This window comes from Lysobacterales bacterium, from assembly GCA_014946745.1.
Taxonomy (GTDB): domain Bacteria; phylum Pseudomonadota; class Gammaproteobacteria; order Xanthomonadales; family Xanthomonadaceae; genus Aquimonas.
Window position 1 is genome coordinate 574,384 of record JADCRD010000001.1, and the last position, 114,082, is coordinate 688,465.

General features: G+C 68.8%; 97 protein-coding genes (1 of these 97 cut by a window edge). 49 read left to right on the forward strand and 48 right to left on the reverse strand.

Translation table 11 applies throughout. The features are described from left to right. The first annotated feature begins 415 nt into the window (after window positions 1-415). The 12 genes from H4O13_02375 to H4O13_02430 all read left to right on the forward strand — a co-directional run bounded on the left by H4O13_02375 (window position 416) and on the right by H4O13_02430 (window position 12,959). Entirely contained in the window at window positions 416-1,435 is a 1,020-nt protein-coding gene (locus H4O13_02375; GenBank protein MBE5314227.1) for a DUF2157 domain-containing protein, read from the forward strand. After that, the gene (locus H4O13_02380; protein ID MBE5314228.1) at window positions 1,425-2,402 is read left to right on the forward strand and encodes a DUF4401 domain-containing protein; all 978 of its coding nucleotides are present in this window, start codon (window positions 1,425-1,427) and stop codon (window positions 2,400-2,402) included. The genes H4O13_02375 and H4O13_02380 overlap by 11 nt, the downstream gene beginning before the upstream one ends. Continuing rightward, complete coding sequence (locus H4O13_02385; protein MBE5314229.1) at window positions 2,399-2,965, forward strand: GDYXXLXY domain-containing protein; 567 nt, start codon at window positions 2,399-2,401, stop codon at window positions 2,963-2,965. Before H4O13_02380 ends, H4O13_02385 begins: the two co-directional genes overlap by 4 nt. A gap of 151 nt (window positions 2,966-3,116) precedes the next feature. Beyond that, on the forward strand, window positions 3,117-3,656 hold the full coding sequence (locus H4O13_02390) for an addiction module toxin RelE (protein MBE5314230.1): 540 nt from the start codon (window positions 3,117-3,119) through the stop codon (window positions 3,654-3,656). A 116-nt stretch (window positions 3,657-3,772) separates the two neighbouring features. Next, window positions 3,773-4,300, forward strand: a complete 528-nt coding sequence (locus tag H4O13_02395) for a GNAT family N-acetyltransferase (GenBank protein MBE5314231.1) — start codon at window positions 3,773-3,775, stop codon at window positions 4,298-4,300. 313 nt (window positions 4,301-4,613) lie between these two features. Next, window positions 4,614-4,952 (forward strand): hypothetical protein, encoded by a 339-nt coding sequence (locus H4O13_02400; GenBank protein MBE5314232.1) that lies wholly within the window; start codon window positions 4,614-4,616, stop codon window positions 4,950-4,952. Window positions 4,953-5,018: 66 nt separating this feature from the next. Continuing rightward, window positions 5,019-5,849 carry a hypothetical protein gene (locus H4O13_02405; protein MBE5314233.1) on the forward strand — a complete coding sequence of 277 codons (831 nt, stop codon included), beginning with the start codon at window positions 5,019-5,021 and terminating at the stop codon, window positions 5,847-5,849. A 354-nt stretch (window positions 5,850-6,203) separates the two neighbouring features. After that, window positions 6,204-8,300 (forward strand): peptidase domain-containing ABC transporter, encoded by a 2,097-nt coding sequence (locus H4O13_02410; protein ID MBE5314234.1) that lies wholly within the window; start codon window positions 6,204-6,206, stop codon window positions 8,298-8,300. After that, window positions 8,297-9,595: an HlyD family efflux transporter periplasmic adaptor subunit gene (locus H4O13_02415; GenBank protein MBE5314235.1), complete on the forward strand. Its 1,299-nt coding sequence runs from the start codon at window positions 8,297-8,299 to the stop codon at window positions 9,593-9,595. Before H4O13_02410 ends, H4O13_02415 begins: the two co-directional genes overlap by 4 nt. Window positions 9,596-10,484: 889 nt before the next feature. Continuing rightward, window positions 10,485-11,018: a peptide-methionine (R)-S-oxide reductase MsrB gene (gene msrB / locus H4O13_02420; GenBank protein MBE5314236.1), complete on the forward strand. Its 534-nt coding sequence runs from the start codon at window positions 10,485-10,487 to the stop codon at window positions 11,016-11,018. A 44-nt stretch (window positions 11,019-11,062) separates the two neighbouring features. Continuing rightward, window positions 11,063-11,689 carry a peptide-methionine (S)-S-oxide reductase MsrA gene (gene msrA, locus H4O13_02425; protein MBE5314237.1) on the forward strand — a complete coding sequence of 209 codons (627 nt, stop codon included), beginning with the start codon at window positions 11,063-11,065 and terminating at the stop codon, window positions 11,687-11,689. Between the two features lie 214 nt (window positions 11,690-11,903). Next, window positions 11,904-12,959, forward strand: a complete 1,056-nt coding sequence (locus H4O13_02430) for a hypothetical protein (protein ID MBE5314238.1) — start codon at window positions 11,904-11,906, stop codon at window positions 12,957-12,959. A 62-nt stretch (window positions 12,960-13,021) separates the two neighbouring features. On the opposite strand, the gene H4O13_02435 is transcribed toward H4O13_02430, so the two are convergent. Together H4O13_02435 and H4O13_02440 are read right to left on the reverse strand one after the other, a co-directional pair. After that, entirely contained in the window at window positions 13,022-13,591 is a 570-nt protein-coding gene (locus H4O13_02435) for a dual specificity protein phosphatase family protein (protein MBE5314239.1), read from the reverse strand. A gap of 84 nt (window positions 13,592-13,675) precedes the next feature. Continuing rightward, window positions 13,676-14,467 (reverse strand): DUF2189 domain-containing protein, encoded by a 792-nt coding sequence (locus H4O13_02440; GenBank protein ID MBE5314240.1) that lies wholly within the window; start codon window positions 14,465-14,467, stop codon window positions 13,676-13,678. A 136-nt stretch (window positions 14,468-14,603) separates the two neighbouring features. Between H4O13_02440 and H4O13_02445 the strand changes: the two genes are divergently transcribed. Both H4O13_02445 and H4O13_02450 read left to right on the forward strand, forming a co-directional pair. Continuing rightward, on the forward strand, window positions 14,604-15,155 hold the full coding sequence (locus H4O13_02445) for a YaeQ family protein (protein MBE5314241.1): 552 nt from the start codon (window positions 14,604-14,606) through the stop codon (window positions 15,153-15,155). Beyond that, on the forward strand, window positions 15,148-16,335 hold the full coding sequence (locus H4O13_02450; protein ID MBE5314242.1) for an NAD(P)/FAD-dependent oxidoreductase: 1,188 nt from the start codon (window positions 15,148-15,150) through the stop codon (window positions 16,333-16,335). The genes H4O13_02445 and H4O13_02450 overlap by 8 nt, the downstream gene beginning before the upstream one ends. Before the next feature lie 33 nt (window positions 16,336-16,368). Here H4O13_02450 and H4O13_02455 read toward each other — a convergent pair whose 3' ends face one another. The 4 genes from H4O13_02455 to H4O13_02470 all read right to left on the reverse strand — a co-directional run bounded on the left by H4O13_02455 (window position 16,369) and on the right by H4O13_02470 (window position 20,021). Further along, window positions 16,369-18,405 carry a hypothetical protein gene (locus H4O13_02455; protein ID MBE5314243.1) on the reverse strand — a complete coding sequence of 679 codons (2,037 nt, stop codon included), beginning with the start codon at window positions 18,403-18,405 and terminating at the stop codon, window positions 16,369-16,371. A 73-nt stretch (window positions 18,406-18,478) separates the two neighbouring features. Continuing rightward, the gene (locus H4O13_02460; GenBank protein ID MBE5314244.1) at window positions 18,479-18,763 is read right to left on the reverse strand and encodes a SemiSWEET transporter; all 285 of its coding nucleotides are present in this window, start codon (window positions 18,761-18,763) and stop codon (window positions 18,479-18,481) included. 8 nt (window positions 18,764-18,771) lie between these two features. Further along, window positions 18,772-19,278 carry a 5'-3'-deoxyribonucleotidase gene (locus H4O13_02465; GenBank protein ID MBE5314245.1) on the reverse strand — a complete coding sequence of 169 codons (507 nt, stop codon included), beginning with the start codon at window positions 19,276-19,278 and terminating at the stop codon, window positions 18,772-18,774. 32 nt (window positions 19,279-19,310) lie between these two features. Next, on the reverse strand, window positions 19,311-20,021 hold the full coding sequence (locus tag H4O13_02470) for a pseudouridine synthase (GenBank protein ID MBE5314246.1): 711 nt from the start codon (window positions 20,019-20,021) through the stop codon (window positions 19,311-19,313). Window positions 20,022-20,139: 118 nt separating this feature from the next. Here H4O13_02470 and H4O13_02475 point away from each other — a divergent pair, with 118 nt between their 5' ends. Further along, window positions 20,140-20,511, forward strand: a complete 372-nt coding sequence (locus H4O13_02475; protein MBE5314247.1) for a VOC family protein — start codon at window positions 20,140-20,142, stop codon at window positions 20,509-20,511. 231 nt (window positions 20,512-20,742) lie between these two features. On the opposite strand, the gene dbpA is transcribed toward H4O13_02475, so the two are convergent. After that, entirely contained in the window at window positions 20,743-22,113 is a 1,371-nt protein-coding gene (gene dbpA, locus H4O13_02480) for an ATP-dependent RNA helicase DbpA (protein MBE5314248.1), read from the reverse strand. 301 nt (window positions 22,114-22,414) lie between these two features. Here dbpA and H4O13_02485 point away from each other — a divergent pair, with 301 nt between their 5' ends. Beyond that, window positions 22,415-22,924, forward strand: coding sequence for a DUF1993 domain-containing protein (locus H4O13_02485; protein ID MBE5314249.1), 510 nt, complete (start codon window positions 22,415-22,417; stop codon window positions 22,922-22,924). A gap of 44 nt (window positions 22,925-22,968) precedes the next feature. On the opposite strand, the gene H4O13_02490 is transcribed toward H4O13_02485, so the two are convergent. Genes H4O13_02490 through H4O13_02500 form a run of 3 tightly spaced genes read right to left on the reverse strand, consistent with a single transcriptional unit; the run spans window position 22,969 to window position 25,273 of the window. Continuing rightward, window positions 22,969-24,297, reverse strand: coding sequence for a sensor histidine kinase (locus H4O13_02490; GenBank protein ID MBE5314250.1), 1,329 nt, complete (start codon window positions 24,295-24,297; stop codon window positions 22,969-22,971). Then, window positions 24,294-24,968, reverse strand: coding sequence for a response regulator transcription factor (locus H4O13_02495; GenBank protein ID MBE5314251.1), 675 nt, complete (start codon window positions 24,966-24,968; stop codon window positions 24,294-24,296). Before H4O13_02495 ends, H4O13_02490 begins: the two co-directional genes overlap by 4 nt. After that, window positions 24,968-25,273: a peptidase gene (locus tag H4O13_02500; GenBank protein ID MBE5314252.1), complete on the reverse strand. Its 306-nt coding sequence runs from the start codon at window positions 25,271-25,273 to the stop codon at window positions 24,968-24,970. Before H4O13_02500 ends, H4O13_02495 begins: the two co-directional genes overlap by 1 nt. A gap of 133 nt (window positions 25,274-25,406) precedes the next feature. Here H4O13_02500 and H4O13_02505 point away from each other — a divergent pair, with 133 nt between their 5' ends. Together H4O13_02505 and H4O13_02510 are read left to right on the forward strand one after the other, a co-directional pair. Further along, entirely contained in the window at window positions 25,407-25,865 is a 459-nt protein-coding gene (locus H4O13_02505; GenBank protein ID MBE5314253.1) for a PepSY domain-containing protein, read from the forward strand. A gap of 337 nt (window positions 25,866-26,202) precedes the next feature. Beyond that, window positions 26,203-26,499, forward strand: a complete 297-nt coding sequence (locus H4O13_02510; protein MBE5314254.1) for a hypothetical protein — start codon at window positions 26,203-26,205, stop codon at window positions 26,497-26,499. Between the two features lie 40 nt (window positions 26,500-26,539). Here the strand turns inward: H4O13_02510 and H4O13_02515 are convergent, their stop codons facing one another. Together H4O13_02515 and H4O13_02520 are read right to left on the reverse strand one after the other, a co-directional pair. Further along, complete coding sequence (locus tag H4O13_02515; GenBank protein ID MBE5314255.1) at window positions 26,540-27,373, reverse strand: ATP-dependent Clp protease proteolytic subunit; 834 nt, start codon at window positions 27,371-27,373, stop codon at window positions 26,540-26,542. Window positions 27,374-27,502: 129 nt separating this feature from the next. Then, window positions 27,503-36,328, reverse strand: coding sequence for a cyclic beta 1-2 glucan synthetase (locus H4O13_02520; GenBank protein MBE5314256.1), 8,826 nt, complete (start codon window positions 36,326-36,328; stop codon window positions 27,503-27,505). 477 nt (window positions 36,329-36,805) lie between these two features. On the opposite strand from H4O13_02520, the gene tal reads away from it, so the two are divergent. The 5 genes from tal to H4O13_02545 all read left to right on the forward strand — a co-directional run bounded on the left by tal (window position 36,806) and on the right by H4O13_02545 (window position 43,647). Then, the gene (gene tal / locus H4O13_02525) at window positions 36,806-37,900 is read left to right on the forward strand and encodes a transaldolase (protein MBE5314257.1); all 1,095 of its coding nucleotides are present in this window, start codon (window positions 36,806-36,808) and stop codon (window positions 37,898-37,900) included. Continuing rightward, window positions 37,897-39,522 carry an alpha-D-glucose phosphate-specific phosphoglucomutase gene (locus tag H4O13_02530; GenBank protein MBE5314258.1) on the forward strand — a complete coding sequence of 542 codons (1,626 nt, stop codon included), beginning with the start codon at window positions 37,897-37,899 and terminating at the stop codon, window positions 39,520-39,522. The genes tal and H4O13_02530 overlap by 4 nt, the downstream gene beginning before the upstream one ends. Window positions 39,523-39,568: 46 nt before the next feature. Beyond that, the gene (locus tag H4O13_02535) at window positions 39,569-40,801 is read left to right on the forward strand and encodes an acetate/propionate family kinase (protein ID MBE5314259.1); all 1,233 of its coding nucleotides are present in this window, start codon (window positions 39,569-39,571) and stop codon (window positions 40,799-40,801) included. Window positions 40,802-40,937: 136 nt separating this feature from the next. Next, window positions 40,938-41,189, forward strand: a complete 252-nt coding sequence (locus H4O13_02540; GenBank protein MBE5314260.1) for a heavy-metal-associated domain-containing protein — start codon at window positions 40,938-40,940, stop codon at window positions 41,187-41,189. Continuing rightward, entirely contained in the window at window positions 41,182-43,647 is a 2,466-nt protein-coding gene (locus H4O13_02545) for a phosphoketolase family protein (GenBank protein MBE5314261.1), read from the forward strand. Before H4O13_02540 ends, H4O13_02545 begins: the two co-directional genes overlap by 8 nt. A gap of 13 nt (window positions 43,648-43,660) precedes the next feature. Here the strand turns inward: H4O13_02545 and H4O13_02550 are convergent, their stop codons facing one another. From H4O13_02550 to H4O13_02565, 4 genes are all read right to left on the reverse strand, one after another. Then, window positions 43,661-44,893 carry an FAD-dependent monooxygenase gene (locus H4O13_02550; GenBank protein MBE5314262.1) on the reverse strand — a complete coding sequence of 411 codons (1,233 nt, stop codon included), beginning with the start codon at window positions 44,891-44,893 and terminating at the stop codon, window positions 43,661-43,663. A gap of 52 nt (window positions 44,894-44,945) precedes the next feature. Further along, a complete protein-coding gene (locus tag H4O13_02555; protein ID MBE5314263.1) occupies window positions 44,946-45,938 on the reverse strand; it encodes a cytochrome d ubiquinol oxidase subunit II in 993 nt (330 codons plus the stop codon). Further along, a complete protein-coding gene (locus H4O13_02560; protein ID MBE5314264.1) occupies window positions 45,935-47,299 on the reverse strand; it encodes a cytochrome ubiquinol oxidase subunit I in 1,365 nt (454 codons plus the stop codon). The genes H4O13_02555 and H4O13_02560 overlap by 4 nt, the downstream gene beginning before the upstream one ends. 306 nt (window positions 47,300-47,605) lie before the next feature. Continuing rightward, window positions 47,606-48,217, reverse strand: a complete 612-nt coding sequence (locus tag H4O13_02565; protein ID MBE5314265.1) for a GbsR/MarR family transcriptional regulator — start codon at window positions 48,215-48,217, stop codon at window positions 47,606-47,608. A 352-nt stretch (window positions 48,218-48,569) separates the two neighbouring features. Here H4O13_02565 and H4O13_02570 point away from each other — a divergent pair, with 352 nt between their 5' ends. From H4O13_02570 to H4O13_02580, 3 genes are read left to right on the forward strand one after another with little or no spacing between them, the layout of a single operon-like run. Further along, on the forward strand, window positions 48,570-49,031 hold the full coding sequence (locus H4O13_02570) for a hypothetical protein (GenBank protein ID MBE5314266.1): 462 nt from the start codon (window positions 48,570-48,572) through the stop codon (window positions 49,029-49,031). Next, a complete protein-coding gene (locus tag H4O13_02575; GenBank protein MBE5314267.1) occupies window positions 49,028-49,903 on the forward strand; it encodes a hypothetical protein in 876 nt (291 codons plus the stop codon). Before H4O13_02570 ends, H4O13_02575 begins: the two co-directional genes overlap by 4 nt. Beyond that, on the forward strand, window positions 49,903-51,144 hold the full coding sequence (locus H4O13_02580) for an ATP-binding protein (GenBank protein MBE5314268.1): 1,242 nt from the start codon (window positions 49,903-49,905) through the stop codon (window positions 51,142-51,144). Before H4O13_02575 ends, H4O13_02580 begins: the two co-directional genes overlap by 1 nt. Before the next feature lie 106 nt (window positions 51,145-51,250). Here H4O13_02580 and H4O13_02585 read toward each other — a convergent pair whose 3' ends face one another. After that, window positions 51,251-53,293 (reverse strand): enoyl-CoA hydratase/isomerase family protein, encoded by a 2,043-nt coding sequence (locus tag H4O13_02585; protein MBE5314269.1) that lies wholly within the window; start codon window positions 53,291-53,293, stop codon window positions 51,251-51,253. Window positions 53,294-53,581: 288 nt separating this feature from the next. Here H4O13_02585 and rpoE point away from each other — a divergent pair, with 288 nt between their 5' ends. The 4 genes from rpoE (at window position 53,582) to H4O13_02605 (ending at window position 56,739) form a co-directional block, all read left to right on the forward strand. Further along, window positions 53,582-54,175 (forward strand): RNA polymerase sigma factor RpoE, encoded by a 594-nt coding sequence (gene rpoE / locus H4O13_02590; protein ID MBE5314270.1) that lies wholly within the window; start codon window positions 53,582-53,584, stop codon window positions 54,173-54,175. Then, the gene (locus H4O13_02595; GenBank protein MBE5314271.1) at window positions 54,172-54,795 is read left to right on the forward strand and encodes a sigma-E factor negative regulatory protein; all 624 of its coding nucleotides are present in this window, start codon (window positions 54,172-54,174) and stop codon (window positions 54,793-54,795) included. The genes rpoE and H4O13_02595 overlap by 4 nt, the downstream gene beginning before the upstream one ends. Before the next feature lie 8 nt (window positions 54,796-54,803). Beyond that, complete coding sequence (locus H4O13_02600; GenBank protein MBE5314272.1) at window positions 54,804-55,223, forward strand: SoxR reducing system RseC family protein; 420 nt, start codon at window positions 54,804-54,806, stop codon at window positions 55,221-55,223. A gap of 85 nt (window positions 55,224-55,308) precedes the next feature. After that, complete coding sequence (locus tag H4O13_02605; protein ID MBE5314273.1) at window positions 55,309-56,739, forward strand: DegQ family serine endoprotease; 1,431 nt, start codon at window positions 55,309-55,311, stop codon at window positions 56,737-56,739. Between the two features lie 307 nt (window positions 56,740-57,046). Here the strand turns inward: H4O13_02605 and H4O13_02610 are convergent, their stop codons facing one another. The 7 genes from H4O13_02610 to lptD form a co-directional block, all read right to left on the reverse strand. Then, window positions 57,047-57,568 (reverse strand): hypothetical protein, encoded by a 522-nt coding sequence (locus tag H4O13_02610; protein ID MBE5314274.1) that lies wholly within the window; start codon window positions 57,566-57,568, stop codon window positions 57,047-57,049. A 70-nt stretch (window positions 57,569-57,638) separates the two neighbouring features. Beyond that, window positions 57,639-58,481 (reverse strand): symmetrical bis(5'-nucleosyl)-tetraphosphatase, encoded by an 843-nt coding sequence (locus tag H4O13_02615; protein MBE5314275.1) that lies wholly within the window; start codon window positions 58,479-58,481, stop codon window positions 57,639-57,641. Then, window positions 58,481-58,876 (reverse strand): Co2+/Mg2+ efflux protein ApaG, encoded by a 396-nt coding sequence (apaG, locus tag H4O13_02620; GenBank protein MBE5314276.1) that lies wholly within the window; start codon window positions 58,874-58,876, stop codon window positions 58,481-58,483. The genes H4O13_02615 and apaG overlap by 1 nt, the downstream gene beginning before the upstream one ends. Before the next feature lie 48 nt (window positions 58,877-58,924). Then, window positions 58,925-59,704: a 16S rRNA (adenine(1518)-N(6)/adenine(1519)-N(6))-dimethyltransferase RsmA gene (gene rsmA / locus H4O13_02625; protein ID MBE5314277.1), complete on the reverse strand. Its 780-nt coding sequence runs from the start codon at window positions 59,702-59,704 to the stop codon at window positions 58,925-58,927. Further along, a complete protein-coding gene (gene pdxA / locus H4O13_02630) occupies window positions 59,701-60,717 on the reverse strand; it encodes a 4-hydroxythreonine-4-phosphate dehydrogenase PdxA (protein MBE5314278.1) in 1,017 nt (338 codons plus the stop codon). The genes rsmA and pdxA overlap by 4 nt, the downstream gene beginning before the upstream one ends. A gap of 7 nt (window positions 60,718-60,724) precedes the next feature. Then, window positions 60,725-62,029 (reverse strand): peptidylprolyl isomerase, encoded by a 1,305-nt coding sequence (locus H4O13_02635; protein ID MBE5314279.1) that lies wholly within the window; start codon window positions 62,027-62,029, stop codon window positions 60,725-60,727. A 193-nt stretch (window positions 62,030-62,222) separates the two neighbouring features. Then, a complete protein-coding gene (lptD, locus tag H4O13_02640) occupies window positions 62,223-64,472 on the reverse strand; it encodes an LPS assembly protein LptD (GenBank protein ID MBE5314280.1) in 2,250 nt (749 codons plus the stop codon). Window positions 64,473-64,624: 152 nt separating this feature from the next. Between lptD and H4O13_02645 the strand changes: the two genes are divergently transcribed. Beyond that, window positions 64,625-67,420 (forward strand): EAL domain-containing protein, encoded by a 2,796-nt coding sequence (locus H4O13_02645; protein MBE5314281.1) that lies wholly within the window; start codon window positions 64,625-64,627, stop codon window positions 67,418-67,420. Between the two features lie 63 nt (window positions 67,421-67,483). Then, the gene (locus H4O13_02650; GenBank protein ID MBE5314282.1) at window positions 67,484-68,134 is read left to right on the forward strand and encodes a TetR family transcriptional regulator; all 651 of its coding nucleotides are present in this window, start codon (window positions 67,484-67,486) and stop codon (window positions 68,132-68,134) included. A 25-nt stretch (window positions 68,135-68,159) separates the two neighbouring features. Here the strand turns inward: H4O13_02650 and H4O13_02655 are convergent, their stop codons facing one another. Beyond that, on the reverse strand, window positions 68,160-68,576 hold the full coding sequence (locus H4O13_02655) for an FKBP-type peptidyl-prolyl cis-trans isomerase (protein MBE5314283.1): 417 nt from the start codon (window positions 68,574-68,576) through the stop codon (window positions 68,160-68,162). A gap of 69 nt (window positions 68,577-68,645) precedes the next feature. Here H4O13_02655 and H4O13_02660 point away from each other — a divergent pair, with 69 nt between their 5' ends. Further along, entirely contained in the window at window positions 68,646-68,921 is a 276-nt protein-coding gene (locus tag H4O13_02660; protein ID MBE5314284.1) for a DUF2007 domain-containing protein, read from the forward strand. Window positions 68,922-69,014: 93 nt separating this feature from the next. On the opposite strand, the gene H4O13_02665 is transcribed toward H4O13_02660, so the two are convergent. Together H4O13_02665 and H4O13_02670 are read right to left on the reverse strand one after the other, a co-directional pair. Continuing rightward, a complete protein-coding gene (locus H4O13_02665; protein MBE5314285.1) occupies window positions 69,015-69,869 on the reverse strand; it encodes a hypothetical protein in 855 nt (284 codons plus the stop codon). An 86-nt stretch (window positions 69,870-69,955) separates the two neighbouring features. After that, a complete protein-coding gene (locus H4O13_02670; protein MBE5314286.1) occupies window positions 69,956-70,768 on the reverse strand; it encodes a ferredoxin--NADP reductase in 813 nt (270 codons plus the stop codon). Between the two features lie 538 nt (window positions 70,769-71,306). Between H4O13_02670 and H4O13_02675 the strand changes: the two genes are divergently transcribed. The 4 genes from H4O13_02675 to H4O13_02690 all read left to right on the forward strand — a co-directional run bounded on the left by H4O13_02675 (window position 71,307) and on the right by H4O13_02690 (window position 74,181). Continuing rightward, window positions 71,307-72,059, forward strand: coding sequence for a hypothetical protein (locus H4O13_02675; GenBank protein ID MBE5314287.1), 753 nt, complete (start codon window positions 71,307-71,309; stop codon window positions 72,057-72,059). Further along, window positions 72,059-72,799, forward strand: coding sequence for a hypothetical protein (locus H4O13_02680; GenBank protein ID MBE5314288.1), 741 nt, complete (start codon window positions 72,059-72,061; stop codon window positions 72,797-72,799). Before H4O13_02675 ends, H4O13_02680 begins: the two co-directional genes overlap by 1 nt. A 76-nt stretch (window positions 72,800-72,875) precedes the next feature. Further along, a complete protein-coding gene (locus H4O13_02685) occupies window positions 72,876-73,775 on the forward strand; it encodes a dienelactone hydrolase family protein (protein ID MBE5314289.1) in 900 nt (299 codons plus the stop codon). A gap of 64 nt (window positions 73,776-73,839) precedes the next feature. Further along, window positions 73,840-74,181, forward strand: coding sequence for an alkylphosphonate utilization protein (locus tag H4O13_02690; protein ID MBE5314290.1), 342 nt, complete (start codon window positions 73,840-73,842; stop codon window positions 74,179-74,181). Here the strand turns inward: H4O13_02690 and H4O13_02695 are convergent. Next, window positions 74,163-74,582: a hypothetical protein gene (locus tag H4O13_02695; protein MBE5314291.1), complete on the reverse strand. Its 420-nt coding sequence runs from the start codon at window positions 74,580-74,582 to the stop codon at window positions 74,163-74,165. The genes H4O13_02690 and H4O13_02695 overlap by 19 nt on opposite strands. A 27-nt stretch (window positions 74,583-74,609) precedes the next feature. Next, window positions 74,610-75,035 (reverse strand): hypothetical protein, encoded by a 426-nt coding sequence (locus H4O13_02700; protein ID MBE5314292.1) that lies wholly within the window; start codon window positions 75,033-75,035, stop codon window positions 74,610-74,612. Between the two features lie 111 nt (window positions 75,036-75,146). Between H4O13_02700 and H4O13_02705 the strand changes: the two genes are divergently transcribed. Further along, window positions 75,147-75,974 (forward strand): helix-turn-helix transcriptional regulator, encoded by an 828-nt coding sequence (locus H4O13_02705; protein ID MBE5314293.1) that lies wholly within the window; start codon window positions 75,147-75,149, stop codon window positions 75,972-75,974. 337 nt (window positions 75,975-76,311) lie between these two features. On the opposite strand, the gene H4O13_02710 is transcribed toward H4O13_02705, so the two are convergent. Further along, window positions 76,312-77,820, reverse strand: coding sequence for a DUF4832 domain-containing protein (locus H4O13_02710; GenBank protein ID MBE5314294.1), 1,509 nt, complete (start codon window positions 77,818-77,820; stop codon window positions 76,312-76,314). 409 nt (window positions 77,821-78,229) lie between these two features. Between H4O13_02710 and H4O13_02715 the strand changes: the two genes are divergently transcribed. Beyond that, the gene (locus H4O13_02715; protein MBE5314295.1) at window positions 78,230-80,017 is read left to right on the forward strand and encodes a hypothetical protein; all 1,788 of its coding nucleotides are present in this window, start codon (window positions 78,230-78,232) and stop codon (window positions 80,015-80,017) included. Between the two features lie 151 nt (window positions 80,018-80,168). On the opposite strand, the gene H4O13_02720 is transcribed toward H4O13_02715, so the two are convergent. Next, window positions 80,169-80,699, reverse strand: coding sequence for a hypothetical protein (locus H4O13_02720; protein MBE5314296.1), 531 nt, complete (start codon window positions 80,697-80,699; stop codon window positions 80,169-80,171). 254 nt (window positions 80,700-80,953) lie between these two features. On the opposite strand from H4O13_02720, the gene H4O13_02725 reads away from it, so the two are divergent. After that, window positions 80,954-82,240, forward strand: a complete 1,287-nt coding sequence (locus tag H4O13_02725) for an alkaline phosphatase (GenBank protein ID MBE5314297.1) — start codon at window positions 80,954-80,956, stop codon at window positions 82,238-82,240. 51 nt (window positions 82,241-82,291) lie between these two features. Here the strand turns inward: H4O13_02725 and H4O13_02730 are convergent, their stop codons facing one another. Next, window positions 82,292-83,146 (reverse strand): hypothetical protein, encoded by an 855-nt coding sequence (locus tag H4O13_02730; protein MBE5314298.1) that lies wholly within the window; start codon window positions 83,144-83,146, stop codon window positions 82,292-82,294. A gap of 453 nt (window positions 83,147-83,599) precedes the next feature. Here H4O13_02730 and H4O13_02735 point away from each other — a divergent pair, with 453 nt between their 5' ends. The 4 genes from H4O13_02735 (at window position 83,600) to H4O13_02750 (ending at window position 89,292) form a co-directional block, all read left to right on the forward strand. Further along, complete coding sequence (locus tag H4O13_02735; protein ID MBE5314299.1) at window positions 83,600-84,406, forward strand: transporter; 807 nt, start codon at window positions 83,600-83,602, stop codon at window positions 84,404-84,406. A gap of 78 nt (window positions 84,407-84,484) precedes the next feature. Continuing rightward, complete coding sequence (locus tag H4O13_02740) at window positions 84,485-86,677, forward strand: PAS domain-containing protein (protein MBE5314300.1); 2,193 nt, start codon at window positions 84,485-84,487, stop codon at window positions 86,675-86,677. Between the two features lie 357 nt (window positions 86,678-87,034). Beyond that, entirely contained in the window at window positions 87,035-87,988 is a 954-nt protein-coding gene (locus tag H4O13_02745; protein MBE5314301.1) for a hypothetical protein, read from the forward strand. Between the two features lie 116 nt (window positions 87,989-88,104). Continuing rightward, a complete protein-coding gene (locus tag H4O13_02750; GenBank protein ID MBE5314302.1) occupies window positions 88,105-89,292 on the forward strand; it encodes a helix-turn-helix transcriptional regulator in 1,188 nt (395 codons plus the stop codon). Here H4O13_02750 and H4O13_02755 read toward each other — a convergent pair. From H4O13_02755 to H4O13_02765, 3 genes are all read right to left on the reverse strand, one after another. Next, complete coding sequence (locus H4O13_02755) at window positions 89,195-89,854, reverse strand: DUF2306 domain-containing protein (GenBank protein ID MBE5314303.1); 660 nt, start codon at window positions 89,852-89,854, stop codon at window positions 89,195-89,197. The genes H4O13_02750 and H4O13_02755 overlap by 98 nt on opposite strands. Window positions 89,855-90,210: 356 nt before the next feature. Then, entirely contained in the window at window positions 90,211-91,566 is a 1,356-nt protein-coding gene (locus tag H4O13_02760; protein ID MBE5314304.1) for a hypothetical protein, read from the reverse strand. Between the two features lie 214 nt (window positions 91,567-91,780). Further along, window positions 91,781-92,197, reverse strand: a complete 417-nt coding sequence (locus H4O13_02765; protein ID MBE5314305.1) for a hypothetical protein — start codon at window positions 92,195-92,197, stop codon at window positions 91,781-91,783. 303 nt (window positions 92,198-92,500) lie between these two features. Between H4O13_02765 and H4O13_02770 the strand changes: the two genes are divergently transcribed. Continuing rightward, window positions 92,501-93,901 carry a hypothetical protein gene (locus H4O13_02770; protein ID MBE5314306.1) on the forward strand — a complete coding sequence of 467 codons (1,401 nt, stop codon included), beginning with the start codon at window positions 92,501-92,503 and terminating at the stop codon, window positions 93,899-93,901. 21 nt (window positions 93,902-93,922) lie between these two features. Here H4O13_02770 and H4O13_02775 read toward each other — a convergent pair whose 3' ends face one another. From H4O13_02775 to H4O13_02825, 11 genes are all read right to left on the reverse strand, one after another. After that, complete coding sequence (locus H4O13_02775) at window positions 93,923-94,573, reverse strand: NAD(P)H-dependent oxidoreductase (GenBank protein ID MBE5314307.1); 651 nt, start codon at window positions 94,571-94,573, stop codon at window positions 93,923-93,925. A gap of 416 nt (window positions 94,574-94,989) precedes the next feature. Further along, window positions 94,990-96,104 (reverse strand): IS3 family transposase gene (locus H4O13_02780; protein ID MBE5314308.1). Its coding sequence is split into 2 segments (ribosomal slippage): window positions 94,990-95,852 and window positions 95,852-96,104, totalling 1,116 coding nucleotides; the frame shifts between segments, so codons are not numbered across the junction. Between the two features lie 195 nt (window positions 96,105-96,299). Then, window positions 96,300-97,325: an alpha/beta hydrolase gene (locus tag H4O13_02785; GenBank protein ID MBE5314309.1), complete on the reverse strand. Its 1,026-nt coding sequence runs from the start codon at window positions 97,323-97,325 to the stop codon at window positions 96,300-96,302. A 250-nt stretch (window positions 97,326-97,575) separates the two neighbouring features. After that, the gene (locus H4O13_02790; GenBank protein ID MBE5314310.1) at window positions 97,576-98,373 is read right to left on the reverse strand and encodes a carbon-nitrogen hydrolase family protein; all 798 of its coding nucleotides are present in this window, start codon (window positions 98,371-98,373) and stop codon (window positions 97,576-97,578) included. A gap of 91 nt (window positions 98,374-98,464) precedes the next feature. Next, the gene (locus H4O13_02795; GenBank protein ID MBE5314311.1) at window positions 98,465-98,884 is read right to left on the reverse strand and encodes a type II toxin-antitoxin system VapC family toxin; all 420 of its coding nucleotides are present in this window, start codon (window positions 98,882-98,884) and stop codon (window positions 98,465-98,467) included. Beyond that, window positions 98,881-99,144, reverse strand: a complete 264-nt coding sequence (locus H4O13_02800; protein MBE5314312.1) for an AbrB/MazE/SpoVT family DNA-binding domain-containing protein — start codon at window positions 99,142-99,144, stop codon at window positions 98,881-98,883. The genes H4O13_02795 and H4O13_02800 overlap by 4 nt, the downstream gene beginning before the upstream one ends. 468 nt (window positions 99,145-99,612) lie before the next feature. Then, window positions 99,613-100,446 carry a carbon-nitrogen hydrolase family protein gene (locus tag H4O13_02805; protein MBE5314313.1) on the reverse strand — a complete coding sequence of 278 codons (834 nt, stop codon included), beginning with the start codon at window positions 100,444-100,446 and terminating at the stop codon, window positions 99,613-99,615. 2 nt (window positions 100,447-100,448) lie between these two features. Further along, window positions 100,449-101,492, reverse strand: a complete 1,044-nt coding sequence (locus H4O13_02810; protein ID MBE5314314.1) for a hypothetical protein — start codon at window positions 101,490-101,492, stop codon at window positions 100,449-100,451. Then, window positions 101,489-103,081, reverse strand: coding sequence for an AAA family ATPase (locus tag H4O13_02815; protein ID MBE5314315.1), 1,593 nt, complete (start codon window positions 103,079-103,081; stop codon window positions 101,489-101,491). The genes H4O13_02810 and H4O13_02815 overlap by 4 nt, the downstream gene beginning before the upstream one ends. Before the next feature lie 93 nt (window positions 103,082-103,174). Next, the gene (locus H4O13_02820) at window positions 103,175-104,383 is read right to left on the reverse strand and encodes an imidazolonepropionase (GenBank protein MBE5314316.1); all 1,209 of its coding nucleotides are present in this window, start codon (window positions 104,381-104,383) and stop codon (window positions 103,175-103,177) included. Between the two features lies 1 nt (window position 104,384). After that, window positions 104,385-104,927: a GNAT family N-acetyltransferase gene (locus tag H4O13_02825; GenBank protein MBE5314317.1), complete on the reverse strand. Its 543-nt coding sequence runs from the start codon at window positions 104,925-104,927 to the stop codon at window positions 104,385-104,387. 1,390 nt (window positions 104,928-106,317) lie between these two features. Between H4O13_02825 and H4O13_02830 the strand changes: the two genes are divergently transcribed. Continuing rightward, window positions 106,318-107,997: a hypothetical protein gene (locus H4O13_02830; protein ID MBE5314318.1), complete on the forward strand. Its 1,680-nt coding sequence runs from the start codon at window positions 106,318-106,320 to the stop codon at window positions 107,995-107,997. Between the two features lie 103 nt (window positions 107,998-108,100). On the opposite strand, the gene H4O13_02835 is transcribed toward H4O13_02830, so the two are convergent. Further along, a complete protein-coding gene (locus H4O13_02835; GenBank protein ID MBE5314319.1) occupies window positions 108,101-108,457 on the reverse strand; it encodes a hypothetical protein in 357 nt (118 codons plus the stop codon). 241 nt (window positions 108,458-108,698) lie between these two features. Beyond that, window positions 108,699-110,804: a hypothetical protein gene (locus tag H4O13_02840; protein MBE5314320.1), complete on the reverse strand. Its 2,106-nt coding sequence runs from the start codon at window positions 110,802-110,804 to the stop codon at window positions 108,699-108,701. 97 nt (window positions 110,805-110,901) lie between these two features. On the opposite strand from H4O13_02840, the gene H4O13_02845 reads away from it, so the two are divergent. The 3 genes from H4O13_02845 to H4O13_02855 all read left to right on the forward strand — a co-directional run. Continuing rightward, window positions 110,902-112,104: a hypothetical protein gene (locus H4O13_02845; GenBank protein ID MBE5314321.1), complete on the forward strand. Its 1,203-nt coding sequence runs from the start codon at window positions 110,902-110,904 to the stop codon at window positions 112,102-112,104. A gap of 583 nt (window positions 112,105-112,687) precedes the next feature. Beyond that, a complete protein-coding gene (locus H4O13_02850) occupies window positions 112,688-113,134 on the forward strand; it encodes a CopD family protein (protein MBE5314322.1) in 447 nt (148 codons plus the stop codon). Window positions 113,135-113,311: 177 nt separating this feature from the next. Beyond that, window positions 113,312-114,082 carry the 5' portion of a dicarboxylate/amino acid:cation symporter gene (locus tag H4O13_02855; GenBank protein ID MBE5314323.1) on the forward strand. Its footprint extends 513 nt past the window's final position, so the window shows 771 of its 1,284 coding nt (coding positions 1-771); the start codon lies at window positions 113,312-113,314; its stop codon lies beyond the right edge, outside the window.

The window sequence follows — 114,082 nt, forward strand, 5'->3', positions numbered from 1 at the left end:
CCTGCCGGCGCAATGCCTCAAGCTGCCGCCGCGCATCGTGCACGGGGCCACGCCCGCGCTTTCTGCGGACGACGCGAATTCCGCGGTGATCGATTCCACCAAACTTCGCGTGATTTCATCTAGCGCGCTTCGCCACGAACCCCAGATACACTTTCGCTGCGGCATCTGGATTTTTCGCACGCTCCGAGCCTTGCGATCGAGCCAGCGCACGGCGCCCGCGACAACGGTCTTGATCCGCGTCGCCCTGCGCCCCGCGACTCTCGTCGTGTCGAGGCCCGCGCCGCGTCCGCTTCGCCGCAGCCGGCTGTCGGCTGCGACTTGCTTCACCGATGCCCGCGCCAACACACTCGAACCCGAGTTTCGCCCGCTGCATTCGCGCCGACCCAGTGCGGCGTCACTTTCCTCCGGGGTGAGCATGAGCCGACACGCGGTGTCACGAGGCGCGCTCGATGCGCTGGCGCGCGCAGCGAAGCTGGATGCTCCAGCCAGCGCACAGCTCCTGGCCGAGGCCGGCGCATTGCCGACGATGGAAGAATGGCGCGCGGCGCTGCGCCGGTTCGCGCTGACTGCAGGCGTCCTGGCGCTGGGCTGCGGCGTGGTGTTCTTCATCGCTGCGAACTGGTCTGCGCTGTCGCCTGGCCAGCGGCTGGCCTTGCTGCAGGGGCTGTTCGCCCTGTGTATCGCTATCGCGCTGTGGCGAGCACCGCCTCACCCCGCAGGACGTGCGGCTCTGCTGTTGGGCTTCATTGGCGCTGGCGCGCTGTTCGCCCTGTTCGGGCAGACCTTCCAGACCGGCGCCGACGTGTACGAGCTGTTCCTGCTTTGGACGGCGCTGGGCCTGCCCTTCGTGATCGCCGCGCGCTGGCCGCCGGTCACCGCCGCCTGGCTGCTGGTCGGCAACCTCACGCTGTCGCTGATCTGCGGCGTGCTGCCGGGCCAGCATCCCCTGTGGCTGCTGCTCGGCTTCGGCAGAGAAAGCTGGGCGGTCAGCGTGCAGGTCCTGATGTTGCCGAACCTCCTGCTGTGGGCGTTCGCCGAATGGCGCGCGATGCACGTCCCGCGCATCGATCTCTGGCTGCCGCGCTGGTTGCGCCGTCTGCTGCTGGTGGCCGGGCTGGGCTACGGCACGTTTGTCGCGAGTCTGTCGATCATCGACAGCTCGGATGTTGCCGGGGTGGTTTCCGGCTATCTGATCGTCGCCGTGCTGGTCGGGGTTTTCTGCTTTCGCACGCGGCGCGAACCGCTGGGCCCGGTCGCGCTGGCGGCCAGCTTGGTGCTGATCGGTCTCGCAGTGCTGATCCACTGGATGCCGGATGGCGGCAGCGAAGTCGCCCTGTTCTTGCTGCCGCTGTGGGTGGTGGCTTCGTCAACCGTCGCCGGCGTGCTGCTGCTGCCGCTGGTGCGTCGCTGGGAGGCAGAGCGCCATGCAGACTGAGCCCCCAGCGCAGAACGCGCGGCTGTGGCGGTGGCTGGTCGAACGCGGCCTCGCGGCCGGCGAAGCGCCTGCGCCTGCGCCAGAACCTGTCTGGTATCTCGGCCTCATGCTCGGCGCCGCCGCCTGGTTCGCGGGCCTGCTGCTGATGCTGGTGACCGTGCTGGTCTGGAACGTCACTGGCACGGAGTCGCTGCTGCCCTTGGCCCTGCTCTGGGGTGTGCCCGGGCTGCTGCTGCTCAGAGTGGACGGGCTCGGCATGTTTCCCTGGCAGCTGGGGTTGGCTCTGCTGGTCGCTGCCGAATGCGCCGCGGTGGCGGCAATCGGAAGTGCGCTCGATCGCGCCGAGCCCACACTGTTCGCCAGCGCGGCCTTGTTCGCATGCCTCGCTGCCGTGGCGGCGCGCCCCGCAGCGCGGGTGTTGAACGTGCTGGCGGCCTGCATCGCCTGGGTGATGGCCCTGCGCTGGAGCCTGTTGGGCGAGCCCTGGCTGTACTGGCGCGCCGAAGCCCCGCCCTCGCTGGCGGCCGCGCTGTGGGTCTGGCTGCTGTGCTGGGGCCCGATGCTGCTGGCCGCAGTGTGGATCGCACGCAGCGAAGCGCGCTGGATGGCCTCGCGCAGCTCCGAGCTGCTGCGCGCGGTGCTGATCGGCGTGATCCTCGCACTCGCCTTCGCCACGCCCCTGTCCGATCCGCTGGGCGGCTTCGTGTTTCGCGAAAGCGACGGCAGCCGGGACTGGCTGGCGCTGTGGCCGCTGCTCTCGCTGCTCGCCGCGTGTGCGGCTGCGGCGGTGGCCTTTCAGCAGCGTGCGCGTCTGCTGCTGGCGGCCTGTCTGCTCGGCTTGCTGGTGCACGTGGCGAGCTTCTACTACGCGCTGGGCGTGAGCCTGCTGGCGAAGTCGCTGGTGATGCTGCTGATGGGAGCGGCGCTGCTGGGCGCCGCCTACTGGCTGATCGAGGAGCGAGCATGAGCGATGCATCGGCGAACCTGGCGAGCACGCATGCAGCCGCAGCCGCAGTTCTGCGCGAGCGCCGGTGGGCGCGCGGCTGGACCGTGCTGGCCGCGGTGCTGGTGCTGGGGGCACTCAACTCGGCCTGGGCCGGCAAGGCCTGGGTGATCGAGAACGGCCGCGAGGTGCTGCTGCCGCTGGCGCCCATCGACCCCCGTTCACTGATGCAGGGCGACTACATGGCCCTGCGTTTCGCGCTGAGCGAGCAGATCGAGAGCGCGCGACTGCAGCAGACGGCGTCTGGCAGCGCAGCCGACGTTCGGGAGGGCGGTGTCGGCCGCGCTCCGGTCAAGCTCGATGCGCGCGGCGTGGTCGAACTCGACTGGGGCAACCCCACGCCGGAACTCAGCCTGCGCTTCCGCCTGCGCCAGGACCGCGTCTGGCTCGGCACCAACGCCTTCTTCTTCGAAGAGGGCGAGGTCGAGCGCTATCGCGATGCCCGCTTCGGCGTGTTCCGCGTCAACGCGCAGAGCGGCGAAGCTGTGCTGGTAGCGCTGGCTGACGAGGCGGGAACGCGTCTGTAGCCCACCGCGCTTGGCACGTTCCGCCATAGGGTGGGTCTCGACCCACCGCCCCTCAGACACACGACGCGCCGCGGCCCGCAACTCCACCCAAGCCCAGCACTGTGCGAGAGTCAGCGGTAGGTGTCGTTGCCGGTCGCTTGCGGTACGGCATGTGCTGCAGGGCCGCTACAAAGCCATCCTGGTCGACAAGGACGCCTACCTCACCGAGCTGCAGCGCTGCATCGTGCTGAACCCGGTGCGCGCAGGGTTGTGTGGCGGTACTGGCGATTGGCGCTGGAGCAGCGATCCGGCCGTGATGGGGCAGGCCAAACCTTTGCCCGGTCTCGCGGCGGATCGCACGCTGTCGCTGTTCGGCACAGAGCGCGCCGCCGCCCGTTCGGCCTTCGCGCGATTCGTGGCGGAAGGCGTCGGGCAAGCGTTCGAACCCGACGTGCAGGCGCAGAGCTTCCTCGGCGATGAGGCCTTCGTCGCCAAGGTGGCGAACGCGGTCGAGCCCGTCTCGCCTGAAGTCCCCCGCCGCCAGCGCCTCGCGCCCACGCTGCGCCATATCGAATCGGAAGCCCCCAATCGCAACGAAGCCATCCGCCGCGCTTACGCCACGGGTGCCTACACGCTGGGCGAGATCGGTGCACACTTCGACCTGCACTACGCGACGATCAGCCGGATAGCGCGGCGAGGCTCAGGCGACTGATGCGTCGAGTGGGGCCTCTCTCGGTTTTTCGGCGTTCGTGTGCAGCCTCGCTGGCTGGATCAAGCCCGGATCTGCGACCGTGGCGTGCTTGATGAAATCTCCAGTGGGCTTTTCGCATGACAACTCCGACCTCACTCAGTGCCCATCCCTTTGTGCTGCGCCCCTATGCGTGCGGCGACGAGGCTCTATACACGGAGCTGTTCTGCAGCGACGAGGTGATGCGGCAGGTGGGCCCGCCTTTTGCGCGGGAGCGTGCCGAGCGCGCGGCTGCGGCGTCGCTGCGGCATCAGGACGACGAGGCAGGGCGTTTTCGCCACTGGATCATCGAGCATGCCGAGGGCAGGGCTGGCCTGCTTGGGCTTGCGCTCCGCAGCGAGCGCTGGGCGGGGGGCGAGGTCGAGCTCGGCGTGCTGCTGCGGCCGGCCTGGCAGGCGCGGGGCGCGGCCACGGCCGCGATCACCGCGGTCATGCCGTGGGCGTTTCGCACGGCGCAGATCGCTACGCTCACCTGTCACCACGCACCCACGAACCCGGCCGCTGCTGCGCTGATGCGTCGCCTCGGCTTTGCGCAGTGCCCCGCTCGCGCCGACGCACCCTGGCCCTGCGGATGGGAGCATCGCGCCGAGGATCCACTCGCCCGGTGAGCGCGGCTGCGATCTCTTCAGGGCGATGTGCGTGGCGTGCTCGAAGCCCTCGGCGCCGCGCTCGATGGAGGGGCGCCCACAAGCGCTGTCGAGTGCTTGGTCTGATTCGTACGACTGGCCCCGCGCCATTCACCGGCTGCGTGTCTGCGCCTTCTCCGCGCGGTGACAGGACGCAACGGCAACGCTCTCACCGCGCTACCGCGGATCGCTTGATGCGGTGGCATCGGGGCCCCGCATCTTCTGTGTTGACTCGGATGGTAGCCTTGCGGCGGGCTACGCCCACCCCACACCACTCAATTCTTGGATACGCCTCATGTCCGACTTGCTGACACTGCTGGAAACCCTGGGCCGCAGCCCCACGCTGCGCCTGGAAGACCTCGCCGATCAACTGGACGCCGCCACGCGCCGGCAGGTGGCTGCCCTCGCGGCGGATGCCAGCACCCTTTCCTGTCTTGTGTTCACGCCGGAAGAAGCGGCCAACGAGGCGAACACGTACTTCTGCTGGGTGGCGACCCCAGAAGAGGAGATTGCCACCGACGCGGCATCGATCGAGGCGAAGACCTACTTCTGCGCGGTCAACACGCCTGAGCTGGAGGTCCGCACTGCCGAACCGTACTTCTGCGGCGTCTTGACGCCGGAAGAGCTGGCCTGAGCAGGCTGAACCAGGCGCCTCGGGCACCTCGGTGTTCGAGGCGCCGCCCAATGAGTGGAGTTCTGCATGACGGTTGAAGAAGCACCGCGTGGCCAGTTGGCCTGCGTTGGCCTTGGCATGATGCTTGGCGCACATCTGACGCCGCGCTCGCGGGGGTGGCTGGAAGCCGCCGACGTGGTGTTCGTGGCGGCCAGCGAAGCTCTGGTCGAGCAGTGGGTGGCCACCCTTAACCCGCGCATCGTGAGCCTGCAGGGGCTGTATGCGGTGGGCAAGCCGCGTCAGCGCACCTACCGCGAGATGGCCGAGGCCATGCTGGCCGAGGTGCGCGCCGGCAAGCGTGTCGTGGGGGCGTTCTACGGCCACCCGGGGGTGTTCGCACAGGTGCCGCATGCCGCTATTGCCCAGGCCCGCGCCGAGGGCTTCGAGGCGGTGATGGACCCGGGCATCTCGGCCGAGGACTGTCTCTACGCCGACCTTGGGCTGGACCCGGGCAAGGTCGGCTGCGCGCACTACGAGGCGAGCCAGCTCCTGTTCTACCGACGCACGCTCGATACCAGCGCGTGGCTGGTGCTTTGGCAGATCGGCCTGGCGGGCGATCGCACCTACGCGGTGCGGGCCAGCACGGTCGAGCAGCGGCAGCAGATGGTTGACCGGTTGCTGCGCGACTACCCCAGCGATCATCCGGTGACGATCTACGAAGCCGCCGTTCTTCCGATCAACCGGCCGCGCATCGAGACGGTGCCGCTGGGCCAGCTTGCGCAGGCCACGCTGCACATGCACAGCACCCTGGTGGTGCCACCGGCCCGGCCCTTGGAACCGGAGCCCAACTACCCGCGGCCGGACCGGGCTGCCGAAGGCCAGCCAGCGGCGAGCGCGAACGCGAAGGTTTCGGCCTGACTCCCGGGCCCACCCGGTGGCTCCGGCCCACTCAGGGGCGCTCGACCTCGCAACCGCGTTCGAGCTGCCTCTGTCGCCGCTGCTGCTGCCGCGTACCCGACACCGCACCTTGACGCCCTGCGGGCTCCGTCTTGCTGGAGCCTGCGGAGCGGAAGGCCTGGACAGGTCTCCGCTCGCGGCTTGAAGGCGCCCGCCCGCAGGCCGTGCCCGGCTCGAAGGCCGGCGCAGTGCTTTGCGGCGCGGTGTGTCTCCGAGCCCGTTCAGGGCATCATGCGCGCGGCCCCACACTCCGCCTGAGCACCGTTGAAGCCTGTCTCCGTTCGAACGGCGCCCGTGCCGTTTCCGCCCACGCCCATCCGCGCCACCGAAGCCGCCGAATGCGGCTTGGCGGCCTTGGCCATGGTGGCGAATTCTCTGGGCTACCGCTGCTCGCTGGCGGAACTGCGACAGCGCTTTTCGCTGTCGCTGAAGGGCGCGACCCTCGGCCAGCTCGTCGCGATGGCCGGCAAGCTGGGGCTGCAGAGCCGGCCGCTGCGCTTGGAGCTGAGCGAGCTCGGCCAGCTTGCCACGCCCTGCATCCTGCACTGGGACCTCAACCACTTCGTTGTGTTGGCCAAGGTTGACCGCGCCGGCGTGGTGATTTTCGACCCGGCGCGCGGTGAGCGCCGCATGGCTTTCGAGGAGGTCTCGCGGCACTTCACGGGCGTTGCGCTGGAGCTGTCGCCGGGGCCTGATTTCCAGCCCAGGCCGCAGGCGCCCAGCGTGTCCTGGCGCCAATTGGCCGGGCGTACGCAGGGGCTGTGGCGCGCGCTCGCCCTGGTCTTCGGCCTGTCGATGGCGCTGCAGGTGTTCGTGCTGCTGGCGCCGTTCTTCCTGCAGTGGACGGTGGATCAGGTGCTGGTGTCCGCCGATCGGGACCTGCTCACGGTGCTCGGCTTGGCCTTCGGGCTGTCGCTGCTGCTGCAGGTCGCGATTGCCGGCCTGCGCGGCTGGACGGTCGTCGCACTGTCGGCGCAGATCGGCCTGCAGTGGAGCGGCAACGTGTTCGCGCATCTGCTGCGCCTGCCGATGGCCTACTTCGAGAAGCGCCACCTCGGCGACATCGTGTCCCGCATGGGCTCGGTGGGCACCCTGCAGCGCACGCTGACCCACAGCTTCGTCGAGGCGATTGTGGATGGGCTGATGGCGACTGCCACGCTCGTGCTGATGCTCGTGTACAGCGGCACGCTCGCCCTCATCACGCTGGCCGCCGTGGCGCTGTATCTGGCGCTCCGGTTCGCGACCTTCCGGGCGTTTCGCGAGCGCTCCGAGGCCCAGCTTGAGGCGGCGGCCACGCAGCAGACGCATCTGCTGGAGTCGATTCGCGGCATGCAGAGCCTCAAGCTTGCGGGCATTGAAGCCCAGCGACAGGCCGCCTACAGCGGGCTGATGGTCGACACCAGCAATCAGGAGGTCGGCCTCGCCCGGCTCGGACTCGGCTTCCATACCGCGCAGTCGCTGATCTTCGGCGTAGAGCGCATCGCCGTGATCTGGTTCGGCGCGCTGCTGGCGCTTCAGAACGTGTTCTCGGTGGGCATGCTGATCGCCTACCTCGCCTACAAGGACCAGTTCGCGACCCGGGTCGCCGCGCTGATCGACAAGCTGATCGATCTGCGCATGCTGCGCCTGCACGCGGAGCGGCTGTCGGACATCGTTCTCACCGCGCCCGAAGCCGACGGACGCGAGCTTGATCGCGCGGCACCTGTGGCGGCACGCCTCAGCGTGCGTGGCCTGGGCTTCCGCTATGGCGAGGGCGAGCGCTGGGTGCTGAAGGACCTCGATTTCGACGTGCAGGAGGGTGAGTCCGTGGCCCTGGTCGGCGCATCGGGCTGTGGAAAATCGACCTTGGCGAAGCTGCTGCTGGGCTTGATGACGCCGCAGGAGGGGCGGATCGAAGTCGGTGGCATCGAGCTGGGCCATCTGGGCCTGTATCGGTACCGGCAGATGAGCGCGGCGGTGATGCAGGACGATCAGCTGTTCGCAGGATCACTGATCGAGAACATCGCGCTGGGCGACGAGAGCTTCGACCTTGCGCGCATCGAAGAGGCCGCGCGCATGGCGGGGATCCACGACGAGATCGCGGCGATGCCCATGGGCTATCACACCCTGGTGGGCGACATGGGCGCCTCGCTCTCCGGCGGCCAGCGTCAGCGCGTGATCCTGGCGCGCGCGCTGTATCGGCAGCCGCGTCTGCTGGTGCTGGACGAGGCGACCAGCCAGCTGGATGTCGAAGGCGAGCGCTGGGTCAACGCGGCGGTCGGGCGGCTCAAGCTGACGCGGGTGATCATCGCGCACCGACCGGAGACGATTGCCTCTGCCGATCGCGTGCTGGTCCTGCAGGGCGGTCGGATCGTCGAGAACCGGACGCTGCGTGCAGACCGCATGGGCTCGCCCGCCGAGGGCGCCGAGTGAGCAGCCCGCTGTTCCGGGAGGAGGTTCTGGCCGCCCGCCGCATGCCCTGGCTCGGCCCGATCTCGATCGCCCAGGGGCCGAGTACCTGGCTGCTGGCGGTGCTGGCCTGCCTTGCCGCGACCCTGGTGCTGGGCCTGCTGGCGTTTGGCGAGTACACCCGCCGCACGCGGGTTGTCGGCCAGCTGGTGCCGAGCAGTGGGCTGGTGACTCTGCAAGCCCCGCATCAAGGAATGCTCAGCCGCGTCGCGGTCGCCGAGGCGGATCGCGTCGACGCGGGCGCGCCGCTGGTGCGCATCGAGGTGCCCAGCGGCACCGACCGGCGCCCGAGCGCGTTCGCGGCGGTGGATGGCGCTCTGGATGCCCGCGCCGAGGCGCTCGACGACCGCTACGAGGCGGAGCGCGCGCAGCTGCGCAGTCGTCAGGCCAGTCTGGTCGAGCAGCGTCAGGCGATCGAGGACGAGCTCGCGAGCCTCGCCGCTGAGACGGCACTGCGCCGGGATCAGCTGGCGCTTGCGGAAGCGGCGGAGGCGCGCGTTCGCGAGCTGCACGCGCGGCAGATGGTGACGCTGGCGCAGTGGCAACAGCAGCAGTTGGAGCTGCTGGAGCAGCGCGCGACGCTGCAGCAGGCGCTGAGGGAAGCCGGTCAACTGCGCCGTCAGCTCGCAGCGGTGTCGCTGGAGTTGGCGAGCGTGCCGCTGCAGATCGACGCCTTGAGCGCGGCCGCCGAGCGGGACCGCGTCAGTCTCCGCCAGGAACGTATCGAGAGCGAGACGCGCGGCGAAGTCGTGCTGGCGGCGCCCGTCGCGGGAGTGGTGTCCGCCCTGCTCGGTCACGCAGGACAGTCGGTGCAGGAGGGCCAGCCCATCCTCACGCTGCTGCCCGATGGCGCCAGGCTGGAGGCCCACCTGCTCGTGCCGAGCCGGGCGATCGGCTTCATCGCGCCCGGAGCCCCGGTGCTGCTTCGCTATCAGGCGTTTCCGTACCAGAAGTTCGGCCAGGCGCGCGGTGAAGTCATCCGGGTGTCGCGCAGTGCGCTTTCACGCACTGAGTTGGCCGCTTTGGCGGTGGGCACCAGCGTGACGGAGCCTGTCTATCGGGTGGTGGTGGGCCTCCAACACGAGCACGTGCTCGCCTTCGGCCGCGCCGAGCCGCTCAAGCCCGGGATGCTGCTGGAGGCCGACGTGCTTGGCGAAACCCGTCGCCTCTGGGAGTGGCTGCTGGAGCCGCTGATCTCGATCCAAAAGCCGCTGCCGAGCGCGGCCGGGCGTCGCGCCGATGCGTCGGAGGAACCTTGAGGATCGAGCCTCGCGGCGGCGGTGCTGCCGCAAAGGCGAGGCGCGACGCGGGTTGAAGTGGGGCAGGGCTGGCGCCGATGCTTCCGGCGCGTTGCGGGGCTCGCAGGGTCAGCAGGGGCACACTGCTGCAGGAGCGCCCGGGTGTGCTGCGGGCTCCGCAAGAAGCGAGGGCGGAGTCCAACTCCGCCCTCGCGAAACCCTGAAGTCTCACGGCGGCCGATGCATTTGCGGCGCAGGCGTGAGCTTGGGCCGCTGAAGCCGCAGCAACTCAGGGTCTGTCGACCCCTCAGGCTTCGTGCGACGGCACCGGCGGCGGCGGGGGCGGGGTCACTCCATTGACGAAGTCGGACTTGTTCATTCCGCCGCAGACCAGCTCAAGTTCGGTCGTTTCGAGTTCGCGCATTGTTGAATCTCCGAAGTGGGGTTATGCCGCTGACGGTGCCGTCGGACAGCGCACCGCGCCGGAGTATAGGAAGAATCCGCGACCCAACGCTGCGGACTCTCCGAGCGATCGATGCGGCGGGAACGCACGGCGGCAGGTCCACACCACGCGAGGCCCGGCAGGGCGCGGTGACCGCGCCGAATCCGAGTACGCCGTGGCGGTGGCTGGCAGGTCGGACTTCGCGGGCCCGCTGTTGACTTCGTTCCGGTGCCCGTCGACCTGACGGCAATGCGGGCCGTATCGGCAGCGCGGCAGCGCCCACGGTGCGCTGGCCAGGCTGTGGCCGCCCGAGCGGGGCAGTCAGGCCCGTGTGCCCGCTGCCCGCAATGCGTCCACACCTGCAATCATTCACCACCCCAAGACCTCCTCTGTCCGACCTTTGATGTCTTGTAGCCGCGGCCAGCGCGTCGCGCGGCGGGCGTCAAGTGGATGCATGGAGCACGTCTCATGAAACGCAGACCCTTTTTGTTTGGCCTGAGCGCTGTCGCGCTGGCACCTGTGGCCTGGCTGGCCACGCGCGGTGAGCGTGCAAGCGCTGGAGATGACGCGGAGGCTGGCCCCGCCATCGAGCGCCTGCAGAAGACCCCGGCCGAGTGGAAGGCTCTGCTCAGCCCCGCCGCGTATTCGGTGCTGTTCGAGGAGGCCACCGAGCGCGCCGGCAGCTCGCCGCTCAACAACGAACATCGACCCGGCACCTACTGCTGTGCGGCCTGCTTCCTGCCGCTGTTCGATGCCGCCCACAAGTACGAGAGCGGCAGCGGCTGGCCGAGTTTCTTCACCCATCTGCCCGGCGTGATGGGCACCAAGCGCGACTGGAAGCTGATCTACCCGCGCACCGAGTACCACTGCATCCGCTGCGGCGGGCATCAGGGCCATGTGTTCGACGATGGCCCCGAGCCCACCGGCCAGCGCTGGTGCAACAACGGTCTGGCGCTGCGCTTCGTGCCGCAGGGCGAGCCGCTGCCGGAGCTGCGCACGTGAGCCGCCGCGAGCCGCGCTTCTCGGCCATCCACTGGGCGCCGTGGCTGGCGATCCTGCTCAAGCTCGGGCTGATCGGCACCCTGCTGGCTTCCGAGGTGGTCGACGTGCAGATCAGCGAGCAGAGCCACACCCCGCCGCCGGTGCCGGAAGGTGCGAGCGTCGGCGTGGCGCTGTTTGCCGGCGGCTGCTTCTGGTGCATGGAGAAGCCCTTCGACCGGATGGAAGGCGTGCTCTCGACCACCTCGGGCTATGCCGGCGGCAGCGTCGACAACCCCAGCTACGAGCAGGTGTCGGCGGGCGACACCGGCCACATCGAAGTGGTCGAGGTGCGCTACGACCCCGCCAAAGTGAGCTATGCGCAGCTGCTCAACACCTACTGGCGCAACGTCGATCCGCTGGCGGTGAACCGGCAGTTCTGCGACGCCGGGCCGCAGTACCGCAGCGCCATCTTCGCCCTCGACGAAGAGCAGCGCGCGCTGGCCGAGGCCAGCCGCGCCGAGCTGTCGAAGCGCTTCGGGCGCGAGGTCGCCACCGAGGTGCTGCCGGCCGCGCGCTTCTGGCCGGCCGAGGACTACCACCAGGACTACTACCTGAAGAACCCGATCCGCTACAGCTACTACCGCAGCCGCTGCGGGCGCGATGCGCGGCTGGAGGCGCTGTGGGGCAAATGACTCGCCCGCGCTGCAGACCACCGCGCGCCTGCGTCGGCTGAAGCGGGAGGCGGCTTCGCCAGCGCGGTCGCCAGCGACGCCGGCGATCGCAGGTCGACGGGCTCGCAGCCTCACTCGATCGCTCAGCCCGCGTTGAGCTACGCGCTTGGCGGGGATGGCCCCGGGGCTCTATCGTTGCGCCGCAGTCCCCATCGAGAGGTGCAGCATGCGTGCGTTGAGCCGTTTTATCTGTGCGGGACTGCCGCGCGTTGTGCTGGCTCTGGCTGGCGTGTTCTGCACCTTGGTGCCGCTGAGCTCGGTACAGGCCCAGCCTGAGGACGGCTACATCGGCCCCGAGCTGGGCAGCGAGCCGCCGGGGCCTGGCATGCAGAAGGGTTCCCGCTACGGCGGCTATGCGAGCGACTGGGGTTTCTGCGCCAGCGAGGGCGAGCGCTGCAGCGTGCGCGGCTGGGGCGTCGTGCGCTACGGCACCGACGGCCGCTACGTCTACCGGGAAGTGCGCAATGCCACCCTGCGCTGCGACAACAGCATGTTCGGCGACCCTTACCGCGGCCGCTCCAAGCAGTGCGAGGTGCGTTACTACGGCGACTCCGGCTGGGACGGAGGCTCGGTCGGTGATGACTACGGCTGGACCCAGTGCGCGCGCGAGGGGCGGATGTGCCGCTTTGGCGGTGGCTATGCGCTGGTGCGCTACGGCGCCGATGGTCGCTTCTACGAGCGCGAAGTGCGCGGCAACCAGGTGATGTGCAGCAACGACAGTTTTGGTGATCCTGCGCCCGGGCGTTCGAAGTACTGCGAGGTTCGCAGCGGCGACGGGGGCTGGCAGGGCGGCGGCTGGCAAGGCGGCAGCCAGGGCTGGCAGTACTGCGCTTCGGAAGACGGCTACTGCAATCTGCCGGGCCGTGCCACCGTGCGCTTCGGTGCCGACGGCCGCTACTACGAGCAGTCCTACCGCGGTGGTTCGGTCGCGTGCTCGGTGCGCGAGTTCGGCGACCCCGCGCGGGGCAAGCGGAAGTCCTGCGAGTTCCGATTGGATAGCGGTGGCGGCTGGGGTGGCGGCATGGGCGGCGGTGTCGGCGGCGGCCGCTTCGAGTTCTGCGCGGAGGAAGACGACTACTGCGACTTCCGCGGCGTGCGGCTGGTGCGGTTCGGCATTGACGGCCGCTACGTGGCCGGCGAGTTCCGCGGCGGCGTCGAATGCAGCCTGCGTGCGTTTGGTGAGGATCCTGCGCCGCGCCGCAAGAAGCGCTGCGAAATCGAGGTGCGCTGAGCGTCTGTGAGACCTCTCCGTCGACTGCGTCCGCAGTCGGCGGAGGGCTGTGTCACGGGCGCTCAGCCTTCGTCTGCGGACTTCAACTCCAGCCGCAGCGGCAGGCCGGTCATCTGCTCCAGCGGCAGCGGCCAGTGGCCGAGCGGCGCCAGCGAGCGCAGCGCGTCCTCGGGGCTCATGCCCTGGTGTTTGACGGCGTAGGCGGCATACAGCCAGCCCGCCCGCACGCCTGTCCCGCAGTGCACCAGCACCTTGCCATCGGCCTGGGCCAGCGCTTCGGCGAAGGCGTCGACCGCAGCGGGGCTGAAGGGATGGGCCTTGCCGTCAATCGGATGTGCGCGGTAGTCGAGGCCCAGTTCGGCGGCCACGGCGGCCTCGTCGAAGGGCACGCGGCTGCGGTCGGCCATTTCCTCGGCCGTGCGCAGGTTGAACACGGTGCTTACGCCGCTGGCGCGCCATTGCCGGAGGTCGTCGGCCGTGGGCTGGGCGCTCACCACGATGCGCTCGAAGTCGAGCGCGCCGGCCTGGGCCGAGGCCATCGGCGCAGCCGCGGGTTTGGGCGCGGGCGCGCTGGCGCAGGCGGACAGCAGGGCGCACAGGAGCAGCGGCAGCATCGATCGAGCGGGGCGCATGGTGGGTGTCTCTGCGTGGACGAAGGGCGCTCATCCTGCCGCGGCCGCCGTGAATCTTCGATCCCCAAGGCGGGGCGCGTGGCTTCAGTCAAGCGCCGGCCAGCCGCTCGCGTCCAGGGTTTCGCGGTAGCCGTGCCAGGCCGCATAGGCCAGCCACGGCATGACGATGCCGAGCCCGAGAAAGGCAGTGGCGAAGCCGAGCGCGGTGAGCGCCACGATCAGGCCCACCCACACGAGCATGGTGAACTTGTTGCGCATCACCGCGTGGATGCTCGACACGCAGGCGGTGACCATGTCGACGTCGCGATCGGCGATCATCGGCAGCGAGAACGCCGCAGTGGCGAAGGTGATCGCGGCGAACACCGAGCCCACCGCCGAACCGATCAGAAGGAATTCGATCAGCCCCGGTAGGTTGCCGGCGTCCATCGGAAAGAACGCGTTCACCATCATCCCTGCCCGCGACCACACCAGCAGAATCACCAGCTGGGCCAGCGCGAACACGCCGGCTTGGCCGACCACGCGGCGGGCGAGGGTGAAGGAATCCGCCAGCGTGGGCCGGCGCCCCGCCGCCAGCCCGCGGCTGACGCAGTACAGCCCGACTGCGATCAGCGGCGCGATGAAGACGAAGCCGGACAGCAGGGTGGCGAGCAGGGCGAAGCGGCCCAAAGACCAGGCCAATGCCGACACCGCGACGCTCACCGCCACGATCACCGCACCGAACAGCAGGCTCAGGCCCGGCGCGGCGCGCAGGTCGCGCCAGCCCAGCCGCAGCCAGCGCAGCGGCGCGCTGGGATGCAGGTCCGCGCAGGGCACGACAAAGGGGCGCTCGTCGGCGGGGCTGGGTCCGGGTGCGGCAGCCTGCCGGTTGGGACTCATCCTGTTCGGGCTCATCGTGGCGTCACCGGCGTCGGTCCGGCCGAGGCTAGCAAGTCCGAGCGGGCGCATCGCGCTGCGCCGCAGCAGCCCGGCGCAGCGCCTACACTGCGCGACCCTGAAGCGAGGCCACGCACCCATGGCGCTCAAAGCCACCGTCCACCGCGCCGAGCTCGAGATCAGCGATCTCGACCGGCACTACTACGCCAGCCACAGCCTGACGCTTGCCCAGCATCCGTCCGAGACCGATGCGCGGCTGATGGTGCGGCTGTTCGCCTTCGCCCTGTGCGCACAGGAGCGGCTGGAGTTCGGCCGCGGCCTCAGTGCCGACGGCGAGCCGGATCTGTGGCTGAAGTCGCTGACCGGCGAGATCGAACACTGGATCGAGTTGGGCCAGCCCGAGGAGGCGGCGCTTCGCCGCGCCTGCGGCCGCGCGCGCAAAGTCACCCTGATCGGCTACAGCGGCCGCGCCTTCCAGATCTGGTGGGAAAAGAACGCCAGCGCGCTCGCGCGCTGCGCCAATCTCGAAGTGATCGAGCTGCCCGCCGGCACGGCCGAAGCCCTGGCCGCCCTGCTGGCCCGCGGCATGCGCCTGCAGTGCATCGTGCAGGAAGGCGAAGTGCAGCTGATGACTGAGGCCGCGACTGTGAGCGCGACACCGGTGGTGCTGCAGGCGGCCACGCGTGGCTGAGGGCGATGCGCTCGATGTGCTGGTGATTGGCGGCGGCGCCGCCGGCCTGTTCTGCGCGCTTACCGCCGGCCAGCGTGGGCGGCGCGTGCGGGTGATCGAGCACGCCAACCGCTGCGGCAAGAAGATCCTGATGTCGGGCGGCGGCCGCTGCAATTTCACCAACACCGGCACGCGGCCCGAGAACTTCCTCTCGGCCAATCCGCACTTCTGCAAGTCAGCGCTGGCGCGCTACCGGCCCGAGCACTTCATCGCCATGGTCGAGCGCCACGGCATCGCCTACCACGAGAAGGAACTCGGCCAGCTGTTCTGCGATGACTCTTCCAAGCAGATTGTGCGCATGCTGCTGGACGAGTGCGCCGCCGCGGGCGTCGACGTGCGCACGCAGTGCTCGATCGAAGCCGTCGAGAAGACTGAGGCCGGCTTTCGTCTGCGCACCCCCCAGGGCGTGTTCGATGCGCCGACGCTGGTGGTGGCCAGCGGCGGTCTGTCGATTCCCAGCATGGGCGCCACGGGCTTCGGCTATGCGCTGGCCCGGCAGTTCGGCCATACGGTGCTGCCGACCCGCGCCGGCCTGGTGCCGCTGACCTTGAGCGGTACCCACGCCGAGCGCATGCAGGATCTCGCCGGCGTCGCCCTGCCTGTCACCGCCACTGCCGGCAAGCAGAGCTTCAGCAACGCCATGTTGATCACCCATCGCGGCATCAGCGGGCCGGCGATCCTGCAGATCTCGTCCTACTGGCAGCCCGGCGAGCCGCTCACCCTGGACCTGCTGCCGGGTGAGGACGCGTTCGCGCGCCTGCAGGCGCTGCGCGAGGAGCGCCCCGCGGCCGAGCTGCGCACCGTGCTGGCCGAGCTGCTGCCCAAGCGCCTTGCCCAGCGCCTGTGCGAGGACGGCATCGAGAGCCGGCCGATGCGCCAGTTCAACGCGAAAGAGCTGCAGCAGATCGCGAGCGCCCTGCAGCGCTATCCGCTGGTCGCCAGCGGCACCGAGGGCTATCGCACCGCCGAGGTCACCTTGGGCGGCGTTGACACCCGCGAGCTGTCGTCGAGCAGCATGGAATCGAAACTCTGCCCGGGCCTGTACTTCGTCGGCGAGGTGATGGACGTCACTGGCTGGCTGGGCGGCTACAACTTCCAGTGGGCCTGGGCCTCGGGACACGCGGCGGGCATCGCCGTGTAGCGCGACCGGCCACGGGAGCGCGCAGCGCGTTCGTCAGACGGTGAGGGCGTCCCACCTGAACGTATCAGGCAGCTGCGCGGGCGAGAGGTCCCACAGCGCCGCCAGCCCACGCAGCAGCAGCCACTCCTGCGCGCACAGCTGGCCGTCGGCCGCGGCCATGGTAACCAGCGCATCCAGCAGCAGCCGCTGATCCTGCGGCTGCAGCAGGGCGAGCCGGTCGACGGCGCTGTCGAACAGAGCGGGGTGTTCGCCGGGCAGCACCGTCGAGACCTTGAGCCCGAGGGCCTGCTCCTGCGCCTGCAGGTGGCGGAGGGCGGGCGCATCCGACCCGGCGTTGCGGCGCGCCATCCACAGCAGCAGCTGGCGCGCCTCGGCGGCGCGCAGGGACAGCGCCTGGCGCACGATCTGTCGCGGCCGTGGGTTCAACTGACGCCCCAGCGACTCCAACACCGCCCATTGCGTCCACTCGGCCAACTCGACCCGGCCGTCGGCAAGCATCTGCCGCTGCAGCGCCAAGCGCAGCCGTCCTGCCTGCGGCCGCGAGAGGCCGGCTACCTGCGGCCACAGACGTTCGATCAAGGCGATCCGTACTGGGCCCGGCAGCGGCTGAAGGCGAGCTCGCCATTCCATGGCATCGGGCAGCGCGCCCTCGAACAGCGCGTGGTTGGCGGCGAACAGTTGGCTGAGGGGCGACAGCTGCAGCGGCAGTACGAACAGCCCCAACAGGGCGGCGATGGCGTCGTCACGGTGATCCAGCGGCACGGCTGCTGCCAGGGGCGGCGCGTCGCTCGCGGCGTCCGCGCCTTCACTGGGCGAGGGCGTCGATAGCGCCGCCGGCGCTGCGGCCTCGGCCTGCGATGCGCGCGCGTTCGCGTCGATCCCGATTCGGGCGATGTGTGCGGAGGCCAGCGCGGACGCCGCGACGTCGCTGGCCGCGGGCAGCACGGCTGAAGATCCCTGCGCGAACTGTGTCCACACTGGCAGCAGGCCGGTCTCGCGCTGTGGGGGCGACTGCGGCGGGCGCGACTCCGTGGGCGCGCGCCGCCGCGACCGCAGGTCGAGCGTGCTGCGATCGATGCCGGCCGACTGCCGCTGCACGCGACGCTCGACGCTGGGGTGGCTCTCGATGAACAGGCGCGCCAGCCAGCCCGAGGGCGCGAAGCAGAAGTGGCTCAGCTCATCGGCGAGCGTGATGTTCATGCGCGACAGCGCGTAGTCCTGGCCCAGCTTCAGCAGCAGGCCAAGCAGAGGTTCGCGGGTGCGGGTGAGTTCCACCACCGCGGCGTCGGCCTTGAACATGCCGCGCCGCACGGCGGCTGCCTGCAGCAGGCTGGCGAACACGTAGCCGAGGCCGCTGATCAGGGCGCCGAGCAGCAGCGGCAGGCCAAGCACGGCGGCGAAACTGCGGGCATCCGCCGGAGTGCCCAGGCGGGTGTAGCCCAGGACGATCCGCGAGGCCTGACGCATTAGGCCGCGGAACAGATCGATGCAGATCTCGAAGGGTGCGATCAGGCCGTAGTGCAGGCTGAGCAGCCCGCTGTCGAGCGCGCAGTCGCCGTCGCGCACGCGGCCGATGCACCAGGCCATCAGTGCCTGCAGCTCGTCGCGGGTGAGATGCACGAAGCTGCCGGCGCTGACCACCAGCACGGCATCCTCGCGAGAACGCCCGAGCGCAAAGGCGTTGGCCGAGGTCGAGTGCGGCAGCAGGCGGATCTTCGGCGGCGGGATGGCGGCGCTGATCGCCATCTCGACGCAGACGTTGCGCAGCTGGCGATGCTCGGGATGGCCTTCGGTGTCGAGCGCGATGGCACCGAGCCGTTGGGCCTGCAGTTCAGCGCTGGCGCCGCGCAGCGGCGAGCGCAGGACGGCTGCAGCCACGCCGATAACGACCCCTGCGAGCAGGGCGGCGAAAACGCGCGCGGGCGCGTCCTGTACCCAGCCGATGGCCATCAGCAGCGCAAGGCAGAGGCCGGCGATGCTCAGCACCGTGGCGGCAATCGCGCCGAGATAGGCGAACTGCCACAGGCTGCGATTGCGCGCTTCGCGGCGCTGGGTGTCGAAGAACTTCATGGCGCACCGCCCGTGAGCAGGCCCTGGGGGATGCGCGCCCGTGTCCGCTGTGACCGTGGGGCCTGCACGCGCGTCAGCGGTCGGGCCGCGCGGCGCCGGGATGTCGCCGGTACCACACCACCTGGCCCAGGTTGATCAGGTTCACGCTCAGGGTGAACACGTTGGACAGGATGATGGGCAGGTCATTCAGGACGATGCCGTAGCCGAGCCAGAGCAGCACGCCCAGGCTGAAGACGCTGAAGCTGACCACCGACAGATCGCCCGCGCTGCGCCGGCGGAAGTTGCGCACCACCTGCGGCAGGAAGGCCACGCTGGTGCAGAAGGCGGCGCAGAGGCCGAGAACGGTGACCGGTTCCATGAGGCCCCTCAGAGAGCGAAGCGGCGGCGGACGTCCGCCCAGTCGTGAACGCGGACCGGGGCGTCTTCGAACAGGTTGTGCGGCGCGCTGAACAGCAGGCCCTGGCCGCGGAAACCCTTGAAGTTGCGGCTGTGGTCGTCGATCAGGAAATCGGCGCAGACCGCCGACTTGTCGCCGCAGTAGATGAAGTTGCGCCAGGGCACGAAGGGGAAGTGCTGGTGCAGCCAGTCGTACTTGGGCAGGAAGGAGTTCGGGTACTCCATCGCCGCGGTGGCGAAGAAGATCTCGTAGCGTTCGTTCAAGGCACGCACCGCCTCGACGCTGCCCTCGATGACATCGAGGTCATGGAAGAACTCCTCGCGACGCGGATACGCGCGCACCGCCTCGCGACGCTCGGCGGGCACCGCATCAAACAGATGCCGACCGGCCAGGCTGGCGCGCTCGACGCGCTCGCCGTACTCGCGCTCGTAGATCGAAAGGAAGCGGCCGAGCGAGTCGGCGACGACCTCGTCCATGTCGATGGCGATGCGCTGTCTTTCGCCCACGGCTACCACTCCGTGCGGCCGGGGATCAGCCCGCGCAGCTCGACGTCGGTGAGGTTGCGCCACTGCCCGGGCTTCAGTGCACCCAGCTTGATGTTGTCGATGCGCACCCGGCGCAGCTCCTTGACGCGATAGCCGAAGGCCGCGGCCATCAGGCGGATCTGCCGGTTCAGGCCCTGGGTGAGCGTGATGCGGAAGCCATATTTGGCGAGTCGTGAGGTGCGGCAGGGCAGGGTCAGCTGACCGTGCACGCGCACGCCGCGGGCCATGCCGGTGAGGAACTCCGGGGTCACCGGGTTGTTCACCCCGACCAGGTATTCCTTCTCGTGGCGGTTCTCGGCGCGCAGGATCTCGTTGACGATGTCGCCGTTGCTGGTCAGCAGGATCAGGCCCTCGCTGTCCTTGTCGAGTCGGCCGATCGGAAAGATGCGCTGCTCGTGGCCGACGAAGTCGACGATGTTGCCCTTGACCTCGGTGTCGGTGGTGCAGGTGATGCCCACCGGCTTGTACAGGGCGATGTAGACATGCTTGCGGCCGCGCTTCTCCTCGCGCCTGGGCAGCGGGCGGCCGTCCAGCAGCACTTCGTCGCCTTCGCCGACCTCGGTGCCGATGCCGCCGCGCTGGCCGTTGACCGTGATGCGCCCGGCGGCGATCAGCCGGTCGGCCTCGCGGCGCGAGCAGAAGCCGGAGTCGGCAATGTGTTTGTTGAGACGCATGGGGCGAGGACATCCGGCGACGCGAAGGGCGCACATGATCGCAGCTGGCTGCCCCGGGTGCATCCGCGACGCCGCGGGTGCATGCTCAACGTTCACCCGGCCACCTTCGGAGCCCACCATGCAGCTAGGAGCTTTTTCCGTCAGCCTGCCCGTTCGCGACATCGCCGCATCAAGAGCGTTCTACGAAAAGCTCGGCTTCAGCGTCCTGGCCGGCGAGCAGGAGAACAACTGGTTGATCATGAAGAGCGGCACCACCCTGATCGGCCTGTTCCAGGGCATGTTCGAGCGCACCATGCTGACCTTCAATCCGGGCTGGGACAGCGCGGCCCAGCCCTTGGCCGAGTTCGACGACGTGCGCGCGATCGAGGCGCGGCTCAAGGCCCAGGGCCTGACGCTCGCGACCGAGGTCAAGCCCGACACCGCGGGGCCTGGGCATCTGGTGGTGATCGACCCGGACGGCAATCCGGTACTGATCGATCAGCATCGCTGAGGTGATCGCGGCGAAGAGGGAAGCGGTGAGGTGCCGCGGGGGGGGGCGTCTGCCGCGATGGGGAGCGTGAGGCGCTTGGAAGTCTGCCGCGATGGGCAGCCTGAGGCGGTAGGAAGCCTATGGTGGGCCAAGGCCCACCCTATGGACAGAGCATCCGTGCGGCGGGCAGGCGCGCTTCGCAATGGGTGGGCCCTGGCCCACCCTGAGCTCGAACGCTAGCGCGCGCCCGTCTCACATCGCCCGCACCCGGAAACCGCGGCCCTTGATCTTGCCGGCCTGCAGTCCGGCGACAGCGGCCTTCAGCATGCTCGCGCGCACGGCCACATAGCTGCGCGTGGGGAACACGTCGATCTTGCCGATCGCCTCAGCCTTCAAGCCTGCCGCGCCGGTGAGCGCACCCAGGATGTCGCCGGGCCGCAGCTTGTCGGTGCGGCCGGCATCGATGCGCAGGGTGCGCATCGCCGATTTGGGCACGTCGGTCGGACGCGCGTTGAGCGGCGCGCGGTTCCAGCGGATCGGCTCGCCGCGGCCGGTTTCGATGGCCTGCGCGCGCGCCATCTCGCGCGAAGTGACGAGGTTCAGCACCAGGCCGCTGCCGCCGGCGCGGGCGGTGCGACCGCTGCGGTGCACGTAGACATCCGCCTCGTGCGGCAGCTCGTAGTTGACCACGCAGGCGAGGTCCTTGACGTCGAGCCCGCGCGCGGCGACGTCGCTGGCCACCAGCACGCTCAGGGATCGGTTGGCGAACATCACCAGCACCTCGTCGCGGTCGCGCTGCTCCATATCGCCGTGCAGGGCGGCGGCCGAGAAGCCGGCATTGGCCAGCGCGGTGGCGACGTCATCGACATCGCGCCGGGTATTGCAGAACACCACCGCCGATTCCGGCTTGAGCTGAAGCAGCAGGCCCATCAGCGCGGCGGGCTTGGCGTCGAGTGCGACCTCGTAGAAGCGCGCGTCGATATCCGGCGCATGCGCTTCGCCCTCGATCGCGACTTCCACCGGCTCGCGCAGGCTGTCCTTGGCGAGTGCACGGATCTCGTCGGGCCAGGTGGCCGAAAACAGCAGGCTTTGCCGCGCTTTGGGCAGACGCCTGACGATGTCCTTGATCGACTGTTCGAAGCCCATGTCGAGCATGCGGTCGGCTTCGTCCAGCACCAGCACGTCAATCTCCGAAAGGTCCAGCGCGCGCTTGTGCAGCAGCTCCTGCACGCGCCCCGGCGTGCCCACCACGATGTGCGGTGCATGCGTTAGCGAGGCCAGCTGCGGGCCCAGCGCCACGCCACCGGTGAACAGGCTGATCTTGACGTTGGGGATCGCGGCGGCCAGCCGGCGCAGCTCCTTGCCGACCTGGTCGGCCAGCTCGCGGGTGGGGCAGAGCACCAGGGCCTGGGTGCGGATGGCCGCCGCGTCCAGCCGCTGCAGCAGACCGAGGCCGAAGGCCGCGGTCTTGCCGCTGCCCGTGGGCGCCTGCGCCAGCACGTCGGCGCCGGCGAGGATCGGCGGCAGGGCCAGAGCCTGGATCGGCGTGGGCGTGTGGAAACCGGCGGCTTCAATGGCCTGCCGCAGGGCGGGGATGAGATCAAGATCTTGGAAGGTCGACATGCGCCATGATCGCAGGCTGCGGCGGATTCCGCGACGCGAGCACCGCAAAGCCTCGCCCTGCTCCGTCCATCCAACCCTTGTTCTCCGATCCCCTCAGCCCGACGGCTGGGTCTTGACCCACCACAACCCGTAGGGTGGGTCTTGACCCACCGAGCCCATCGGCTCGCCCACGCAGCCTCACTCCTCACTCCTCACTCCTCATTTCTCGTTTCTCGTTTCTCGTTTCTCCCCCCCTCCTTGCGGCCTACGAAAGTCACCCGCGCGGGCTACCATCGCGTCCCCTTTCGACAGGAATCTCCGCATGCACCCGCACCTCTACGACGCTTCGGTCCCGGTCTTCAAGCAGCTGCTCGGCGGCTTGAGCGGCGTTCTGACCAAGGCGGCAGAACACGCCGCGGCCCGCAAGATCGACCCGCCGGCCCTGCTGCAGGCGCGGCTGTTTCCGGACATGTTTCCCCTGCTGCGCCAGGTGCAGATCGCCACCGACTTCGCGCGCAGCGTGGCCGCCCGTCTGGCCGGCGTCGAGGTGCCGAGTGCGCCCGACACCGAGCACAGTTTCGAGGAGCTGCAGCAGCGCATCGCCAGCACGCTGGCCTTTCTCGAAAGCCTTGATCCGGCTGCTTTCGAAGGCAGCGAGGGTCGCGAGATCGTGCTGCGCCCGGGCACGCCGAAGGAACGCACGCTGAGCGGTCAGGCCTACCTGCTGTCCTACGGCCTGCCGCAGTTCTTCTTCCACGTCACCACGGCCTACGCCCTGCTGCGCCACAGCGGCGTGGAAATCGGCAAGCGCGACTTCATGGGCAGCTACTGAGGGCACTACGCAGAGCGCGGCCGCTGTATCCGGCAGCGTCGCGCTCAGCGCTCGCGGTCCACCTCGATCCTCGCCTGCAGGCCGCCCAAGGGCGAGCGCTGCAGCTGCAGGCGGCCGCCGGTGGTGTCGAGCAGGTCTTCGACGATGGCAAGCCCCAGGCCCGAGCCGGGCACCCGTTCGTCAAGGCGCACGCCGCGCTGGCGCGCGGCCGCTGCGGCGCCCTCGTCCATGCCAGGCCCGTCGTCGTCGAGCTGCAGCCAGAGCGTCGTGGGCGTGCTGCCCGCGCTCAGCTGGACCTGCGTGCGCGCCCATTTGCAGGCGTTGTCGAGCAGGTTGCCGAGCAGTTCCTGCAGGTCGTCCTCCGCGTACGGAAGCTGAAGCTGCGGCTCGATATCGGCTTCGATCCGAACGCCGCGCTCCGCGTGGATGCGGCGCATCAGCTCGACCAGCGTGTGGGCGACGGGCGCGAGCTCGCAGCGCGCGCGGAAATCGCGGGCCACGCCCGCCTGCAGCTGGCGGGTCACCGTCGCCTGCATGCGCGCGCTTTGTTCGCGCACGGTCTTCGCGAGCTCGGGGCCGGGCCGCTGGGCCGCGGCGTCGAGCGCGGCAAGGGGCGTCTTCAGCGCATGCGCGAGGTCGGCGGCAGAGTGACGCGCCCGCTGCACGGAGCGTTCATGGTGCTCCAGCAATTCGTCGAGATGAGCCACCAGCGGACCGAGTTCGGCGGGCAGGCCCTCGCCGCCGATCCGAGCGCGCTCGCCGCGGCGCACCTGTTCGACCTCAGCGGCGAGGCGCTTCAGGGGGCGCAGGCCCAGTCGCACCTGCACGGCCAGCAGTGCGGCGAGCAGCAGGAACAGCAGGGCCGTGGCGACCAGGGTCAGACCGCGGAAGCGCTGCACATCCTCGCGCAGCGGGCCTTCATCGAGGCCGACCCAGACCTCGACCGGCAAGCGCACGCGCGGCACCTGAACGCGCTGGCGCAGGGTGACCAACTGTTGGCCGGCCGGGCCGTCGATGCGTTCGACTGCGGCGCGCGCGCCTGCGCTTGCGCCGAAGGAGGCGCGGAAATCCCACAGCGAGCGCGAGGTGTAGCCGCTACCGTCCTCGCCGGCCTGCCAGTAGCGCCCCGAAAACACCCGCTCGTAGTCGGGGTCGCCGGGGCGGTCGCGCATGCCGAGGCTGCCGTCGGGTCGCGCTTCCAGGCGACCGATGAGGCCGGCCAGCTCCTGTTCGAGCAGGCGCAGCTGGCCGCGCTCGGCGATCACCCGGAAGGCTTCACCCAGCAGCCAGGCGGCGAGCAGGCTGAGGAGCACGCCGCCGATCAGGCCCACCCGCAGCAGGCGGGCGCGCAGCGAGTGCCCCACGAGGTTCATTCGCTGGCGTCCGCATCCGCTTCCAGTCGGAAGCCCTGGCCGCGGTGGGTATGCAGCAGGCCGGGCCCGATCTTCTTGCGGATGCGTCCGACCAGCACATCGAGCACGTTCGAATCGGGGTCGTGGCCGCCCTCGTAGACGTGTTCTCCCAGTTCGCCGCGGCTGACGATGCGGCCGACGTTGTGCAGCAGGTAGCCGAGAATGCGTGACTCCTGCGCGGTCAGGCTGAGGCTGGCGCCGTCGAGCGCGAAGCGCCCGGCATTGACGTCGTGGCTGAGCGGCCCGCATTCGAGGATCGGGCTCGCGTGGCCGCTGGCGCGGCGGATCAGCGCGCGCACGCGCAGCACGACTTCGTCGAGCAGAAAAGGTTTGGTGAGGTAATCATCGGCGCCGGCATTGAAGCCGGCCAGCTTGTCGTGCCAGCGGCCGCGCGCGGTCAGCACCAGCACCGGCAGCTTGACGCCCTGCTCGCGCCAGCGGTGCAGCACCGACAGGCCGTCCAGCGAGGGCAGGCCGAGGTCGAGCACGGCGGCTGCGAAGGCTTCGGTGGCGCCGCGGAACTCGGCTTCGCGGCCGTCGGCGCAGTGTTCGGCGCTGAAGCCGGCCTCCTTCAGCGCGGCGCAGACGCGCAGCGCCAGCTCGGCATCATCCTCGGCGACCAGCACGCGCATCAGTCCTGCTCCATGTCCTTGAATTCGCCAGTGCTGGCGCGGTACTCCAACTCCCACACGCGGCCGTTGGCATCGAGGATCTCGATTTCGTACTCGTCGTCCTCCAGCTCGAACTCGACGTCGACCACGCGCCCGGGCTTGCGCCGCAGAGCGTCTTCAAGGATCGAGTCGAGCGAGGCCAGTTCGCCGCGCTGCACGGCTTCGCGCAGCTGGCGGGTGTCAGCGCGGTCGGTGCCCTGCGCCAGCGCAGCGCTGGAGAGGGCGAGCGCGAACAGCAGGACGAACAGGAGGGCAGGCGAGCGCATGCGCACAGCCTGCCTGCGGCCTCTAAATCGTTCGTGAACCGCGGCCTCAGAGTCGGCATAGGCCGGGTCCGGAGACTGTGCTCCACGCCGCGGCGATGGGCCCGGCGGGTCCACCTTCCCAAGGAGATACCCCATGTTCAAGGCTTCGTTTCCCCTGCGCCGTTCCGTGCTGATGCTGTCTGCTGCCGGCGCCATTGGCCTCGCTTTCGCGGCGCATGCCGTGACCCCGCGTTCGTCCGCCGATGTCGCCGCCGAACTCAATCGTGCGGGCTTCGCCGAAGTGCGCGAGATCGAATACGACGACGGCCTGTGGGAGGCCGAGGTGCGCCGCGCCAACGGCCGCTGGGGCGAAGTGCATGTCGACCCGATCAGCGGCGAGGTGTTCGATGCCCAGTCGGCGCGCGCCCAGCTGGATGCCGCCGCCCTGATCGCTGCGCTCGAGGCGCAGGGCTACACCGCGATCAACGACCTCGACCGCGAAGGTGCGACCTGGGGTGCGGAGGCGGTGGGCGCGGATGGCCAGCGCGTCGAGCTGCGCGCCAGCGGCTACGACGGCCGCGTGCTGCACAGTGAGACCGAGTGGGACGACTGAGAGCATGTGAAAAACCATCCGCCTACTGCGGCCGCCTCTGGCCGTCCGTGGCGGCAGCGCGCTCCGCGAATTCCGCGGTCACTAGCTCGCCAAACTCCCTTGAATTCACGTCGCGCGCTTTGCCACGAACGCCCAGAGACGCCCTCGCTACGGCGTCTGGGTTTTTTCACACGCTCTGAGCCCTTGCGGCGCAGCGCCACGAGCGAGGCCGGCCCGACGGGGTCGGCCTCGCTCGCGGGTGGGCGCTTGATCGCCGTCGAAGCGGGTCATGCAGCGAGGTGCCGAGAGCCGGGCCCCTGGTTTACCCTCACCCGCTGCTTGCAATGGACTGCCGCACATGTCGCTGAGCCTCCACGCCGATTTCTTCCGCCTGCGCTGGCGTGGGCAGGTGCCGATGCGCCAGCTGTTCTGGTGGGATCTGCTGCTGGTCGGCAGCCTGATCAACGTGGCCGCCAGCGTCGTGGGCCTGGCCCTGATGGCGGGCGGCGCGCCGGGCTGGCTCGCGCTGGTCGTGCACTTCGCGCCCGTGCCCTACAACCTGTTTCTGCTGCTGGCCGTGGAGCGCTCGCCCCAGCGCAGCACGCTGATCGAACTGATGGCTGGGCTGTGGTTCGTGGCGATGCTGCTGGTGTGAGAGATCGACCGGCGGGCCACGGCGAGGCCGGGCCGCGGTCTCACTTCGGCGGCGCGGCCTCACGCGCCTGCCGTTCGCGCGGTGCGTACTCGACGCCGGCCAAGCCGCGCATCGGCTGTGGATACAGCGCCATCAGGTCCAGCACGGACTCGGGCATCCCGGTGCTGACCTTGAGCCCGAGCCCGCTGACCTGCTCGGGCGTGATCGGGTAGTCGTGGGTCCAACGGCCTTCGGTGAGCGCGGTCGCGACCTCTTGGGTACGCTCCTTGCCCAGCTTTGCCAGCAGCAGATCGGCGAGGCTCTCGCGCAGCTGGCGGATCGCCATCTGCGCCTGGTCGGCGAGGATCAGGGTGTCGTCGTCGACGTCCTTCGGGTCCTTCTGCGCGACCGCGCGCAGAATCGACGCGGCCGGCACCTCGTCGATGGCCGGGTCCAGCGGCCCCAGCACCGCATGCGGGCTCATCAGGATCTCGTCGGCGGCGATCGCCAGCAGGGTGCCGCCGGACATCGCGTAGTAGGGAACCAGCGCGCGCACCGGGCCGGGATGCCGCGCCAGCGCGCGGGCGATCTGCAGCGAGGCCAGCACCAGCCCGCCCGGCGTATGCAGGATCAGGTCGATCGGCTGCTCGGGGGCCGTCTGGTGGATCGCGCGGATCACGCTCTCGGCGTCCTCCATGTCGATGTAGCGCAGCAGCGGCGCGCCGAACAGGCTCATCCGCTCTTCGCGATGCACGAGCAGGATCACCCGGCTGCCGCGCTCCTGTTCGATCCGGTGGCGCTGGCGGTCGCGCTTTCCGGTCAGCCAGCGACGATGCAGCAGGGGCTGCAGCACCAGTCCGATCAGCACCAGCAGAAGCAGCAGGACAAGTGTCAACAAGGCGAGCGGCCGGTCAGGGGGAGCGCAGATGAAGCCGCATGCGCGGGAAGCGGTCAACCCGCGCGCTGCCGCCTGCTGCGCATCGAGATACGTCGCAGCGCGTACCCACGCGTCGCTCCTGCTGCGTCAAAGGTCGGCCGTCGCGATGGGTTGTCCCCGCACCAGCCACAGCGCGATGTGCGGGTCGGCGCCGTCGTCGCGCAGCGGAATCCGGAAGCCGCCGGCGTCCAGCGCTTCGATCGGCAGCCCGCGGTCGCTGCGCCAGCTCGAACCCAGCGCGCGGAACGCCGCTGGATCGAGTTGGAGAATGCGGATCCGGTACACGCTCGCGCCGAAGCGGTAGTCGATGCGGTAGTCGTTCCATTCGGCCGGAACACAGGGCCGCAGGATCAGCGCATCGCCTTCGCGCTGCAGGCCGAGCAGGGATTCGCTCAGCAGCCGATACATCCAGCTGGCCGAGCCGGTGTACCAGGTCCAGCCGCCGCGGCCAATGTGCGGTGCGACCGCGTATACGTCAGCGGCCAACACGTAAGGTTCGACGCGGTAGGTATGGGCCGCTTCACTGCTCAGGCTGTGCTGGATCGGGTTGATCATGCGCGCGAGCTGCCAGGCGCGCGCGCGGTCGCCGAGCGCGGCAAAGGCCATCGCCGCCCACACCGCGGCGTGCGTGTACTGGCCGCCGTTCTCGCGGACGCCGGGCACATAGCCACGGATGTAGCCGGGGTCGTGCGTGGTGTGATCGAAAGGCGGGTCCAGCAGCTGGATCAGGCCGGCCTCGGCGCGCACCAGATGCGTGTGCAGCGAGTCCATGGCCTGGCGCGCACGGGCCTTGTCGGCCGCGCCTGACAGCACCGCCCAGCTCTGCGAGATCGAGTCGATCCGGCATTCATCGCTGTCGGCCGAGCCCAGCGGCGTGCCGTCGTCGTACCAGGCGCGGCGGAACCACTGGCCGTCCCAGGCGTGCAGATCGAGGTTCCGACGCAGCTGCTCCGCGGCGCCTGCGCATTCGCCGGCGAAGCCGCTGTCGCCACGTGCCCGCGCAACCTCGACAAACCTGTTCAGGGCCTCGAAAAGGAAGAAGCCCAGCCACACGCTTTCGCCTCGGCCTGCGGCGCCGACCCGGTTCATGCCGTCGTTCCAGTCGCCGCTGCCGATCAGCGGCAGACCGCGCGCGCCGAGCAGGCGGAGGCCGCGCTTCAGGGCGCGCACGCAGTGCTGGTACAGCGGCTCCTGCACGCCAGAGTCCACCGGCAGGTCGTAGTAAGACTCCTCGTCCGCGTTCAGCGCGCGCCCTTCGACATAGCCGACCGGCTCGTCGAGCACGCCGGTATCGGCGGTGACGCTGAGATAGCGACAGGTCGCCAGCGGCAGCCACAGGTAGTCGTCGGAACACTGCGTGCGCACGCCGCGGCCCTGCGGCGGATGCCACCAGTGCATCACATCGCCTTCGACGAACTGCTTGGCGGCGCAGCGCAGCAGGTGCGCGCGGGTGAGCCCGGGCTGCGCGTGCACCGTGGCCATGGTGTCTTGCAGCTGATCGCGGAAACCGTAGGCGCCGCCGGACTGGTAGTAGCCGCTGCGGCCCAGGCAGCGGCTGGCCAGGGTCTGGTACAGCAGCCAGCCGTTGGCGAGCAGATCCAGGCTGGGCTCGGGCGTGCTGACCTGCAGCTGGCCGAGCGTGTGCTGCCAGTACGCGCGGACCTCGCGCAGCGCGGCGCGCGCGTGGGCAGCGCCCTGGCTGCGCAGGGCGAGCGCGCTGGCCTCCTGTGCATCGACGCCCACGCCCAGCCGGAAACAGGTCTCGAACTGCGCGTCGGCGGCCAGCTCGAAGGGGATCTGGATCGCGGCGCAGGCGTCGAGACCCGCGCCGAAGCGACCGGCGAGGTGTTCGCGGCGCAGCGCCGCGGGCGCCTCAAGGCTGCCGTTGCGGCCGATGAATTCGCGGCGGTCGGCGGTGACGCTGCGCACGTCGGCGTCGGCATCGAAGAAGGCGACCCGGCCGTTGGGGAGGTCGGAGTAATGGTTGTAGGCGCGCAGGGCGCCGCTGCTCGCATCGACATCGCTGCACAGGTGCATCTGGGTGCGCACCCGCAGGTCGCCCAGTACCCATTCGACGTAGCCGGTGGCTGACAGCCGACGCGGCCGACCCGAGCGGTTGTGCACCTTCAGCAGCGAGAACTTGAGCGCGTCCTCGCGCGCCACGAACACCCACAGCTCGCTGGCGATGCCGTCCTGTTCGTGCGAGTACACGCTGTAGCCGAAGCCGTGTCGGGTCTGGTAGCGGCCGCGGCCGCGCCGCGGCAGCGCCATCGGCGACCACAGCTCGCCGCTGTCCTCGTCGCGCAGGTAGAAGGCTTCGCCGCTGCAGTCGGCGACCGGGTCGTTATGCCACGGCGTCAGCCGGAACGCATGCGCGTTCTCGAACCAGCTGTAGCCCGGCGCGCTCTCGCTGACCACGCTGCCGAAGCGCGCATTGGCCAGCACATTGCACCACGGCGCCGGAGTCGGCTGGCCCTCGTGCAGCTCGATCACGTACTCGCTGCCGTCGGCGCTGAAGCCGCCGAGCGCATTGTCGAACTGCAGGGGTGCGGCCACCGCCGTGTCGCCCGCATCGGGTTCGTGCTCGGCCTCGCGCTCACGTGCGTGGGTGGGCGCCGCGTCGACGCCCTCGGCGTCGATGTCTTCGCCCGGATCGTGCAGCGGGCGCGGGCGCAGCGGTGGCGCCGTGCGCTCGGGCGCGCGCCTGCGGTCGATCTGCGCGGCCAGGGTGCCGTGCTGGTCGCTGACCACCACCCGCGCCACCGACTGCAGCAGGATCCGCTCCTCCTGCGAGATCTGCTGGATCGGGCGGACAAAGATGCCGCCGGGCCGGTCCAGCACATTGCCTTCCGGCCCGGCCGAAACCAGGGCCAGGATCTGATCCTGCAGCTGCTGGCGGTAGCCGGCCTGGTCCTCGTTCCAGATCACCAGATCGACCTGCAGGCCCTTGAGGCGCCAATAGGCGTGAGCCTGCACCATCTGCCGCACCAGCTCGATGTGGGCGATGTCGGCGATCTGCACCAGCACGATCGGCAGATCACCGGAGATCGAATGCCGCCACAGCCCGGACTGGCCGCGCCGGTTCTGCCGCAGCACCGAAGCTTCGGCGCGCAGCAGTGGGTCGGCGAACACCATCAGCCCGGCCAGCCGCTCGTAGAGCTGGGCGTCGGCCTGCGAGGCATTGATCTGCAGCCGCACCACCTGGCTGTGCGTCCAGGCCAGATCGAACACGCGGTCGGCCAAGGTGCGGTCGCGGTACTTGTCGATCAGGTCGACGCAGGCCTGGCGATCGCTGCCGACGCCGGTGACCATGTCGATCACGGCGGTCTGCTCGGGCTGCAGCAGCAGCTGGCAGCGGATCGCCACGATCGGATCGAGCACCGAGCCGGCGCTGCCGGACAGCAGCGCGCCCGGCATCAGCGCCTGCGGCCTGCGCGGGCTGCCGCCGCGGCCGAGAAAGCGGCTGCGGTCGGTTTCGTAGGAGACCGCAGTCAGATCGACATCGTGCGCCGCCAGCAGGTGCAGCATCCACGGCGCGACCTCCTCGTGCGAGCGCGGGCGGCGCGTGCACAGCAGAGCCTGCTTGGCGGCGACGATCTCGGTCTGCACGAACAGGTTGCTGAAGGCCGGATGCAGCTCATCGGCCAGCGGCGGGGCCAGCGCCACTTCAGCATAGGTCGTGATCTCGATGCGCCGCGGCTGCCGCGAACGGTTGCGCAGATGCAGCCGTCGCAGCTCGATGTTGTCCTCGGGCGAGACCGCGATTTCCAGATGCGTGTCGATGCCGTGCAGACGCGTGCGGTATTCGGCCTTGGCGTCGGAGAAGATCGCCTCGTAGTGATCGAACCCGGGGCAGGTCGGCTGGTAGGTGGCTGACCAGTACGCGTCGCTGGCCAGGTCGCGCAGGTAGCAGAAGCTGCCCCAGTGGTCGCGCGTCGCGTCCTCGCGCCAGCGCGTCACCGCCATGTCGCGCATGCGGCTGTAGCCGCCGCCGGCGCTGGTCAGCAGGCTGTGGTAGCGGCCGTTCGAGAGCAGCTGCACCGCCGGCCGCGCGCGGTCGGGTTCGCGGATGATGCGCAGCTCGGTTTCGGTGGCGGCGGGGGCGGCGCGGGCATCGGTGGCTTCGCTCGGGTGCGGATGGAAGAACCCGACATTGGGAATGCGCTCCTGCAGCAGCAGCAGGGTGGCCTGGATCTCGGGATCGGCGCAGAAACGCTTCTGCATCGGCTGCTGCAGCAGCAGGTGGGCGAGCGCCAGCAGGCCCATGCCCTGATGGTGGGCCATGAACGAGCGCACCACCGCCTGGGTCTGGCCGCGCGGCAGTCGGGTCGGCGTGTAGTCGATCGCCTCGTACAGTCCGAAGCGGCCGGCCAGACCGTCGGTGCTCAGCCGCTGCAGGTTGCGGCAGGCCTCGGCCGGCGCGACCATCAGGGCCATCATGCTGGCGTAGGGCGCGACCACGTGATCCTCGCCGAGGCCGCGCTTCAGGCCGAGCCCCGGCACCCCGAACGCACGGTACTGGTAGTTCAGCTGCGCATCGCGCACGTTGTAACCCGACTCCGAGATGCCCCAGGGCAGGCCGTGGCGTTGGCCGTGGGCGATCTGCGCCCGCACCGCGTGGCGGGCGGTCTGGTCGAGCAGGGTGTCGGGGTAGCTCGGCATCACCAGCTGCGGCATCAGGTACTCGAACATCGAGCCGCTCCACGACAGCAGGGTGGCCCGGCCCTGGCTTTCCGTCAGCAGGCGGCCGAGCGCGAACCAGGTCTCCTGCGGCAGCCTGCCCTGGGCGATGGCGACGAAGCTGCACAGACGCGCCTCCGAGGCGAGCAGGTCGTAGTGGCCGCTGTCGAGCTGGCGCGCCTCGACGCTGTAGCCGATCGCCAGCAGGCGGCGCCCGCGGTCGTACAGAAAGTCGTAGTCGATCAGTGCGAACTGGCCGGCGCGATGGGCGAGGCGGCCCAGCGCCAGCACGCATTCACCGGCGCGCTGGCGCACCAGTGCGCTCTTCGAGCCGGTGGTCAGCGCGCGCAGACTGGGAATGCCCGCGGCCTGCGGCTCGCTGCAGGCGATCCGTTCGGCGACCGCGGTGTGCAGCCAGGGCGCCAGATGCAGCAGTTCGGCGTGTGCGCTCGCGCAGGCCTGCTGCAGCGCCTGCGGCCAGTGCAGTTCGCCACCGCTGCCCGAGCCGTCCGCGGGGGGCGGCCAGGCGCGCGCGACATCGGCGGCCAGCGCATCGAGCGCGCTCAGCGCCTCCGCGGCCGCACGCAGGTTGGCCGGTGGCTGCACGCGCTCCCGCTGCAGGCGCTGGCGGAAGGCCATCACGGCGTCTTCGAGGCCTTGCGGCCGCAGGCCGGACGGCAGGCGTGCAGCGGTTTCCTCGAGCACGCCCAGGGTGTCGGCCAGACCCTGCAGGCAGGTGGCGGCGAGGATCGGCGCGTCGATCAGCGCCAGCAGGCCCTGGCGCAGGGTCAGCAGGTGCCCGACGAGATTGCCGCTGTCGACGGTCGAGACGTACAGCGGCTGCAGGGGCAGCAGGGTTTCCGTGTCGTACCAGTTGTAGAAGTGGCCGCGGTGGCGCGGCAGCCGGTCGAGGCTGTCGAACACATCGTGGGTGCGCTCGATCAGCTCGCGGGTCTGCAGATAGCCGAAGTCGCGCGCGGCGAGGTTGGCCAGCAGCGACAGCCCGATGTTGGTGGGCGAGGTGCGCCGCGCCACCGCCCAGGCCGGGTGTTCCTGCACGTTGTCGGGCGGCAGCCAGTGGTCCCTCGCCTGCACCTGGGTTTCGAAGAAGCTCCAGGTGCGGCGCGCCAGCCGGCCCAGAAAGGCGAGGTCGGCGGCCGTCAGCGGCGCCCGTCGATCGGCCGGTGCGCGCCCGAGCCAGGCCATCAGGCCGGGTGCGAGCAGCCACAGCCCGAGGATCGGCCCGGCCACCCACAGCGCCGAGGGATTCAAGCGCCACAGCAGAGCCGCGGCGAGCAGGGCGAACAGTGGCGCGAAGCCCATGCTGCGCAGCTCGGCGCCGGTACCGCTGCCGAGCTTGCGCTCGACTTCGCTGGAGGGGTTCCACTGCAGCAGCCGGCGCCGACTGAGGCCGATCCGCCACAGGCTGCGCGCTGCCGCGCCAAGGCTGTACCAGGCCTCGTAGCACAGGCAGGCGATGCCGACCATTGCGGCCGCCAGACGCCGCCCAGTGGCGCCTGCGACCTGCCGCAGGTGCGGCGTCAGGGCCATGCCCGGCGGCCGCTCGACCAGCGCCGGAATCGCCGGCAGCAGCACCGGCAGCAGCGGCACGCCGAGCAGCCAGAGGGTCCACAGCAGCGGCGCGTCGAGCAGGCTCCAGCCGAGCAGCAGCAGGGCGGTCAGCGCCGCCGGCACCAGGCTGCGGCGCAGGTTGTCGAGCAGCTTGCCGCGCGACAGTGCGCTGAGCGGCGTGCGTTCGAAGCCGCCGCCGGCGCGCGGCACCCAGGGCAGCAGCCAGGGCAGCAGCTGCCAGTCGCCGCGGATCCAGCGGTAGCGGCGTTTGACGTCGGCGGCGTAGCGCGACGGCGGCGCTTCGTAGAGCCAGACATCGCTGACCAAGCCAGCGCGGGCATAGCAGCCTTCGAGCAGATCGTGGCTGAGGATGCGGTTGTCGGGCAGGCGATCCTGCAGCGCGTATTCGAAGGCGTCGACGTCGTAGATGCCCTTGCCGACGAACGATCCCTCGCCGAACAGATCCTGGTACACGTCCGAGGTGGTGCGGGTGTAGGGATCGATGCCGGCACTGCCGCCGAAGAGGCGGGTGTAGCGCGAGACCGGGCCGCCGCCGTTGCCGCTGCTGCCGACACTCGGCTGCAGGATGCCGTAGCCGCGGGTGACGGTGCGACGGCGCGGGTCGAAGCAGGCGCGGTTCAGCGGATGCGCCAGGGTGCCGACGAGCTCGCGGGCGCTGTCGCGCGGCAGCGCGGTATCGGTGTCGAGGGTGATCACGTAGCGCACGTTCAACAGCGGACGGGTGTCGCCGACCACGCGATCGAACTCCGCCAGCGCTGCCTCATGGGTGGCCTCGCGCAGCAGGCGGTTGAGCGCCGACAGCTTGCCGCGCTTGCGCTCGACGCCCATCCAGATCGCTTCGCGCGGGTTCCACTGGCGGGCCCGGTGGAACAGGAAAAACAGATCGCCGTCAGCGCCGCTGTAGCGCGCGTTCAGGCCGGCGATGCCGGCTTCGGCCTGGGCCAGCAGGGCCGCGTCGGTGGGCAGGTGCTGTTCGTTCGAGTCCAGCAGGTCGGTGAGCAGGCCGAAATGCAGATGACTGCAGCGGTTGCCCAGGAAACGCACTTCCAGGCCTTCGATCAGGGCGGCCACCGCGCGCGGCGTGCTCAGCATGCTCGGCACCACCACCAGGGTGCGCGCCGAGCCGGGAATGCCCTTCGAGAAATCCAGTCGCGGCAGCGGCTGCGGCAGCACCAGTCGCGTCGCCGCCCAGTTCACCAGCGCGATGCCGAGTTCGCTGAATGCGATGAGACCGAGTGCCGCGACCAGCCAGGGCAGGGCGCCGCTGGCCTGCGCCGGGGGCAGCTGCGACAGCAGCGCCGCGGTGAAGGCCGCGGCGATCACCATAATCGGCAGCAGGTAGAGCGGCAGCGGCAGGCGCTGCAGCTTCAGCCGCAGCGGCCGCCGCAGGCCGCCGGCGAGATGGCCGGCCTGGGCGATCGCGCGCTTGCTCTGGGCCTGGCCGGCATCGATCAGGTAGTGGCCGACGTGGGCTTCGATGCGGTCGATCGCAGCCGGATCGGACGCCTGCGATTGCGCCAGCCCAAGAACGATCTGGGCCACGTCGATCTCGCGCGCGCCGGATTGCCGGGCCATCCGCTCGACGGCGTGCCGGTAGCGGTCGCGGGTCGCGAAGTCCATCCGCGGGTAGGTGCCGGCGGGGTCCTGGCGCAGGGTCCGCTCGACCTGGCTCAGGGTTTCGACAAACTCGCGCCAGTCCATGTTGGACAGGAAGCGCAGGCTGCCGATGCTGTTGCTGATCGCGACCTGGTCCACCGCCTGCTGCTGGCTGTCGGCGTGGACGAGCGTCTCGATGCTGTGGCCGGCGTCCGCCAGCCACTGTTCGATCCAGCTGATCGGCATCGCCAGCGCCGCGCTGCGGCCATGCAGCCCACGGCTCAGCTCGGCCACGAAGGCGCCGCTCAGGGGCGGTGCCGAACGCGCAAGATCGGCGATCACCAGCACGATGTCCTTCGGGCAGTGCGCGCTGGCCGTGTTCAGCCGCGTTGCCCACACGCCGGCCAGACGGCGCTCGCTCGCCGCCCTCATCACCCGGTCGCTGACGCGACGCAGGTTCTCGATCAGGGCGAGTCGCAGCATGATCGGAATCGCCCACAGCTCGCCCAGCTTCAGCGGCGTCACCGTCTGGTAGGCGGCGAAGAAGCGGCTGATGGCCTCCGCATCGATGCGGCCGTCGGCGTGGCGGATGCTGTCGTTGGCGAGGTCGTAGACCCGCGGCAGCTGCGCCGAGGGGCCGTGGCTCAGGGTCGGCAGCTCGCGGCTGTAGCCTGGCGGAAGATGACGGCGGGCGGTCTGGACCTGCTCCTGGATCAGGTAGTGGTTGTCCAGCAGCCATTCGCCGGCGGGCGTGATGCGCAGCTCGTCCTCGACCATGCGCAGCAGCAGGCCGCAGCTGGCGTCGATGCGGTGCTCGTTGTCGCGCAGGCGCGCCAGCAGCCGATCCGGCCGTCGCCCGGCATGCAGCCGGTGTAGCCGCCCCAGCGCCTGCGCGCGCAGCTCGATCTGCTCCGCCGCGAGCAGGCGCAGCCGCGGTGCGCTGTCGAGCTGTCGCAGGCCGCCGGCGAGCGCCTCGCGGCGCTGCTGCCGGAATCGGTCCAGACGTTCGCGCCAGAGCGTCAGCAGTGCGCGCAGGGTCGGCATCGGGGCTCATGTTGGGGGCCGCTGCGGGCGCCGGCGGACGGACGGAGCGCGGCAGCGGCCGGGGGTTCGCCGTGCACAGGGCGCGGCCGGCGCCGCTGAGAGCATGTGAAAAAACCATCCGCCTACTGCGGCCGCCTCTGGCCGTCCGTGGCGGCAGCGCGCTCCGCGAATTCCGCGGTCATTTGGCTCGCCAAACTCCCTTGAATTCACGTCGCGCGCTTTGCCACGAACGCCCAGAGACGCCCTCGCTACGGCGTCTGGGTTTTTTCACACGCTCTGAGCGCTGCGTGCAGTGCCTGAGCGGTTTCCGCGTCGGTGCGGCGGCAGGCTCGCTTCGCCCTGCACCGTACCGAGCCGCGCCGGGTCTGTATGTGCGGCCGCGGACAGACCGCGCTGCGGGCAGCGTGCACCGTGCGAGCGGGTCGGCCAGTCCGCGTCCATGCCGGAGCGCCGGCCCAATCTGTCTTCGAGTGAACCATGCAAACGACGCCGGAATCGCAGGCCATCGCCCAGTCGCTGTGGCTGGACAGCCTCAGTCGCACCCTGCTCGACAGCGGGCGCCTCGCGGACTACATCGAACACCTCTCGATCCGCGGCCTGACCTCGAACCCCACGGTGTTTGAAGCCGCCCTGCAGGACAGCGGGGCCTATGCCGCCGACATCCGTGCCCAGGCCGCTGAGGGCCTCAGCGATTCGGCCCTGCTGATCGAGCTGACGCTGTCGGACCTGCGCCGCGCCGCCGATCTGCTGCAGCCGATCTTCGAGGCCAGCGGCGGCGTCGACGGTTGGGTCTCGATCGCGCTGTCGCCGATGCTGGCCTTCGACACCGAGGCCAGCCTGGTCGCGGCTCGCTGGCTGCACGCCCGCGCGCAGCGGCCCAATCTGATGGTCAAGCTGCCCGGCACCGAGGCTGGACTGCGCGCGGTCGAGCGGCTGACCTTCGAGGGGGTCCCGGTCAACACCACCCTGCTGTTCTCGCGCGAGCACTACCTGGCGGCGGCCGAGGCCTACATGAGTGGCCTCGAGCGCCGGCAGTCGGCGGGGCTGGATCTTGCCGTAGGCGCGGTCGCCTCGATCTTCGTCAGCCGCTGGGACCTTGCCGCCCGCTCACGTCTGCCGGCCCGCCTGCACAACCACCTCGGCATCGCCATGGCCGGGCGGATCTATGCGAGCTATCGACGCCTGCTGAGCTCGGCGCGCTGGCGCGCGCTGGCCGCGGCCGGCGCGCAGCCGCAGCGACTGCTGTGGGCGAGCACCGGCAGCATCGATCCGGCCGCGGCGCCGACCCTGTACGTGCGTGCCCTGCGCGCCGATCACACCGTCAACAGCCTGCCCGAACCGACCCTGTTGGCCTGGTCGCGGGAGTGCATCGACAGCGACAGCCGCCTTCCCGGCGCGCCGGCGGCAGGCCTGAGTGTTGACGCCGATGCCGCCGAGGCCTGCCTGCGCGAGATCGTCACGGCCGGCGTCGAAATCGGACTGCTCGCCGCCCAGCTGCAGCTCGACGGCGTCGCTGCGTTCGCGCAGTCCTGGCGTGCCCTGCTGCGCCGGGTCGCGGCGCAGCGCGCATGAGCCGGCGACTGCCCCTGCTGGACGTGCCGGCGCTGCTGGCCGCCTACGCCGACCTGCGTCCGGATGCGGCGGTGCCGGCGCAGCGGGTGGCCTTCGGCACCTCGGGGCATCGCGGCAGCGCGTTCACCCGCAGCTTCAACGCCTGGCATGTGCGGGTGATCGTGCAGGCGATCTGCGACTACCGGCGTCTGCACGGCATCGACGGCCCGCTGTACTTGGGCATCGACACCCACGCCCTGTCGCGGCCGGCCTTCGAGGATGCGCTGGAAGTGCTCGCCGGCAACGGCGTGCCGGCCTGCATCGCCGCCGATGTCGGCTACACGCCGACGCCGGTGATCTCGCACGCGATCCTGGCGCACAACCGCGGGCGTCGCTCCGGGCGTGCCGATGGCATCGTGCTGACGCCCTCGCACAATCCGCCCGAGGCCGGCGGCTTGAAGTACAACCCGCCGCACGGCGGGCCCGCCGAGACTGCGGTGACCGCGTGGATCGAAACGCGCGCCAACGCGCTGCTCGCGGCGGCCACGGTCGGGGTGCGCTGGCGGCCCTATGCCGAGGCCTTGCGCGGCGCCCGCAGCCACGATTTCCTCAACCCTTACGTCGAGGATCTCGGCGAAGTCATCGACTTCGAGCGGATCCGCAGCGCCGGTATCCGCATGGCCGTCGATCCGCTCGGCGGTGCCGGCGTGCACTACTGGCAGCCGATCGCGGAGCGCTACCGGCTCGATCTGCGCGTGCTGAGTCTGCAGGTCGATCCGCAGTTCGCATTCATGCCGCCGGACTTCGACGGCCGGATCCGGATGGACCCCTCCTCGCCGCAGGCGATGCGGGGGCTGATCGCGATCAAGGACAACTTCGACGTCGCCTTCGCCTGCGATACCGACCACGATCGCCACGGCATCGTTACTCCCAGCGCCGGCCTGCTGCCGCCCAATCACTATCTGGCCGTGGTGATCGACTACCTGCTGCGGTCCCGCCCGCACTGGGCGCTCACTGCTGCGGTCGGCAAGGCCGTGGTCAGCAGCGCCTTGATCGACCGCGTCGCGCACCGGCTGCGGCGGCGGGTGTTCGAAGTACCGGTCGGCTTCAAGTGGTTCGTCGACGGCCTGCTCGACGGCCGTCTTCTGGTGGCCGGCGAAGAGAGCGCGGGCATCAGCTTCCAGCGTCGCGGCGGCGGCGTCTGGACCACCGACAAGGACGGCTTCGCGCCGGCCCTGCTGGCGGCCGAAATCACCGCCCGCAGCGGGCAGGACCCCGGCGTCTTCTACGAGGCGCTGACGGCGACGCTGGGCCGCCCGGTCGCCGATCGCCTGAGTGCGCCCGCGACACCGGCGCAGAAGGCGCGACTAGCGGCGCTCGGCGCGCAGCAGATCGACGCCCGCGAGCTCGCCGGCGAGCCGATCACCCAGATTCTCGAACGCGCCCCCGGCAATGCGGCGCCGATCGGCGGCATCAAGGTCTGCGCCGCCAGCGGCTGGTTCGCGGCGCGGCCCTCCGGCACCGAGGATCTCTACAAGATCTACGCCGAGAGCTTTCGCGATGAGGCTCACCTGCAGGCCCTGCTTGCGCAGGCCCAGGCGCTCGTCGACCGCGCCCTCACCGAGACGGCGACGAGCTCGTGAGCACGGCGGCGCGGCGGTGATCGCGTCGGCGCCGTCTGCAACGCCCATGGCCGCAGCCGCAGTGACCTCGCAGGCGGTCGAGGTGCTGACGATCAACAGCGGTTCGTCCAGCGTCCGCTTCGCTCTCTACGCCGGATCGCCGCCTCTGCAGCGCCGGCTGCGTGGCCGACTGGACTGGAGCGGCGGCGACGACGCCAGGCTTGATGTCGAAGCCGACGATCCACAGCTGCAGTCGGACCTCGACGCCGTCGGCGCTGGCATCGCACTGCCCGCGCGCGCCGACGCTGCTGCCGCGGCGCGCGCACTGATCGACTGGCTGGGCGCGGCCATCGACCTGAGCCGGTTGGCCGCCGTCGGTCATCGGCTCGTGCACGGCTTTCGCCATGCCCAGCCGGTGCGGATCGATGCCGCGCTGCGCGCCGAGCTCGGCGCCCTGAGCCCGCTCGCGCCCGAGCATCTGCCGCGCGCGTTGGCCCTCATCGACGCCTTCGCCGAACGCTGCCCCTCGCTGCCGCAGGTGGCCTGTTTCGACACGGCCTTCCATCACGCCATGCCGGCCTTGGCCCAGCGTCTGCCGATTCCCCGGCGCTACGCCGACGCCGGTCTGCGGCGCTTCGGTTTTCATGGGCTTTCCTACGCTTACCTCATCGAGGCGCTGGCGAGGCTGGCCGGCGCTGAGGTCGCGAACGCTCGGGTGCTGATGGCCCATCTCGGCAACGGCGCCAGCCTGGTGGCGCTCAAGGATGGCCGCAGCGTCGACACCAGCATGGGTTTCAGCCCCAACTCCGGGCTGATGATGGGCACCCGCAGCGGCGATCTCGACCCCGGCCTGCTGGCCTATCTGGCCGAACGCGAAGGCTTGAGCTGCGCCCAGCTGCAGCGGCTGTGCAGCCATGAATCGGGCCTGCTAGGCGTGTCGGGCCGCAGCGCCGACGTGCGCGAGCTGCTGGCGCTGGAGGCCACCGACCCGCACGCGGCTGAAGCGCTGGCGCTGTTCTGCTATCAGGTCCGCAAGGGCATTGGCGCGTTCGCCGCCGTGCTCGACGGCATCGACACCCTGGTCCTCGCCGGCGGCATCGGCGAGCACGCCGCACCGATCCGCGCGCGGGTATGTAGCGGCCTGGGCTTTCTCGGCATCGAGCTGTGCGCCGAGCGCAATGCGCGCAGAGCGGCGGTGATCTCGACGGATCGCAGTCGCGTTCACGTGCGGGTGATGCGTACCGATGAGGAACAGATGATCGCCCGCGAATGCGTGCGGACCGTGCAACTGCCGCCGTGATCGCCGGTGATCGCGCCGCGGGTTCGCCGGCGCACCGACAGCACAGACGTCGACGCCGACACTGCGGGCTCGGCGCCGATGCGCTCGACCGCGCCCATCCAGCGACAGCAGACGCGGCACCGCCGCAGGAGACGCCATGCAGATCGAGGTGATCAACGTCATCGCCATGCACAGCCCCGGCTGCGGCAGCCGGGTCAGCCGCGTGCTGCGGGCCATCCACGGCGTCGACGCGGCCCGCGTGTCGCTGGAACGCGCCGAGGCGGTGGTCGAGTTCGACGAAGCGCTGTGTTCGCCCGAGCAGCTGCGCTGGGCCGTGCAGGCGGCTGGCTTCGGCATCGAGGGCGGGCGTCGACCGTCCCAGCGCGGACGCGCCGCCGCCGATGCGTAACCATCCGGCGGCCATCGCGCAGTCCGCGCAGATCGATCAGGTGCCTCCGCGCGACCTGCCGCCGTACGACGGGAATGGCCAGGGGGCGAACCCCACGCCGCTCGACGCCGATCTGCTGCGGCGCATCGACGCCTTCTGGCGGGCGGCGAACTATCTGTCGGTGGGGCAGATCTACCTGCTCGCCAATCCGCTGCTGCGCGAGCCGCTGCGGATCGAGCACGTCAAGCCGCGCCTGCTTGGCCACTGGGGCACCACGCCGGGCCTGAACTTCCTCTACGTGCATCTCAACCGGGTGATCAAGGCCCGGGATCTGGACATGATCTACGTCGCCGGCCCCGGCCACGGCGGCCCCGCACTGCTCGCCTGCACCTATCTGGAGGGCAGCTACAGCGAGGCCTACCCGGCGGTCTCGCAGGATCTCGACGGCCTGCAGCGATTGTTCAAGCAGTTCTCGTTTCCGGGTGGTGTTCCCAGCCACGTCGCGCCGCAGACGCCGGGCTCGATTCACGAAGGCGGCGAGCTGGGTTACGCGCTTTCGCACGCGTTCGGTGCGGCCTTCGACAATCCTGATCTGATCGTCGCCTGCGTGATCGGCGACGGCGAGGCCGAAACCGGCCCGCTGGCGACCAGCTGGCATTCGAACAAATTCCTGAACCCGGTCCACGACGGCGCGGTGCTGCCGATCCTGCATCTGAACGGCTACAAGATCGCCGGCCCAACCGTGCTGGCGCGGATCCCGCACGCCGAGCTGGAGTCGCTGCTGATCGGCTACGGCTATGCGCCGTGCTTCGTCGAGGGCGAGGTGCATGAGGACTTGCACCAGCGCATGGCGTCCGCGCTCGATGCTGCGATCGCCGAGATCCGCCGCATCCAGGCCGAGGCGCGCGCGCACGGCTTCAGGACTCGCCCGCGCTGGCCGCTCATCGTGCTGCGCTCGCCCAAGGGCTGGACCGGGCCGGCGCAGGTCGATGGGCTGCAGACCGAAGGCAGCTTCCGTTCGCACCAGGTGCCGATGGGCGACATGCATCGCCCCGGCCATCTCAAGATCCTCGAAGACTGGCTGCTAAGCTACCGGCCCGAGGAGCTTTTCGACGCGCGTGGCCAGCTGCTGCCGGAGCTGGCCGAGCTCGCGCCGCTCGGCACCCGTCGGATGGGCGCCAACCCGCACGCCAATGGCGGCCTGCTGCTGTCCGATCTGCTGGTGCCGGATTTCCGCACCTATGCGCTGAGCGTGGACGCGCCGGGTGCCGTGATCGGCGAGGCCACCCGCCAGCAGGGTCAGCTGATTCGCGATGTGATCGCCGGCAACCGCCAGAACTTCCGCGTGTTCAGCCCGGACGAGGCCAGCTCCAACCGCTGGGACGCGATGTTCGAGGTCACCGCACGCTGCTCGACCGCCGAGATCCACGCCGACGACGTGCACCTTGCGCCGGATGGCCGGGTTCTGGAGATGCTCAGCGAGCACCAGTGCGAGGGCTGGCTGGAGGGCTATCTGCTGACCGGACGGCACGGCTTCTTCTCGTGCTACGAGGCCTTCATCCACATCGTCGATTCGATGTTCAACCAGCACGCGAAGTGGCTGGACGTGGCCAGCGAGATTCCGTGGCGCGCGCCGGTGGCTTCGCTCAACTACCTGTTGTCCTCGCACGTCTGGCGGCAGGATCACAACGGCTTCAGCCATCAGGACCCGGGCTTCATCGATCTGGTCGCGAACAAGAAGGCCGCGATCGTGCGCATCTACCTGCCGCCGGACGCCAACACCCTGCTGGTGGTGACCGACGAATGCCTGCGCAGTCGCGATCGGGTCAACGTGATCATCGCCGGCAAACAGCCCTCACCGCAGTGGCTGGACATCGATGCCGCGATCGCGCACTGCGCCGCCGGCATGGGCATCTGGCACTGGGCCGGCAGCGACGGCGACGAAACGCCCGATGTGGTCATGGCCTGCTGTGGCGACGTGCCGACGCTGGAAACCCTGGCCGCGGTGGCGATCCTGCGGGCTGAGCTGCCCGGGCTGCGGGTGCGCGTGGTCAACGTGGTCGACCTGCTGCGCCTGCAGCCTCCCAGCGAACATCCGCAGGGCTTGAGCGACGCGGCCTTCGACGCCCTGTTCAGCACTACGGTGCCGATCATCTTCGCTTACCACGGCTACCCGCTCTTGATTCATCGCCTGACCTATCGGCGTCGCGGTCATGCGCTTCTGCACGTGCGCGGCTTCAAGGAAGAGGGCAGCACCACCACACCCTTCGACATGGCGGTGCTGAACGACCTCGACCGCTTCCATCTGGTGATTGACACACTGGATCGCCTGCCGCGCTCCAGCGCTCGTGGCGATGCTCTCAAGCAGCGTCTGCAGCAGAAGCTGATCGAACACCGCAACCACATCGAAGCGCACGGCGAAGACCTGCCCGAGATCCGCGGCTGGCGCTGGCCGCAGTCGTCCTTGTCGAATGCATGAGTGAGATCCCGCGTCACTGATCGAGGAGCGCCAGCTTCTGCAGCAGTCGCGGGTCGAGGCGCCTGCGCCCAAACAGCCCCTGCTGCGTACCCGACAGCACCGCGAGGCTCTGGCCGCGGCTGCCTGGCAGGCGCGACAGCGGCAGGAACAGGGCGTCGCGCAGGCGTGCGAGCAGGCGGTGGTCGGACTGGAACAGCGGCGTCAGCCAGCGCGACCACAGGTGATAGCTGCCGACATGCGCGCGACGCTCGGCGGCATAGCGGCGCAGCGCCGCGTCGACCCGCGACTCCGCGCGCAGGGCATCGCGCAGGGCCAGTGCATCCAGCAGAGCCATGTTGACGCCCTGACCCAGCTGCGGGCTCATCGCATGCGCGGCGTCTCCGATCGCGCAGAGGCGCCCCGCATGCCAGCGCCGCAGCACGGTGTCGCGGTAGCTGGCGCGGGCCAGTCCGGAAGCCTCGGCCGGCAGACGCATGAGGACCTCGGTGGCTTCCGGCCAGAGCGCGTACAGCTCGCTGCGCCAGGCCTCCAGGTCGCCTGAGCGCCAGCGTTCGAAGTCGGCGCAGGGCAGGCTCCAGAAGAAACTCAGATGCGGGCGCGGATCGGCGCCGCAGCCGCCCACCGGCAGCAGGCCGATCATCCGCTGCGCGCCCTGGTAGCGCTGGCGCAGCTCATCGGTGTGCGGCCAGCCCTCGGCTGCAACAAGGCACCACAGGGCGCCCCAGGGATACGGTCGATCCAGCCGGTGCGGCCCGAGGGCTGCGCGCAGCTGCGAGCCCGAGCCGTCGGCGGCGATCACCAGGTCGTAGGGTCCGTGCTGGCGGCCGTCGGCGCTGCGCAGCAGGCCCTGTTCGGCGTCCACCGACTGCATGTCGACACCGAAATGCAGCTGGGTGGCCTCGGAGCGCGCGGCATGCATCATCTGGAACAGCGCGCCGCGCTGCATGCCCAGACCGAACAGCTGCGGCTGCAGCTCGGCGTAGCGCATGTCCATGATGCGACGGCCGTTCGGCAGGTCGCCGAACAGTCGCCGCACCGGCGCGCCGAGCTGCAGGGCGGCATCGAGCAGCTCCAGTTCCAGCAGCACGCCCATCCCGGTCGGCTGCAGCAGGAAGCCTGCCCCGACCGGCCCCGGGTGCGCCACGCGCTCGAACACGTCGACGCGATGCCCTTCGCGCGTCAGCAGCAGGCTGGCCGCCTGGCCCGCGCTGCCGTAGCCGGCGATGGCGATGTGCAGGGGTTTCACTCGGCCAGTCTCTGGATTCACTCGATGCGCCGAGTCTGCCTGCGCGAAGGCTTCAGTAGTAGCGCAGCTGGGTCGCCTTGCCCCAGAACACGCGGTAGGTGTAGGCCGAGTAGGCGAGGATCGCCGGCAGGGTGATGGCCACACCGAACAGGATGATCATCAGCGAGCCCGGTGCCGCCGCCGCGTCGTGGATGGTGATGCGGTCGACCACCAGATACGGGAACAGGCTGTAGGCCAGCCCAAGGAAGGCGAACACGAACAGGCCGACCGAGCAGACGAAGGGCTGCCAGGGGCTGCGCAGATCGCCGCTGCGCATGCGCTTCAGCGAGCGCAGGGCGATGAAGAACAGTGCCGCGGTGATCAGCGGGATCTGCAGCAGCAGGATGAAGTTGGGCAGGCTGAACCACTTCTCGAAGATGCGCGCGCTGACCATCGGCGTGGCGACCGAGACCGCGCCGATGCCGATGCCGGTCAGCCACAGCGCGCGCTGCGCCCAGCGCACCGCCTTCCGCTGCAGCTCGCCTTCGGCCTTCATCAGCAGCCAGGTCGCACCCAGCAGGGCATAGCCCGCCAGCAGACAGACGCCGATGAAGCTGGCGAAGGCGAAGTTCGCCACGCTCCACTTGAAGCCCAGGATGTAGGCGCCGAGCATGAAGCCCTGCGACAGCGCGGCCAGCGCCGAGCCGACGAAGAAGCTGCGATCCCACAGGTGCTTGTGCTTCGCGCGGGCTTTGACCCGGAAGTCGAAGGCCACGCCGCGCAGAATCAGCGCGATCAGCATGATCGTCACCGGCAGGTAGAGCGAACTCAGGATCACCCCGTGCGCCATTGGGAACGCGATCAGCAGGATGCCCACGCCCAGCACCAGCCAGGTTTCGTTGGCGTCCCAGAAGGGCCCGATCGAGGCGATCATCGTGTCTTTCTGCGCGTCGTCACCGCCGGGCAGCAGGATGCCGACGCCGAGGTCGAAGCCGTCCAGCACGACATAGGCCAGCATGGCGAGCCCCATCAGGGCGAGGAAGATTTCCGGCAGCCAGGCGCTCATGCGCGCACTCCTTCGTGGGCTTGGCCCTCGGGCAGGACACCGATGCCGCTGTCCAGCTCGCCCTTCGAGGCCTTGTGCATCAGGTGGAACAGCACGCTGATGTAGGCCACCAGCAGAACGGCATAGATCGACAGGTACAGGCCGAGGCTGATGCCGATCAAGGGCGCCGGCACGGTCGAGGCCGCATCCGCCGTGCTCAGCACGCCGTAGACCACCCAGGGCTGGCGGCCGATCTCGGTGACGTACCAGCCGGCCAGCGTCGCCACCCAGCCCGCGAAGGTCATGCCGACCAGCGCGCGCAGCAGCCAGCGCGCGGGTTCGCCGCGGCGCTTCAGCTGCCAGACGCCCAGCCAGCTCACCGCCAGCATGAGCATGCCGATGCCCACCATCACCCGGAACGACCAGAACACCGGCGCCACTGGCGGGTGATGCTCGAATTCGTTCAGGCCCTTCACTTCACCGTCGAGCTCATGGGTGAGGATCAGGCTGGCGAGCTTGGGTATCTGGATCTCGTAGTGGTTGGTGCGATTCTCCTCATCGGGCAGGGCGAACAGCCGCAGACCCGCGCCGCGCTCGGTTTCCCAGATGCCTTCCATCGCCGCGACCTTGGCCGGCTGGTGCTCCAGCGTGTTCAGACCGTGCAGGTCGCCGGCCAGGATCTGCAGCGGGATCAGCACCGCGCCCAGCACCAGACCCGTGCGCAGCGTGGCCTGCACTTCGGCGCTGGCATCACCGCGCAGCCGACGCCAGGCCGACAGTCCAGCGACGAGGAAGGCCACGGTCAGGCCCGAGGCCAGCAGCATGTGGCTCAGGCGATACGGAAACGAGGGGTTGAAGACGATTGCCGCCCAGTCGGTCGGGTGCGCTTGGCCGTCGATCATCTCGAAGCCGACCGGGGTCTGCATCCACGAGTTCAGCACCAGAATCCAGAACGCCGACAGCGTGGTGCCGAAGGCGACCAGGAAGGTGGCCAGCGTATGCACGCGATCCGACACGCGGCCCTGGCCAAACAGCATGATCCCGAGGAAGGCGGCCTCCAGGAAAAATGCGGTCAGCACCTCATAGCCCAGAAGCGGGCCGGCGATGTTGCCCACGCGCTCCATGAAGCCCGGCCAGTTGGTGCCGAACTGGAAGCTCATGGTGATACCGCTGACCACACCCAGCGCAAACGACAGCGCGAAAACCTTCACCCAGGTGCGGTAGGCCGCGTTCCATTTGGCATCACCCGTAGCGCGCCAGCGCAGCTTGAAGAACAGCAGCAGCCAGCCCAGCGCGATGGTGATGGTGGGGAACAGGATGTGGAAGCTGATGTTGGCCGCAAACTGGATGCGGGCGAGGAGGATCGGGTCGAGGGTGTCCATTTTTGGAGCCGGGATTCGGGATTGGTAATTCGGGATTCGTTAGAGCGCGCTTGCCGCAAGCCCTAAACTTCTCGATCTGAGCCCCTCTCCCATCGGGAGAGGGGTTGGGGAGAGGGCCGGGTGTTCGCAGGCGGTTGTGGTGGCGGGCCTGGCACTCATCTAAGCGTTCGCGCTTTCCATCCGTATTGGGAAAGCGCGCTTGGCCTAGCTGCGACATTCAGAAGTCGGCCAACAGCCGCGTGCGACCGAGCGAAGGTGGGGGTGGGGGGGCAGGTGTTCGCAGTCCGCAGTGACCCAGCGCTCTGTTCAGTCCACCGCCTTCAACGCACGCTCACCCGGTTCAGGCGGCGCTTTCGCTTCGGGCTCGCTGCGGCGGCCGCCGCCCAGCACGCGCTCCTTCAGCTCCAGCAGCTTGACCACCTTGCTGCCCAGGCCCATCAGGCTCTGCAGCGTGTCGGGCGAGAGCTTGCGCACTTCGGCGAACCAGTCGGTGATCTGCTCGATGAGCTCATGCATCTTGCGCATGCGCTCCTGCGCGTAGGCGTCCTCGACGCCGCCCGCGGGTTCGAGCAGGGCATCGCGCAGCATCGACAGGGTCGGGTCGACTTCGCGGCGCTGGCGCTCTTCCGCGAGCGTCTTGAAGATCTGCCAGACGTCCTCGGGCGCCGAGTAGAAGTCGCGGCGGTCGCCGGGGTGGTGTTCGAGTTTCACCAGCCGCCAGCTCTGCAGCTCCTTCAGACCCATGCTGACGTTGCTGCGCGACACGCCGAGCTTTTCGACGATGTCGTCGGCGGTCTGCGCCTCGCGGCTGACGTAGAGCAGGGCGTAGATCTGCCCGACCGTGCGGTTGATGCCCCAACGGCTGCCCATCTCGCCGAAGTGCAGTACGAAGGACTGGGAAAGCGGGGGGAGGTTCATCGCCATCTCCGAAGTTTCAGTAATTTCTGAAATTACGGGCGCGATGATTCCTCCGTGCGCGTGAGCCCCCGGTGAATGAGGGGGCGGCCCCAGAAGGCCTGTATGCCCGAGCGCGGAATCCAGGCTCCATCCGGGCAGCGCGCTCGCAGTTGGCGCCCCGGCGACAGTTGCTCGTCGTCTGCCTTGAGGGCTGTTGAGCGCGGCCGAAGCCCGATTCGCACGTGGCGGCAGCGCGCCAGTCCTGTCTGCAGCAGGCAAGTCGCGGGATCTGCGGCGGTGCTCGCCGCGCTACGGAATCCTGAAGTCCGCGGTGCGGCAGTCGGCGCGAACTGGCTCGCTATACTCCGCCGCCATGAATGAATCCCTGTTTGAACCTTCACTGCAGCAGGTGCGCACCGAGCGCCCCTTGTACTCGACTACGACCCTCTTCATGTCCGCGTTCTTCGGCGGCGCCCTGGGGGGCGTCATCGTCTTCGCGGTCAATGCCTGGCGCGGCTCGCGTCTCGCGCGAGACAGCGTTTGGATCGTTCTCGCTGCGGCTTTCGCCCTGGGCCTGCCCTTCCTGATGCTGGCGGCGCTTCCGGAGGTCAACAGCGGCACCGGCCGGATCCTGATGCGGGGACTGGCGCTGTTGCTGGCCGGCGCCCTGTACCTGCGGCATCGGCACCTGTTCCGCGCGCAGGACCTGTTCGCCGCACGCCGCCCCAACGGCTGGCCGCTCGGGCTTGCCGCGATCGCGATCGCCTTCGTGGTCGGCCTGCTGACCAGCGAGGCGGCGCAGAACCTGCTGGGATCGACCGCGGAGGGCGCATGAACGCCCCCGGCGAACTCGCCTTCGAGGCGCATCGGTGGATGGAGCGCGGGCAGTGGCAGCGCGCTCGCGACGCATTGAGGCGCGGGCTGGCAGAGGCGCCTGACGACCTCGACCTGCTCTACGCGCGGGCGCGGCTGGATTTCCTGAGCGAGAGCGGCACCGCCCTGGACAGTGCCGAGGAGGTGCTGGCGCTCGCGCCCGAGCACGCCGGTGCCCGTCTGCTGCGGGCGCGCATCCTTGCCGAGCACGGGCGCCATGCCGAGGCGGAAAGAGGCTTGCTCGAACTTCTACGCACCTCTCCGCAGGACAGCGAGTTGCTCTGCCACTACGCGTTCCTGCTGCTGCGCGCCGGACAGCTGGCCAAGGCTCGCGCGCTGGCGAGTGAAGCGGCCCGGATCGCGCCCGAGGATCTGCTGGTGCTGTCGACGCTGGCGCTGTTGGACCTGGCGGAAGGACGAACGCCGCGCGACATGGGTGCGCTCGGCAAGATGCTCGACCTGTATCCCGAGGCCGAATCCACCCTCCGCACCCTCGCGTTCACTCTCGCCGAACGCATGCAGCTGGGCGCCGCCCGCGAGGCTGCTGCCCTGCTGGTGCGGCGCAACCCGAACGACGCCGATGTCGTCCGCTTGGCGGCGCACATCGCCTATCTCAGCCACTGGAGCATGCGCCCGCTGTATCCGATCCTGCGCTGGGGCTGGGCGGGCAGCTTCGGGCTGTATGGCGGCTTCATCGCCCTCAACACGCTGGGCCGCGGCGTGCTGCCTGCGCCGCTGCTGTTCGCGGTCTCTCTGGCGTGGATCAGCTACGCCCTCTACAGCTGGGTCTACCCGCCGATCTTGAAGCGGCGTCGCTTCCCGGAGCTTCTCTGATGGATACGCCGCCGAACGAGCGCGCCACGCTCGAAGCCGCACTGCTCAGTGCCCCCTTCGATGCGCGCCTGCGGATGCGCTATGCGCAGGCCCTGCTGGATGAGGCCGCCTTCGAATCAGCGCGCCACCAGTTCGAGCTGTGCGCGCAGGCTGATGCCTCGGCCGCACCGCTGCTGGGACAGGCGCGTGCGCTTCTGGCGCTTGGCGACGTCAACAGCGCCCGCGATGCCTACGCGAAGGCCCGCGGTCGCGAGGGCTTCGAAACGCTGGCAGCGCTCGAAGCGCCGACGCCGGAACGGCCGGCGCGACCGCGTCTCGGTCTGGTCGAGGCCAGCGGTGAGATCCGCGAGGTGTCGGTTGAACCCGCCGAGGTCGAGCATGAGACCCCGGCGCGTTTCGCCGATGTCGCCGGCCTCGACGACCTCAAGAAGTCACTGCGCCTGCAGATCATCGAGCCCTTCCGCAATCCGGGCTTGTTCGCCCGGTTTCGCAAGTCGGCCGGCGGCGGCGTGATGCTGTACGGGCCGCCCGGCTGCGGCAAGACCTTGATCGCGCGCGCCCTGGCCGGCGAAGTCGGCGGCAGCTTCATCAGCGTCGGCGTCTCCGAGGTGGTGAGCATGTGGTTCGGCGAAAGTGAGGAGCAGCTCGCCGACGTGTTTGCGCGGGCGCGCGCGCAGCGGCCCTGCGTGCTGTTCTTCGACGAATTGGACGCGCTGGCCTACGCGCGCGCCAAAGCGAGTTCCGAGCACAGCCGTCGCATCGTCAACGAGTTCCTGACCCAGCTCGACGGCGTCCTCAGCCAGAACCGCGATGTGCTCGTGCTGGCGGCCAGCAACATGCCCTGGGACGTCGACTCGGCGATGAAGCGCAGCGGTCGCTTCGCCCGACAGGTGTTCGTGCCGCCGCCGGACCTGGTCGCGCGCGTGCACATGTTCAATCTGAAGCTCGACGGTGTGCCGACGGAAGCGCTGGATGTCGGCGCGCTTGCGAAGGCAACGCCGTTCTACTCGGGCGCGGATATCGAGGGGCTGATCGATCTGGCCAAGGAGCGCGTGATCGCGCACGCCATCGACAACGGCGTCGAACGTCCGCTGCGACAGCAGGACCTGCTACAGGCCGTGCAGGAGTACGCCGCCAGCACCCTGGAATGGCTGCGCACCGCGCGCAATCTGGTGCGCTACGGCGGCGATGGCGGCTACCGCGAGCTGGAGCAGTACCTGAAGCTGCACAAGCTGATCTGAGTCATTTCCGCCACATCTCGGATGTGTTCGGAGGGCAGGTCGAGTGGATCGTGGATTCGTAGGTTGGGCCGCGCTGCGCTTGGCCCAACCTACGCTACGAAGGGCATCAACCCGCGATCAGCGCATCCCAGCCCGGCCGCGGGCTAAAGCGTGGGCCGTGGCGGCCGGCGAGCTGTTCCAGGCGGGTCTTCAGTTTGGCTGCGCCCTCGGCGCGCGCGTACTGGATCGGGCCGCCGCGGAAGGGCGCGAAGCCGGTGCCGAAGATCACGCCGGCATCCAGCAGGTCGGCATCGGCGACCACGCCCTCATGCAGGCAGGCCACCGCCTCGTTGACGAAGGCCAGCACCAAGCGATCGGTGAGGTCTTCCGGTGCCTTGTAGTCTTTCGGCACCTCAGGCTTTTTGGCGCGGCCATTTTCCCAGGTATAGAAGCCCTGGCCGTCCTTGCGGCCGCGCTTGCCCGAGGCCAGCAGGCCGTCGAGCCCGCTGGGAATTGGCAGGTTCAGGAACTCGGCCATGATCTTGCCGACGCTTGCAGCGACATCCAGACCCACGGTGTCGGCCAGTTCGATCGGTCCCATCGGCATGCCGAAGGCCAGCGCCGCCTTGTCGATGACCGGGCCAGGCACGCCTTCGCTGTACAGCGTCATCGCTTCGAGCAGGTAGGGCATCAGGATGCGGTTGACCAGGAAGCCCGGGGTGCCCGCGACCGGCACCGGCAGCTTGTCGATGGCGCGGCAGAAGGCGGCGAGGCGGCGCTCGGTTTCGGCGTCCATGCCGTCGTGCCGGACGATCTCCACCAGCGGCATCATCGCCACCGGGTTGAAGAAGTGCAAGCCGGCGAACTGTGCCGGACGCTTGAGTTCTGAACGCAGGTCCGTGAGGGGGATCGACGAGGTGTTGGATGTCAGCAGGCTGCCCTCGGGCAGGCTCTCCTCGACCTTGGCGTACAGCGCGCGCTTCGCGTCGAGGTTCTCGAAGATGGCTTCGATCACCAGATCCGCTTTGGCCACGCCAGCGCCTTCGACATCGGCGCGCAGACGCGCGATGGCACCCGCGCGCTTGTCTTCGCGCTTGATCTTCTTCTCGTAGAACGTGTGGGCGCGTGCGATGGCCGGCTGGATCTGCTCCAGCGAGCGGTCCTGCAGGGTGGTCTCGAAGCCGCGCAGCGCGCTCCAGGCGGCGATGTCGCCGCCCATCACGCCGGCGCCGATGACGTGCACGTGCTTGATGTCGTGCGCCCTGCCGCCCAGGCCCTTCAAGCGTTCCTGCAGAAAGTAGACACGCACGAGGTTCTGCGCAGTCGGCGTGCCGGCGAGCTTGGCCACCGACTTGGCTTCGGCGACCAGGCGCGATTCCACGGGGCCACCGCTGCGGCGCCAGGTTTCGATCAGCGCGAACGGCGCCGGGTAGTGCGCCTTGCGCGCCTTGCGAGCGACCTGCTTGACCAGCATCGGCGCCAGCGCCTGGCGCACCGGCCACCAGTTGGTGGCCCAGGCCGTGAGTCGCTGTTTGAGTGGGCGCTTGATGTCGCGCCTCAACAGACCGAGCGCGGTGTCGAGCAGCACGGCCGGTTCGCAGGTCTTGTCGACGAGACCGATGGCGCGCGCGTTCGAGGCCGACAGCGCGCGGCCGGTGAGCATCATGTCGAAGGCCGCCGGCGCGCCGACCAAGGGCGGCAGGCGCACGCTGCCACCCCAGCCCGGATAGATGCCGAGCTTCACTTCGGGCAGGCCGATGCGGGTGCTGTCGTCGGTGCTGGCCACGCGGTAGCGGCAGGCCAGCGAGAGTTCAGTGCCGCCGCCCATACAGAAACCGTGGATCGCAGCGACCGTGGGGCAGGGCAGCTCGGCCAGCTTCTGGAACACATTCTGGCCGTAGCGGATTGATTCGAAGACCGTGCCGCGCTCGTGGTAGGTCTTGAACTCGGCGATGTCGGCGCCGGCAACGAAGCCCGAGGGCTTGCCCGAGATCACCACCACGCCCTTGGGCTTCTCGATGGCGATGCGCTCCACGAGCTGCTCCAGTTCCTCCAGCACCTCGCGGGCCAGCGTGTTGACGCTTGCCTCGGCGCGGTCGAAGGTCAGTACCACTACGCGGTCGTCGCGCAGCTCGGGACGCCAGTGCTTGAAGCGCAAGCCGTCGAACATGGGAATCTCCTGCAGGGGGCGGGCGCCGGCATGCTAAGCCGCGCCGGCCGCGAAGGGGTCACGTATGATCCGGACTGTGCGCGGGCGCGGTCAATCCGGGCGCGTATGGTGGCCGCGATCGAGTGAACTTTCACACTAAACCGGCGGTCGCAGGTTGCCATGAACGCCGTCCTCAGCTTCGAAAGCTTGCACTCGCCCGTCTTCCGCCTGCAGGAGACGCCCGCGCCCGCCGCCCCGCGCGCCGACACCCCCGCGCGAACAGAACAACAACAGGGAGAGCGGCCCCGGATGGCCGAAAACGAAATTGACTACGACCTCGTGCGTCGGGTGCAGGCCGGCGACAAGCGCGCTTTTGATCTGCTGGTTCGCAAGTACCAGCACAAGCTGGTCAGCGTGATCTCGCGCTACATCAATGACTGGAGCGAGTGCCAGGACGTCGCCCAGGAGAGCTTCATCCGCGCCTATCGCGCACTGGGCAACTTTCGCGGTGACGCCCAGTTCTACACCTGGCTGTACAAGATCGCGGTCAACACCGCCAAGAACCACCTGGTGTCGAAGGGCCGGCGGCCGCCGACTGACGACGTCGACGCCTCGGATGCCGTGCAGTACGACGGCGGCACTTGGCTGCGCGATGTCGACACGCCGGAGCAGGAACTGGCCCGGCAAGAGATCGAGCGCACCGTCGCCGAGACGGTTGAGGCCCTGCCCGAAGAACTGCGGATCGCCATCACCCTGCGCGAGGTCGATGGCCTGAGCTACGAAGAGATCGCCCAGACCATGGGCTGCCCCATCGGCACCGTGCGTTCGCGGATCTTCCGCGCCCGTGATGCCATCGACCAGAAACTGCGCCCGCTGATGGGCGCCGAGCGAGTCCGCCCATGAGCATCGACAAGTCTCTCGATCCGAACGCCGAGCTGCGCGAGCAGGTCTCGGCTCTCTGCGACAGCGAGCTCGCCGCGGACAGCCGGCGCTTCCTGCTGAAGCGATTGGCCGACGATGCCGAGCTGAAGTCGGCCTGGTCCAACTACCACTTGATCGGTGACAGCCTGCGCCGCCAGGCGGGGCCACCGCTGTCGCTCGATTTCGCCGATCGCGTGCAGGCGGCGCTGGAGCGCGAAGCCCAGGCGGGCGCGAAGCACGGTTGGTTGCGTTGGGCGGGAGGCACGGCGGTGGCTGCGGCGGTCGCACTGCTTGCAATCGTCGCTGTGCCGGTGCAGCAGCCGGTGGTTCCGGCCGGCGGCCCCGCGTTTGTCGGCAACGGGGAAGTGGTTCCCAGCCAAGTCGCCGAGCGCGATCTGCGCCCGGATATCTCGCGGGCGGCGCAGACCGTGGCCCAGGGCGGCAATGCTTACGGCGGCGCCCAGATGGGGCTGCCGGTGCGCTACGTACCGGTGCTGCAGGCGGATGGTCGTCTTGTGCTGGTGCCCTACACGCCGCTGCTGCAAGCCCCGACGGCCCCGGGCCCGTCCTCTCCGCCGCTGCTGCCGGCGCGCGCGCAGTAAACCTGTCCGTGGAGCGACGTCCCGCGGTGGTGCTGCACGTCGAGGCCAACCTTCTGCGCTTGCGCTACACGGAACGCTGCTCCAGCTGCTCAGGCTGTGCGGGTCGCTGCAGTCTCTTTCTTGCCGACGCAGCGGAGGTTCTTGAGCTTCGCCCGCCTGCGCGCGGGCAGTCCTGGAGCGTCGGCGATGCGGTTGAGGTGGAGCTGCCCTCGCGCTTGCTGCTGCGACAGGCATGGCTGGGCTACGGGCTGCCACTGCTCGGCATGCTCGGCGGCGCGGCGCTCGCCAGCCCGTGGGGCAATCCAGCAGCGGCCCTTGGCGCGCTCGCTGGAACTTTGCTGGCGGTGCGCGTCTCGAACCGTGCCGCGAAGCGATTGCCCGAGCCCCGCCTGCGTCGCGCCGCGACTGCACCGAGGGCGACGTCTTGAATGCCGCATTCGCAGGCCGCACTCCTGCCTCTCTCCGCCGACGCTTTCCCGACTCCCCCACGCCATCATGAGGAACCGGATGCCCATGAGCATGACCCACCCGCTGCACGCTTTCTGGCTGGCCGCCGTGCTGGCTCTCACCGGTCGCGCGGCCGACGCGCAGTCGCTGCCCGACTTCACCGAGCTGGTCGAACAGGCGGGCCCTTCGGTGGTGAACATCGAAGCCACGCGCACCGCCGAGGCCGCCGCGCGCATGGGGCCGAACAACATTCCTGAAGAGGAAATGCCCGAAATCTTCCGGCGCTTTTTCGAGCAGCCCGGGCAGCCGCAAATGCCGCGGGATCGCACCTCGATGGGCACGGGCTTCATCATTTCCAGCGACGGCTACGTGCTGACCAACCACCACGTGATCGACGGCGCCGACCAGGTCATCGTGCGTCTGCGCGATCGCCGCGAGCTGGAGGCCGAAGTGGTCGGTTCGGACGCGCAGAGCGACGTTGCTCTGCTGAAGTTGGACCAGTCGGGCCTGCCGGCCGCCAAGATCGGCGAGTCACGGACGCTCAAGCCGGGACAGTGGATGGTGGCGATCGGCTCGCCCTTCGGATTCGAGCATTCGGTCACCGCTGGCATCGTCAGCGCGCTGGGTCGCGCCTCGCAGATGACCGGCCAGCAGTACGTGCCCTTCATTCAAACGGACGTGCCGATCAACCGCGGCAACTCCGGCGGCCCCCTGCTCAACATCCGCGGCGAAGTCGTCGGCATCAACTCGCAGATCTTCTCCAACACCGGCGGCTACATGGGCGTCTCCTTCGCGATTCCGATCGAAGTCGCCATGGATGTCGTGGATCAGCTGAAGGACAAGGGCTTCGTTTCGCGCGGCCTGCTCGGCGTGCAGATCCAGGAGGTCAGCCGCGAGGCTGCGCAGGCGCTTGGCCTGCCGCGTCCCGGCGGCGCACTGGTCGGTGGCTTCAGCGCCGACAGCGTCGCTGAGAAGGCCGGCATCCAGCGCGGCGACGTGATCCTCAAGTTCGGCGACACCCCGATCAACCGCAGCAGCGACCTGCCGCCGGCGGTGGGTGCGACCCGCCCGGGTACGCGCGTCGATGTCACCGTCTTCCGCGATGGCCGCGAGCGCGTGCTGACCGTGACCGTGGGTGAGCTGCCGCGCGATGCAACTGCACAGAGCGGCAGTGCTGGCGAGGGTGGCAGAACGCCCGCCAATCCGCTCGGCTTGGACGTCGAGGACCTCACCGCCGAGCAGCGCGAGCAGTTGGGTCTCAAGAGTGACGAAGGCGTGGTGATTGGCGGCATTCGCGGTATCGCCGGTCGCCGCGCGGGTCTGACCGAGGGCGACATCGTGCTGATGGTGGGCCGCACGGCCGTGGGCAGCGCGGAGGCCTTCAATGACGCGGTCAAGGATGCCAAGCCGGGTGAGCCGGTGATGCTGCTGATCCGTCGCGGCGAGGCCACGCAGTTCGTGACGGTGACGCCGCCGCGCGCCGACGCCGAGGATTGATCCAGAGAGTCGGTCGGAACGGGTCGCAGCGCAGGGATGCGTGTCCCGTTCCGCTTGAAGCCCGCGTCGTGCGATCCGGCGCGGGCTTCCGTTTATGCGGCTGCCGGTTTCTTCGGCACTCAAGGATGGGATGCGCTGTACACGCTCTGCAGCCCGCTCGGCAGAAGGCAGCCGGGCTGCAACGGCGCCCGCACGCCCCGGGTGTCCGCCGATGGCTGGGCTGAAGCACCACCACGGGGCGGCGAACCGTGGAACCTCCGTGCTCGCGCGGGCATGCGTTCGCCTCGATCGGGTCTAGCGCAGACGCTCAGCGCTGATCCAGATCGCCTTCCAGTTCGCGCTCCAGCGCGTCTGCGACTTCCGCAACGAAGTCGATCGCTTCCACCACGCGCAAGGGGCTGGATCGCGCCGGTAGTCGAGTGACCAGGGCGACTCTGCCGCGTGCCACCGACCAGGCGCCCAAGACCAGGGTGTCGTTGTCGACCAGCAGGCGCTCCAGCAGCGCCGGCGGCGGCGTGCTGTCGGTCGGCAGCTCATGCGCGATGCTGTAGACCTCGCGCCACTCTTCGCGCCGATAGGCGTGCGTGGAAGAACGCAGGATGACGCGCTGACGGCGGCCGTCCGGCAAGGCGGCCAGCACCTCTAGATCACCGGACTCCAGGGCCGTGTAGCGGACGTCGGTAGCGTCGAGCACGCTGCTCAAGCGCGCGTCGACCTGCGGCTGCTTGGCGGACTTGAGGTCAGTTTCAGTGCTTTGGGCGCCCGCTGCCGGGCTGAAGATCAGCGCAAGAGAGAAGCTGAGCGGAAGCATCAGTGCGCAGGAATGCATGGAAGATCACAGGTGCTGAAGGCGAAGCTGCAGTATGCCCGGCCGCAGTGCCGCGGGTCCGCCCGCGTGCTCAGTCCGTCCCGGGCTTGCCGCCAATCTTTCCGGCCACCTGCACGACCTGTGGCAGCTCCGCATCAAGGCGCAGCGCGGTGAGCTTGCCGCCCCACACGCAGCCGGTGTCGATCGCGTGCACGCCGAGGCCCTGGAACAGGCCGAGCGTGGACCAGTGGCCGCAGACGACGCGCAGGTCGCGCTCCACCTGGCCCGGCACCGAGAACCAGGGATACAGACCGGCCTTCTGTGAGCCAGGGCGCCCCTTGTGCTCGAAATTCATCGTGCCCTTCGGCGAGCAGAAGCGCATGCGCGTGCAGACGTTGATGATGGCCCGCAGCCGGTCCATGCCGTCGAGCTTGGGGCTCCAGGTCGCCGGATTGTTGCCGAACATGCTGCGCAGCAGCTTGATGTGGCCGGGGCCCGCCATTCGCTCCTCGACTTCGAGCGCGCGGGCACGGGCGATCTTGGGCGTCCATTTGGGCGCAAGCCCCGCGTGCACCATCATCCAGCCGAGGCTGGGCTCCAGATGCACCAGCGGGCGGCAGCGCAGCCAGTCCAACAGCAGCGGGCCGTCGTCCGCAAAGATCACCCGCTGCAGCTCGGCATTGGTGCGGCGACGCTCGTTCTCCGGGCGCGCGGCGATCGCCAGCAGCGACAGATCGTGATTGCCCAGGACCACCGTGCTGTGGATGTCGAGGCTATGGATCAGACGCAGCACTTCCAGCGACTCGCCGCCGCGGTTGACCAGATCGCCGCAGAACCACAGGCGGTCGCAGGCCGGATCAAAGCGAATGGCGTCCAGCAGCCTCTGCAGCGGTTCCAGGCAGCCCTGGATGTCGCCGATCGCCCAGACCGCCATCAGTGCAGCACGCGCGGCATGGCGAGCACGAAGGCCGGGATCGGTGAGCGGAACTTGCGGGCATCGTCGGTCTGCCAGCCGTAGCTTCCGTGCATCCGCCCAACCGGCGTGCGCAACACGGCGCCCGAGGTGTACTCGAAGCTCTGGCCGGGCTCCAGCCGGGGCGTCTGGCCGACCACGCCGGGGCCGCGCACTTCCTCCACGCAGTCGTCGGCGTCGGTGATGACCCAGTGCCGGTCCATCAGCTGCGCGGGCGCGCCGCCCAGGTGGGTCATGCGTACCGTGTAGGCGAAGGCGAAGCGATCGTCCTCGGGCTCGGACTGGTCGGGCAGGTAGCGGGTCTCCACCTCGATGCGGATCTGCGCACAGGGCGGTTCGGTCTTGAGCGCGCTCATGGCCGGCATTCTAGTGCCCGCTGCTCCGCGCGGTGCACGCGGGGATGCTCACGCGCCCAGAGCATTGGCGAGAGCCACGTACTCCGACACCGCGACGACCTCGGCGCGGGCGCCGGGATCCATGCCCACCGCTTCGATCTGCTCCAGCGTGCACACCGTCGAAAGCGCGTTGCGCAAGGTCTTGCGGCGCTGCGAGAAGGCCGCGCGCACCACCTGTTCGAAACGCCGCGGCTGGACGAGACCGACTTCGGCAGGATCGCGCGGCTCCAGCCGCACCACGGCCGAATCGACCTTGGGCGGCGGTCGGAAGCAGCCGGGCGGCACCTTGAACAGCGGAGTCACCCGGCAACGCGCCTGGAGCATCACGCTGAGCCGGCCGTAGACCTTGCTGCCGGGCACAGCGGCCATGCGGTCCACCACCTCTTTCTGCAGCATGAAGTGCATGTCGCGGATCACCGCCAGGTGTTCCAGGGCGTGGAACAGAATCGGCGAGGAGATGTTGTAGGGCAGGTTGCCGACCAGTCGGATCGGCGACGTTCCGGCCAGCGCTGTGAAGTCGACCGTCAGCACGTCGGCATGGACGATCGACAGCTCGGTGCCAAGCTCGGCCCCGAGTGCAGTCAAGGGCTCGATCAGGTCGCGATCGAACTCGATGACGGTCAGCGCGCGATGGCGCTGCAGCAGGGGGCGGGTGATCGCGCCGGCGCCGGGGCCGATTTCCACGAGGCGGTCGCCGGGCATGGGGGCGATCGCGCGCACGATCTTCTCGATCATGGCGGGGTCGCTCAGGAAGTGCTGGCCCAGCGATTTCTTGGTCTGGTGGCTCATGGCGGGGCGTTCCGGCGATGCAGGGCGAGGCTGCAGGCGAGGCGATGGGCGGCGATCAGGCTGCTCGCGTCAGCGCGCCCCGTGCCCGCCAGCGGAAGCGCAGTGCCGTGGTCGACGGCGACTCGCACGAAGGGCAGGCCGAGGCTGATGTTCACCGCCTGCTCGAAGCCGCTGTACTTCAGCACCGGCAGGCCCTGGTCGTGGTACATCGCGAGCACGGCGTCGATGCCGACCAGCACCTGCGGGAGGAAGGCGGTGTCTGCCGGGAGCGGGCCCACCAGGTCCATGCCCTCGGCGCGCAATGCGTCGAGGCAGGGGCGGATGACCTCGATCTCCTCGCGCCCAAGATGCCCGTCTTCCCCGGCGTGCGGGTTCAGCCCAAGCACGGCGACCCGCGGTGCGGCGATGCCAAAGTCGCGGCGCAGCGCGGAGTGCAGGCAGCGGACGACACGGGCGATGCGTTCGGCGGTGACGGCGTCGGGCACCGCGCGCAGCGGCAGGTGGGTGGTCACCAGGGCCACGCGCAGGGTGGGCGAGGCCAGCATCATCACCACGTCGGCGACGCTCGCGCGCTCGGCCAGGCGTTCGGTCATGCCGCTGAAGGCGACTCCGGCGGCATTGATGACCGCCTTGTGCACGGGCCCGGTCACAAGGCCTTCGAATGCGCCGCCGCGGCACAGGTCTACGCCGCGGTCGATGCAGGCCAACACCTGGGCGACGTTGGCGGTGTCGACCTCGCCCGCGACCGCGGGGCGGGCCAGGGGCTGAGGCAGCACCGACAGATGCCCGGCGCGACGCTCGATGCGCTCGCCTTCGCTTTCGTGGATCGCTACATCCAAGCCAAGCTTGCGAGCGAGCCCAGCGAGCTGTGCCGCATCCGCCAGCGCCAGCAGTTCAGAGTCGCGCGGCTGCAAAGCCAGCTGCAGCGCGAGCTCGGGGCCGACGCCCGCGGGTTCCCCGGGAATCAGCAGCAGCCGCGGCGCGCCGCAGAGCGTGCGCGCGGGCGTCTCCATGAGGCGCTCAGCCCGCCAGTCGGGTTTCGACGTAGGCTTCGTCGCGCAGCTGGCGCAGGAAGCGCTCGTACTCGTCCTCGGCCTTGCGACGGCCGATGGTCTCGCGCGCTTCGTCACGGCGGACGCGGTCGGTGATGTCCTGCTCGCGTGAGCCCAGCCGCTGCAGGATGTGCCAGCCGCTGCTGGTGACAAAGGGTTCGGAGATCTCGTCGTCCTTCAGCGCCGTAACCGCCTGGCCAATGGCCTCGCCCCAGGCGTTGATCGGGAACCAGCCCAGGTCGCCGCCCTGGTTGCGGGTGGTGGCATCCTGCGACTCGGCGCGTGCGATCTCGGCGAAGTCTTCGCCGGCGCGCACGCGCGCCAGCAGGGCGTCGATACGGGCGCGGGCGTCATCGCTGCTGACCACTTCGTTGATGCGCACCATGATGTGGCGGGCGTTGTACTCGGTCTGGCGCTGCGGGCCCTCGTTCACCCGCTCCACCAGCTGCAGCAGGTGGTAGCCGCCGGGGCCGCGCACCGCCTCGGAGACATCGCCGGGCTGCATCACCTCGAGCATGCTGGCGAACAGTGGCGGCATCTCGTCGAGTCGACGCACGCCGAGGTCACCGCCTTCGAGCGCATTGGGAGCGTCCGAATAGCGGATGGCGGCCGCCTGGAAGCCCATCTCGCCGCGCGCGATCAGGCCGCGCACGCCGTCGATCTTGGTTTTGGCCAGCTCGATCTGCTCCGGCGTTGCGCCGTCGGGCAGGGCCACCAGGATGTTCGCTGCGCGCACGCGGCCGCCCTGCTGCGAATCCGACGCCAGCAGGATGTCGATCTCGCTTTCGCTGACCTGCACGCGGCTCTGCACTATCTGCTGACGCAGGCGCTGGACGACGATCTCGTCGCGCAGCGACTGCGCGAACTCCGGCATGTCGATGCCGTCGGCGGCCAGCTGGGTGCGCATCTGATCGAGGCTGATGTTGTTCTGCCCGGCGATGCGACGGATCGCGTCCTCGACCTCGGCATCCGGAACGCGCACGCCCATCTCGCGGGCGCGCTGCACCTGCAGGCGCAGCAGGATCAGACGTTCCAGCACCTGTCGCTCCAGCGCAGCCTGCGGCGGCAGCTGGTCGCGGCGGTCGGCGTACTGGTTGACGATGTTGGCGATGGCGCGGTCGAGCTCGCTGCGGAGGATGACATCCTCTTCGACCACGGCCACCACGCTCTCCACAGGCGCGACCGGCTCCGCGAGCTGGGCATGGACAGGGGCGCCGAGCGTGGCGACAAGCAGAAGCAGCAGGGCGGTGCAGCGGGAGGCGATCCGGTTCATGCGTGAACGGTCTCGTGTGTGTTCTGGGTGGGATTCGGCGACCCGGGGCTGCGGGCAGCGCCCGGAGGCTCGCACGGTGCGCATGGACGCGGCCTAAACGCTCGCCCGCGCACGGAACGAAGGGCTCGGGCCGCAGGCCGGTCGCGCGGCGCGCAGGGCGATGCAGGCAGGCCGTGCGCGCCGATGCAGGCGGCTAGCGCGAGTAGCCGAGAATAGCACGCTGCAAAAGCTCCTCTGAGTCGCGGCCGAAGCGGCCCAGGCCCTTCAGCTCGATCTCGACGTACAGCGCGTTGTTCTTCTCGCCCTCGCGGTTGCGCACGTAATGGCGCCCGAGCAGGCGCACCGCCACGCAGCAGCTTTCCCACTGCAGCCCGGCGAAGGCCTCGATGGTGCGGCGATCGGCGATCGAGTAGTTCCAGCGTCCGAGGATGCGCCAGGCCGGGCTGACCGGCACCAGCCAGCTGCTGTCGACCTGTTCGACCGGAGCGCCGGTGGTGCGCCGGAATCGATAGCTCAGGTTGGCCACCGTGCCGTTGTCCCGACGGTACTGCGCGCGCAGCGCCGACAGGTCGGTACGGTCGAGGTCGGGATCCCACTGGCTGCCGATGCCGGCGGAGAAGTTGCGGGTGAAGTTGGCCGAGAGTTCACCGACAAAGGGCGATGCGTTCGGCTGCGTGGTCAGCCCGCCGGGAGAGAGGCCCACCCGCGGAGGATCGAAATAGCGGATCTGGCCGACGCTGGCAGCAAAGCGCTCGCGGCCATCGCCGGCATCGAAGAAGCGGCTGCCCACGGCCAGCGTGAGCTGGTTGGCGTCCATCTGCCGGTCGGCACCGGTGAAACGGTTCGAGCGGAACAGCTGGGCGAAGCTGAAGGACAGCTCCTGGGTATCGAACAGCGGCAGGTCGTCCTGGTCGCGGAACGGCGCGCGCAGATAGAACAGGCGCGGCTCCAGGGTTTGCTGCAGATCGGTGCCGAACAGCCGGGTCGAGCGCTCGAACAGCAGGCCGCTGTCGAGGCTGACGATCGGCAGGCTGCGCTGCGGGCTGCGGTCGGGGAAATCGGCCTGGAAGCCGCGGTCGAGTCGGTAGCCGGTCTGGCGGAAGGCCAGCTCCGGCCGCAGGAAGCCCCAGGCGCGTTCAATGGGCGCGCGCAGCCAGGGGCGCAAGTCGTAGCGGCTGCCGGCCGCGCGGTCCTCGTGGCCGAAGGCGACCAGTTCGGCATCGAGGCCGAAGCGCAAGGGGCCCGCCGGCAGCCAGCCGCTGAAACGCAGCTGCGGCAGCTGCTGGAAGGGCGCAGCGCTGTCGGCGATCAGCGGGTCCACCAGCTGGAAATCGCGCGCGATCGCGCTGGCCTGCCACTGCAGTCCGCGACCGCGCAGGCCGGCCTGGCTTTCCAGCAGGGTGGTTGAGATGCTGGTCAGCGAGTCGCCGAAGTCCTCGAAGTAGCGGTCATCCGACACGTGGTTGAGGTCGGCCTGCACCGTCCAGGTCGGCGACAGGCGTCCGTAGTGGCGGTAGCGCAGCGCGCCGCGGTCACGGCCGCGGACATCGTCGTTCGGCAGCCAATCGCCCTCGACCTGGCCCTCGAAGCTGCGGCCCAGGTAGCGGAATTCGCCGCCCAGCATCAGGCCGCGACGGCCCAGGCTGCGCAGCACCACGGTGGCGTCGTAGTTGGGCGCCAGGTTCAGGTAGTAGGGCAGGCGGATGTCGAGGCCGTTGCTGTTGCCCGAACCCACGCCGGGGTACAGGAAGCCGCTGCGGCGGCGTTCATCGAGCGGGAAGGTGACGTAGGGCAGGTAGAACACAGGCAGGCCCACGAACTCGAGACGTGCATTGCGCGCTTTGCCGATGCCGGTCGCCGTGTCGAGGTCAATCTGCTGGGCGCGGAACTGCCAGGTCTCCTGGCCGGGCTCGCAGGTGGTGTAGGTGACCCTGTCCAGGGAACTCCGGGTGCCCTCCATCCGCGCGGCGGCCGCCACACCATTGCCGCGCAGCTCCAGCATCTGGTAGCGCAGGTCGCTGAGTTCGGTCTGGTCGCGGCGCAGATCGCCCCTGGCCTGCGCCGCTTCGACCAGCAGCGCGCGATCCTGGTACTGCAGGCCCTCCGGCGCGCTGAAAGCGCCGGTGTCCGCCGCGTAGTCGAGACGCGGCGCCAACAGGCGCTGGTCGGCGCGCACCAGCTCGGCCTCGCCCTCCAGCACGTACTGGCCCGGCCCTTCGATACGGAAGGCGCGCGCCACCACGTCGACGGGCGCGCGCTCGCGGTCGACGTTGCGCGGCAGATCCTGACGATAGAAGGCCGGAAGCTCGCGCACGCGGCACAGGCTCCAGTCGGGCTGGACGGTCTGGGCCTGGGCCTGGCCGGCAAGGGCGAGGCCGAGCGCAAAGCTCAGCCTGTGGATTCGGGGGCGTGTCGGGCTCAAGGGCGAAAGCTCGGTGGTCATGGGCGAGAGACATGCCGCGCGCAGGCGCTGGCGGGCACTCCCGGTGGCCTCAAGCTTGCAGGAAACTCCAAGGGCCCGGCAAACCGGCGCGCCGCGCGCGCGACGGCGACGGCGTCCGTATAGTCACGGGCTCGCGCAGCGGAGGGCGTTGGGTGGGTTTTCTGGATCGCTTCAGGCACTCGGATACGGTGGTCGCGCTGCTCTGCGCGGACCGCGGCACCGTGCTGGAGGTCAACCCCGCGCTGGAGCGCATGCTGGGCTACCGCAGCGACGAGACCCTGGGGCGTCGCCCGCTGGAGATGGGCCTGTGGCCGGAGATGACCGTGCGCACCGCGATCTGGTCGCAGCTGCGCGAGTACGGGCGCGTCTGCGGCCTGCAGGTCACGGTCCGACATGCCGAGGGCCACCTCTTGCTGTGTCGCCTCAACGCGGAGTGCATCGCCGCCGATGAGGGCACCCACATCTTCGTGCTGCTCGACGTCGCCCCTGATCGTCTTGCGGAATACACCCCGGACCCGCAGCGCGAGAGCTACCGCTCGCTCTACTGGCATGCGGCCGAGGGCCTCTACCGCAGCCTGCCCGACGGTGGCCTGATCGACGCCAACCCGGCGATGGCGCGGCTGTTCGGCTACGACTCGCCGGCGCAGATGCTGCTGGCGCTGGCCGAGGACGTTGAGCGCCTCTATGCCGACGCAGCAGATGCCGCGCGGGTGCGCGAGGAACTGGACATCAGCGGTCGAGTGCGCGGCCGCCGCCAGCGTATGCGCCGTCGCGACGGCAGCCTGGTGTGGGTCAGCGTCAATGCCCGCGCTGTCCTCGATGCCAAGGGCCGCACGCTGTTTCATGAGGGTTCGCTGGTCGACGTCAGCGCCGAGCTGGAAGCCCAACAGGCCCTGCATGAGTCCGAATCGCTGTACCGCGCGCTGGTGCAGAACTGCCGCGATGGCGTGTTCCTCATCCAGCGCGGTCGCATGCTCTTCCTCAATCCGGCCTTGGCCGAGATGCTGGGCTATGCCCCCGCTGAACTGATTGGCCACAGCTACATGCAGCTGGTGCATCCCGACGACGCTGAGGCCCAGCAGGCCCGCCGGCAGGCGCGCGAAGACGGTTCGCTCGACGTGCAGCGGTACGTGATCCGCCTGCTGCACCGCCAGGGCCATGTCATTAGCGTTGAGGTGCATGCCGACGCGATTCTCTATCAGGGCGATATCGCATCGACCGGCGTGATGCGTGACATCACCTCCGAGCAGCGCCAGCGCAAGGCCCTGGCGGATGCCGAAGCGCGCTACCGCGAGCTGTTTGATCGCTCGCCCGTGGGGCTGTTCCGCAGCACCGAGCAGGGCCGCTTTCTGGACGTCAATCCGGCGCTGGCGCGCATGCTCGGCTATGCGGATCCCGCCAGTCTGGTGCACGCGCTGGAGCACGTGGATCGACTCTATGCCGCCCCCGAGGACCGCGATCGGCTGCTGGCACGCCTGCGCGCCGACGGCCGCGTCGCTGACTTCACCACTCGCCTTGTCGGGCAGGACGGCAGTCTGCTCTGGGTCAACCTCTCGGTGCAGCGCGCCGGTGAGAATTCCGGAGGGATGGAGCTGGCCGGCTCGGTCGTCGACATCACGCGACAGCGCGAGGCGGAGCATCTGCTGCGTTTCCACGCCAACTTTGATCCGCTCACCGGCCTGCCCAATCGCTGGCAGTTCGAACAGCAGCTGCTGATCACCCTGGGTGAGGCGCAAGGACGCGACTGCCACGACTACGCGGTGCTGTTCCTCGACCTCGACGGGTTCAAGTGGGTCAATGACAGCCTGGGCCACGGCGCCGGCGATCGCCTGCTGGTGGCCATCGGCGAGCGGCTGTCGCTGACCCTGGGGCGCGAGGCCCTGCTGGCGCGCTACGGCGGCGATGAGTTCAGCCTGCTGCCCAAGGGGCCCTGCTCACGCGAGCGCGCCGAGGCCACCGCGCGCCTGATCGGTGAGCTGTTTGAAAGGCCGTTCCGGGTCGATGGGCAGGAGGTCTACTCGGGTGCCAGCGTGGGCATCGTTCTCGGCCATGCCGACTATCGCTGGCCCGAGCAGATCCTGCGCGACGCCGACACCGCGATGTACCGCGCCAAGGCCCAGGGCAAGGGCGGCTATGCGGTCTTCGACGAGGCCATGCACGCCGAGGCGCGGCGCCGCTTCGAGCTGCAGACCGACCTGCGGCTGGCGATAGGCCGCGGCGAATTCGAAGTCCACTACCAGCCGATCGTCGACCTCGACAGCGGGCGCGCCCTGGGCTGTGAGGCGCTCGTGCGCTGGCGGCACCCGCGGCGCGGCTTGCTGCTGCCCGGCGAGTTCCTGCCGCTGGCCGAGGAGGCCGGCCTGATCGGGGACATCGACCTGTGGGTGCTGCGTGCCGCCTGCCGACAGGCGGCGGAATGGCGGCGTGGGCTCAAGCGCGACGGATTCACGTTGAGCGTCAACATGGACGATCGCCTGGTGGCTTCGCAGGCGGCAGCGCACGAGGTGCGCGCAGCCCTGCTGACCTCGGGCCTGCCGGCCGCCAACCTGCAGATCGAAGTCACCGAGCGCGTGTTCGGTGGCGACATGAGCCAAGCGGGCGAGCGTCTGGCGGCGCTCAAGTCGACCGGCGCCAGCCTCGCTGTCGACGACTTCGGCACCGGCTACAGCTCGCTCGAGCGTTTCGCCGACTCTCCCTTTGATGCACTCAAGATCGACCGCGGCTTCATCCGCGACATGGGCAGCAACCCGCGCCACCGGGCGATCGTGCGCACCATCATCGGTTTCGCTGGCGATCTCGGGCTGTCGCTGACCGCCGAAGGCATCGAGCTGGAGGAGCACCGCGTCGCCCTGCAGGCCCTGGGCTGCACGCGCGGACAAGGCTATCTGTTCGCACCGGCGCTGGCGCCGACGGCCTTCGAGGCCTGGGCCCGCGCCCGTGAAGCCTGAGCGTGGGACTGCCGCGGCCCTGCGCCCGGGTACACTGCCGGCTTCACACGCACTGCCGCCGCGATGAGCCTACGAACAGCCGGTGAGGCCGACCCCGCCCTGACCCGCGATGAGAGACGTCTGCTGACCCGCACCCAGCTGCTCTCGGCCGCGCTTCAGCTGATGGGCACCGGGCGCAGCTTCGCCTCGCTCAGCCTGCGCGAAATCACCCGCGGCGCCGGCGTGGTGCCGGCGGCGTTCTACCGCCACTTTCCGAATCTCGACGAGCTGGGCCTGGCCTTGGTCGAAGAGTCGGGCGCCACGCTGCGCAGGCTGTTGCGCGAGGCGCGTCGCACCGGCCTGCCGCCGACCCAGATCCTGCGCAGTTCGGTGCTGATCTTCCGCACCTACGTCCAGCAGCACCGGGCGCATTTCCTGTTCATCGCCTCCGAGCGCGGCGGCGGCGCGCCGGTGATCCGCCAGGCCATCCGCACCGAGGAAGGCCACTTCGCCCAGGAAATGGCGCAGGACATGCGGCGCCTGAACCTGATGCCAGGCTTGGATGCCAGCACGCTGGCCCTGCTGTGCCGGCTGGTGGTGGCGACGGTCATCAACGCCATCAACGACATCCTGGATCTGCCGCCGGGCGATACGCAGGCCGAACGCGAGCAGCAGCAGGAGCTGACCCGTCAGCTGCGGATGATCTTTCTCGGCGCGCAGCGCTGGCGCGAGTAGCCGCGCTGCGGCCCGAGCCACGTACTCAGTCGGCGTTGGCGACGCGCTCGACCTCGAACAGCAGTGACGCGCCGGGCGGAATCGCGCGGCCGGCGCCGCGTTCGCCGTAACCGTACTCGGGGCCCAGCCGCAGCAGACGTGTGCCGCCGGGCTTCAGCCCCACCAGGCCCTCGTCCCAGCCGCGAATCACCTGTCCCGCTCCCAGCACGAACTCGAAGGGCTGGCCACGCGCATGCGAGTCGTCGAACTTCGGTCCGCGGCCGCCTTCGGCGCGCTGGTCGTACAGATAGCCGCGATAGTGCATGCGCAGACGATCGCCCGCCTTGGCGGGGGCACCTTCGCCCTGGCGCAGGTCGACCACCTCGATGCCCTCGATGCGGCCGAACTCGGGTGGCAGCGGCTGCGGTGCGCAGCCGGTGACTGCGATCAGAAGCACAGCCATCCACACGGCCCATCCGCGCAGGGGCGGGTACGCTCTCGTCTTCATCGATCAGAATCCGCCGGGTCAGGAATGCGCAAAGTCTACGAGGCCGACAGCTACATCGACGCGCAGATCACTCGGGGCTGGCTGGAAGCGGCCGGCGTGCCCGCCCTGCTCGCGGGCGAACATCTGGGCGGAGCGATGGGCGAGCTGCCGGTGTCGGGTTTGCACAGCCTTTGGGTCGGTAACGACTTCGAACATGAAGCTCGCGTCGCCTTGGCCGAACTCGCGGCGCAGCGCGACGCGCGGAGCCTCGGCGAGGGCGAAGACCTCGATCCGGCAGAGGAGGGCGTGCTGCCCGCCTGAGCCGGGCGCTTTGCAGCGAGCGGAGCGGCCGTGCGGGCGACGGCCCACCACGGCCGCCGCTTGCCGACAGCGATGGACAACCCGGCCGATGGCTCAGCCCTTGGGCGCGAACGCCTGCGTGAGCAGGGCACCCTCGAAGCCCGCGCTCTCGCCTTCGCCGCTGGCGTAGCGGTACAGCGCGGCCGAGTAGATGCCTGAGAGTGCCGACTGGATCAGCGCGCCGATGACCAGTGCGATCACCAGCACGGCCACTGCGAGGCCGATGAGCACCGCACTCTGGCTCATCGCCGCAGCGACGATCAGGGCCACGCCCGCGATCACCACCACGAAGTTGAGGAGCCCGAACACCAGGCCGATGCCGCCCTGGCCGATCACGTTCTCGCCCCAGGTGCGCTTGAGCAGGACGGCGCTTTCCTTCACTGCTTCGATCGGGCCGATATCGCGGCTCACCAGCACCGGCACCACCAGGAAGCTCGCCACCGTCCACGCCGCACCCAGCAGACCGGCGATCCAGCGACCCAGCCAGCCGGCACGCTCCTGGATCGCGCGCAGGATCATGCCGACGGTCGCCGCAATCAGCGCATAGCCGAAAATGACGCCGATCTTGCCGCTGGCGATGCGCAGGCCATCGCTGACCGTCGGGTCGCCGCCCTGCAGGCGGATCATGGCGGCGCCGACCAGGGCCGAGTTGAAGAAGAAGATGACAAAGTACTGCGATAGATAGAACAGAAACGCCAGCACGTAGACCAGCGGCGGCACGCCCTGCTCGTCCACGCGCTGCAGTCCATCCAGTGCGCCCAGGCCCAGCGCCGGCAGGAGGAAGGCGGCCATCACCAGCAGGGTGGCAATCGACGAGAGCAGCGGAAACAGCAGCAGCTCCTTGTCCTGCCGCAGGACCGAAGCGCTGGCCTTGATCAGCGACCAGCTGCGCGCGAAACGTTCAAACATGGCGAGACCCCTGAGTCGCGAACGCCCCCCGTGGGCGCTGCGTGAAGACTCAGTATGCAGGCGCCGCAGACGTCTGCGAACCGCCTCTACTTCTCGACGAAGGCCCGTTCGAAGACATAGTGGCCCGGCGTGCCGATGCGCGGGCTGACCGCGAAGCCACGGCGATCGAGCAGGGCACGGAAATCGGCCAGCATGCCGGGGCTGCCGCAGATCATGGCGCGGTCGTGGGACGGGTCGAGCGGATCGAGGCCGAGGTCGCGCATCATCTGGCCCGAGTCCATCAGCTCGGTGATGCGGCCCGCGTGCACGAAGGGCTCCCGGCTCACCGCCGGGTAGTACAGCAGTTTGGCGCGGACCAGCTCGCCCAGATACTCGTGCTGCTGCAGCGCGCGGGTGAGGAAATCGCGGTAGGCGAGGTCGCGGGCCTGGCGCACGCCGTGGACCACGACAATCCTGTCGTAGCGCTCGTAGGTCTCGGGGTCGCGGACGATGGCCAGAAAGGGCGCCAGCCCGGTGCCGGTGGCCAGCAAATAGAGGTTGCGACCGGGCGTCACATCGGAGATCAGCAGGGTGCCGGTGGGCTTCTTGCTGACCAGCAGTTCGTCGCCCGGCTGGATGTGCTGCAGCCGCGAAGTCAGCGCGCCGTCGGCCACCTTGATGCTCAGAAACTCCAGCTGCTCCTCCCAGTTGGGGCTGACGATCGAATACGCACGCAGCAGCGGCTTGCCGTTGACCATCAGGCCGATCATCACGAACTGGCCGTTCTCGAATCGCAGGCCCTCGTCGCGGGTGGTGTGCAGGGTGAAGTACTGGTCGGTCCAGTGGTGGACAGCGGTGACCCGCTCGATGCGGTAGGGCTTGTCGGCTTCGGCGCGTGCAGGCTGGACAGCGGCATTCATGGGCAGGGTTTCCACGCAGCTGGCTGGGCGATCCCTCGGGATCGAAGGCGGCTGCGCACGGGGGAGAGGGGAGGGCCTCGACGCGGAGGCGATTGTCCGCGTCATTATCGCCTGCCGCATTGAGGGGACTCAAAGCCGAGGCTGATCACGTCCATCCTGGCCTTGATCCGTGGTCGCGAGTCCGGCGCATGTCCGGACTCGTTCGGCCGCTGCGCGGCGAGGCCTTCGATGCGCTCGATTGCGCTGGATCACGCGCTGACGTGCTCGCTCCGCGGGCGCGCCCTCCATGGCGCGCGGCAACGCTGAAGTCTTCTGTCTTGCCGAAAGGCGGTGGCGCTGGCCTGCAGCTCGGGCCGGGAGGGCTGGGGTCTGGCGGCACGTCGAACGTCTCCTGCGGCCCGTCGCGCGCCGCTGTTTTCCTGAACCCGAGCTGGCTGCTCGTGCTCTGCCAGTCGATTGCATGGGCTTGCCGGTTCACCGGTGGCTAGGCAAAGTCGACCGTGGCCCGTTCGGCCCTGATCAATGTCTGGAGGCCTGCATGTTTCGCTGCCTGAAGCTCTCGATGCCCGTTGCGCTCGCCCTCGCGGCCTGCACCGTCCACGCGGCTGCGCCGCGTCCCGCCGCGCCTTCGCCTGACTGCCTTGATGCACGGCAGGTGGATCGGGTGTTTCCGGTTTCCGCCTGGCAGCTGGCCATCGTCCAGGCGGATGGTCGACGGTTTCGGGTTGAGCTCGATGCCGCGTGTCCGGCGGTCCTGAGCGACGACGCCCGGCTCAGCCTGCTCTCGAACGAGGGGTGGGCCTGCGGCGGCGCACGCGAGTTTGTCGTGGACGCCAGCAGCGGTACGCGCTGCGGAATCGCCGCGCTGGCGCCTGCGGATGAGCGCGAGTTCGCAGCCCTGCTCCGCGATGCGGGACGCCGCGACAGCGACAGGCTGGCCGCAGTCGAGGTGAGAGCGAGTGCGCCGCGGGCGTTCCGCGGCACCCACGATCACTGCTTCGCCGCGCGCCATGTGCGCGCCTGGAGCGAGTCGGGAGACGCGCTCGAAGTCGAGGTGTCGGCGCCTCGCTCCGGCGGCAATTCGCGCTACCGCATCGAGCTGGGTGAGGTCTGCCCTGACCTGGGCCGCGCGGTCAGCGTGGGTTTCCGTTCCGGTACCGACAACGGCGTCATCTGCGGCAATGTAGGCGATCGCGTCGAACTGATCGACGTGGGGCTGATGCCCGTCACCGCGCTCGGCTCGCGCTGCTCCATCCGCGAGGTCTTCCCGATCGCCCAGGTGGCGCGCTGATGCGCTGCGGATTCACCCTGTTCGCTGCCGCGCTTGCTCTCTCAACTGCAGTCGAGGCGCGCTCCCCTGCGCCCTCTCCCGACTGCCTCGATGCGCGCCTGATTGAAGCCTTCCACGCCCCTTCCGCCTGGCAGCTGGCGGTGGCGCTGTCGAACGGCCAGCGCTTCCGGGTCGAGCTGGCCGACGCCTGCGAGGCCGTGCTGCAGGCGGACGCACAGCCGAACCTGCTGGCCCGCGAAGGCTGGGCCTGCGGCGAGGGCGCGTTTGTGCAGATCCAGCCTGGCGGCGCGACCTGCGCGATCGCCGCGCTGGCGCCGGTCGAGCCCCGCGAGTTCGCGAGGCTGGCGCGTGAGGCCTCGGCGCGCACGCTGTCCACCGTTGAAGTGAAGGGCAAGGCGCGCGGTGGATTCGGCGGCAGCGGCGATTTCTGCTTCGCCGCACGCCATCTGCGCGCCTGGAGCGAGTCCGAGGGCGGGCTGATCGTCGAGACCTCGGCACGTCGCGGCGGAGGGCCCAGCGTGTACCGGGTCGAGCTTGACGGCAGCTGCCCGGATCTGGGCCGGTTCGAGAACATCGATTTCGCCTCGGGCGCCAACAACGGGCTGATCTGCGGCAACACCGGCGACACCGTTGTGATCCTTCCTGACGATCGGGCGGATATCGCGGCCATGGGCGCCAGCCGGCTGGCCAGCCGCTGCGCGATCCGCGAGGTCTACCCGCTGCCTGGCAAGGCCGGTTGAGCGGAAGGGCGACAGTTCACGCGCTCGCGATGTTGCCGGCGCCAGCCTTGCCGCTCTTTTGCCACGGGGTCACCGCATGAACACGCCGCGCCGTCTTGACCAGCACGATTTCCATCCCGAAGTGCTGCGCCTGTTCGACCAGTTTGTGCACGGGCTGATCGATCGTCGCGCGTTCCTGGCGGGAGCCGGACACTACGCCGCGGGCGCGGCTGGCGCGGCCGGGCTGCTGGCTGCGCTCAGTCCGCGCTTCGCCGCCGCGCAGCAGGTCAGCGCGGACGACGCGCGCCTCCGCGCGGAATACCGCGAATTCGATTCGCCCGAGGGCCACGGCAAGGGCCGAGGCTATCTGGCCCAGCCCGCCGAGGCGGCCGGCGCGCTGCCCAGCGTGCTGGTGGTGCACGAAAACCGCGGCCTCAACCCGCATATCGAGGATGTCGCGCGCCGCCTCGCGATCGTCGGCTACCGGGCCTTCGCGCCGGACGCGCTGTTCAGCCTTGGCGGCTACCCGGGCGACGAAGACGCCGCGCGGACGCTGTTTGCCCAGCTCGACCAGGTGAAGTGCCGCGCGGATTTCCTCGCTGCCGCGCGCTGGCTGCAGGCGCTGGACGGCGGCAACGGACGTCTGGGCGCGACCGGCTTCTGCTACGGCGGCGCCATCGTCAACCTGCTGGCCACGCAGCTGCCCGAGCTCGCCGCAGCCGCGCCCTACTACGGCGGCGCCGCACCGCTGGACGGTGTAGCGCAGATCCGCGCCGAGCTGCTGGTGGTGCTGGCCGCCGACGACGAGCGCGTCAACGCCACCTGGCCGCCCTACGAGGCTGCGCTGACCGCGGCGGGCACCCGCTTCGAGCTGTTCCAGCCTGCGGGCACGCTGCACGGCTTCCATAACGACACCACGCCGCGCTACAGCGAAGCCGCGGCGCGCGAGGCCTGGGCCAAGACGCTGGCGCTGTTCGAGCGCACGCTGCGCGGCTGATGCCGCCAGCCGGTCCGGGCGGCCGCAGGGCGTATGCTTTCACGCCCTTTACACGGCGTTCGCCATGCCTGACACCCTTCCTGCCTGCCCTAAGTGCGGCTCCGAGAACACCTACCCCGACGGCGAGCTCTACATCTGCGCCGACTGCGGTGAGGAGTGGCCGCAGCAGGCGCAGGCAGAAGAAGTGGACGTTGAACGCGTGGTCGTCGACGCCAACGGCACGCCGCTGGCGGACGGCGACGCGGTGGTGCTGATCAAGGACCTCAAGGTCAAGGGCAGCTCCACTGTGCTCAAGGTTGGCAGCAAGGTGAAGAGCATCCGCTTGGTCGGCGGCGACCATGAAGTCGACTGCCGCATGGACGCTGGCAACTTCATGCTGAAGGCCTGCTACCTGCGCAAGGTCTGATTTGCGTCCGGCGCTCGCGTGCCCGGGCCCGCCGCAGACCGGCAACTCAGCAGCAGCCCCACCGCCAGCAGGCCGATCGACAGCAGGTCGAACAGCAGCACCCGCTGCAGCCCCGCAGCGAGCGGCCAGTGCTGCAGGCACAGCGCAGCGAACGCCAGGTCGCTGGCGAGCAGCAGCAGGGCACCGGTGCGCAGTGAGCCGTGACCCCGCAGCGCCAGCGCCAGCGGCAGGCTGAGCAGGGCGAACAGCAAGGCGCGATGCTGCAGCAGCAGGGCGACGCTTGGCGGCAGCGGCGCCTCCAGCCCGTACATCGACACCAGGCTTGCGGGCCCCAGCAGTCCGGGCAGGGGCAGCCAATGGATGCCGACCGCGATCCACAGTCCGGCCTGCACCGCGGTCATCCGCCAATCCCGCCTGCCGCGTTCCATTCAGGCCACCGCCGCGCGCGTGTCTGGCGTCGCCTCGCGCGCGCTGCGTCGCAGACCCAGCCACTGCAGCTCGGCCAACACCAGCACCGCGAGCGCCTGTGCGACCAGCACCGCCCAGCCGATCGAGCTCGGGTTGAACAGTCCCAGCGCCGGCAGCAGCAGGCTGGCCACGGCCCATTCGAGATTCACCGCGATGCTCAGCCACAGGCTCCAGGCCGGCAGTCGCGCCTGGCCGCCCATCCAGCCGGTGAGGGCCGCCCAGAAGAACATGAAGCCCGCCAGCGCGATCATGTGCACGCGCTCGAGGCCGAGCGCGGCGCCCAGCGGTTCCAGCAGCAGCGGCACCAGTGCAGCCGCGGCCAGACTCAGGACCGCATCGAGGCGCAGGCCGAGACGCAGCAGTGAGGAAGGGTGGATGGTGCGCATGGTGGGTTCCTCTTCGTGTGGGTTCGCCACCAGCCTCGCGCCGAAGTCGCCTGCGGTCGATTACCTGCCAGGTAATGCCGTGGCCGCGAAGCCGCGGTTAGCATCCCAGGCATGGACAGCCTTCGATCGAACTCCGTGCCGACCTCGAACCCCGCCATTGGCGGCCTGCTGCGCGACTGGCGGCAGCGCCGTCGACTCTCACAGCTGGACCTGGCGCTGGAGGCCGAGATCTCGACCCGGCATCTCAGCTTCATCGAGACCGGCCGCGCCCGACCCAGCCGCGAGCTGGTGCTGCATCTCGCCACCCTGCTGGAGCTGCCGCTGCGCGAGCGCAACCGCTGGCTGCTGGCGGCCGGATTCGCGCCGGCCTTCGCCGAAACCGCGCTCGACAATCCGGCGCTGTCTGCCGCACGCGAGGCGGTGCAGCGGGTGATCGAGCTGCACTCGCCGTTTCCCGCGGTGGCGGTGGACCGCCACTGGAACCTGCAGCTCGCCAACGCCAGCGCGCAGGCCCTGCTCGCCAGCGTCGATCCGGCGCTGCTGCAGCCGCAGGCCAATGTGCTGCGCCTGAGCCTGCATCCGCGCGGGCTGGCGCCGCAGATCGTCAACCTGAAGCAGTGGCGAGGACATCTGCTCGCACGCCTGCGTCGGCAGGTGCAGGAGAGTGGGGACGACGTGCTGGCGCGGCTGCTCGCCGAGCTGTCGGCCTACCCGCCGCTGTCGCACGAAGCCGAGCGACACGACACGCCCGAATCCCCGACCCCCGACGTGCTGATGCTGTTCCGCCTGCGCAGCCCGCTGGGCGAGCTCGCCCTGTTCAGCACCATCACCGTCTTCGGCACCCCCGCCGACATCACCCTGTCGGAGCTTGCCTTGGAATGCTTTTATCCGGCCGATGCCGCGACGGCTGAGCGTCTGCGGGCGCTGGCGCGCGTCTGAGCTTTCGCGCGATATCGGCCCTCTGCGGTTCGTCGAACGGAATGATGCCGGAGCTCGCGGTGCCGATTGCGCGGTGTTCCGGCCCTGCGCGGCAACGCTGCCATTGCCTGCTGCGCGCGCTCGTCGTCGCCCTGCGCCGGCATCATCGCGCGGCCCTTTCGGGAGGTTCGCTGCGGGTCGACAGCTCTATTGGATGCGTCGAAGTGCCCGCGCTCAGGGCTGGCTCGGCGGCGCGGCGTTCAACACGGCAGCTCCGGGGCAGAGCACTGGCCGGGCAGAGAGCGGCCGCTCCAGCGCGACCCCGTCGACCGCCCGGGCCGTGCTTCGGTCGCTCGCCTCACGGGGTCTCGAACCCGTCACGGAACACGGGCCCTGCAGCCAGAGCTGTGACCGCGACCGTGCCCAGGATCACCCGCCCCTCGCTGTCGCGCGGGCCGCTGTGGAGCAGAACTCTCATGCTGCCGGGCACCAGGGGCATCAAGCGCAGGCGCAGGCTGTAGTCGCCAGGCGGGACCTGGGCCGGCAAGGTCTGGGTTTCGACCACCGAAAGCGTCTCGCCTGGAACGACATCTCGCAGGTCGGCAGCCGAGAGCAGGGTGAAACGAGTGGAACCGCCGGCGTCGACGCCATCGATCGCGACCGCGTAGGCGTGGTAGAGCGGCGCTGCGCCGCTGTTCGAGAGCTCAAGTTCGATGCTGATGCTCTGCTGCGGAACGAGAGGGGCCGGCACGCGCACGCGATCGATGTGCAGCCGGTATCCGAGCAGGCGGCGGATCCGGTTCATCACGGCGCCGTGGCCCGGCTCTTCATGCTTGCCGGCGGGTCCCAGAAAGCTGAAGTGGAACTGGCGCAGCAGGCTGAGCACGTCTTCGGTGCGCTCTGTCCACGTGTTCTTCTGGTCGCTGAAGGGGCTCTCGCCCGAGATCGGTGCGCTGCGCCAGTTGTCCTGCGAGCCCGGGGTGAGGTTCAGCATCGCCCATTCCAGATTCCAGTCGCCGCTGGAACTGCAGCGCGGCATGGCCGGGTTGAAGCGCGCGCACAAGCCGGTGAAGGAGGGAAAGTAGTCCTCGTGGAAGCCGAACTCCACGCCCGACGCATCGGGCGAGCGGGCGTAGCGGGTTTGCAGCGGCGTGCGGCTGAACGCCGCGGCGTAAGCATCACGGACGCTGGCCTTGATCGCCGCCGCCGGCGCGTTCTGGGCGCAGCCTGACTGGTGCCATTCGCCCCACAGGCCGAGCAGTCCGACCTGCACGGCGGTGATGCGCGGATGGCCGTCATAGCGCTGCGCCAATGCCGTGATCAGCTGGCCCATCTGCACGGCCATCTGCGGATGGTTCCAGTCCGGCGTGCGGCCCGGACCATCGCCATTGCAGCTGCTGTAGTCGCTGCCGGCGATATTGAGCGGGGGCTGCTCCAGGAACAGCGGATAGTCGCGCTCGTTCTGGCCGCCCGTGTAGTAGGTGCTGATGCCGCTCGCGCTGCCGTTGGGGTAGTCGGCCACCAGCCGCAGCACAAAGGTGGTGTCGGGATTGGCGTTGAGCAGCGGCTGCAGGCGGCGCTGCTCGAACCCCGCCCAGTCGAACACCTGATCGCTGGTTTCGATTTCCCGCCAGGGCACGTAGACGTGGTAGATCCGCGCGCCATAGTGATTGGCGGTGCCGACGGTTGTCCCCCACAGCATGAAGCCGCTGTGGGGGTTGGGGTGCAGTTCGTCGGTGCGAGACGGCGTGAATTCCGCGGCGTTTGCGCGCCCCAGCATGACGAGCCCGATCACCAGGAGCGCTGCGTACGCTGCCTGGCACAGCACGCGGGTTGCGGTTCGAGGGCGGATGAATCGGGTCGGCATCGTCGACGTCCTGGAGTCCGGGCGCCGCGACTATAGGGGGCGTGACATTGCGATACATGTGTCAAGATCACGGTTCGCGAGCCCCAGGCGGATCCCGCCGCTGCGCGCTGCAGCCGGTGAGGGCCGGCGAAAGCGAAATCCTCTGATCCGTGCGCGGTGGCACCGGCAAACCGCCGCACCCCGGCCAAATGGATTGCCGCCCTGCGCGCTGACGACGCGCCTGAATCGGCCTGCAGGCGGCGGATGCCCGCGGCCAGCAGGGCGGGCGCCGACTGTCAGATCTGACAGGCAACCCGGGAATGCCTGAGACGCGGCTGGCCCCGCGCCCTCCCTGAGCTTGGACAGCCCCGCGCCGCTACCGGGAAACGACGCCTGATCGCTGTCTTCTCGTTCTGATCAGGAGACTCCCATGTTCACCACCGTGCGTTCCGTTGTGCGCCCCCGCTTTCGTCTGCAGCGGGCGCTTCTCGCAGGTTTTGGTCTCTGCCTCTGTCTGCTGCTGTCGGCCGCGGCTGCGGCCGACAAGCCACCTTCCGAGCTGCCTGCGCCGGCCTTGATCGAGCTCACGCCGATGGAGCGCGACGGGCACCCCGAGGGCAATGCCCTGCTGAGGCTGGGGTTCGAGCAGCGTGAGCTGCTGCCGGACAGCATCGAGCTGGATGTCGACACCCAGCGCTTCGTGCTGAAGCGCGACGAGCGCGAGCCCCTGACCTTCGTCGGCATCATCAAGCTCGACTTCGATCGCTTCGCCGATGAGATTGAGCGTCGCGAAGCCTTGATCCGCGAGAGCGGCGAGCGTTCGGCGCCCCTGTTCGAGGGGCGCGAAATGCTGGGCGAGAAGGAGTTCCAGCGGCTCGATCCTCGTGAACTGAAGCTTGCCCGACTTGAGTCCCTGCCGCTGCGCATTCCGCGCGATGTCCTGCTGATGCCGCTGTCCTTCGTCGACCCGGCGCGCGAGCTGATGATCACCTCGACGGCCGTGGTGAACGACCCGACCCGGACTTTCGACATCTGCGGAAACAGCGGCAACCCCAACGGCGCCTGGACCTTCAAGACCCTGATGAGCAACATGGCCAACACGCCGCTCACTGGCGTGGATCCGGCGGACTTCGTCGAGCGCTGGCTGCGCAGCTGGCAGGTCAACCACACGCTCAACAGCTTCGCGGTGCCGGCGCGCGGCAACATCGGTCCGCTGGTGCTGAACAGCTGGCCGCGCATCAACGGCAAGCTCGACTTGAATCGCTCGCCGTTCCGCCTGCTCGCCATCGTCAACCGTGTCGATCTGCGCGGCAACAGCGTGTACGGCGCCAGCAGCGCAGGCGAGGGCCGCTTCGTTTTCGGCGTGGTCAATCGCAACCTCAACGGTGGCTGTTCGACCACGCCGTTCACCGTGATCCTGGAGTACGGCGTTCCCGTTCGCGGCTGTTCGGCCGTGCGCAGCTACGGTCAGCAGTGGGCCGATCTGGGCGGCTTGGTGCTTGGCAGCGCCGCCTACAACGCTGCGCTGCAGAGCATCACCGACCAGTTCACCAGCGCCAACGCGGCGCCCAACAAGCCCAACGGCAGCGCCATCAATCAGGTGCGCACCAACGAAAACGCTTTGAATCCGCTGTGGGAGCTGCGCGAGTTCGTCCTGCAGCAGGGCAGCCCGCTGCTGCGCATCGTCTCGACCCAGCAGACCCCGCATCACACGCTCAACAACGGCGGCCTGTTGGCGAACTACATCACGACCAATGCGGCGGCCATCGTCGCCGACGCGCATACGGTGCCGCCGCTGTGGCTTGGGCAACCCTTCCTGAGCGGATCCAACTTCAACTTCTCGGTGGCGAACGGCGCCGTCTGGAATGCGCCAGGCGTCGCCAACCAGCCGCGGCACAAATTCTCGCTGGCGACCTGCAATGCCTGCCATGGCGGTGAAGCCCGCGACAGCTCGGTGCCGGCGGACCTGCCCTTCGTGCACATCGGCGTGCGCCAGGCCGCGGCGACCAGTGCGCTGTCGAGGTTCCTGGTCGGCACTGGCAGCCTGTCCGCGCCCAGCACCTTCAACAAACCGGACCCGATCAACCTCGCGCCCGTGCGCCAGTTCGGTGATCTGCTGCGGCGGCAGCAGGACCTGGCCAACCTGACCGGCATGGACTGCAGCAGCGGCGGCTTCCTGCAGGATCTCCGCTTCGAGCCGCTGCGCATGGTGCACTGAGCCCTCTGGACTCGTGCTGCCGGTCGCATGCTTCTGTGCGCCCTTGCGCCCGCGGCGTCACCGCCTTGCGCGAACGCCGCGGGTTGCTGGCTCGGCGGACTCCCCGCATCGCCGCGCGCGCCTTGACCCGCGCGCGCTGGTTGACGAAGCCTCAGGGCCGCAGCCAGCGACGCATGTGCGGATAGGCTTCGACGCCCGCGCTGCGGGCTTCCGCCGAACCGTAGGCCATGCCGGCCTGCATGAGTCCGTGCAGGCCATGATAGACGCCGCAGCCGAAGGTCATCGCCAGCGCCTCGCCGTGGCCGTGATAGCCGCCTGCGTGGAAGAGTTCGCGCGCGGACAGCCCCACCGCGCAGGCGGCGGCAAAAGCCCAGGCGATGGCCTCGGCCTCGCCGGCATGCGGCACCAGCTCACAGTCGTGCAGTGCGCCGTTCTGCTCGGGCCGGAGTGCGGCTGGCATCACCGCGAGGTGGCCGGCCTCGTGCAGCAGATCGCCCGGCCATGCCAGCGCGCTACGGTCGACCACGAGACCGCCCGCGCGAATGCACACGCCCGGCAGAAAGCCGGAGGTCGCGAGCGTCTCTTCGTCGACCCGCAGGCCGATCCCGCGCAGGAACGCGATCAGGCGATCGGTCAGGGCCTCGTTGGGGTTCGTCGCGGCACAGGCTTGGAAGGCGGACATGCGCCGAAGCAGGCGGTTTGGGTCGACCGATTGTGCGCTAAGCGGCGGTGCGAGGGTGGTGGCCGTTCTTGGCATGCCGCGCAGCAAGGCCAGCGAAGACGCGCTCTTCGAACCGCGCGCAGCCCACGGCCCGCGCGATACGCGGGCCAGACCCGGCCGCGCGGTCCCGGCTCGCGCTGTCATATTTCTGCGGTGGTGGATGTCATCGTAGATGTGCACGATGCGCGGTTTCGTCCGAAACATCCGGTGACCGCATGCGTCCTGTTCGATTTCTTCCGCTCGCTGCTGCGCTGTGTGCGCTGGCTCCGTTCGCCGCTGCGCAGGCCGCCGGCAGCGCGATCTTCCTGCACCCCGACGGCATGGGCGCCAACACCTGGATGGCGACGCGTCTGTACACCGTGGGTGTCGATGGGCGTCTGGCCTGGGACCGCTTGCCGCAGGTGGCGCTGTACGTCGGGCCCACGCTGGATGCGGTGAACCAGAGTTCGAATGCCGGCGCCACCACCCACGCCTGGGGGCTGCGGGTGGATCTGGATGCCTACGGCACGCTGCGCGGCGAGCCGCTGACGCGCTCGGCCTCGGGGTTCGCGGGCAGCCTGATGCGCGAAGCCAAGGCCGCCGGCAAACGCATCGCCATCGTCAATTCGTCCAGCCTCACCGAGCCCGGCACCGGCGCCTTTCTGGCGCGCGTGCCGAACCGCGATGATGAGGCCGAGATCGCGGCGCAGATCCTCGCCGCGCAGCCCGATGTCGCGCTGGGCGGCGGTGAGATGTTCTTCCTGCCGAAGGGCGTCACCGGGCGCCACGGCGAGGGCGTGCGCGAGGACGGCCGCAACCTCGTCGAAGAGGCGCGCGCTGCGGGCTACACCGTGGTCTTTTCTGCCGAGGAGCTTGCGGCCGTGCCGGTGGGTACGCCGCGGCTGCTCGGCCTGTTCGCCGCCGAGGAAACCTTCAACGAGGCCGATGAAGCCACGCTGGCCGCCCAGAAGCGGCCGAACTTCCAGCCGCAGGCGCCGCGCTTCGATGTGATGATCGCCGCCGCGCTGAAGCAGCTGGCCGACAGCCCCAAGGGCTATCTACTGGTGGGCAACGAGGAGGCCACTGACAATCTGTCGGGCGAGAACAACGCGCCTGCCACGCTCGATGCGGCCCAGGGCGCGGATCGCGCCATTGCGATTGCGCTGGAGCAGGCGGCGCGCGATCCCGGCCTGACCGTGATCGTCGCGTCCGACTCCGACAACGGCGGCATGAACGCCACCAGCGATGACCTCGACGAGCTGCCGCGCCCCTTGCCCCAAGTCACCGAGAACGGCTCGCCCCTGGACAGCGATGGCGGCAAGCCCTTCCTCACCCCGCCGGACCGCCACGGCCAGCGCCTGCCCTTCTACATCACCTGGGCCTCCCTGAGCGACAGCGCCGGCGGCACGGTGGTACGTGGCATGGGGCCAGGCGCCCAGCGCATCGAAGGCACCGTCGATGCGAGCACCGTGTTCCATGCCCTGCATGCCGGCCTGTTCGGCGGCGGAAAAGCCGTCGAGTAAAGCGCTGGTGAGGGAGCGAGGCGACCTGCGTCGACCTCGCTCCGCTCGCGCTCACTCCTCGCTCGGGAAGTAGAACTCCTCGCCCTCGGAGATCACCCCCATGCGCTCGAACCAGTCCGGCCCGAGCGCGCTCTGCAGCGGCCCGGTGCAGGGCAGGGTGGCGATGGCTTTGCCGTCGCGTTCGACCTGTACACCCTCAAGTTCCAAGGTTTCGCCGTTGGTACCCCAGCGGCCGATGCCGCTGTAGACCACGTAGGCATAGGCCCCGTTGTAGAAGCGCAGCCAGCTGCCGCCGCCGCCGGAGAACGCAGTGGATTCGCCGCGCGAGGCCAAACGCGGCACGGCACTATGTGGGGGCAGAGCCAGCTCGGGTGGCGCGCTGCCGTCCGCCAGGCCAAAGCGGTACTGCAGCGAGCCCGACACGTTGGAGGCATCGGCCGAGGCGCAGACCGAGACCCGCTTGGCGCCGATCGCGCAGTCGAAAGCGATCGATTCGTCGGGCGCACACAGCGAGCCGGCTGCCGGCGCGGTCATGCCGCTCAGCACCCGCGCCGCGGTCACCAGCACCACCTGATCGCTTTCGCCGCAGTCGACGTCGCCCTGGCAGGACTCGGCCAGCACGTTCTCTACCGAGTAACTGAGCTGCAGGCGCTGGTCGATCAGCGAGGGGTCTTCGCACAGCTCGAACACCGCGGACTCGTGGAAGGTTTCACCGGTGTCGGATTCCAGCGTCAGATAGCAGCTGACATCGCCGCTGACGGCCTCGCGCAGCACGCCTGCGCTCTGCTTGATCTCACCGTTGATGCGCAGGGTGTCGGCCAGAGCCGGCAGTGCGCCGAGGCTTGCCAGAGCCAGCGCGAGGCGGGCCGCACAAAGTGTCGAAGCTAGGGGGCGGCGTCGGGGCATACAGATCTCGTCGTCGGGCGAGCGCGAGCCGCGCTCAAGTCGGGGCGCGCGAGCATAGCCAACCCGGTCCGGATTAGCCCCAACCGGTGACGGGAAGATTTGCGCAGCGCGCACCGGCGATCAGGGCTGCGCGGTCCGGCACAGCCGTGGCGCCCTGCTCCGCGAGCGCTGAGGCGCTCGCGGGTGCCGCACCGGCCCGGTTCGCTGACGGTGGATCCGGTTTTCGGCGTTCCGGGCCATGGGCGCCCAGGCCACCCCGATCGCTGGCGGCCTCGACGATCGGGACCGTCGGGGCGAGCGCTCGCGGACCCGGCGTCCAGTTCGGCAAGCGCCGGAGATCCGTCGCGGTCAAAAAAAGCTCGAAAAAGACGATCAAAACAATCGATTGTAGTCACAAGTGAGATATGGAACGCGCTTTGCATGCGATCCAAATCGCAAGCGAGGAGCCGCGTCATGCCCAGAACCCTGCTGTCTTCTCTCGCCCGCGGCGGAGCGCTCTGCGCCTTCGCTCTGCTGCCCTTGGCCGGCCACGCGCAGCCAGCGAGCCCGATCGCCACCGACCGCCCCGACTTCGTGGAGTCGAGCCGGAGCGTCGGCTCTGGCCGCTGGCAGATCGAAACCAGCGTTGCCTTCGAGCGCGACAGCGAAGACGGCCTGCGCGCGGAAGTCTTCGCCACTCCAACCCTGCTGCGGATCGGTCTCGGCGAGCACTGGGAGGCCCGGTTCGAGACGGACGGCTGGCTCGACGCCCGATTGCGTGCCGGCCCGTTCCGCGAAGACCTGGACGGCTTCGCCGATCTCGCTCTGGGCCTCAAGTACGCGCTGCCCGAGCCCACTGGCGCCGGCCCTGCACAGGCCTGGCTCTTCCATCTCGATCTGCCCAGCGGTGACCGCGCGTTCCGCGGCGAGGGCGTGCGCCCCTCGCTGCGCTGGGTCGGCGAATGGTCGCTGTCCGAAGACTGGTCGCTCGGCCTGATGCCCGGCGTGGTGCTCGACGACGACGGCGATGACGATTACGCCGCCGGCATCTTCGGCGTGGTGGTGGGGCGGGCCTGGTCGCCGACCTTCCGCAGTTTCGCCGAGCTTGCGCTGCCGCAGATCGCGAGTTCGAAGCACGGCGGCACCGAGGCCTATCTCGATCTGGGCGCCGCCTGGCTGCTCAGCCCCGACCTTCAGCTCGATACCGCGTTTGCCCTGGGACTGAACGATCGCAGCGTCGATAGCGCGATCACCGTCGGCCTGTCGGTGCGCTGGCCCTGAGCCACGTGCCCGGGTGTTTCTGCCGGATCGCCATGGCCCCAGGCGTCCCTCGCTTCTTCCCCTGCTTCGGAGCCCCAGATGAGCCTTCGCAATAGGTTGTTCCTGCTCGCGCTGGCGGGCTTTCTTGGCGCGCTGCTGATCGGTCTGCTGGGCCTGTGGGGCCAGCAGCGTCTGGTGGAGGGCTCGGAAGCGCAGGTGCGGACCTCGGCGCTGCTGCGTAACCAGCTTGAAGCCGACATGATGCACGACGCCATCAAGGCCGACGTGCTGGAGGCGGCTCTCGCCCAGCAGTCCGGTCGGGCTGAAGCGCTGGAAGCCGCTCGCCTCGGCTACGAGGAGCACGCCGCGTGGATGCGCAGGGTGTTGGACGACAACGCCGCGCACGCCACCGAACAAGCGCTGGTCGACGCCATCGCGCGCGTGCGGCCGGTGGTGGATGCCTATCTGCAGAACGCCAGCGCGCAGCTGCAGTCGGTGTTGGCGGGTGGCGTTCCTGACTTCACCGCGTTCGAAGGGGCGTACGACAACCTTGCGATCGTGATGGAAGCGCTGAGCGAGGAGATCGAACGCGAGGTGGCGCAGCTGTCGACGCAGGCCAGCGCGCTGTCGAGTCAGGTGCGCACCGTGCAGCTGGCCTTGATTCTCAGCGCCGCGCTGGTGATGGCTGCCCTCGGGCTGTGGATCGTCGGCAGCGTGCGCCGCGACATCGGCGGTGAGCCGGTGCTGGCGGCCAAGGCCACCGCGCGCATCGCCGCCGGCGATCTGGATACGCCGATCGGTGCGCCTGCGGGCGACACCCGCAGCATCCTCGCGCGCCTGCAGGACATGCAGGCCCGCCTGCGTCAGCGTTTGGCCGAAGAGCGCGCCGAAGCAGCCAGCAATCTGCGGGTGGTCCGCGCGCTCGACAGCAGCTCGACGGCGGTGATGATCGCCGACGCCGAACGCCGCATCGTCTACGTGAATCCTGCGGTGGTGGCCATCCTGCGCGAACAGGCGCCAGAGCTGCGCGGGCAGTTCCCGGACTTCGATCCGGACCGGCTGCTGGGCCAGAGCATCGACGCCTTCCACGCCCGGCCGGGCCATCAGAAGTCCCTTCTGGAAGGCTTGCGGCAGGTGCATCGCACCCAGATCCAGGTCGGTGCGGCGCACTTCTTTCTGTCCGCGAACACCGTGCGCGACGCCAGCGATCAGGTGCTCGGCTATGTCGTCGAGTGGCGCGACCGCACCCACGACGTGCGCGTCGAACGTGAGATCGCCGGTCTGGTGGAAGCCGCCATGCGCGGCGAACTGGCTGCCCGCATCGATTCGCAGCGACTGCAGGGCTTCCATCGCACGGTGGGTGAGGGGCTGAACCGCTTGCTCGATGAGCTGCAGCCCAGTATCGAAGCCTTCGGCGGCGCCTTCCGGGCGCTGGCCAAGGGCGACCTGCGGCATCGCATCGAGCGTTCCATGCAGGGCACTTTCGGGCAGCTGCGCGACGACGCCAACAGCACCTCGGCGCGGCTGGCGGATCTGATCGGCGCCATCCAGGACGCGGTGACCCAGGTCCACGGCGCAGCGGTCGAGATCGCCGCAGGCAATCAGGATCTGGGTGCCCGCACCGAGCAGCAGGCCGCGAACCTCGAAGAGACGGCCGCGTCGATGGAGGAGCTGACCAGTACCGTGCGCGCGAACGCCGACGGTGCTGCCGAAGCGCAGGGGCTGGTGCAGAAAGCCGCCGCCACAGCGGGGCGCGGCGGTACCGAAGTGCGCGCGGTGGTCGAGTCGATGAATCGCATCGCGGCCGACTCGCGGCGCATGCACGACATCATCTCGACGATCGATGGCATCGCTTTCCAGACCAACATCCTCGCCTTGAACGCCGCGGTCGAGGCCGCGCGAGCCGGTGACCAGGGCCGCGGCTTCGCGGTGGTCGCCGGCGAAGTGCGCACGCTGGCGCAGCGTTCCGCCGCGGCTGCCCGCGAGATCAAGTCGCTGATCTCGGAGTCGATCGCGCGCATCGAGGCCGGCGCGGAGCAGGTGCATGTCGCGGGCGACACCATCGACGGTGTGGTCGGTTCGGTGCAGCGTGTCGCCGCACTGATGGCGGACATCGCCCGCGCTTCGTCCGAACAGGCCAGCGGCATCAGTCAGGTGGGGCAGACCATCTCCGCGCTCGACGATGCGACCCAGCAGAACGCGTCCCTGGTGGAAGAGGCAACGGCCGCGGCGCAATCGCTGGAGTTCCAGTCCAGCAACCTGTCCAAACTCGCGGCCAGTTTCCGGCGCTAGCTGCTCGCCTGCCTCGAAGACCGCCGGCGGTCAGTGGCCGCCTGAGCGCCGCTGCGCATGTTTTCGAGAGTCGCCTCGATCCCGGCCCTCGTCGGTGCCTTGCATCGTGCGCTCGCGCTGCGCGCCCTGCCCAGCGGTGGGCAGGGCGTGCAGCACCGATACGCTTTCGATACACATCCGCAGCAGTCCCCCGCGCTCTGATTGTCTAGCGTGTGTCGCACCCGCGCCGAAGCGATCCGACCCTGCGCCGAGGGCGAGCCTGAAGAATTCAGCCTCGCCGCGCGTCGTCGAGGGCGCGCCCGCGGATCAAGCCGGGGATGAACTGGATCAGCGCGGACCCAATCACAGGGAGGATCTATGACACCCAGAGTTCTACTTGCACTCGCCACACTCGTCGCCCCGCTGTTCGGGCCGCAGGCCGAAGCCGCCCCGCGCATCGATGACATCCAACGCGTGCTGCCCAATGGCCAGCTGACCCGCGAGATACCCGCGGGCGAGACCGTCACGCTGCGGATCAGCGGTGTCTGGACCGACAGCTGTACGCCGAGCGTGCTGAGCTTCGAGCGCAGCGGTCAGGGCCGTTTGCTGAACTTGTTCTGGGACCGCGCGGCCTTGATCTACTGCCTTTCGGCGCTCACCCCCTTCACCCGCGACATCCCGAACGTGCGCTTCGATGAAGCCGAGATTGGCGCGCTGCCGATCACGGTGGTCAACAGTCACCAGTCGCTGCCCTTGCCGGATGGCACCGTCGTCGCCCCGGTGCAGGGATCGACCACGATGCCGCAGTTCGAAATCGCCATCCAGGCGCCGGTCGACAGGCAAGTGACGCACTGGCCCACCGCGCGCCAGCCGCCAGCCGGGGTGTTCCCGGTCACGGCGCAGTACGACCTGAGCGGCGCCTGGTACTCGCCGCAGCAGTCGGGCAGCGGTCTGCTGCTAAAGCACGAGCGCCGCAAGTCCGGTTCCAGCACGATCGACAGCCTGTGGGGCAGCTGGTCCAACTTTGCCACCGACGGCAGCAGCCAGTGGCATGTGTTCTCCGAGACGTACTGGGCCTCGCCGACGCGACTGCTGGGCCGCGTGCTGCGCGCCGAGGCCGAGGCCGTCGCCTGTACCGCACAGTTCCCCAACCCCGGGTGCAACTTCGCGGCGCGCGCCGCCCGTGAGGTCAAGATCGTCGGCATCTTCGAGATCACGGTGCACGGCCCGGACGAACTGACGCTCACCATCGACGACTCCGGCACGCCCCTGCTGCTCGGCATGACGCAGCCACCGGTGCAGGGCTACAGCGTGCGGCTGCGCAGGCTGTAAAGCGCGCCGTCATTCGCTTCCGCCGCTACGGCGGTGCATGCGCGCCTGTGCGCTGAACAGCCGCAGGCGCGCCGCTTATGCTGTGCGCTTCGCAACCGGTGTGCAGCCTTGGCCTGATGAGCGTGTGGTCCTTGATCTACAGCGTGGGCGCCGCCCAGGGCCTGCTGCTCGGCCTGGCGCTGTGGCGGCGCGGCGCGCGCGAGCGCTTTCTGGCCGGCTGGATGCTGCTGATCGCGCTGGATCTCTGCTTGCGCGTGTGGGCGATGCAAGCGCAGGACGCGGCCAGCCTGCGCGGGCTGCGCGTGGCGGGCATGTTCCCGCTGCTGCACGCCAGCCTGTTCTATCTGTACGTGCGCAACGTGGTGCAGGGGCGTGCGCTGGGCTGGGGGGATCTGCGCCACGCGCTGGGCTTTGCCTTGGGCCTGCTGCTGATCGCCGACCTGCTTTGGCTGCCCTCCGAGGCCTTTCTGGACGCGCTGCGCGCGCTCCGCGCGGGCGAGGATCGCCTGCGCCAGACGCTGATCAACGTCACCGTCTTCGGCTGCAGCCTCAGCTACGTCGCGGCAGCCGTGCTCAGCGTGCTGCGCTACCGCCGACGCCTGCGTGCGACCCGCTCGGACGGCGACCCCGAGTCCGTGCGCTGGCTGCTGTGGGTGGCGGTCTGGCAGTGCGTGATCTGGGCGACCGCCCTGGCGCAGTGGCTGCTGCCGGTGCACTGGCTGCCCTATCAGCTGATCTACGTGGCGGTGGCGGCCTTCGTCCTGGCGGTGGGCTATCGCAGCCTGCTGGCGCCGGTCGATGGCCGTCCGGCGGTGGTCGCGGTGCCGGTTGTCGAACCGAGCGAAGCCCCCGCTGAGGCTGGAGCGCAGGGCTCGACCGAGGTCGGTGCCGTCGACGCCGAGCGCGCCGAAGAGGACCCGCGCTTCGACGACGTTGCTAGACGCCTGCTGCAGCTGTTCGAGCACGAGCACCTCTACCGCCAGCCGGCACTGTCGATCGCCCAGCTGGCAAAGCGCAGTGGCTATCCCGAGTACCTGGTGTCGGCGGTGATCAACCGTCGCTTCGGCCAGCCCTTCTGGGACTGGGTCAATGCCTACCGCGTGCGCGAGGCGCAGGCGCGACTGCTCGACCCAAGCGAGCCACGCACCGCGCTCGACATCGCTTTCGAGGTGGGCTTCACCTCGAAGTCGACCTTCAACGCCGCCTTCAAGCGCCTGCTGGGCGAGACGCCAAGCCAGTGCCGGGTGCGCGCGCAGCCGTCGCCGCAGGCCAGCGCAGAGAGAGCTCCACCAGCAGCAGGTTGAGCGTCCAGCACAGCCAGGCGGCGAGCGTATAGGCCGACAGGAAGTCGAGGCCGAAGCCCGCGATCCCGAGCACCAGGTACAGCCGCAGGGTCGGCGCGGCAAAGGTGAGTGCGGCGCTGCGCAGCATCCAGCGCCGATGGGCGGCAAGATCGCGCCGCACCGCGAAGTACAGCGCCGCGCCCGTGCTGCCCAGCCACAGCAGCGCCAGCAGCACGAAGGACGTGCCTGTCACCCAGCCGCCCTGCGCCCGCGCGGCCAGCAGCAGGCCGGAGACGCCGCCGATCAGCACCGCCAGCACGTACAGCCAACCCGCCACACGATGCAGCGCGGGCCAGCGCACGCGCAGTGCGGGGGCGAACTGCAGGGGCATCACCAGCAGGGCCAGCCCGGAAGCGAAGAAGTGCGCTGGCACCGCCCAGCCGGCCGCGGCAAAGCTGGCATGCAGAGGCACGCGTGGATCGATGGCCTGGAACAGGAAGCGAAAGGCATACGCGGCGATGAGCACGCAGGCCAGGGTGAATGCGACATACAGCAGACGGCGCAGCGCGAGCGGCAGAGGCATGGGCGTCAGGTCAGGCGAGCCGGAACAGCCCGGCGCGGCCAGATTGGGGCTCCTCGCCCACCTCCAGCGACCGGATCGGCGGGATCGGACGTCTGCGGCCCTGCCGTATTCCACGCGTCCCGCGGGGATGACGACTCCGGCTGGCTTCAAGAGGCTCGTCGCCGCTGCGCATACGGGGGACAGGTCGGGCGTAGCACCGGGCCGGCAAGCCGTGGCCCGCGATCTCCGCTTCGCCGATGGCGCACCCCATCACCAAGACCCCTGCACGGCTCAGCGAGGGCAAGCGCATCAGCCCCCACTCAAGCACGATGCGCTCTTCAAGCCCGCACGCACCGACGCACGTGGGGGCGGCGCTCTCAGTTCTCGAAGCCATCCCGGAAAATCGGCGCCGCATCCGGGGTCGTGAAGGCGGCGACCGCGAAATCATCGTCACTCGGGCCGGCGAAGCGCACGGACCCTGCCACCAGCAGGCGGGTGCCGACCACGCGCAGATCGGCGGCGCTTGCCAGCGGCGAATCCAGCCCGTTGCTAGCGACGAAGCTGGTCGTTATCTCGGGGCTGCCGGCGTTGAATCCGGTGTCGCCGCCAAGGTTCACGAGATGGCGGCGTAGCGAGAATCGCTGAGTCGACGCGGCGGAGTTGCGTGCGGTACCTGCCGTGAGAATGCGGCCACGCGTGTCCACTGCCACCGCGCTGAAGCGCAGATCGTCGGCCGGTGGCAGCGGAGCGACCGTACCGAAGTTGCTGTCCTCCACACCCGCCCAGCGCAGCAGAAGACCATGCTGGCGCCCGCTGCCCGGGCTGGCCGGGTCTTCACGGTGACCTGCGACCAGTGCGCCTTCGCTGTCCGGTATCGCCGCCACTGCCGTGATGCGAGCCTCCGCGCAACTGCTGCTCAGCCCGGTCAGGGTCAGCCCGGTCAGGGCAGTGACGATGAGCGTCGGTACGCCGTTCACCAGCCGCGAGCGCACCTGGCTGAGGCTGAGTCCACAGAATCCTCCGCCATCGCTGGTCTGGGCGACCAGCAGTGCGCCGCGCCCGCTTGACCACGCAATGGCTCCACTGCCCTGTTCGGGCATGAAGTCGATGAAGGTCGATCGCAGCCCAAGGCCGTCGGCGTTCAGCGCAGCAATGCGGGTCGTCCAGGCGCTGCCGGTGTTGGGGCGCGATCGCACCAGCGCGTACACCTCGTCGTTCGGCCCGGTCGCGAGGCTCAGCAGTTCGTCGATAGCGTCCAGGCCGAAGCTGGTGACGCCCTTACCGGTGCCAAAACTCGCGTCGCGTGAGCCGTCAGCGTTCAGGCGCACGACGAAGACGTCGATGCCGTTGCCGCCATTGAACGCCTGCCACGCGACCAGCAGCCTGCCTTGAGAATCCTGGTCGATGTCGGCCACCTGGCTCAGCCCCAGTCCGTAGGTCCGCCGACCGTCGATGCCGAAGCTGGGGTCCAGACCGACGGGGAAAAGCCGCGTCAGCGCCAGCGAGTACTGCCCGCTGCCATTGCTGGCCTGTCCGACCAGAAGAAAACCTCCGCCCACGGTCGGGAAAACGCGCAGCGCGCGGTCGGTGGCGGCGGTGTCCAGATCGAAAGACACCGTCTCGCGGCCCTGGCTGACAAAGCTCGGGTCGAGGCTGACCTGGGCCACAGCGAGGGAAAGGCTGCCCAGCATCAGCAGGGCGGTGGCGAGAAAGGGGGTGAGCAGGCGGCGCATGCGGGATCTCCCGGAGTGTTGGTGGGAGATACGGAATTCCTGGCGCGAACACGGCGCTTCGTCGCGGCGCTCGGCGCAGCACCACCCGCGAGTCGAATCAAGCGCGATCGGTCCCGGGGGCTGACCTCGACGCTGTCTGGCCTTGCCGCGACGGATGTTTACGGCGTGTGCGGTGCGGATCCAGCCCTGCGTGCCGGTTCCGCGCCTGGCCTACTCAGCAGCCGCAGCGTTCGATCGCGTCGAAGAGATGCACGTTCCCGCCTGCCCCGGTCAGCTCAAGCTGCACCCGACGCAGGCTGCCGGAGCACTCGTCACCGCAGTCCTGCTTGATCTCCTCGCCGTCGAGGACACGCACGCGCCAGCGCTCGCCGCGGAACTCGGTGCCTGGGGTGGCGGTAGGCGCCGGCACCAGCGGCAGGTCTTCGCCGTCCAGACCGATGAAGGCGGAGGGGCCCTGGAACTCAAGCGGCACGGACAACCACAGCATGAACACCTCCGATTCGATCCTCTGCGTGTACCAGCAGCCCACGTCCATCCGGCTGAGGTCGATCGGGCTGAGCCTGGGGGGCTGGGCGCCCGCCTGCATGGCGCCGAGACCAAGGACGAATGCGAGAACGGGCGTGGTCCACATATGCGGCTCCTGTGCGTGTGCCGACACGGTAGCCAGCGACACAGGCGCCTAAGCGGCGAGTTCTGGCGGTTTGCGGGCGGAGGCTGGACCCCAGGCGCGGCCGGGTGCTGCCCTCGCAGCGCGGCTGGCGCGCCGCGAGGGCAGCACGCCCACCGATGTCGGTCTTTTCGACGCGCCGCCGTGTCCATGGCAACACGGATCAAGCTCATCCTGAATCTGATCCGCGGACGCGCCCTTCCTGGCGCGCGGCAACGCTGAATGGTTCGGCGTTGCCCCAGGTACTCACTCCGGGACATCTACGCCATGCGCTGTTTCACCATTGTCTTTCTCTTGGCGGCCGGCGGCGCCGCACACGCAAGCAGCTTCACCGTCACCAACGCCAACGACGCCGGCCCCGGCTCGCTGCGGCAGGCGATCACCGACGCCAACGCCGACCCTAACGAGCCGCACACGATCACGATTCCTGCATCGAGCGGCGGCAGCTTTGACATCGTGCTGCAGAGCGCGCTGCCCATCGTCACCCGATCGCTGACGCTGACTTCGCAGCAGCCCGCGACTCTCGTCCGGGTGCCGGCAGCAGGCTTTCTGCGCTTCTCGCGGCTGGGCGGCGGCGCGTTCCGGATGAACAACCTGCGCGTGTTCCGCGATCCGGACGTCGTCTCGACGATTGCCCGCGGTGCCTGCCTGAGCAGCACCGACGCCTCCGGCGTGAACGGCTGGACGATGCTTATCGAGGACTCGGAGTTCACCAACTGTTCCGCCTACAGCGCCAGCGGCGACGCGCTCGGGGGCGCGATTTACGCCAACGGGGACACCGAACTCGTCGACACGGTGATCCAGTTCGGGGGCGCGCGGTCCGTGACCGGCGAGGCGCGCGGCGCGGCGATCTACGTCGCAAGGGGTGCGCTTTCGCTGACGCGGGTCACCATCGCCGTGACAACCAGTGGGGGGCAGACGCTGGCGACGGGCGCGATTGGTCTTGCACCGGGCACTTCCCTGATCGCCTTGGATACCCAGTTCACGCGCAACTTCACCTTCGCAGACAATCGCGCTACCGGCGGCGGTGCGATCTATGCGGACAACGCCACGGTGGAGCTGTCGCGGGTGTCGTTCACGGGCCACGACGCCCAGTCCGGAACCGCGATCTACGCCGAAGGTGGTGAGCTGATCATCGAGAACGCCAGCTTCTTTCGGAACGTCGCGCCGTCTAGCGAGGTGGGCTTGCCCGGGGCGGTGGCCGCGTCTGGCATCGTCGCGATGCGGCACACCGCATTCTGGGGCAACACCGGACACTTTTTCCGCTTCGGCGGGACGATCTTTGCGTTCAGCGGCAACGTCTTCGTTGCGCCCAATCTGTGCTTCGGCCTGACCGGGCAGATTCCGGTCGGTGCACGCGCGAACTTCGGCACGGGCTCCTGTGCTGACGGCCCCAGTTTCAGCGGCGCGGACCCGCGAGCCGAAGCTTTTGGCCGCGTCGCGCCCACGGATGCCGTGCCGGTGATCACCTTTGGCGACGGCAGCCCGGTGCGCGACGCCTACGGCGTCGTTGCACCGAGCAGCTCCGACTTCAATCTGCCCGCTGAGCTGGATGCGCGTTCGCAGAACAGGCCGCGCGACGACAACGGCAACGGTCTTGCCGAGGCCGACGCCGGCCCAACCGAAGGCGCGCGTCTGATTCCGATCTTCAGCAACGGCTTCGAGTAAAGCCGCAGCGCGGGCGGACGTTCACGGCGCATCGCGCTCGCTTGGCGTGCGCCGGAAGGCCGGCGACGCGGCAAAAGGATCGACCGCCGCGCGCTGCCGCGCGGCGGCTTCCGCCCACCAGTGCAGCTGCTCGATGCCGCGCGCGGCGTACTTCGCCCAGCGCGCGGCGTCCTGGTCGGCGGCGGCTGTGCCGTCGGCTTCGAAGGCTTTGTCGGCATGCGGAAAGTGCAGCATCGCCGAGACCGGCAGGCAGCCGAGTTCGGACAGGTAGGCGCGCATACCCACGGCGGCGCGCGTGCCGCCCCATTGGCCGCTGGAGTAGGTCGCGATCAGGCTGGGCTTGAAGGCGAAGGCCGAACTCGGAAAGTGATTCAGCAGGTCCGCCAGCGCCGGACTCATGCTGTGGTTGTACTCGGGGCTCACCATCACGTAGGCGTCGGCTTCCATGATCTTCCGCTCCAGCGCGGCGAGATTTTCCGGCTTGCTGCTGTCGGCGTAAGCGAAGACCGGCTTGAAGACCGCCGTGGGTGCGAAGTCGAGCGGATCAATCAGCGCGGTGTCGAAGCGGCTGGCGAGCTGCGCGCCGAGAAACGCGCAGACGCGCTCGCCCAGACGCTTCGGCTGCGGCGGCGTGGACGCTCGGCGGGAGCCAAGGAAGAGCAGGGCTTTCATGGGCGGTCCTCATGGGCATGCGTTGCGGTTTGCGGTGTTCTGGTGAGCGCGCGTCTATTGGGTCGCCACGCGAAGCATCGCGTCCTCGTTTGGCAGCGATGATTCGCCGTCGATTGCCGGCGCGCCCGATACCCTTGAGGGGTTAGGGACTCAATACACCCTCTGGGGTATCGCGCGCCAAACCCAACCAGATGCCTTGTCCCGCAGCGCCCATAGGGTGGGTCTTGACCCACCACAAGCCCAACGCTCGCCCCGCCTGAAAATCGCCATCGGGGCTACGTGCTCACGAAGACCCCGAACCGAGTCCCGCAGCGCCCATAGGGTGGGTCTTGACCCACCACAAGCCCAACGCTCGCCCCGCCTGAAAATCGCCATCGGGGCTACGTGCTCACGAAGACCCCGCGTAAGCTCTCCCGTCAAGCGGACAAGGAATTCCTAGAACCTTCGGTTGCTTGGGCTTTGCGCTCGGCGGGTGTCATCCCGTCGAGGGCGTCATGGGGTCGTTCCTCGTTGTAGTCGAGCATCCACCACCACGCCGCCTCGCGGACGTCGTCCAAGCGAGAGAACAGGTGCGGGTCCAGGACCTCCTCGCGGAATGTCCGGTTGAAGCGCTCGATGTAGGCGTTTTGATTGGGCTTGCCGGGCTGGATGTACTGGATGGCCATACCTTGGGACTTCGCCCAAGCCACGAATGCTTCGCCGAGAAACTCAGGGCCGTTGTCGGTGCGCAGCACCTGCGGCAGCCCACGCTCGCGCTGCAGGCGCTCGAAGACGCCGATCAGGCGCTGCGCGTTGATCGAGGTGTCGACCTCGATGTGCAGCGCCTCGCGGTTGAAGTCGTCGATCACGTTGAAGGTGCGGAAGCGTCGGCCGCAGGCGAGCGCGTCGCTCATGAAGTCCGCCGACCACACGCTGTCGGGCAGTCGCGGCACATACAGCGGTACGCGCTCGCGTTTGGGCAGACGACGCTTGGCGGGGCGGCGCAGATTGAGCTTCATGGCCTTGTACACGCGATAGATGCGCTTGGGATTCCAGTCGGGACGCCGGCGCCGCAGCAGGTCCGAGCACTTCCAGAAACCTCGGCTCGGCCGCTCGCGCACAGCCTCTGAAAGCGCTGCGATCAGTTCGGCATCGCGCACCGTCCAGTCCAGTGGCGGGGCGTACCAGGCCGAGCGCGACAGCCCGATGCAGGCGCAGGACCGACGCAGCGGCAGGCGATGGGCTTCCGAGAGGAAACGCACCGCCTCGCGCTTCTGCGCCGGCGCTACAACTTTTTTGCGATCAGGTCCTTCATCGCCGAGTTCTCCAGCGCGAGGTCGGCGTACAGGCGCTTGAGGCGGCTGTTTTCCTCCTCGAGCTCGCGCACGCGCTTGAGCTCCGAGGCTTCCATGCCACCGAACTTCGACTTCCACTGGTAGTACGTCGCCACACTGATCCCGGCCTGCCGGCAAACGTCCTTGACCGGCATACCCGCATCGGCCTGCTTGAGGATCGAGACGATCTGCGTCTCGCTGAACTTTGACTTGCGCATCTGAACCTCCTGGCTGGGAAACCTTGCCAGAAAGTTCTAGAAACCTGTGTCCGCAGTACCGGGGAGCTTACGCCCGAACCGAGTCCCGCAGCGCCCATAGGGTGGGTCTTGACCCACCAAAAGCCCAACGCTCGCCCCGCCTGGCGCATTGCCATCGGCGCTACGATGCTGACGAAGACGCCGACCGCTACCGCGCTACTCCGCCACAGCCTTGTCTGCGGCAGCGGACTGCAGCTGTTCAAGCAGGCCACGCACCGCCGAAACCACGGCGAGCGGCTGATCCAGCTGGATGTCGTGCCCCGCATCGGCAACTTCGACGGCCGAGCCGCGCGAGGACGCCGCGAGGATCCGCGCGTGGGTCTGCTCGCGCGCTTCAGCGATCACCTTCAGCACTTCCTCGGGTGCTTCGTCGGTGTGCACGCCCGCACTCAGCAGCAGCAGCGGAATCGCGCCGTACGATTCATCGGCAGGCACTGGTTCCGCGAACACCGCGGTGTTGCTCGCCAACTCGGAGCGCAGCGTGCGCCAGTAGCCCGGCTTCGTTTTGTTGAGCACCGCGGCGTCGGCGACGCGCTCGCCCATCCAGTCCGGCTGCGGGCGCAGGCAGCGCTGTTGGATCGTTTCCCTGTCGTTGTCGACGGCCGCGTCTTCGCAGCGCGTCAGCAGGGCGTCGCGCTGCGGCAGCATCGCGGCGATCTGCTGCTGCCAGTCCTCGGGCATGCGCGCATCCGCACCCTGCTCAGGCGGGTCGACCAGCACCAGCCCCGCGACCTGCTGCGGATGGCGCTGCGCGTAGTGCCGCACGATATTGCTGCCCAGCGAATGGCCCATCAGCACGACCGGCACCGGCAGCTTTGCCGCCTCGATCAGGGCCTGCAGATCCGCAACGACCGCATCGAGGTCTCTCGGCAACGGGCCTTCGTCACTGAAGCCATAGCCCGCGCGATCGTAGGCGCAGACGCGCGTTAACTCGGCCAGCCCCGGCTGCACCCGATACCAGGTGCTGGAGTCCGCATTGCCACCGGCTTCCAGCAGGATCACCGGCTCGCCCTCGCCGCTGCAGCGCAGATTCAAGGCGCGGCCATCCGCCAGCGCCACCCGCTGCCCCTCTGTCGCATACGCATCGTCGATCGGGGCGATTCCAGCGTCAGCGGCGAAAGCAGAAGTCACGCCCAATGCGGCGAGGACGGCAGACAAGGCGACTCGGTAGGGTGCTTGCATGGCTGAGTACTCCTTCGGATCACTGTCCGTAGCTTCCAGAACAGGCCAAGTGTGGCAGGCCAAACCACCGAACCAGTGAATGCTCCCGGAGCGCAAGCCCCATCCTGCCGCCCTGCCGCCCCGCCCCTCGCGCAAGGACGCCCATAGGGTGGGTCTTGACCCACCATGAGCTCGACACCCGCCCCGGTCTTCGCCACCGCCCCACCACCCCATCGCGAAAACCCACGCGAGTCCAAGGCCAACAGAACCCCTACACCCCCGACGTCCTGCACCGCTGCGCCAGCAATCCCGTCGCCGCACTCAAATCCAGATCCGCCACCAACAACCCCGGCACCCCATGCGGCTGCCAACACACAAGTCGGCCATCGGGACCAGCGATGGCAGAGGTGATCGGCACGCCTTCGCTCGCACAGTTCACTGACGCAAAGTAGACCGTGTTCTCGGCGGCGCGGCAGCGCACGGCCATCTCGTGGAAGCTGCCGCCCGGGTCGGCAAAGGTCTGCGGGCGAAAGCCGCCGGGCTCGCCGACGGCGGCATGCGGATGGAACACCACCTGCGCCCCGCGCCGCGCCGCCCAGCGCACCGTCTCGGGATAGCGCCAGCCCTCATGGCAGATCACCACGCCAAAGCGCAGCGGGCCGACGGTGAACACCTGCCGCTCGCTGCCGTAGGCGGGGTAGGTGGGCTCTTCGTCCGGATCGATCTGGCCCTTGTCCTTCCAGCCGAGAATCTCGCCATCGGCACCGATCACGCAGGCGCTGATCTGCAGCCCGCGCTCGGTGATGCGCTCGGTGCCGAGGACCACCGCCGCGCCTGCCGCCTTCGCGGCTGCGGCCACCGCACGCACAGCCTGCTCAAGAAAGCCCGCCTCCGGCGCCGGCATCACCGCGCCCGGCCAGCGATAGCCGGGGATGAAGCACTCGGGGAAGCAGAGAATCAGCGCGCCCTGGCGGCCGGCTTCGGCGATCGCGGCGACGGCTGCATCGACCGCGGCTTCGCGGCTGGCGGGAATGGGGAGGTTGGCGAGGGCGATGCGGGTGGTGGTCATGCGCGGGCTCGGTAGAGCAACGAATGGGTTTGTTCTTCGGCTTGGTGGCGCGCGATGACCTTGCATCTTGCAGCGCTGCAAGGGCAGGCCGCTAGCTCGCCGACTCGCTGGCCCAATCCTCCAACTGCAACCCGCTGACGCGCATGAACTCGCGCGTGTTGTGCGTCACCAGCGTGGCTGCATCGGCCAGGGCGTGGCAGGCGATCCAAAGATCGTTCGCGCCGATCGGCGTGCCCTGATCCTTCAGTTGAGTCGCCTGCTCGGCGTAGTGCCGGCAGATGGCCGGGCCGCTCGGATACCGCACAGGCACCTGCCGGCTGAGCTGGTCGAGCCGACGCAACACCTCGGCCTTGCGCGTGCTGCGCTCCGCGCCCTTCAACAATTCCGCCCAGGTGATGAAGGACATGCAGATCTGATCGGCCTCCGGCAGCGCGTCGATTCGCTGCGCCACGCTGGCGGGCCGATTCTTGATCAGGTAGATCAGGATGTGGGTGTCGAGCAGGTAGATCACAGCGGCTCGCGCTCCTGCATGGGCTGCGCCGAGGCCTGCTCGGTTTCCAGTGCCGCAAGGAAGTCGGCGTCAGCCTCGCCGAGGGCCTGCAATACCTCCATCAAGGCGGCGCCGCGCGGGCCGCGCAGCGGGTGGAGGATCAGATCACCGGCCTCGTTGCGGGTGATGCTGACGCGGTCGGTGTCCAGCTTGAACTCCGCCGGAATCCGCACCGCCTGGCTGTTGCCGTTGTTGAACACTCGGGTCGTCAGGGTCGCCATGGCAGGACTGTGTGTTTACTTTGATGTGTGTACGTTAGGGCGGCGGTGCGCAGGTTGCAAGCGTCATGCGGTGCGAGGCGTATGGAGTCGTGCTCCATTTTTCAGAGGATGCGCGGGCACCCATAGGGCGGGTCTCGACCCACCACAAGCCCAACACGTGCCCCAGCTTTCACGGCACCCACGCGCCTCGTGCGAGCACGCCCATAGGGTGGGTCTTGACCCACCATGAGCCCAACTCTTGCCAAGGTCTTCGCCACCTACCCGACACCCCATCGCAAGAATCCACCCCAGGCAAGCGACACAGCGACGCCTAAAGCCCCGACGTCCTGCACCGCCGCGCCAGCAGCAGCCCATGCGCCCATAGGGTGGGTCTTGACCCACCATGAGCTCGACACCCGCCCCCGTTCTTCGCCACCGCCCCACCAGCCCATCGCGAAAACCCACGCGAGTCCAAGGGCAACAGAACCCCTACACCCCCGACGTCCTGCACCGCTGCGCCAGCAATCCCGTCGCCGCACTCAAATCCAGATCCGCCACCAACAACCCCGGCAACCCATGCGGCTGCCAGCACACCAGTCGGCCGTCGGGACCAGCGATGGCGGAGGTGATCGGCACGCCTTCGCTCGCGCAGTTGACCGAGGCGAAGTAGACGGTGTTCTCGGCGGCGCGGCAGCGCACGGCCATCTCGTGGAAGCTGCCGGCGGGGTCGGCAAAGGTCTGCGGGAGAAAGCCGCCGGGCTCGCCGACGGCGGCATGCGGATGAAACACCACCTGCGCGCCTCTACGCGCCGCCCAGCGCACCGTCTCGGGATAGCGCCAGCCCTCGTGGCAGATCACCACCCCAAAGCGCAGCGGGCCCACGGTGAACACCTGCCGCTCGCTGCCGTAGGCGGGGTAGGTGGGCTCTTCGTCCGGATCGATCTGGCCCTTGTCCTGCCAGCCGAGAATCTCGCCGTCAGCACCGATCACGCAGGCGCTGATCTGCAGCCCGCGCTCGGTGATGCGCTCGGTGCCCTGGATCACCGCCACGCCTACCGCCGTCGCGGCATCAGCCACCGCGCGCACGGCCTGCTCAAGAAAGCCTGCCTCCGGAGCCGGCATCACCGCGCCCGGCCAGCGATAGCCGGGGATGAAGCACTCAGGGAAGCAGAGGATCAGCGCGCCCTGGCGCTCGGCTTCGGCGATGGCGGCGACGGCCGCATCGACTGCGGCTTCGCGGGTGGCGGGGATGGGGAGGTTGGCGAGGGCGATGCGGGTGGTCAAATCACCGCAACATGTTGTGAATCGATGAACACTCGTCATGGTCAAACCCGAATGGGCTCGTTCGCGATGCCGAAAGACACGAGAGTGCCTAGAGCTCGAAGCAACTCTCGCGGCCAGTTCTGCGGTTCAGTCTTTATTGGCTGGTCTTCTAGTGCCTTCGCGATCCCCTCCAGCAGCTTCTCTCCAAGGGCGGGGAATTCATTGCATCCATCCGGATTGGGGCACGCGTTACACCTAATTCTTGGTCCGACAGTGCTCTGGGGCAGACTCTTTAGCCGTGCTTCGCCACGCTTGTTTCCGTCCGATCTTGCTCTGCTCAACATTGAGCAGACAGAATCTCCCTTCTTGAAGCATGCGAATCTCAGGAAGTCTTCTTCGCATCTAAGCGCTTGTCTCAATTTTACTTTAGTCGTTTCAGGATGTGTCTGTGTCGCTGCAACGATGTGGTCCTCTGGTACGATATTCTCGAGCTCTCTGCATTCAAGCTCAATGTGAGAAAATAGCCATTCAGGGAGGTCTGCTTTTCTCGCAACTCCGCGGCACGCTCGGGCGGTGCCGCCTATCGCGCCTTCGGGATACTTTCGGTCAGAATCGACGACGCAGACAATTGGTCCTTCAAAATCTTTAATGGCTTGACTGAGACAAGCTGCCGTTGTACTTCCTCCGCCATTAATTGGTCGAAACGAAACTGTTCCGACGAACCCTGTGGAACCAAGAAGTACGGAGGCTAGCCCCTTAAGCACAGCAAAGTCCGTTAGATTCTCGGCAAGAAGTTGACATCTTCCGCAGCGATTGTGGTCGCTGAACTCTTTGAGCGAAACGCAGTTGCTTGCGTCCGAGTTGCTCACAAGCAGTCTGGGGGAAGATGAGATGAACGAGCCTTGGGTTGCAAGTTTGTTAAACTCGCGGCGAAAAAGTGCTCGGGATACTTCGGATATTCGTTGGTGCTCTGCCAGCAACCCTAGAGAGCTTCTGTCTCCAGAAATCAAGTGGTGGCCTCGCCTTCCAGCGCTTGCAAGATTCTCTAAAGCAAGCGCGTCTCGCTCGTCGAATGCGTCGACTAGTTTGTCAAGAAATATTATCACCGCGGAAGCTCCGGGACGAAGAAGCCCGATGGCCAATCGCCGCCGAGAAAGCCATTGGCATCAAAGCTTATGCATTTCACGGTGGACATTGCATGATTGTCGGTTTCAACTATTAGAACCTGAATGTCTTCCGGGTTGAGATTGCCTTTGGAAATCAAATGCCCAAAGCGGTTAACTAGGTGTTCGCTGTGAGTCTCGATCATGAAAGATGCTGTTTCGGTTTCTTCGCTGTTCCGAATTACAGATGAAATGACGTCTGCGATTTGCGCTTGGAATTGCGGATGCAGGTGCAACTCTGGTTGCTCAATTGCTAGTAGCGGCGGTGGGCCTTGGCGCAACTTCGCTGATCTCTTGTTGCTGGTTGAGTGCCAGAGTTGAAGGACGATAGGCAGCAGCTGGGAGTATCCAAAACCCAAATCTGCGATATTCTTTCCCTCTTCTTTGCTCGAAGATATCTTGACCTGAACGTGGCCACTGCTCTCGTCGACGTATGCATAAAAGCCAAGTCTGGAGCGCGTCCATTCCTTTAGGTCCCGCTGCTCACTTCGAGAGAGTGAGTTGATAAACATTGCGGAATTCGCGCCGCGAGAATCTATCTCGTCAACTGCCAAGTCTTGGAGGCGGTAGTACCGCTCTGCGATGGCCCTTACTGGCTCCACATATCGCACAGAGCCTGCGAACTCGCAGATTTCTCGGTCGATATAGCGAAACAGCTTCGAAATCTGACTAAGGAGAACTGCTCGCCTTATCTTGACTGTCCTTTCGTCATCGGCCTCAAGCGCAGAGACGCTCTTCTGTGCGTGGCTCGTTATATGGGAAAGTTCCTGGAGCTGAGCAAAGAAGCCGGCCTCGCTCCCGTACGTCAAATCTTCGACGAGGTCTTCGATGGTCTCCGGCTTGGTTTTCTTGTGGAAGAGTGGTGTTACCGCGAGCAAGAGCTGGTCTTTGAATAACTTAGAGTCGAGGGTCCAGTACTCTTGTTCTTTGCCTTCAATCTCCCACTTCTTTAATCTTGCGACTTGTGGGAGTGGAATGAACTTTCCAGCCTGGTTGATCCAGCGTCTACCAGCTCCGAGGTCGATGTCCTCCCCGGATACTGATAATCCTGTTAGCGCGTCGCGCGAAAAGCGGGCACTGACTTGATCGCTACCTAGATCAATTTCGACGCTTCTTAGGTGTCCGACTTTGTCATCTGGTCCATTGCCGAGGGATATAGAGACCCTTACTCTCGGCAGGGCATCACAGGGCCGGAAGTCGTCAGGCAGATAGACAAACATGTTCTGCTGTGCTCGCAGCCTAGAGACATCCATGCCTTTCTCAATCGATAGGACGAACTCAAAGGTTATGCCATCTTCTCGCTTTTTGACGTTAACAGAATTCTGAAAGCTGCCGAAATCAACTAGTCGGCCGAACCACAGAATCGGGCCCTTCGTGGCTTGCTCGGTGCTTTGTCTCAGGAGTGGCAGCGTTCTAACGAGCGTGCTTTTCCCTACGCTGTTTTTTCCAAGCACGATGTTGATGCGCCGGAGATCGATATCACCGGAGTCAAGTATTGAGCGAAGGTTCTTGACTCTTAGAGAGTTAATCACTTTGGGCTCCTGAAATTCAGTTTGCACTACAGATCGATATTGATGCGCGCTACAGCGAGTCTTCGTTCAGAAATCTGCAGAGACGAACGAGGCTTAATCGGTTATCAGCTTTTCGACCTCGTTGCTCCCCATCCAATAACTTAACTCCGCCGCCTCCGTCACCCCCCACACCGCGATATCCGCCCGCATCCCTTCCACCAATCGCCCCCTATCTGCCAGTCCTAGAGCCTTCGCTGCATTCACCGTCGCACCGCGCAGGGCTTCTTCGGGGGTCAGGCGGAACAGGGTGCAGGCCAGGTTCATGGCCAGGCGCAGGGACATCAGGGGTGAGGTGCCGGGGTTGAGATCGGTGCTGACGGCCATGGGCACGCGGTGGCGGCGCAGGGCGTCGATGGGGGGCAGTTGGGTTTCGCGCAGGCAGAGGAAGGCGCCGGGCAGCAGCACGGCGACGGTGCCGCGTTCGGCCATGCGGGCCACGGCGGCTTCGTCGGTGAACTCGATGTGGTCGGCGCTTAAGCCCCCGTAGTCGGCGACCAGGGCCGCGCCTCCGAGGTTGGTGAGCTGGTCGGCGTGCAGCTTCACCGGCAGGCCGAGTGCGGATGCTGCATCGAACACGCGTCGGGTCTGTTCGGGGCTGAAGCCGATGCCTTCGCAGAAGGCGTCGACGGCGTCGACCAGGCCTTCGCTGTGGGCGGCGGGCAGGATCGCGGTGCAGACGTGGTCGATGTAGTCGTCGGCGCGGCCGGCGTATTCGGGCGGCAGGGCGTGGGCGGCCAGCAGGGTCGTGCGCACGCTGATGCCCAGCACCTCGCCGAGTCGCCTTGCCACGCGCAGCATGCGCAGCTCGGTGTCGATGTCGAGGCCGTAGCCGGATTTGATTTCGATGGTCGCCACGCCGTCGCGCATCAGCGCGCGGGCACGGGGCAGGGCGGCAGTGAGCAGCTGCTCTTCGGTCGCCTCGCGGGTGGCGCGCACGGTGCTCAGGATGCCGCCGCCGGCCTGGGCGATTTCGGTGTAGCTGGCACCGTTCAGGCGCATCTCGAATTCGCGGGCGCGGTTGCCGCCGAACACCAGATGCGTGTGGCAGTCGATCAGGGCGGGCGTGGCGAGTGCGTTGTCGAACAGCTCGATCTCGCGGGCCTGGTGGCGCTGCTCGGCGCTGAGCTTCGCCTGCGGGCCGATGTAGGCGATGCGGCCGTCGCGGATGCCGATGGCGGCGTCTTCGATCATGCCGTAGCCGGTGTCGTCGGCGAGGGTGGCGGCGCGCAGGCCGCAGAGCAGGCGGTCGAAGGGCGCGCTCACGTCACAGCTCGCGCAGGTAGAAGCGGTTGCAGGCGAAGTGGCCGGTGGCGCCCATGGCCTGCGGGATGCGGCTGAAGCCGCTGCGCTCGTAAAGCTTGGCCGCGGCGTCCATGCCGCTGAGCGTTTCAAGGTAGCACTGGCGGTAGCCGGCTTGGCGGGCGTGGTCGAGGCAGACGGCCATCATTGCCGCGCCCGCGCCGATACCGCGGGCCTCGCGCAGGAAGTACATCTTGCGCAGCTCGCAGACGCCGGGCACGTCGCCCGCGAGCGGTGCGATGCCGGCGCCGCCGATGACGCGGCCGTCGCGTTCCAGCACGAAGTAGGCGTGGCCGGGGGCAGCGTAGTTTTCGCTCATGGCCGCGACCTCGGGGTCGTGGATGGCGAAGCCGGGGCCGTCGGCGCCGAACTCGGGCATGACGGTGCGGATGATGTTCGCCACCGCGGGGTCATCGGCGGCGGTGATGCGGCGGATGCGCGTGTTGTTCGGCAGCGTCGCGTTGGGTGAGGGCGCGTGGGTGTTGCCGGTATCGGTGTGGGTGGGCATGGCGGTGCGCGTGGGCGGGTCGTGAAGGCTCGATTATGGGTGCGCGTGTGGTGATGTGGGGGGTGGATTTGGTGGTGATTGCGCGGTTGCGTGAGGCGGCGTCATGGCGAAGGTCGCGGCGCTGTCGTCCCCTCGCCCCTTGAGGCAAGCGGAGAAGAGCGCTTGTCGGATGCCGGTGGCAGCCGACGCTCTTCGGAGCCCGAGTGAAGCGTGCGATGAGTCTTGCTCGGGGCGAGGGTCGACTCGTGATCGGGGCGAAGGTCGAGGCCATGGTGGGTCGAGACCCACCCTATGGGCTCGCCCTTGATGCAAGCAGAGAAGAGCGTTTGTCGGCTGCCGGCGGCAGCCGACGCTCTTCGGAGCCCGAGTGAAGCGACGGCAGGGCGGGGGAGAGAGGTGATGTCTGTCGCGAGGTTTGTCCCCCTCTCCCCAACCTTCCTTCGCTTTGCTCGGGCCGCAGAGAGCGTCGGCTGCCACCGGCAGCCGACCAGCGCTCTCTGCAGCTTCCCTCCAGGGGAGAGGGGCTTGAAGCGCGGCTTCGACGAGATCGTCTATCGGGGCAGGGTGGCTTGAAGCTTCGGTTCGAGCGGGCATGTCGCGCGAGTGAGGGGCGGTGATTGCGTGGGCTTGATCGCTCTGCGGCGTGTGCCGCTTTGCTCCCCTCTCCCCTTGTGGGAGAGAGGCTGGGGGAGAGGGGTGGGAAGCTTGTCGGGGGGCTATTCCAAACCTGCCTTCATGCGGTGAATCGTGCTCGGGCGATCGTCGATTCGTGTTCGGGGCGAGGGTCGAGGCCTGCTCGATGCGCTGAGCGATGGCAGCGGCTGAGACTCGGGAGTCGTTGAGCCGACACCGCGCAGGGTACGAAGACGCCACAGGTGGGTTCCTTGTCTGCGCTCTTCCGGAAGCGGCGCAAATGCTCCGACCGGCGGCCAGCTGTCTCCGCCATGGCGTCGGGCATCCTGTTGGCCGAGCCGCCGCTGGCAACCAGAGCGCAGTGTGGATCGAGGAATCGCGATACGCGCACGGGGCGCGGGCTCAAGCACGCGACAAATCGGAGCAACGACGGCTTCGTGCAAGTGCAAGGAGGTGCTGCAGCGGGCAGCCGCCTGCACTCTTTCAAGATCCGCGCGCGGGTCGAACGTGCAGCAAAAGGAGAGCTATGAGCGCTTCGTTCACCCACCGCCCAACGCAGTCCTGCTGGCCTGCCGCAATGTTCACATCGATCACGGAATCGGCTGCCCGCGTAGCGGCGGTGCGGACCACTCGAAGCGGAGGGCGCGGGCGTGCCTGGGCGTTGTGGGCGGTTCTGCTCGTCCCGACAGCATGGGCGGGTGACCTTCCGCTGGGCCAGCTCGCCCTTGACGGTCCGGCGACGCCCGAGCAGCTGGCCTTGATCCTGCCCGTCACGGGCGTTCTGCCGCAGGGCGCCTCGGCGAGCGTGCGCTACCGCGCAGCGGGCTCCGTTGAATGGCGCATCGCTCATCCGCTGCACCGCATCCGCCCGACCTTCGCCGAGGTGCCCGCGGCGGGCAGCGTGCCCGACGCATTCGCCTGGCCGGTCATCGACCTCGCTCCGGGCACCACCTACGACGTCGAAGTGACGATCGCCAGCGAAGCATCGAGCGCGCTGCGCTCGGGCACGTTCTCGACCCGCGCACTGCCGGGGGCCGCGGGAGCCGCAAACAAGCGCATCGCCGCCGGATCAAGCCTCGCTGTGATCCAGGCCGCGATGAACGCGCTCGTCGCCGGTGACGTCATCGAGTTCGATCCAGGCAGCTATCCGCTTTCGGGGCATGTGCAACTCACGCGCAGCGGCAGCGCCGCGCAGCCGATCGTGATCCGCGGCGCCAGCCGCGACGGCGTGAGGCTGGAGCGCAGCCAGCCGGGCCTCGTGTTTCAAGTCCTCGGCGCCAACCACGTGGTGATCGAGAACCTGACCCTGCAGGGCACAGGCGTGGATTCCGGCACCGCGGCAAGCTCGGTCGGCATCGAGTTCTGGAACGGCGCGCCGAACCAGACCGGCATCACTGTGCGCAACACCACGATCCGCGGGGTGGACGTCGGCATCAAGGCCTATGCGCCGCTTCGCGAGTTTCTTGCGTACGACAACACCCTGATCGGCAACAACACCTGGACCGAGCCGCTGATCACCACCAATGCCACCTGGAACGACGATGGAATCTGCGTGCCGGGCTTCGGCAACGCGGTGTTCAACAACACCTTGCGCGGCTTCGGCGACAGTCTTGCCTACACCGTGAGTGGCGCGCAGGCGGTGGGCGTGCACTTCTACCGGAACGAGATCATCAGCACGGGCGACGATGCCCTCGAAGGCGACTACGCGCATCGCAACCTCAGCTTCTACGACAACCGGGTCACCAACGCGGGGACCCTGGTGTCACTCGACCCTGTGTACGGCGGGCCGTTTTTGGCCGCCCGCAACATCGCGATCAACACTCAGCGTAGCCCGTTCAAATTCAACAGCACCAACACCGGCCATTTTCTGTACAGCAACACGATCATCCGGACGACCGGCAGCGGCAGTCACGTCAACTGGGGCTGGGTGCAGTTCAACAACGGCGCCCAGCGCGCCTGGGGTTACCGCAACAACGTGATGATCTATCGGGGAACCGGCGATCTGTTCGCCTTCGAGTCAGGCGGCAATGACCCGGTCGATTTCAGCTACAACGCCTGGTTTCCCGACCGTGCCGTCTGGTGGACGCGATCCGGCGGCAGCTTTGCCAATCTCGCGGCTGCGCGCAGTGGCCTGCCGAACGTCACCCCGGTGTTCACAAGCACGCCTCGACGCCATGAGCAGGACCACATCACCACGGCGGATCCCTGGGTCACTCCGGTCGTGCTCGGCACCAGCTTTCTGCTCGAAGTCGCCGCCGCCCACCTGCCGACTCCCGCGGTCGGCAGCAGCCTCAAGAACTCCGGCGTCGCCATCGCCAACATCACGGATGGCTACAGCGGTGCGGCGCCCGATCGCGGCGCGGTCATCGAAGGCCGCGCCCTGGTTGTCTTCGGCGACCGTTCGGGGAGCTCGGTTTTCGCGAACGGCTTCGAGTAGCTGGCAGGCCGCGGGCCCGAGAGCTCTTTGGTGCGGTGCGGACGCCGTCTCAAGCGCGCCTTGCGTCACGAGCAGTGGCGCGGACTCAGGCCAGCGCGTCGGCCTACTCGAAGCCGTTGCCGAAGATGCGCACGGGCAGGACGGGCGCCTGCTGCAGCTCGATCGCACCGACATCGATAAAGGTGCCGAACACGCGCGGCTGCCCGAGCACATCGAGCCCAGGCAGGCCACCCGGCGGCGCCCCCAGCCCGGCATTGACCAGCGGCGAAGCGGGCAACAGCGCGCGAGTGACTGGATCCAGCTGGGGCTCGACGAAGGAATTGCCCTGATTGCTGAGGATGGTCGCGCGGTCGGTGGTCGGCGCCGAAGCGAAATTGTTGAACAACTGGCGCACCAGGGGATCGAGTGCGGCGCCAGCACCCGTGATCGAGCTGGTGTAGGCCACGCCGCCGCGCAGCACGTTGTTGATTACCGGACGGGGGTTGAATCGTGTTCGGGCAACGGGCGCCGAGTTTGGCGTGGCCGTCGAATCGTGACCGGGGCGAGGGTCGAGGCCACGGTGGGTCGAGACCCACCCTATGGGGCGTGGAGGCGTCGGTATCCGTAGGTTGGCGCCGAGCGCAGCGAGGCCCAACGTGGGGCGGTCGGGGCGCGGGACGGCGCGTTTGGGGCGGGCGTTGAATCGTGACCGGGGCGATCGCTCAGGTCCCGCGCGATGTGAGGTCTTCGATGTGCTCGACGAAGGCGCGGCGTGCGGCTTCGGCCTCAAACAGTTCGGGCATGCGCGGCGGGATCGCCCGGCGCAGAGCCGCGGCTTCGCCGGATGCGATCAGTTCGACCGCGCGATCGGCGAGCCGGGCGGGATCTTCCATGCACAGGCGTTCGCGCAGACCCAGCCGGACGAGCATGGCGGCGGTCTGGCGGCCGCGCATGAAGCGGCCGGGCGTGGTCAGCACGGGTAGGCCGGCCTGCAGGGCATCGAGGCTGGCGTTGCCGCCGGAGAAGTGGCGGCTGTCCAGCATCAGGTCGCAGGCGGCATTGATCTGCAGGTAGCGGGCGCGGCTGCCGGTGGCCAGCCAGTGCAGGCGCGCGGGGTCGACGCCGGCGCGCTGCAGGCGCTGCGTCAGCGCTTCGCGCCAGGCGGTTCGATCATCGAACAGCAGCAGCCTGGCCTGCGGCAGACGCAGCAGCAGCTCCGCATAGAGCGCGTCGTTGTCCGGGTGCAGCTTGAACAGCGACTGCGGCGCCAGCAGCAGCGGGCCGCGTTCGGGCAGGCTGAGCTCGGCGCGGGGTGCGGGCGGTGGCAGCGGCGGGCGGCGATAGTCCACGCCCAGGCCGGGCAAGAGGCGCAGCGGTTCGAGGTAGTGCTCTGCGGCCTCGGCGGGCTCCATGTCGGCGCAGCTGAAGTAAGCATCGAGGCTGCGCAGGCCCGACGTGACGGGATGGCCCCAGGCCGTGGCCTGGCGGCGTGCGAGCTTCAGCGCGGCCAGCGGAGACAGACGCGAATCCATGCCCAGTTCGGGGTAGAGGATCAGGCCGGCACGCTCCGCGCGCAGCTGTTCGGCGATGGCACCCAGCGGGGTGTGCTCGTCCACGTAGTGAACGCGGCTGGCGATTGCGGCCATGCGCTCGGTCTCGGCGTCGCGGTGCGGGCCGAGCTGGTAGAGCACGACTTCGAAGCCGGCTTCGCGCAGCCAGCCGACCCAGCCGCCAAAGTAGGCGCCGGCGGTGCAGTCGCGGAACACGCTGCCTACCAGTACGACACGCCTCGGGTAGGCGCATGCCGGTGCTTCATCGAACCCTGGCGCCACGGCTCGCGCCGCGCTCTGCATCAACGCGCCCAGCTCGCGCATCAGCGCTGCGTCGTCCTCGCCCATGTAGGCCAGCGCGAAGTGGCTCCAGGCGAGGTCGTCCAGCGTCTGCCCGCGCGGCGGGGTGCGCTGCAGCGTGTGCGCCAGTGCGTGCAGCGCCTCGTGCTGGCGCGCGCGCTCGGCCTGCAGCTGCGCGGTGTCGGCGTACACCATCGGCCCGGACAGCGCGGCCGCCAGACGCTCGCGCAGCGGCGTGTCCGTGCGCGAGGGCGAGGCGGCATACGCGCGGCGCGCGGCCTCGGCGTGGTTGTCCAGACGCAGCTGCTCGCCGAGCGGCCAGGCCCAGCGGCGACGCGCCTCCTCGTCCAACTCGAACAGGGGCAGCAGCGCACGCACCGGTGCGGGGCCGGCGCGCTCGGCGCGCAGTCGCAGCTCGGCGGGCAGCTGGGAGAAGTCAGGGCGACTCAGCAGCGCTGCGACAGCGGCGACCCGCTGCGGCGATTCCGGCCCCAGCAGGGCCAGCTCCACGCGCGCTTCGAGATCCTGCGGATGCGCCGAGACGTGCTCGCGCAGGGCGCGCTCGGCGTCTTCGCGGCGGTCGAGTGCCAGCAGGCAGAGGGCGCGATTGAAGCCCGCCAGCGCGTGGCTGGGCGCGTGCTGCAGGGCGGCCTCGAAATCGCGCAGGGCGGCGGGCTCGTCGCCGGCGCGTCGCGCGCGGCTGCCGCGGTTGTTGTGCGCGGTGGCCAGCGCGTTCAGCAGCGGCGCTGCGGCGGGCGTGATCTGGCACAGCTTCTGCAGGGCGGCGATAGCGGCATCCAGCGCGCCCGAGCGCAGGCCGGCATTGGCCTGCAGCAGCAGGGCGGGCGGCCAATCGGGCCGCAGCGCCAGGGCGGCGGCAGCCGTCGCCAGGGCGTCGCTGTCGGCGCCGGCGGCGAACTGCGCTTGGGCCTGGGCCAGCAGGGCTTCGGGAGTGGGAGCGTCGGCGCTTGGCTTCATCGCGGCATTGTAGGAAAGTCGGGCGCCCCGACCGCGCGGGGCGGCGCCGCTGCGGCGGGTTCTCATCGCGGTAGACACGGGATTTGCAGAGCACTTCATGCAGAACGGCGAAAAGATCATCGACACCGTGGGCTGCAGCGAGGAGGAGGTCGCGCGCCTGCGTCTGCTGTTCCGCATGGGCGCCGCACGCTTCAAGTCGCGCTGGAAGTTTTCAGAATCCGAGCCGCCCGACCTGGTGCTGCTCGATCCCGAAACCGAGCTGGGCCGCGCCGCGCGTGAGATCGCCCGGCAGGCCGATCAGACCTTCATCAGCATCGTTGACCTCGGTGCCGAGGACGGCGCCGACTGGGCTCTGCGCCGGCCGCTCAAGCTTGACGCCATCGTCCGCATGGTCAACCTGCTGTGCGCGCCGACGCCCGTGGCGGTGCCCGCGGAGCCCGTCATGAAGATGGTCAGCCAGGGCGAGAATTTCTTCGATGTCGATCTGGGCGAAGAGCCGCCCGCGCCGCATGACGACGGCTTGCCCAACATCCAGCTGCCCGAGATCGTGCGCGGCTTTGGCGCCCACGATGTCGAGGGCCTGTTCAAGCGCGACCCGCTGGCGAACACAGCCGAGGCGCTGGTGCCGCATCGCCTGAGCGAGCGCACCGCCATCGAGTACACCGAGGGCCCCACCTTGCGCACCGCTGCGCGCATCGACGAAACCGCCGAGCGTCTGCGCAAGCTGGAAGCGAAAGAGGCCCCCAATATCGACCCGGGCCTGCGCCGGGGCAACACCCAGGACACGCGCCGGTTTCCGCTGATCGACTACCTCACCCAGCCGCTGCTCGGCGCGCCCGAGCGTATCGAGATGCCCGGCTTGCCCTGGCTGGTGCTCGATCCGGTCACCCAGAGCTACCACTCCGATGCCGAGCTGCCGGCGCTCGAACTGTACTGCCTGCAGGAGCTGCCGCGCGCGGCCTTTGCCCAGCTGACCAGCGCCGAGCTGGCGTCGGTGCGCGCGCGTGCGCCGGCCAAGCCGTGGATACGGCTGCGCTGGCAGGTGCGCTACCTCACCTCGAACGGCAAGCTGTCAACTCAGCTGGACCCCGCCGGGCGCTTCCGCATCGAGCATCCCATCGAGTTGGCGCGCGACTACCCGGCGGCTTTCCGCGTCTCCACCGCGATGCTGCGAGAGCTGCAGCATCTGCACGAGATCGCCAAGCAGGCCAAGGCCAGCATGACCGAGGTGATCAACGTGGTGAACGCCTACGAATCGGTGAGCCTGCTGGAGTCGCAGCTGCGCGAGCGGTTTCGGTGAGAGGCTGGGATTGGGGATTGGGGATTCGGGATTCGTAGAAGCCCGGCGCGTCGAGGGATGTGATCGACGCCCGATGAAGCCGAATCTACCTGCGGGCCCATAGGGTGGGTCTTGACCCACCCTATGTAGAAGCCAATCGCTGTGCCGGCGGCAGGTCCAATCTGTGCGGGTTGGAAACACATAGGGTGGGTCTTGACCCACCGTGCCTGACGTCTGGTTCGCGAGCCTGGGGTCTGCTTCGCGAGGGTCCGTGCCGTGCGTCCAATTCGGGAACGCCCGAGCTGGCGGCGTGATCTCGGCGGCGATTGTGTTTGGCGTGCGCTGTTGATCGCCCCGCGCGGTGGGTCAAGACCCACCCTATTGAGAAGCGAAGCGCGGTGTTGATCGCCTCGCGCGGTGGGTCAAGACCCACCCTATGCAGAAGCCAAGCGCCGTGCGGGCGGCAGGGCCACGGCAATCTGGCTGCAGACCCGCCCGCTGGCGGCCGGCATCGGCGGGCCGCGGGGTCAACCTCCGGCAGGCTTGAGCTGCGCTGGGCCAGGGCCCACCCTATGCGGCCATCTCATCGCGCGGATGCCTTGCCGTGATCTACACCTGGACCAAGTCCCTGCATCTGCTGTTCGTGATCGCCTGGATGGCGGCGGTGTTCTATCTGCCGCGGATCCTGGTCAACCTTGCGGAGGCGGGCGATCAACCGGCGGTGCGCGAGCGCCTGCTGCTGATGGGGCGTCGCCTGTATCGGTTCGGGCACGTGATGTTCGGCCTGCTGCTCGTGCTGGGCCTGCTGCTGTGGCTGGGCTTCCGCATCAACCCGACCTGGTGGCCGCAGGTGGTGGCCGGCGGCTGGATGCACGCGAAGCTGACCCTGGTGGCCCTGCTGTTCGCCTACTACATCGTCACCGCGCGGCTGTTGAAGCGCGTGCAGGCGGGCGGCAGCCTGCCGAGCTCGACGGCGCTGCGCTGGTTCAACGAGCTGCCGATCTTCCTCGCGCTGGGGGCGATCTGGCTGGTGATTGCGAAGCCGTTTTGACGAGACCTTGGGTGCCGGACGGGCGCAGAGGTCTGTGTTCGTTGAACTCCAAAGCACAGTGAGACTGTCGAGGGGAGCCTTCGCTGGTGCGGCTTGCGCGCTCCGGACCGCCCCTCACCCCAACCCCTCTCCCGCCGGGAGAGGGGCGATCAATGCGGCACCCACTGAGACCCACGCATGTCCCGACTGATCGACACCTGGTTCCGCATTCCCTTCTGGCAGCGCGTCGCCGGTGGCTTCGTGCTGGGCGCGCTGGCGGGGTGGCTGCTGGGGCCGAGTGCCACGACCTGGTTCGCGCCGCTGGGCTCGCTCTACGTCACCCTGATCAAGATGATCGCCACGCCGCTGGTGTTCTTCGCGGTGGTGTCGGCGATCGGGCGCCTGCACGGGCAGGGCAGTGTGGCGGCGCTGTCAGCGCGCACCTTCGTGTGGTTTGCGATCACCGCGGCGCTGGCGGTCGGCGTTGGCCTGATCGTGGCCACGCTGATGCAGCCGGGCGCGGGCCTTGAGCCGCTCACGCCGGCCGCGGATTGGACCCCGCGCGAGCTGCCGACGCCGGTGCAGGTGCTGCTCGACGTGGTGCCGGCCAACCCCTTCATGGCGCTGGCCGAGGGCAAGATCCTGCAGGTGATCTTCTTTGCCGGTCTGGTCGGCTTCGCCCTGGTCAAGCTGGGCGAGAAGACCGAACGCCTGCGTCTCTTGGCCAACGAGGCCAGCGAGCTGATGATCCAGGTGACGCGCATCGTTCTGCAGGTCACCCCAATCGGCACCTTCGGTCTGATCGCCGGCCTGGTCGGCACCTACGGCTTCGAGCGCCTGCTGCCGCTCGGCAACTATGTCATCGCCCTGTTCGTGGCGTGCGCGATCCATATCGGGTTCGTCTACGGCGGGCTGCTGGCCGCGCACGGGCTGAACCCGCTGCGCTTCTTCCGCGGCGCCGCCGGCGCC

What these genes read in the sequence shown, in the direction of transcription:
- H4O13_02535 (MBE5314259.1), top strand. Translation starts at nt 39,569, where the DNA reads ATGGCCGCAGCCGCAGTGACCTCGCAGGCGGTCGAGGTGCTGACGATC.
- H4O13_02755 (MBE5314303.1), bottom strand. Translation starts at nt 89,854, where the DNA reads ATGCCTCTGCCGCTCGCGCTGCGCCGTCTGCTGTATGTCGCATTCACC.
- H4O13_02765 (MBE5314305.1), bottom strand. Translation starts at nt 92,197, where the DNA reads ATGTGGACCACGCCCGTTCTCGCATTCGTCCTTGGTCTCGGCGCCATG.
- H4O13_02435 (MBE5314239.1), bottom strand. Translation starts at nt 13,591, where the DNA reads ATGCGCCCCGCTCGATCGATGCTGCCGCTGCTCCTGTGCGCCCTGCTG.
- H4O13_02395 (MBE5314231.1), top strand. Translation starts at nt 3,773, where the DNA reads ATGACAACTCCGACCTCACTCAGTGCCCATCCCTTTGTGCTGCGCCCC.
- H4O13_02725 (MBE5314297.1), top strand. Translation starts at nt 80,954, where the DNA reads ATGCGTCCTGTTCGATTTCTTCCGCTCGCTGCTGCGCTGTGTGCGCTG.
- H4O13_02555 (MBE5314263.1), bottom strand. Translation starts at nt 45,938, where the DNA reads ATGAGCGCCTGGCTGCCGGAAATCTTCCTCGCCCTGATGGGGCTCGCC.
- H4O13_02610 (MBE5314274.1), bottom strand. Translation starts at nt 57,568, where the DNA reads ATGCATTCCTGCGCACTGATGCTTCCGCTCAGCTTCTCTCTTGCGCTG.
- H4O13_02510 (MBE5314254.1), top strand. Translation starts at nt 26,203, where the DNA reads ATGTCGCTGAGCCTCCACGCCGATTTCTTCCGCCTGCGCTGGCGTGGG.
- H4O13_02685 (MBE5314289.1), top strand. Translation starts at nt 72,876, where the DNA reads ATGAACACGCCGCGCCGTCTTGACCAGCACGATTTCCATCCCGAAGTG.
- H4O13_02695 (MBE5314291.1), bottom strand. Translation starts at nt 74,582, where the DNA reads ATGACCGCGGTGCAGGCCGGACTGTGGATCGCGGTCGGCATCCATTGG.
- H4O13_02570 (MBE5314266.1), top strand. Translation starts at nt 48,570, where the DNA reads ATGAATGAATCCCTGTTTGAACCTTCACTGCAGCAGGTGCGCACCGAG.
- pdxA (MBE5314278.1), bottom strand. Translation starts at nt 60,717, where the DNA reads ATGGAGACGCCCGCGCGCACGCTCTGCGGCGCGCCGCGGCTGCTGCTG.
- H4O13_02545 (MBE5314261.1), top strand. Translation starts at nt 41,182, where the DNA reads ATGCGTAACCATCCGGCGGCCATCGCGCAGTCCGCGCAGATCGATCAG.
- H4O13_02445 (MBE5314241.1), top strand. Translation starts at nt 14,604, where the DNA reads ATGGCGCTCAAAGCCACCGTCCACCGCGCCGAGCTCGAGATCAGCGAT.
- H4O13_02580 (MBE5314268.1), top strand. Translation starts at nt 49,903, where the DNA reads ATGGATACGCCGCCGAACGAGCGCGCCACGCTCGAAGCCGCACTGCTC.
- H4O13_02690 (MBE5314290.1), top strand. Translation starts at nt 73,840, where the DNA reads ATGCCTGACACCCTTCCTGCCTGCCCTAAGTGCGGCTCCGAGAACACC.
- dbpA (MBE5314248.1), bottom strand. Translation starts at nt 22,113, where the DNA reads ATGTCGACCTTCCAAGATCTTGATCTCATCCCCGCCCTGCGGCAGGCC.
- H4O13_02400 (MBE5314232.1), top strand. Translation starts at nt 4,614, where the DNA reads ATGTCCGACTTGCTGACACTGCTGGAAACCCTGGGCCGCAGCCCCACG.
- H4O13_02840 (MBE5314320.1), bottom strand. Translation starts at nt 110,804, where the DNA reads ATGAAGCCAAGCGCCGACGCTCCCACTCCCGAAGCCCTGCTGGCCCAG.
- H4O13_02655 (MBE5314283.1), bottom strand. Translation starts at nt 68,576, where the DNA reads ATGGCTGTGCTTCTGATCGCAGTCACCGGCTGCGCACCGCAGCCGCTG.
- H4O13_02805 (MBE5314313.1), bottom strand. Translation starts at nt 100,446, where the DNA reads ATGACGAGTGTTCATCGATTCACAACATGTTGCGGTGATTTGACCACC.
- H4O13_02530 (MBE5314258.1), top strand. Translation starts at nt 37,897, where the DNA reads ATGAGCCGGCGACTGCCCCTGCTGGACGTGCCGGCGCTGCTGGCCGCC.
- lptD (MBE5314280.1), bottom strand. Translation starts at nt 64,472, where the DNA reads ATGACCACCGAGCTTTCGCCCTTGAGCCCGACACGCCCCCGAATCCAC.
- H4O13_02575 (MBE5314267.1), top strand. Translation starts at nt 49,028, where the DNA reads ATGAACGCCCCCGGCGAACTCGCCTTCGAGGCGCATCGGTGGATGGAG.
- H4O13_02680 (MBE5314288.1), top strand. Translation starts at nt 72,059, where the DNA reads ATGCGCTGCGGATTCACCCTGTTCGCTGCCGCGCTTGCTCTCTCAACT.
- H4O13_02635 (MBE5314279.1), bottom strand. Translation starts at nt 62,029, where the DNA reads ATGAACCGGATCGCCTCCCGCTGCACCGCCCTGCTGCTTCTGCTTGTC.
- H4O13_02460 (MBE5314244.1), bottom strand. Translation starts at nt 18,763, where the DNA reads ATGGAACCGGTCACCGTTCTCGGCCTCTGCGCCGCCTTCTGCACCAGC.
- H4O13_02825 (MBE5314317.1), bottom strand. Translation starts at nt 104,927, where the DNA reads ATGCCCACCCACACCGATACCGGCAACACCCACGCGCCCTCACCCAAC.
- rpoE (MBE5314270.1), top strand. Translation starts at nt 53,582, where the DNA reads ATGGCCGAAAACGAAATTGACTACGACCTCGTGCGTCGGGTGCAGGCC.
- H4O13_02665 (MBE5314285.1), bottom strand. Translation starts at nt 69,869, where the DNA reads ATGTTTGAACGTTTCGCGCGCAGCTGGTCGCTGATCAAGGCCAGCGCT.
- H4O13_02700 (MBE5314292.1), bottom strand. Translation starts at nt 75,035, where the DNA reads ATGCGCACCATCCACCCTTCCTCACTGCTGCGTCTCGGCCTGCGCCTC.
- H4O13_02455 (MBE5314243.1), bottom strand. Translation starts at nt 18,405, where the DNA reads ATGAAGTTCTTCGACACCCAGCGCCGCGAAGCGCGCAATCGCAGCCTG.
- H4O13_02490 (MBE5314250.1), bottom strand. Translation starts at nt 24,297, where the DNA reads ATGAACCTCGTGGGGCACTCGCTGCGCGCCCGCCTGCTGCGGGTGGGC.
- H4O13_02770 (MBE5314306.1), top strand. Translation starts at nt 92,501, where the DNA reads ATGCGCTGTTTCACCATTGTCTTTCTCTTGGCGGCCGGCGGCGCCGCA.
- msrB (MBE5314236.1), top strand. Translation starts at nt 10,485, where the DNA reads ATGAAACGCAGACCCTTTTTGTTTGGCCTGAGCGCTGTCGCGCTGGCA.
- H4O13_02735 (MBE5314299.1), top strand. Translation starts at nt 83,600, where the DNA reads ATGCCCAGAACCCTGCTGTCTTCTCTCGCCCGCGGCGGAGCGCTCTGC.
- H4O13_02710 (MBE5314294.1), bottom strand. Translation starts at nt 77,820, where the DNA reads ATGCCGACCCGATTCATCCGCCCTCGAACCGCAACCCGCGTGCTGTGC.
- H4O13_02775 (MBE5314307.1), bottom strand. Translation starts at nt 94,573, where the DNA reads ATGAAAGCCCTGCTCTTCCTTGGCTCCCGCCGAGCGTCCACGCCGCCG.
- H4O13_02475 (MBE5314247.1), top strand. Translation starts at nt 20,140, where the DNA reads ATGCAGCTAGGAGCTTTTTCCGTCAGCCTGCCCGTTCGCGACATCGCC.
- H4O13_02760 (MBE5314304.1), bottom strand. Translation starts at nt 91,566, where the DNA reads ATGCGCCGCCTGCTCACCCCCTTTCTCGCCACCGCCCTGCTGATGCTG.
- H4O13_02670 (MBE5314286.1), bottom strand. Translation starts at nt 70,768, where the DNA reads ATGAATGCCGCTGTCCAGCCTGCACGCGCCGAAGCCGACAAGCCCTAC.
- H4O13_02560 (MBE5314264.1), bottom strand. Translation starts at nt 47,299, where the DNA reads ATGGACACCCTCGACCCGATCCTCCTCGCCCGCATCCAGTTTGCGGCC.
- H4O13_02845 (MBE5314321.1), top strand. Translation starts at nt 110,902, where the DNA reads ATGCAGAACGGCGAAAAGATCATCGACACCGTGGGCTGCAGCGAGGAG.
- H4O13_02405 (MBE5314233.1), top strand. Translation starts at nt 5,019, where the DNA reads ATGACGGTTGAAGAAGCACCGCGTGGCCAGTTGGCCTGCGTTGGCCTT.
- H4O13_02750 (MBE5314302.1), top strand. Translation starts at nt 88,105, where the DNA reads ATGAGCGTGTGGTCCTTGATCTACAGCGTGGGCGCCGCCCAGGGCCTG.
- H4O13_02595 (MBE5314271.1), top strand. Translation starts at nt 54,172, where the DNA reads ATGAGCATCGACAAGTCTCTCGATCCGAACGCCGAGCTGCGCGAGCAG.
- H4O13_02705 (MBE5314293.1), top strand. Translation starts at nt 75,147, where the DNA reads ATGGACAGCCTTCGATCGAACTCCGTGCCGACCTCGAACCCCGCCATT.
- H4O13_02650 (MBE5314282.1), top strand. Translation starts at nt 67,484, where the DNA reads ATGAGCCTACGAACAGCCGGTGAGGCCGACCCCGCCCTGACCCGCGAT.
- H4O13_02520 (MBE5314256.1), bottom strand. Translation starts at nt 36,328, where the DNA reads ATGCCGACCCTGCGCGCACTGCTGACGCTCTGGCGCGAACGTCTGGAC.
- H4O13_02740 (MBE5314300.1), top strand. Translation starts at nt 84,485, where the DNA reads ATGAGCCTTCGCAATAGGTTGTTCCTGCTCGCGCTGGCGGGCTTTCTT.
- H4O13_02380 (MBE5314228.1), top strand. Translation starts at nt 1,425, where the DNA reads ATGCAGACTGAGCCCCCAGCGCAGAACGCGCGGCTGTGGCGGTGGCTG.
- H4O13_02565 (MBE5314265.1), bottom strand. Translation starts at nt 48,217, where the DNA reads ATGAACCTCCCCCCGCTTTCCCAGTCCTTCGTACTGCACTTCGGCGAG.
- H4O13_02440 (MBE5314240.1), bottom strand. Translation starts at nt 14,467, where the DNA reads ATGAGTCCCAACCGGCAGGCTGCCGCACCCGGACCCAGCCCCGCCGAC.
- H4O13_02485 (MBE5314249.1), top strand. Translation starts at nt 22,415, where the DNA reads ATGCACCCGCACCTCTACGACGCTTCGGTCCCGGTCTTCAAGCAGCTG.
- H4O13_02720 (MBE5314296.1), bottom strand. Translation starts at nt 80,699, where the DNA reads ATGTCCGCCTTCCAAGCCTGTGCCGCGACGAACCCCAACGAGGCCCTG.
- H4O13_02500 (MBE5314252.1), bottom strand. Translation starts at nt 25,273, where the DNA reads ATGCGCTCGCCTGCCCTCCTGTTCGTCCTGCTGTTCGCGCTCGCCCTC.
- H4O13_02715 (MBE5314295.1), top strand. Translation starts at nt 78,230, where the DNA reads ATGTTCACCACCGTGCGTTCCGTTGTGCGCCCCCGCTTTCGTCTGCAG.
- H4O13_02785 (MBE5314309.1), bottom strand. Translation starts at nt 97,325, where the DNA reads ATGCAAGCACCCTACCGAGTCGCCTTGTCTGCCGTCCTCGCCGCATTG.
- H4O13_02375 (MBE5314227.1), top strand. Translation starts at nt 416, where the DNA reads ATGAGCCGACACGCGGTGTCACGAGGCGCGCTCGATGCGCTGGCGCGC.
- H4O13_02730 (MBE5314298.1), bottom strand. Translation starts at nt 83,146, where the DNA reads ATGCCCCGACGCCGCCCCCTAGCTTCGACACTTTGTGCGGCCCGCCTC.
- H4O13_02660 (MBE5314284.1), top strand. Translation starts at nt 68,646, where the DNA reads ATGCGCAAAGTCTACGAGGCCGACAGCTACATCGACGCGCAGATCACT.
- H4O13_02675 (MBE5314287.1), top strand. Translation starts at nt 71,307, where the DNA reads ATGTTTCGCTGCCTGAAGCTCTCGATGCCCGTTGCGCTCGCCCTCGCG.
- apaG (MBE5314276.1), bottom strand. Translation starts at nt 58,876, where the DNA reads ATGAGCGCGCTCAAGACCGAACCGCCCTGTGCGCAGATCCGCATCGAG.
- H4O13_02385 (MBE5314229.1), top strand. Translation starts at nt 2,399, where the DNA reads ATGAGCGATGCATCGGCGAACCTGGCGAGCACGCATGCAGCCGCAGCC.
- H4O13_02615 (MBE5314275.1), bottom strand. Translation starts at nt 58,481, where the DNA reads ATGGCGGTCTGGGCGATCGGCGACATCCAGGGCTGCCTGGAACCGCTG.
- H4O13_02465 (MBE5314245.1), bottom strand. Translation starts at nt 19,278, where the DNA reads ATGGACGAGGTCGTCGCCGACTCGCTCGGCCGCTTCCTTTCGATCTAC.
- H4O13_02495 (MBE5314251.1), bottom strand. Translation starts at nt 24,968, where the DNA reads ATGCGCGTGCTGGTCGCCGAGGATGATGCCGAGCTGGCGCTGCGCGTC.
- H4O13_02605 (MBE5314273.1), top strand. Translation starts at nt 55,309, where the DNA reads ATGAGCATGACCCACCCGCTGCACGCTTTCTGGCTGGCCGCCGTGCTG.
- H4O13_02585 (MBE5314269.1), bottom strand. Translation starts at nt 53,293, where the DNA reads ATGTTCGACGGCTTGCGCTTCAAGCACTGGCGTCCCGAGCTGCGCGAC.
- H4O13_02800 (MBE5314312.1), bottom strand. Translation starts at nt 99,144, where the DNA reads ATGGCGACCCTGACGACCCGAGTGTTCAACAACGGCAACAGCCAGGCG.
- H4O13_02470 (MBE5314246.1), bottom strand. Translation starts at nt 20,021, where the DNA reads ATGCGTCTCAACAAACACATTGCCGACTCCGGCTTCTGCTCGCGCCGC.
- rsmA (MBE5314277.1), bottom strand. Translation starts at nt 59,704, where the DNA reads ATGAGCCACCAGACCAAGAAATCGCTGGGCCAGCACTTCCTGAGCGAC.
- H4O13_02540 (MBE5314260.1), top strand. Translation starts at nt 40,938, where the DNA reads ATGCAGATCGAGGTGATCAACGTCATCGCCATGCACAGCCCCGGCTGC.
- H4O13_02790 (MBE5314310.1), bottom strand. Translation starts at nt 98,373, where the DNA reads ATGACCACCACCCGCATCGCCCTCGCCAACCTCCCCATTCCCGCCAGC.
- H4O13_02745 (MBE5314301.1), top strand. Translation starts at nt 87,035, where the DNA reads ATGACACCCAGAGTTCTACTTGCACTCGCCACACTCGTCGCCCCGCTG.
- tal (MBE5314257.1), top strand. Translation starts at nt 36,806, where the DNA reads ATGCAAACGACGCCGGAATCGCAGGCCATCGCCCAGTCGCTGTGGCTG.
- H4O13_02505 (MBE5314253.1), top strand. Translation starts at nt 25,407, where the DNA reads ATGTTCAAGGCTTCGTTTCCCCTGCGCCGTTCCGTGCTGATGCTGTCT.